General features: G+C 75.8%; 106 protein-coding genes, 4 tRNA genes and 1 riboswitch (2 of these 111 running past the window's edge). Of the genes, 65 read left to right on the forward strand and 45 right to left on the reverse strand.

Annotation, left to right across the window (positions count from 1 at the left end; translation table 11 throughout):
- The 10 genes from ACI78S_RS01675 to ACI78S_RS01720 all read right to left on the reverse strand — a co-directional run.
- Positions 1–394, reverse strand: the start of a protein-coding gene (locus ACI78S_RS01675; RefSeq protein ID WP_456970458.1) for an NmrA family NAD(P)-binding protein. The gene continues 455 nt to the left of window position 1, outside the view; 394 of the gene's 849 nt are visible here — the first part of the coding sequence; it begins with the start codon at positions 392–394; its stop codon lies beyond the left edge, outside the window.
- Between the two features lie 97 nt (positions 395–491).
- Positions 492–1,181 (reverse strand): PIG-L deacetylase family protein, encoded by a 690-nt coding sequence (locus ACI78S_RS01680; RefSeq protein WP_456970459.1) that lies wholly within the window; start codon positions 1,179–1,181, stop codon positions 492–494.
- Complete coding sequence (locus ACI78S_RS01685; RefSeq protein ID WP_456970460.1) at positions 1,174–2,070, reverse strand: hypothetical protein; 897 nt, start codon at positions 2,068–2,070, stop codon at positions 1,174–1,176. The genes ACI78S_RS01680 and ACI78S_RS01685 overlap by 8 nt, the downstream gene beginning before the upstream one ends.
- A gap of 108 nt (positions 2,071–2,178) precedes the next feature.
- On the reverse strand, positions 2,179–2,913 hold the full coding sequence (locus ACI78S_RS01690; RefSeq protein WP_456970461.1) for an HAD family hydrolase: 735 nt from the start codon (positions 2,911–2,913) through the stop codon (positions 2,179–2,181).
- Positions 2,910–4,061, reverse strand: coding sequence for a non-hydrolyzing UDP-N-acetylglucosamine 2-epimerase (wecB, locus tag ACI78S_RS01695; protein WP_456970462.1), 1,152 nt, complete (start codon positions 4,059–4,061; stop codon positions 2,910–2,912). Before wecB ends, ACI78S_RS01690 begins: the two co-directional genes overlap by 4 nt.
- Positions 4,058–5,104 carry an ATP-grasp domain-containing protein gene (locus ACI78S_RS01700; protein WP_456970463.1) on the reverse strand — a complete coding sequence of 349 codons (1,047 nt, stop codon included), beginning with the start codon at positions 5,102–5,104 and terminating at the stop codon, positions 4,058–4,060. Before ACI78S_RS01700 ends, wecB begins: the two co-directional genes overlap by 4 nt.
- A complete protein-coding gene (locus ACI78S_RS01705) occupies positions 5,101–6,231 on the reverse strand; it encodes an exosortase/archaeosortase family protein (RefSeq protein WP_456970464.1) in 1,131 nt (376 codons plus the stop codon). Before ACI78S_RS01705 ends, ACI78S_RS01700 begins: the two co-directional genes overlap by 4 nt.
- Positions 6,228–7,616 (reverse strand): glycosyltransferase, encoded by a 1,389-nt coding sequence (locus ACI78S_RS01710; protein ID WP_456970465.1) that lies wholly within the window; start codon positions 7,614–7,616, stop codon positions 6,228–6,230. Before ACI78S_RS01710 ends, ACI78S_RS01705 begins: the two co-directional genes overlap by 4 nt.
- A gap of 121 nt (positions 7,617–7,737) precedes the next feature.
- A complete protein-coding gene (locus ACI78S_RS01715; protein ID WP_456970466.1) occupies positions 7,738–8,457 on the reverse strand; it encodes a hemerythrin domain-containing protein in 720 nt (239 codons plus the stop codon).
- Between the two features lie 154 nt (positions 8,458–8,611).
- A tRNA-Arg gene (locus ACI78S_RS01720) sits at positions 8,612–8,684 on the reverse strand.
- Between the two features lie 92 nt (positions 8,685–8,776).
- Between ACI78S_RS01720 and ACI78S_RS01725 the strand changes: the two genes are divergently transcribed.
- On the forward strand, positions 8,777–9,154 hold the full coding sequence (locus ACI78S_RS01725; RefSeq protein ID WP_456970467.1) for a hypothetical protein: 378 nt from the start codon (positions 8,777–8,779) through the stop codon (positions 9,152–9,154).
- On the opposite strand, the gene ACI78S_RS01730 is transcribed toward ACI78S_RS01725, so the two are convergent.
- Positions 9,129–9,950 (reverse strand): alpha/beta fold hydrolase, encoded by an 822-nt coding sequence (locus ACI78S_RS01730; protein WP_456970468.1) that lies wholly within the window; start codon positions 9,948–9,950, stop codon positions 9,129–9,131. The genes ACI78S_RS01725 and ACI78S_RS01730 overlap by 26 nt on opposite strands.
- A gap of 77 nt (positions 9,951–10,027) precedes the next feature.
- Between ACI78S_RS01730 and ACI78S_RS01735 the strand changes: the two genes are divergently transcribed.
- The 6 genes from ACI78S_RS01735 to ACI78S_RS01760 are packed head-to-tail and all read left to right on the forward strand — an operon-like array spanning position 10,028 to position 13,143.
- A complete protein-coding gene (locus tag ACI78S_RS01735; RefSeq protein ID WP_456970469.1) occupies positions 10,028–10,183 on the forward strand; it encodes a hypothetical protein in 156 nt (51 codons plus the stop codon).
- 5 nt (positions 10,184–10,188) lie between these two features.
- Entirely contained in the window at positions 10,189–10,512 is a 324-nt protein-coding gene (locus tag ACI78S_RS01740) for a DUF2695 domain-containing protein (protein ID WP_456970470.1), read from the forward strand.
- 21 nt (positions 10,513–10,533) lie between these two features.
- Complete coding sequence (locus ACI78S_RS01745) at positions 10,534–10,974, forward strand: SRPBCC family protein (protein ID WP_456970471.1); 441 nt, start codon at positions 10,534–10,536, stop codon at positions 10,972–10,974.
- 40 nt (positions 10,975–11,014) lie between these two features.
- Entirely contained in the window at positions 11,015–11,887 is an 873-nt protein-coding gene (locus tag ACI78S_RS01750; protein ID WP_456970472.1) for an NAD-dependent protein deacetylase, read from the forward strand.
- A complete protein-coding gene (locus ACI78S_RS01755; protein ID WP_456970473.1) occupies positions 11,884–12,186 on the forward strand; it encodes a biopolymer transporter Tol in 303 nt (100 codons plus the stop codon). The genes ACI78S_RS01750 and ACI78S_RS01755 overlap by 4 nt, the downstream gene beginning before the upstream one ends.
- A 39-nt stretch (positions 12,187–12,225) precedes the next feature.
- Entirely contained in the window at positions 12,226–13,143 is a 918-nt protein-coding gene (locus ACI78S_RS01760; RefSeq protein ID WP_456970474.1) for an MSMEG_6728 family protein, read from the forward strand.
- On the opposite strand, the gene ACI78S_RS01765 is transcribed toward ACI78S_RS01760, so the two are convergent.
- Genes ACI78S_RS01765 through ACI78S_RS01775 form a run of 3 tightly spaced genes read right to left on the reverse strand, consistent with a single transcriptional unit; the run spans position 13,144 to position 14,761 of the window.
- Positions 13,144–13,992, reverse strand: coding sequence for a phosphotransferase (locus ACI78S_RS01765; RefSeq protein WP_456970475.1), 849 nt, complete (start codon positions 13,990–13,992; stop codon positions 13,144–13,146).
- On the reverse strand, positions 13,989–14,408 hold the full coding sequence (locus ACI78S_RS01770) for a PaaI family thioesterase (protein ID WP_456970476.1): 420 nt from the start codon (positions 14,406–14,408) through the stop codon (positions 13,989–13,991). Before ACI78S_RS01770 ends, ACI78S_RS01765 begins: the two co-directional genes overlap by 4 nt.
- Positions 14,405–14,761: a VOC family protein gene (locus ACI78S_RS01775; protein ID WP_456970477.1), complete on the reverse strand. Its 357-nt coding sequence runs from the start codon at positions 14,759–14,761 to the stop codon at positions 14,405–14,407. The genes ACI78S_RS01770 and ACI78S_RS01775 overlap by 4 nt, the downstream gene beginning before the upstream one ends.
- Positions 14,762–14,908: 147 nt before the next feature.
- Between ACI78S_RS01775 and ACI78S_RS01780 the strand changes: the two genes are divergently transcribed.
- Entirely contained in the window at positions 14,909–15,592 is a 684-nt protein-coding gene (locus ACI78S_RS01780; protein ID WP_456970478.1) for a YbaK/EbsC family protein, read from the forward strand.
- Between the two features lie 24 nt (positions 15,593–15,616).
- On the opposite strand, the gene mscL is transcribed toward ACI78S_RS01780, so the two are convergent.
- The 3 genes from mscL to ACI78S_RS01795 form a co-directional block, all read right to left on the reverse strand.
- A complete protein-coding gene (gene mscL / locus ACI78S_RS01785; protein WP_456970479.1) occupies positions 15,617–16,033 on the reverse strand; it encodes a large conductance mechanosensitive channel protein MscL in 417 nt (138 codons plus the stop codon).
- Positions 16,034–16,078: 45 nt separating this feature from the next.
- The gene (gene cpaB / locus ACI78S_RS01790; RefSeq protein WP_456970480.1) at positions 16,079–16,711 is read right to left on the reverse strand and encodes a Flp pilus assembly protein CpaB; all 633 of its coding nucleotides are present in this window, start codon (positions 16,709–16,711) and stop codon (positions 16,079–16,081) included.
- Between the two features lie 111 nt (positions 16,712–16,822).
- Complete coding sequence (locus ACI78S_RS01795; RefSeq protein WP_456970481.1) at positions 16,823–17,149, reverse strand: FmdB family zinc ribbon protein; 327 nt, start codon at positions 17,147–17,149, stop codon at positions 16,823–16,825.
- Between the two features lie 215 nt (positions 17,150–17,364).
- Between ACI78S_RS01795 and ACI78S_RS01800 the strand changes: the two genes are divergently transcribed.
- Complete coding sequence (locus ACI78S_RS01800; RefSeq protein ID WP_456970482.1) at positions 17,365–17,859, forward strand: MarR family winged helix-turn-helix transcriptional regulator; 495 nt, start codon at positions 17,365–17,367, stop codon at positions 17,857–17,859.
- A 27-nt stretch (positions 17,860–17,886) separates the two neighbouring features.
- Here ACI78S_RS01800 and ACI78S_RS01805 read toward each other — a convergent pair whose 3' ends face one another.
- From ACI78S_RS01805 to ACI78S_RS01820, 4 genes are read right to left on the reverse strand one after another with little or no spacing between them, the layout of a single operon-like run.
- Positions 17,887–19,416, reverse strand: a complete 1,530-nt coding sequence (locus ACI78S_RS01805; protein ID WP_456970483.1) for a carboxyl transferase domain-containing protein — start codon at positions 19,414–19,416, stop codon at positions 17,887–17,889.
- Positions 19,413–20,648: a CaiB/BaiF CoA transferase family protein gene (locus tag ACI78S_RS01810; protein ID WP_456970484.1), complete on the reverse strand. Its 1,236-nt coding sequence runs from the start codon at positions 20,646–20,648 to the stop codon at positions 19,413–19,415. Before ACI78S_RS01810 ends, ACI78S_RS01805 begins: the two co-directional genes overlap by 4 nt.
- 17 nt (positions 20,649–20,665) lie before the next feature.
- The gene (locus ACI78S_RS01815; RefSeq protein ID WP_456970485.1) at positions 20,666–22,054 is read right to left on the reverse strand and encodes an SLC13 family permease; all 1,389 of its coding nucleotides are present in this window, start codon (positions 22,052–22,054) and stop codon (positions 20,666–20,668) included.
- A 49-nt stretch (positions 22,055–22,103) separates the two neighbouring features.
- On the reverse strand, positions 22,104–22,721 hold the full coding sequence (locus tag ACI78S_RS01820; RefSeq protein WP_456970486.1) for a 5-formyltetrahydrofolate cyclo-ligase: 618 nt from the start codon (positions 22,719–22,721) through the stop codon (positions 22,104–22,106).
- A gap of 27 nt (positions 22,722–22,748) precedes the next feature.
- Between ACI78S_RS01820 and ACI78S_RS01825 the strand changes: the two genes are divergently transcribed.
- The 6 genes from ACI78S_RS01825 (at position 22,749) to ACI78S_RS01850 (ending at position 28,376) form a co-directional block, all read left to right on the forward strand.
- Complete coding sequence (locus tag ACI78S_RS01825; protein WP_456970487.1) at positions 22,749–23,678, forward strand: UTP--glucose-1-phosphate uridylyltransferase; 930 nt, start codon at positions 22,749–22,751, stop codon at positions 23,676–23,678.
- Between the two features lie 30 nt (positions 23,679–23,708).
- Positions 23,709–25,118, forward strand: coding sequence for a molybdotransferase-like divisome protein Glp (gene glp / locus ACI78S_RS01830; RefSeq protein WP_456970488.1), 1,410 nt, complete (start codon positions 23,709–23,711; stop codon positions 25,116–25,118).
- Positions 25,119–25,128: 10 nt separating this feature from the next.
- Entirely contained in the window at positions 25,129–25,749 is a 621-nt protein-coding gene (locus tag ACI78S_RS01835) for a GNAT family N-acetyltransferase (protein WP_456970489.1), read from the forward strand.
- A 156-nt stretch (positions 25,750–25,905) separates the two neighbouring features.
- Entirely contained in the window at positions 25,906–26,637 is a 732-nt protein-coding gene (locus ACI78S_RS01840) for a hypothetical protein (RefSeq protein WP_456970490.1), read from the forward strand.
- Between the two features lie 65 nt (positions 26,638–26,702).
- Positions 26,703–26,776 (forward strand) — tRNA-Ala (locus ACI78S_RS01845).
- A gap of 219 nt (positions 26,777–26,995) precedes the next feature.
- Positions 26,996–27,141: riboswitch (cyclic di-AMP (ydaO/yuaA leader) on the forward strand.
- A gap of 11 nt (positions 27,142–27,152) precedes the next feature.
- A complete protein-coding gene (locus ACI78S_RS01850) occupies positions 27,153–28,376 on the forward strand; it encodes a peptidoglycan DD-metalloendopeptidase family protein (RefSeq protein WP_456970491.1) in 1,224 nt (407 codons plus the stop codon).
- A gap of 4 nt (positions 28,377–28,380) precedes the next feature.
- On the opposite strand, the gene ACI78S_RS01855 is transcribed toward ACI78S_RS01850, so the two are convergent.
- From ACI78S_RS01855 to ACI78S_RS01865, 3 genes are read right to left on the reverse strand one after another with little or no spacing between them, the layout of a single operon-like run.
- The gene (locus tag ACI78S_RS01855; RefSeq protein ID WP_456970492.1) at positions 28,381–29,175 is read right to left on the reverse strand and encodes an enoyl-CoA hydratase/isomerase family protein; all 795 of its coding nucleotides are present in this window, start codon (positions 29,173–29,175) and stop codon (positions 28,381–28,383) included.
- A 51-nt stretch (positions 29,176–29,226) separates the two neighbouring features.
- Complete coding sequence (locus tag ACI78S_RS01860; protein WP_456970493.1) at positions 29,227–30,501, reverse strand: MFS transporter; 1,275 nt, start codon at positions 30,499–30,501, stop codon at positions 29,227–29,229.
- A 41-nt stretch (positions 30,502–30,542) separates the two neighbouring features.
- A complete protein-coding gene (locus ACI78S_RS01865) occupies positions 30,543–32,069 on the reverse strand; it encodes a dolichyl-phosphate-mannose--protein mannosyltransferase (protein ID WP_456970494.1) in 1,527 nt (508 codons plus the stop codon).
- 53 nt (positions 32,070–32,122) lie between these two features.
- Here ACI78S_RS01865 and rsmI point away from each other — a divergent pair, with 53 nt between their 5' ends.
- Positions 32,123–32,977 (forward strand): 16S rRNA (cytidine(1402)-2'-O)-methyltransferase, encoded by an 855-nt coding sequence (rsmI, locus tag ACI78S_RS01870; protein WP_456970495.1) that lies wholly within the window; start codon positions 32,123–32,125, stop codon positions 32,975–32,977.
- 69 nt (positions 32,978–33,046) lie between these two features.
- Here rsmI and ACI78S_RS01875 read toward each other — a convergent pair whose 3' ends face one another.
- Both ACI78S_RS01875 and corA read right to left on the reverse strand, forming a co-directional pair.
- A complete protein-coding gene (locus ACI78S_RS01875; protein ID WP_456970496.1) occupies positions 33,047–33,970 on the reverse strand; it encodes an endonuclease domain-containing protein in 924 nt (307 codons plus the stop codon).
- A gap of 177 nt (positions 33,971–34,147) precedes the next feature.
- On the reverse strand, positions 34,148–35,254 hold the full coding sequence (gene corA / locus ACI78S_RS01880) for a magnesium/cobalt transporter CorA (protein WP_456970497.1): 1,107 nt from the start codon (positions 35,252–35,254) through the stop codon (positions 34,148–34,150).
- A gap of 111 nt (positions 35,255–35,365) precedes the next feature.
- Here corA and ACI78S_RS01885 point away from each other — a divergent pair, with 111 nt between their 5' ends.
- The 8 genes from ACI78S_RS01885 to ACI78S_RS01920 all read left to right on the forward strand — a co-directional run bounded on the left by ACI78S_RS01885 (position 35,366) and on the right by ACI78S_RS01920 (position 44,562).
- Positions 35,366–36,856, forward strand: a complete 1,491-nt coding sequence (locus ACI78S_RS01885; protein WP_456970498.1) for an amino acid permease — start codon at positions 35,366–35,368, stop codon at positions 36,854–36,856.
- Between the two features lie 99 nt (positions 36,857–36,955).
- Complete coding sequence (locus ACI78S_RS01890) at positions 36,956–37,597, forward strand: hypothetical protein (RefSeq protein ID WP_456970499.1); 642 nt, start codon at positions 36,956–36,958, stop codon at positions 37,595–37,597.
- 37 nt (positions 37,598–37,634) lie between these two features.
- Positions 37,635–39,431, forward strand: coding sequence for a methionine--tRNA ligase (metG, locus tag ACI78S_RS01895; protein WP_456970500.1), 1,797 nt, complete (start codon positions 37,635–37,637; stop codon positions 39,429–39,431).
- Positions 39,428–40,312 carry a TatD family hydrolase gene (locus ACI78S_RS01900; RefSeq protein ID WP_456970501.1) on the forward strand — a complete coding sequence of 295 codons (885 nt, stop codon included), beginning with the start codon at positions 39,428–39,430 and terminating at the stop codon, positions 40,310–40,312. The genes metG and ACI78S_RS01900 overlap by 4 nt, the downstream gene beginning before the upstream one ends.
- A 45-nt stretch (positions 40,313–40,357) precedes the next feature.
- Positions 40,358–41,197: a hypothetical protein gene (locus ACI78S_RS01905; RefSeq protein ID WP_456970502.1), complete on the forward strand. Its 840-nt coding sequence runs from the start codon at positions 40,358–40,360 to the stop codon at positions 41,195–41,197.
- Between the two features lie 318 nt (positions 41,198–41,515).
- Positions 41,516–42,601: a ubiquitin-like domain-containing protein gene (locus ACI78S_RS01910; protein ID WP_456970503.1), complete on the forward strand. Its 1,086-nt coding sequence runs from the start codon at positions 41,516–41,518 to the stop codon at positions 42,599–42,601.
- Positions 42,564–43,487 carry a 16S rRNA (adenine(1518)-N(6)/adenine(1519)-N(6))-dimethyltransferase RsmA gene (gene rsmA, locus ACI78S_RS01915; protein ID WP_456970504.1) on the forward strand — a complete coding sequence of 308 codons (924 nt, stop codon included), beginning with the start codon at positions 42,564–42,566 and terminating at the stop codon, positions 43,485–43,487. The genes ACI78S_RS01910 and rsmA overlap by 38 nt, the downstream gene beginning before the upstream one ends.
- Before the next feature lie 106 nt (positions 43,488–43,593).
- Positions 43,594–44,562: a 4-(cytidine 5'-diphospho)-2-C-methyl-D-erythritol kinase gene (locus ACI78S_RS01920; protein ID WP_456970505.1), complete on the forward strand. Its 969-nt coding sequence runs from the start codon at positions 43,594–43,596 to the stop codon at positions 44,560–44,562.
- 10 nt (positions 44,563–44,572) lie between these two features.
- Here ACI78S_RS01920 and ACI78S_RS01925 read toward each other — a convergent pair whose 3' ends face one another.
- Both ACI78S_RS01925 and ACI78S_RS01930 read right to left on the reverse strand, forming a co-directional pair.
- Positions 44,573–45,211, reverse strand: a complete 639-nt coding sequence (locus tag ACI78S_RS01925) for a TetR/AcrR family transcriptional regulator (RefSeq protein WP_456970506.1) — start codon at positions 45,209–45,211, stop codon at positions 44,573–44,575.
- Between the two features lie 89 nt (positions 45,212–45,300).
- Positions 45,301–46,302, reverse strand: a complete 1,002-nt coding sequence (locus ACI78S_RS01930) for an acyl-CoA desaturase (protein WP_456970507.1) — start codon at positions 46,300–46,302, stop codon at positions 45,301–45,303.
- A 171-nt stretch (positions 46,303–46,473) separates the two neighbouring features.
- Here ACI78S_RS01930 and ACI78S_RS01935 point away from each other — a divergent pair.
- From ACI78S_RS01935 to ACI78S_RS02000, 14 genes are all read left to right on the forward strand, one after another.
- Positions 46,474–46,546, forward strand: a tRNA-Gln gene (locus ACI78S_RS01935).
- 114 nt (positions 46,547–46,660) lie between these two features.
- Entirely contained in the window at positions 46,661–48,148 is a 1,488-nt protein-coding gene (gene glmU, locus ACI78S_RS01940) for a bifunctional UDP-N-acetylglucosamine diphosphorylase/glucosamine-1-phosphate N-acetyltransferase GlmU (protein WP_456970508.1), read from the forward strand.
- Positions 48,149–48,161: 13 nt separating this feature from the next.
- Positions 48,162–49,145, forward strand: coding sequence for a ribose-phosphate diphosphokinase (locus ACI78S_RS01945; RefSeq protein ID WP_456970509.1), 984 nt, complete (start codon positions 48,162–48,164; stop codon positions 49,143–49,145).
- Between the two features lie 272 nt (positions 49,146–49,417).
- Positions 49,418–50,131: a 50S ribosomal protein L25/general stress protein Ctc gene (locus ACI78S_RS01950; RefSeq protein WP_456970510.1), complete on the forward strand. Its 714-nt coding sequence runs from the start codon at positions 49,418–49,420 to the stop codon at positions 50,129–50,131.
- Between the two features lie 62 nt (positions 50,132–50,193).
- A complete protein-coding gene (gene pth, locus ACI78S_RS01955; RefSeq protein WP_456970511.1) occupies positions 50,194–50,781 on the forward strand; it encodes an aminoacyl-tRNA hydrolase in 588 nt (195 codons plus the stop codon).
- 274 nt (positions 50,782–51,055) lie between these two features.
- Positions 51,056–52,510 (forward strand): sugar transferase, encoded by a 1,455-nt coding sequence (locus ACI78S_RS01960; protein ID WP_456970512.1) that lies wholly within the window; start codon positions 51,056–51,058, stop codon positions 52,508–52,510.
- Positions 52,510–53,169, forward strand: coding sequence for a hypothetical protein (locus tag ACI78S_RS01965; protein ID WP_456970513.1), 660 nt, complete (start codon positions 52,510–52,512; stop codon positions 53,167–53,169). The genes ACI78S_RS01960 and ACI78S_RS01965 overlap by 1 nt, the downstream gene beginning before the upstream one ends.
- A 92-nt stretch (positions 53,170–53,261) precedes the next feature.
- On the forward strand, positions 53,262–58,334 hold the full coding sequence (locus ACI78S_RS01970; protein ID WP_456970514.1) for a PKD domain-containing protein: 5,073 nt from the start codon (positions 53,262–53,264) through the stop codon (positions 58,332–58,334).
- A gap of 235 nt (positions 58,335–58,569) precedes the next feature.
- Positions 58,570–59,811 carry a DUF1972 domain-containing protein gene (locus ACI78S_RS01975; RefSeq protein WP_456970515.1) on the forward strand — a complete coding sequence of 414 codons (1,242 nt, stop codon included), beginning with the start codon at positions 58,570–58,572 and terminating at the stop codon, positions 59,809–59,811.
- The gene (locus ACI78S_RS01980; protein ID WP_456970516.1) at positions 59,808–60,584 is read left to right on the forward strand and encodes a CDP-alcohol phosphatidyltransferase family protein; all 777 of its coding nucleotides are present in this window, start codon (positions 59,808–59,810) and stop codon (positions 60,582–60,584) included. Before ACI78S_RS01975 ends, ACI78S_RS01980 begins: the two co-directional genes overlap by 4 nt.
- Before the next feature lie 32 nt (positions 60,585–60,616).
- A complete protein-coding gene (locus tag ACI78S_RS01985; RefSeq protein WP_456970517.1) occupies positions 60,617–61,375 on the forward strand; it encodes a CDP-alcohol phosphatidyltransferase family protein in 759 nt (252 codons plus the stop codon).
- Positions 61,372–63,519, forward strand: coding sequence for a glycosyltransferase (locus ACI78S_RS01990; RefSeq protein ID WP_456970518.1), 2,148 nt, complete (start codon positions 61,372–61,374; stop codon positions 63,517–63,519). The genes ACI78S_RS01985 and ACI78S_RS01990 overlap by 4 nt, the downstream gene beginning before the upstream one ends.
- A complete protein-coding gene (locus ACI78S_RS01995) occupies positions 63,516–64,529 on the forward strand; it encodes a glycosyltransferase family 2 protein (RefSeq protein WP_456970519.1) in 1,014 nt (337 codons plus the stop codon). Before ACI78S_RS01990 ends, ACI78S_RS01995 begins: the two co-directional genes overlap by 4 nt.
- Positions 64,526–65,293 (forward strand): polysaccharide deacetylase family protein, encoded by a 768-nt coding sequence (locus tag ACI78S_RS02000; RefSeq protein WP_456970520.1) that lies wholly within the window; start codon positions 64,526–64,528, stop codon positions 65,291–65,293. The genes ACI78S_RS01995 and ACI78S_RS02000 overlap by 4 nt, the downstream gene beginning before the upstream one ends.
- Before the next feature lie 241 nt (positions 65,294–65,534).
- On the opposite strand, the gene ACI78S_RS02005 is transcribed toward ACI78S_RS02000, so the two are convergent.
- Together ACI78S_RS02005 and ACI78S_RS02010 are read right to left on the reverse strand one after the other, a co-directional pair.
- Positions 65,535–67,046, reverse strand: coding sequence for a lipopolysaccharide biosynthesis protein (locus ACI78S_RS02005; protein ID WP_456970521.1), 1,512 nt, complete (start codon positions 67,044–67,046; stop codon positions 65,535–65,537).
- Entirely contained in the window at positions 67,030–68,004 is a 975-nt protein-coding gene (locus ACI78S_RS02010) for a glycosyltransferase family 2 protein (RefSeq protein ID WP_456970522.1), read from the reverse strand. The genes ACI78S_RS02005 and ACI78S_RS02010 overlap by 17 nt, the downstream gene beginning before the upstream one ends.
- Positions 68,005–68,217: 213 nt before the next feature.
- Between ACI78S_RS02010 and ACI78S_RS02015 the strand changes: the two genes are divergently transcribed.
- The 6 genes from ACI78S_RS02015 to mfd all read left to right on the forward strand — a co-directional run bounded on the left by ACI78S_RS02015 (position 68,218) and on the right by mfd (position 76,676).
- On the forward strand, positions 68,218–69,594 hold the full coding sequence (locus ACI78S_RS02015; protein WP_456970523.1) for a hypothetical protein: 1,377 nt from the start codon (positions 68,218–68,220) through the stop codon (positions 69,592–69,594).
- Positions 69,595–69,667: 73 nt separating this feature from the next.
- Positions 69,668–71,107, forward strand: a complete 1,440-nt coding sequence (locus ACI78S_RS02020) for a polysaccharide biosynthesis tyrosine autokinase (protein WP_456970524.1) — start codon at positions 69,668–69,670, stop codon at positions 71,105–71,107.
- Positions 71,108–71,118: 11 nt separating this feature from the next.
- Positions 71,119–71,682, forward strand: coding sequence for an arsenate reductase/protein-tyrosine-phosphatase family protein (locus ACI78S_RS02025; protein ID WP_456970525.1), 564 nt, complete (start codon positions 71,119–71,121; stop codon positions 71,680–71,682).
- A gap of 124 nt (positions 71,683–71,806) precedes the next feature.
- On the forward strand, positions 71,807–72,259 hold the full coding sequence (locus tag ACI78S_RS02030) for an adenylyltransferase/cytidyltransferase family protein (RefSeq protein WP_456970526.1): 453 nt from the start codon (positions 71,807–71,809) through the stop codon (positions 72,257–72,259).
- On the forward strand, positions 72,259–73,008 hold the full coding sequence (locus ACI78S_RS02035; protein WP_456970527.1) for a polysaccharide deacetylase family protein: 750 nt from the start codon (positions 72,259–72,261) through the stop codon (positions 73,006–73,008). Before ACI78S_RS02030 ends, ACI78S_RS02035 begins: the two co-directional genes overlap by 1 nt.
- Positions 73,009–73,118: 110 nt before the next feature.
- On the forward strand, positions 73,119–76,676 hold the full coding sequence (mfd, locus tag ACI78S_RS02040) for a transcription-repair coupling factor (RefSeq protein WP_456970528.1): 3,558 nt from the start codon (positions 73,119–73,121) through the stop codon (positions 76,674–76,676).
- Positions 76,677–76,721: 45 nt separating this feature from the next.
- Here the strand turns inward: mfd and ACI78S_RS02045 are convergent, their stop codons facing one another.
- From ACI78S_RS02045 to ACI78S_RS02055, 3 genes are all read right to left on the reverse strand, one after another.
- Entirely contained in the window at positions 76,722–77,306 is a 585-nt protein-coding gene (locus ACI78S_RS02045) for a TIGR03086 family metal-binding protein (RefSeq protein ID WP_456970529.1), read from the reverse strand.
- A 135-nt stretch (positions 77,307–77,441) separates the two neighbouring features.
- Positions 77,442–80,372, reverse strand: a complete 2,931-nt coding sequence (locus ACI78S_RS02050; protein WP_456970530.1) for an acetoacetate--CoA ligase — start codon at positions 80,370–80,372, stop codon at positions 77,442–77,444.
- Positions 80,369–81,013 carry a 4'-phosphopantetheinyl transferase family protein gene (locus ACI78S_RS02055; RefSeq protein WP_456970531.1) on the reverse strand — a complete coding sequence of 215 codons (645 nt, stop codon included), beginning with the start codon at positions 81,011–81,013 and terminating at the stop codon, positions 80,369–80,371. The genes ACI78S_RS02050 and ACI78S_RS02055 overlap by 4 nt, the downstream gene beginning before the upstream one ends.
- Before the next feature lie 131 nt (positions 81,014–81,144).
- Between ACI78S_RS02055 and ACI78S_RS02060 the strand changes: the two genes are divergently transcribed.
- On the forward strand, positions 81,145–82,140 hold the full coding sequence (locus ACI78S_RS02060; RefSeq protein WP_456970532.1) for a peptidylprolyl isomerase: 996 nt from the start codon (positions 81,145–81,147) through the stop codon (positions 82,138–82,140).
- Between the two features lie 5 nt (positions 82,141–82,145).
- A complete protein-coding gene (locus tag ACI78S_RS02065) occupies positions 82,146–83,069 on the forward strand; it encodes a MazG family protein (RefSeq protein ID WP_456970533.1) in 924 nt (307 codons plus the stop codon).
- A 15-nt stretch (positions 83,070–83,084) separates the two neighbouring features.
- On the opposite strand, the gene ACI78S_RS02070 is transcribed toward ACI78S_RS02065, so the two are convergent.
- Entirely contained in the window at positions 83,085–84,050 is a 966-nt protein-coding gene (locus ACI78S_RS02070) for a hypothetical protein (protein ID WP_456970534.1), read from the reverse strand.
- 78 nt (positions 84,051–84,128) lie between these two features.
- Between ACI78S_RS02070 and eno the strand changes: the two genes are divergently transcribed.
- From eno to ACI78S_RS02095, 5 genes are all read left to right on the forward strand, one after another.
- Positions 84,129–85,412 carry a phosphopyruvate hydratase gene (gene eno / locus ACI78S_RS02075; RefSeq protein ID WP_456970535.1) on the forward strand — a complete coding sequence of 428 codons (1,284 nt, stop codon included), beginning with the start codon at positions 84,129–84,131 and terminating at the stop codon, positions 85,410–85,412.
- Positions 85,413–85,437: 25 nt separating this feature from the next.
- A complete protein-coding gene (locus ACI78S_RS02080; RefSeq protein WP_456970536.1) occupies positions 85,438–86,022 on the forward strand; it encodes a septum formation initiator family protein in 585 nt (194 codons plus the stop codon).
- Positions 86,015–86,548, forward strand: coding sequence for a DUF501 domain-containing protein (locus ACI78S_RS02085; RefSeq protein WP_456970537.1), 534 nt, complete (start codon positions 86,015–86,017; stop codon positions 86,546–86,548). The genes ACI78S_RS02080 and ACI78S_RS02085 overlap by 8 nt, the downstream gene beginning before the upstream one ends.
- Positions 86,545–87,495 (forward strand): Ppx/GppA phosphatase family protein, encoded by a 951-nt coding sequence (locus ACI78S_RS02090; RefSeq protein ID WP_456970538.1) that lies wholly within the window; start codon positions 86,545–86,547, stop codon positions 87,493–87,495. The genes ACI78S_RS02085 and ACI78S_RS02090 overlap by 4 nt, the downstream gene beginning before the upstream one ends.
- A gap of 74 nt (positions 87,496–87,569) precedes the next feature.
- A complete protein-coding gene (locus ACI78S_RS02095; protein WP_456970539.1) occupies positions 87,570–88,031 on the forward strand; it encodes a PGPGW domain-containing protein in 462 nt (153 codons plus the stop codon).
- A gap of 4 nt (positions 88,032–88,035) precedes the next feature.
- On the opposite strand, the gene ACI78S_RS02100 is transcribed toward ACI78S_RS02095, so the two are convergent.
- Entirely contained in the window at positions 88,036–89,199 is a 1,164-nt protein-coding gene (locus ACI78S_RS02100; protein WP_456970540.1) for a GNAT family N-acetyltransferase, read from the reverse strand.
- 124 nt (positions 89,200–89,323) lie between these two features.
- Here ACI78S_RS02100 and ACI78S_RS02105 point away from each other — a divergent pair, with 124 nt between their 5' ends.
- Positions 89,324–90,109, forward strand: a complete 786-nt coding sequence (locus tag ACI78S_RS02105; RefSeq protein WP_456970541.1) for a uracil-DNA glycosylase — start codon at positions 89,324–89,326, stop codon at positions 90,107–90,109.
- A gap of 9 nt (positions 90,110–90,118) precedes the next feature.
- Positions 90,119–91,447 carry an NAD(P)/FAD-dependent oxidoreductase gene (locus ACI78S_RS02110; protein ID WP_456970542.1) on the forward strand — a complete coding sequence of 443 codons (1,329 nt, stop codon included), beginning with the start codon at positions 90,119–90,121 and terminating at the stop codon, positions 91,445–91,447.
- Between the two features lie 19 nt (positions 91,448–91,466).
- On the opposite strand, the gene ACI78S_RS02115 is transcribed toward ACI78S_RS02110, so the two are convergent.
- Positions 91,467–92,609, reverse strand: coding sequence for an MFS transporter (locus ACI78S_RS02115; RefSeq protein ID WP_456970543.1), 1,143 nt, complete (start codon positions 92,607–92,609; stop codon positions 91,467–91,469).
- 71 nt (positions 92,610–92,680) lie between these two features.
- Between ACI78S_RS02115 and ACI78S_RS02120 the strand changes: the two genes are divergently transcribed.
- Both ACI78S_RS02120 and ACI78S_RS02125 read left to right on the forward strand, forming a co-directional pair.
- Positions 92,681–93,610, forward strand: a complete 930-nt coding sequence (locus ACI78S_RS02120; protein WP_456970544.1) for a LysR family transcriptional regulator — start codon at positions 92,681–92,683, stop codon at positions 93,608–93,610.
- Positions 93,601–93,677 (forward strand) — tRNA-Leu (locus ACI78S_RS02125). Before ACI78S_RS02120 ends, ACI78S_RS02125 begins: the two co-directional genes overlap by 10 nt.
- Positions 93,678–93,683: 6 nt before the next feature.
- Here ACI78S_RS02125 and ACI78S_RS02130 read toward each other — a convergent pair.
- On the reverse strand, positions 93,684–94,055 hold the full coding sequence (locus ACI78S_RS02130) for an STAS domain-containing protein (RefSeq protein ID WP_456970545.1): 372 nt from the start codon (positions 94,053–94,055) through the stop codon (positions 93,684–93,686).
- Positions 94,056–94,322: 267 nt separating this feature from the next.
- Between ACI78S_RS02130 and ACI78S_RS02135 the strand changes: the two genes are divergently transcribed.
- On the forward strand, positions 94,323–95,141 hold the full coding sequence (locus ACI78S_RS02135) for a Bax inhibitor-1/YccA family protein (RefSeq protein ID WP_456970546.1): 819 nt from the start codon (positions 94,323–94,325) through the stop codon (positions 95,139–95,141).
- Between the two features lie 246 nt (positions 95,142–95,387).
- Here ACI78S_RS02135 and ACI78S_RS02140 read toward each other — a convergent pair whose 3' ends face one another.
- Positions 95,388–96,608 carry an acetyl-CoA C-acetyltransferase gene (locus tag ACI78S_RS02140; RefSeq protein ID WP_456970547.1) on the reverse strand — a complete coding sequence of 407 codons (1,221 nt, stop codon included), beginning with the start codon at positions 96,606–96,608 and terminating at the stop codon, positions 95,388–95,390.
- 88 nt (positions 96,609–96,696) lie between these two features.
- Positions 96,697–97,752 (reverse strand): SGNH/GDSL hydrolase family protein, encoded by a 1,056-nt coding sequence (locus tag ACI78S_RS02145; RefSeq protein WP_456970548.1) that lies wholly within the window; start codon positions 97,750–97,752, stop codon positions 96,697–96,699.
- Between the two features lie 36 nt (positions 97,753–97,788).
- Between ACI78S_RS02145 and ACI78S_RS02150 the strand changes: the two genes are divergently transcribed.
- Positions 97,789–99,162 (forward strand): DUF2252 domain-containing protein, encoded by a 1,374-nt coding sequence (locus ACI78S_RS02150; RefSeq protein WP_456970549.1) that lies wholly within the window; start codon positions 97,789–97,791, stop codon positions 99,160–99,162.
- Here the strand turns inward: ACI78S_RS02150 and ACI78S_RS02155 are convergent.
- From ACI78S_RS02155 to ACI78S_RS02165, 3 genes are all read right to left on the reverse strand, one after another.
- Positions 99,148–99,612 carry a GNAT family N-acetyltransferase gene (locus ACI78S_RS02155; protein ID WP_456970550.1) on the reverse strand — a complete coding sequence of 155 codons (465 nt, stop codon included), beginning with the start codon at positions 99,610–99,612 and terminating at the stop codon, positions 99,148–99,150. The genes ACI78S_RS02150 and ACI78S_RS02155 overlap by 15 nt on opposite strands.
- 100 nt (positions 99,613–99,712) lie before the next feature.
- A complete protein-coding gene (locus ACI78S_RS02160) occupies positions 99,713–101,701 on the reverse strand; it encodes a VWA domain-containing protein (protein WP_456970551.1) in 1,989 nt (662 codons plus the stop codon).
- Position 101,702: 1 nt separating this feature from the next.
- Positions 101,703–103,154 carry a sigma 54-interacting transcriptional regulator gene (locus ACI78S_RS02165; protein WP_456970552.1) on the reverse strand — a complete coding sequence of 484 codons (1,452 nt, stop codon included), beginning with the start codon at positions 103,152–103,154 and terminating at the stop codon, positions 101,703–101,705.
- A 71-nt stretch (positions 103,155–103,225) separates the two neighbouring features.
- On the opposite strand from ACI78S_RS02165, the gene ilvA reads away from it, so the two are divergent.
- From ilvA to ACI78S_RS02185, 4 genes are all read left to right on the forward strand, one after another.
- Positions 103,226–104,449: a threonine ammonia-lyase gene (ilvA, locus tag ACI78S_RS02170; protein WP_456970553.1), complete on the forward strand. Its 1,224-nt coding sequence runs from the start codon at positions 103,226–103,228 to the stop codon at positions 104,447–104,449.
- 110 nt (positions 104,450–104,559) lie between these two features.
- Positions 104,560–105,555 carry an ATP-binding cassette domain-containing protein gene (locus tag ACI78S_RS02175; RefSeq protein WP_456970554.1) on the forward strand — a complete coding sequence of 332 codons (996 nt, stop codon included), beginning with the start codon at positions 104,560–104,562 and terminating at the stop codon, positions 105,553–105,555.
- Positions 105,552–106,355: an ABC transporter permease gene (locus ACI78S_RS02180; RefSeq protein ID WP_456970555.1), complete on the forward strand. Its 804-nt coding sequence runs from the start codon at positions 105,552–105,554 to the stop codon at positions 106,353–106,355. Before ACI78S_RS02175 ends, ACI78S_RS02180 begins: the two co-directional genes overlap by 4 nt.
- 160 nt (positions 106,356–106,515) lie before the next feature.
- Positions 106,516–108,561, forward strand: a complete 2,046-nt coding sequence (locus tag ACI78S_RS02185) for a M3 family metallopeptidase (RefSeq protein ID WP_456970556.1) — start codon at positions 106,516–106,518, stop codon at positions 108,559–108,561.
- A gap of 167 nt (positions 108,562–108,728) precedes the next feature.
- Here ACI78S_RS02185 and ACI78S_RS02190 read toward each other — a convergent pair whose 3' ends face one another.
- Positions 108,729–109,058, reverse strand: coding sequence for an RNHCP domain-containing protein (locus ACI78S_RS02190; protein WP_456970557.1), 330 nt, complete (start codon positions 109,056–109,058; stop codon positions 108,729–108,731).
- 3 nt (positions 109,059–109,061) lie between these two features.
- Entirely contained in the window at positions 109,062–109,565 is a 504-nt protein-coding gene (greA, locus tag ACI78S_RS02195) for a transcription elongation factor GreA (RefSeq protein WP_456970558.1), read from the reverse strand.
- 248 nt (positions 109,566–109,813) lie between these two features.
- Here greA and mca point away from each other — a divergent pair, with 248 nt between their 5' ends.
- Positions 109,814–110,701 carry a mycothiol conjugate amidase Mca gene (mca, locus tag ACI78S_RS02200; protein WP_456970559.1) on the forward strand — a complete coding sequence of 296 codons (888 nt, stop codon included), beginning with the start codon at positions 109,814–109,816 and terminating at the stop codon, positions 110,699–110,701.
- Positions 110,698–111,018, forward strand: coding sequence for a hypothetical protein (locus ACI78S_RS02205; RefSeq protein ID WP_456970560.1), 321 nt, complete (start codon positions 110,698–110,700; stop codon positions 111,016–111,018). Before mca ends, ACI78S_RS02205 begins: the two co-directional genes overlap by 4 nt.
- A 74-nt stretch (positions 111,019–111,092) precedes the next feature.
- Here ACI78S_RS02205 and ACI78S_RS02210 read toward each other — a convergent pair whose 3' ends face one another.
- Positions 111,093–111,662 carry an AMIN-like domain-containing (lipo)protein gene (locus tag ACI78S_RS02210; protein ID WP_456970561.1) on the reverse strand — a complete coding sequence of 190 codons (570 nt, stop codon included), beginning with the start codon at positions 111,660–111,662 and terminating at the stop codon, positions 111,093–111,095.
- Positions 111,663–111,981: 319 nt separating this feature from the next.
- On the opposite strand from ACI78S_RS02210, the gene ACI78S_RS02215 reads away from it, so the two are divergent.
- Together ACI78S_RS02215 and ACI78S_RS02220 are read left to right on the forward strand one after the other, a co-directional pair.
- On the forward strand, positions 111,982–112,443 hold the full coding sequence (locus ACI78S_RS02215) for a phosphate-starvation-inducible PsiE family protein (RefSeq protein ID WP_456970562.1): 462 nt from the start codon (positions 111,982–111,984) through the stop codon (positions 112,441–112,443).
- A gap of 17 nt (positions 112,444–112,460) precedes the next feature.
- On the forward strand, positions 112,461–113,167 hold the start of the coding sequence (locus ACI78S_RS02220; protein WP_456970563.1) for a thioredoxin domain-containing protein. The gene runs 1,288 nt beyond the window's last position; 707 of the gene's 1,995 nt are visible here — the first part of the coding sequence; its start codon is at positions 112,461–112,463; the stop codon falls past the right edge of the window.

Raw genomic sequence — 113,167 nt, forward strand, 5'->3', positions numbered from 1 at the left:
CCCCCGACTCCCTCAGCAGCTCCTCGGTGGCGCGGTGGTCCCGGGCGAGCAGCAGGCTCGACGTGTCGGCGTTCGCGATGCTGGTGTAGGCGATCAGGCCGACGCCGGCGTCCTGCGCCGCCGCGATCGCGCGCGCGTGCTGGGCGACGCGGACGCCGGGTTCGCTGCCCGAGACCAGCAGCAGCTTCTCGGCGCCCTCGAACGCGGCGGCCGTCGCGGCGGGGTCGTCGAGGTCGGCGCGGCGGACGGTCACGCCACGCTGCGCGAGGTCGGCCAGCGTCTCGACGCGCCGGCCGGTGGCGACGACCTCCGCGGCCGGCACGCCGCGCGCGAGCAGGGCCTCGACGACGAGGCGGCCGAGGTGGCCGGTGGCCCCGGTGACGACGGTGGACATGCGCGAGAACTCCTTCCGCGCCGCGACCCTCGCGGCACGGAACCTCCGAACCGGGACGAACGCCGTCCGCTTCCCGTCGGAGGGCCCGGTCGCCGACTCAGGCGTGCGGCGCGAGGAGGGTGATCCGCTCGGCCGCGGGGACGGCGTCCGGCGCGGTGCGCGGCGCCGGCGCGAGGTCGAGCACCATCCGCGTCGGCGCGAACGCCTCCGCGTAGCCGATGCGGGCGTGCGCGCCCCAGTGGCGGGCGGAGGCGACCACGGCGTCGGGCTCGACCATCGCCGACAGGTCGACCTGGGAGGCGTGGCAGCGCAGCGCGGCCAGCTTGCCGGACAGGTGCGCGGTCACGTCGACGAAGACGGTCGGCGTGAAGCTCAGCGTCGAGGGGCTCTGGTAGTGCAGGACCCGCGGCAGGCGCCGGGCGGCGGCGAGGGTGGCCGCGGCGACGGTGCGGTGGTCCTGGTGGCTGTCGTCGGGGGCGTGCACGTAGACGAGCTCGGCCTCGACGTCGCGCAGGACGGTCTCGACGACGTCGACCGTGCCGCTGTCGTTGGGGACGGCGCAGTCGACCAGGCCGCCCCAGCGCAGGTCGGCGCCGAGGGTGCGGGCCGCCGCCACCTGCTCGGCACGGCGGCCGACCACCTGGTCGGCGTCCCCTGGACCGTTCTCGCCGCCCGTGACCACCAGCATGGTGACGCGGTCGCCGGCCGCGGCGTGGGCCAGCAGCGTGGCCCCGCAGCCGAGCTCGATGTCGTCGGGGTGGGCCCCGACGGCCAGCACGCTACGCATTCCCGTCCTCCTGCTCCGGGGTGGTCTGCCCGCCGCCGAGCCGCTTGCCGGCCCGGCGGACGAGCAGGACGCCGAGGACGGCGGCACCGGCCAGCGCGATCGCCGGCGCGGTGTCGTTGCCCTCGGCGGGCATCTGCGTCTCGTCGGGGCAGGCCGGCGCGCGGCCCGGCGCGATGTAGACGGCGTTGCCGTCGAGCACCCACAGGGCGCCGACGAAGGTGATCTGCACGCTGACGACGCCGTGGTGGGTCCCCGGCTGGAACGTGGTCGGCTGCCGGTCCCGGGCGAGCAGCACGGTGTTGTCCGCCCCCAGCGGGATCGTCACCGCGGTGCGGTAGGTGCTGGTGTAGCCGAGCACCGCCGTGTACTCCCAGTCGTCCTCCCGCTCGATGCAGTCGACGATCGGGACGATCTCGCCGGTGTCGGTGGGGGTGGTCGTCGGCGTCGGGGTCGGCGTGGGCGTCGGTGTGGGGGTGCTGGTCGCGCCGCACCGCGGGGAGCTCGAGGCGCTCGCCGTCACCGTGTCGCCGTCCAGGGTCCAGCTCACGCTGCCGCTGGACACGGTGACGGAGAAGACGCGGTTGTAGGTGCCCGACTTGAACTTGGTCGGCTGGTCGCCGTCGTAGCGGCTCGGCGAGATGCGGTTGGCCGAGCCGAGCCGGACGTGCTCGGTCGCCGTCCCGGTGTTCTCGTGGCCGAACCACGCGGTGAAGCCGCCGCGGCCGTCGGGGGTGACGCAGTCGAGGAGCGGGACGACGTCGCCGTGCCCGGGCGTGTAGCTCGGGGTGGCCGCGGCCGTGCCGGGGAGGGCGACGACGGCGGCGGCGAGGGCGGCGGCGAGCGCCGCGGCGCGCCTGCGCCGTCCCTGCCACGGCGTCGTGCCGCGCATGCCGTCCACCTGCGTCCTCGAGTCCCGGACGACCGTCGCCCGTCCCCGTCCCATCGGCACGCGAGCCCGTTCGCTGGACACCCGGACGGGGGAGGTCCCCCGGAGGGGTCAGGCGGGGACGCCGGCCAGCGCGGCGAGGGCCAGCTCGGCCGCCTCGGGGAACGAGGCGGTCACCGCACCGGCGGCGGGGACGTCGGGTGCGGTGGCGTACTCGCCCTGCCGGACCCGGACGGAGCCCGCGCCGACGGCCGCGGCGACGGCGACGTCCTTGCCGGGGCGGTCGCCGATGACCAGCAGCCGGTCGGCCGGCACGCCCAGCCGCTCGGCCACGGCCAGCAGGCCCGCCGGGTGCGGCTTGCGCAGCTGCCGCCCGCCCAGCGCGTCGGTGACGACCACGACCGGCAGCAGGTCGCCCAGCCCTGTCGCGGCCAGCTTGGCGGCCTGGATGACCGGGTTGCCGTCGGTCAGGCAGGCCACCGGCGCCGCGGCGGCGAGCGCGGCCAGCGCCGTCCGCACGCCGGGGTAGGGGTCCAGGCGCTGGGGCCGGTGGCCGGTGAACGCGGCCACCAGGCCCGGCACGAGGGCCGGCAGGTCGGCCGCCGGCACGCCGGCGGCCAGCAGCGCGCGGTCGATGGTGCCGCCGGTGTCGGAGCCGGCGGCCAGCTCGGCGGCGAGCGCGGCGTGCACCGCGGCGCCGTCCAGGCCCGCCGCGGCCGCCGCCCGCCCGACCGCGGCGGCGGCCCCGGCCAGGTAGTCGGCCTGCGGGTAGAGGGTGTCGTCGAGGTCGACGACGATTCCCAGCGGAACGATCCCCAGCGGAACGGTGCCCAGCGGCGGGCTCACCACGGCAGCCGGCCGTCGGTGAAGTCGGGCTCGGGCAGCGCGAGCAGCCGGTCGGTGGCCGGGTCGGCGAGGACGTCGGCGATCCGCCGGCCGGTGCTGCCGTCGCCGTACGGGCAGGGCAGCTCGGCGGCGCGCCGCTGCGCCTCGGGGCGGGTGTGCTCCTCGGCGGCGGCGAGCACCGCGGCGGCCGCGCCGTCGTCGGCCAGGGTGGCCAGCGTCGTCGTGCCCGCCTCGACCCCTTCCCACCGCGGCGTGGAGCCGCGCAGCACGACCACGGGGACGCCCAGGTAGGCCGCCTCCTCCTGGATGCCGCCGGAGTCGGTGACCGCCAGCCGGGCCGAGCCGAGCGCGGCGAGCAGCGTGTCGTAGTCGGCCGGACCGGTCAGCGTGACCCCCGGGTGGTCGGCGAGCGCGAGGGTGAGCCCCTCGTCGGCCAGCCGCTTCGCGGTGCGCGGGTGCACGGGGAAGGTGACCGGCCCGATGCGGTCGGCCAGCTGCTGCACGACGGCGACCAGCCGGCGCAGCCGCACCGGGTCGTCGACGTTGGTCGGGCGGTGGGCGGTGACCAGCACGCCGGCCCGCTCGCCGACCGGGGTGGGCCGGACGCCCCGCGCCACCAGCGTGTCGATCGCCGGGTTGCCGACGACGAACACCCGCTGGTCAGGCACGCCCTCGCCGGCGAGGAACGCGGCGGCGCGCCGGGTCGGCGCGAAGTGCAGCTGCGCGGCCGCGGCGGCCACCCGGCGGTTGACCTCCTCGACGCTGCGCGGGTTGAAGCTGCGCAGGCCGGCCTCCACGTGCGCGAACGGCACCCCGGCGCCCCGGGCGGCCAGGGCGTACGCCGGCACGGTGCTGGTGTCGCCGAGGGCGAGCACCAGGTCGGGTGCGAAGCGGCGGACCGCGGTCGCGGCGTCGGCGAACAGCGCGCCCGTGCGCGCCGCCGGCTCGGGGGGCAGCCCGAAGCGGTGCGTCACCGCCAGGCCGAGCGCCTCCTGCAGGCCGGAGCTCATCGCCGGGTCGGTGTGCTGGCCGGTGTCGACGACGGTCACCCGGTGCCCGGCGGCGGCCAGCGCGGCGACGACGGGCGCGAGCTTGACCACCTCGGGGCGGGTGCCGAAGGGCACGAGCACGTGCCGGGTGCGGCTCACGCGCTCACCGCCGCCGCGCACGGGTCGGCCACGGGGGCGCCGTCCTCGCTCGAGTACGTCTCGGCGAAGTAGCGGCTCATCCGCACCCCGGGGCGGAACGAGAGCTCCGGCAGCGCCGCGCCGGGGTCGCGGACGCCGGCCAGGTAGGTGCCGACGACGTCGGCGCCCGCGGCCAGGGTGAGCGGCAGGCCGCCGGAGAACCGCGGGTTGATCTCCACGACGGTGACGGCGCCGTCGTCGTCGACGAAGCCCTGCACGTTGGCCGGGCCGGTCAGCCCGACCGCGGCCAGCGCGGCGGCCACGGTGGCGGCCACGGCGGGGGAGTCGAACGTCGTCCCCTTGACCGAGATGCCGGCCTTGGTCTCGTCGCGGAGGCGGGGGACGACGGCCAGCAGCCGCCCGTCACGGGCGACGAGCGCGTCGGCGGTGAACTCCCGACCGGTCAGCCGGCGCTGGACGATGAGCGCGGGGTCGGCGTGCAGCGCGGCGGCCACCGCCCGGCGGTCGTCGAGCGCCTGCACCCCGCGGCTGCCCCGGCCCGCGCGCGGCTTGACGATCCACGGGCCGGGCACCGCCGCGACCCCGGCGACGTCGTGCGCCGTCTCCGGGTGGGGCACGCCGGCGGCGCGCAGGCGGGCGGCGAAGGCGGCCTTGTCGCAGCAGACGTCGACCGCGTCCGGGGTGGGCAGCCAGGTACCCACGCCCGCGGCGGCCAGCCGCCCGGCGCCCGCGGTGAGGGCGGGCAGCTCCTCGGCGACGGTCGGCACCAGCGCGTCGGCGCCGTGCCGCGCGCAGGCGCCGAGCAGCGCGTCGACGAACCCGGGGGCGTCGGCCCGGGGGACGACCAGCCCGACGTCGGCCAGGGCGAGCCCGGCGGCGGCCGGGTCGGCGTCGACGGCGACCACGCGGGAGCCGAGGGCGACCAGCCGGCGCACCACGGCGATCCCGGCCGGGCCGCCGGCGCCGGTCACGAGGACCGCCGGCGGCCGGTCGGGCCACGCCGCGACCGGCGGCGCGGGCAGCAGGGGCGGGGAGAGGGTCATCGCAGGTCCCGGGGGTCGATGGGGATGGGGCGGGTGTCGTGGAACGGGACGGGGCCCGCCGCCAGCACCGCGGTGAGGCGGGCGTAGCGACGGGCGGGAGCGGGAGGCGGGAGCCGGTCCGGCGGCTCGGCCGTCGGGGCCGGTGGCCGGGGGAACAGCCAGCCGCGCGCCCACAGGCGCAGCGCGGCGACCCGGTCGTCGACCACGGGCTCCCACTGCCGGGCGGCGACCGCCTCGGCGAGGGCGTCGAGCACCCGGGTGTCCTGCTCGTAGGTGGCGACGGCGAGCAGGGTCGCGGTGTGCGCGCCCAGGCCGTCGGCGGCGAGGTCGCGCACGCGGGCGATCCGCTGCGCGGCCGGCAGGTGGCCCAGCCGGTAGTCGATCCGGCCGGCCTCGCGGCGGGCGGCGAGCCTCCGGGACAGCGGGCGGGGGAGGAGGAACCGGTGGACCAGGCTGGTGAGGGTGCGGCGCCGGGTGGGGGTGGTCTCGTCGAGCTCGGGCAGCCGGTAGCCCAGGCCGGGGCGGGCCCAGCTGCTCGGGCGCCGGGCGGTGTGGTGGCCGGCGACGTTCTGCTCGGCGCGCTCGGCGGCCGGGAGCGTCAGGCAGACCATGAGCAGGAAGCCGACGAGGGTGGACGCGAAGGTCCAGATCGTGCCGACCCAGTCGTGGAAGAGCACCAGCGCGCCGTGGCCCCACCACAGCCCGGCGAGGGTGGAGACGACCAGCCGCACGTCGTTGAGCAGGACCACGCCGGCCACGGCGGCGGCCAGGCCGGCGAGGGCGTGCAGCCGGCGGCTGCGCAGCACGGTGAGGGTCAGCGCGGTCAGGCCGAGCACCGAGAGCACGGCCGAGCAGGAGGCGGTGACCTCGGCGTTGAGCAGCTCGCCGTCGTCGCGGAAGACCAGGATCCGGCCGGGCAGGACGCCGGAGACCTGCTCGACGCCGACCAGGTCGAGGAAGCCGGCGACCCACGCGGCCTCGTGCACCTGGAACCACTGCGCGAGGTAGCGGTAGCCGACGACGCAGACCGCGGTCGCCAGCAGCAGCTCGGAGAGCACCGAGAGCCGCCGCCGTCCGCCGCCGGAGCGCCACGGCGGGCGCCGGCGGGTGTCCACCCGGATGGTCACCGGCTGCTCACCGCCATCTGCTTCGGCGCGACCGTCGAGACCGAGCCGGAGCGGGTGGTCTTCACCCACGTGTACGGGCGGCCGAGCATGCCGTCGAAGTAGGCGCGGGTGGTGATCCAGATCGACAGCGCGAAGGCCGGGAGGAAGCCGAGCAGCGACCAGGCCGCCCGGCGCTCCACCCGGCCGACCAGCAGGCCGACCGACAGCTCGGCGAGCGGGCCGACGAACAGCAGCATGGACAGCGGCAGCAGGCCGATGATCGGCTGGTCGCCGACGCCGAAGGCGCGCAGCACGCTCAGCAGCACGCCGAACCCGGTCAGCACCGGCACGTGGTAGCCGAGCAGGAACATCATCGACTCGCCCTTCTCCACGAGGGAGAGGTGCGGCGAGCGCAGGACCGGCTTCCAGTAGTCGCGGAAGCACTTCTGGTGGCCGCGGGCCCAGCGGTAGCGCTGCGTCCAGAACCGGCGGGCGCTGACCACCGCCTCCTCGTAGTCGACGGCGGAGACGTCGTAGCGGACCCGCTGGCCGCGCAGCAGCACCCGCAGCGTGAGGTCGGTGTCCTCGGTGACGGTGTGCGGGTTCCAGCCGCCGAGCTCGCGCAGCGTGGACATGCGCACCGCGCAGTTGGCGCCGCCGTAGGCGGGCAGCTCGAACATGGCCTGGCGGCCGTACTCGTTGACCAGGTAGCCGGAGAGGAAGTCGACGAAGACCGTGGTCGCCATCGTGGACTCGTGGCCGTTGCGGATGATGCAGCGGCCCATGACGGCGCCGACCGAGGGGTCGCGGAAGTGCCGCACCAGGCGGCGCAGCACGTACGGGTCGGGCTCGTGGTCGGCGTCGAAGACAAGGACGACCTCGGCGTCGACGCCGGCGAGGGCGTCGTTGAGCGCACCCGACTTGCCGCCGCCGGCGCCGGGCGCGCGGTGCAGCACCTTCAGCCGCGGGTCGGCCGCCGCCCGGCGGTCGAGGAGCTCGCCGGTGCGGTCGTCGGAGCCGTCGTCGACGACGACGATCGTCAGCCGGTCGGCCGGGTAGTCCAGCGCGAGCAGCGCGGTGACCATCCCGTCGACGACCAGCTCCTCGTTCTTGCAGCCGACGAAGACGGCGACCGGCGGGGCCCAGCCGTCGAGGTCGACGTCGGCGGCGAGCAGGTCGGCGCCGGCCCAGCGGGCGGCCGAGACGGCGAAGGCCAGGTGCCGGAAGAAGTAGAGGGCGAAGACGACGTTCAGCGCCCCGGCCAGGTAGCCCAGGACGGGGTCGACGCCGAAGGCGACGCACGCGGCGGTGAGCGCGCCGGCGTGGAGGGCCAGCGCCAGCCGGTGCCCGTCGGGGCGGTCGCCGTGGGTCGCGGCGGGTGGGGTCGGGGCAGGGGACGTCGGCATCGCCGTCCCACCTCCCTGTCACCCGTCCGTGCGCCGCGGGGTGCTGCGTCACCTGGACGGGTGATCGGCACGAACGCGCCGTGACTGAAGGGGCAGGTGGGACCGGCGCGGGGCGGCCGGGTCAGGCGTAGCGGAAGGTGGCCGCCTCCGCCCGCCCGAAGCGGCCCCGGGTGAGCCGGTAGAGCACCCGGAACAGCAGCCCGGCGGTGCCGAACGCCCGCTCGCGCGCCGTGCGGTCCAGGCCGTCGGCCGCCCACGGGATCAGGAACGCCAGGTCCCGCGGGGCGAACGACTTCTTCGCCGCCTCCTCGGACGCCAGCCAGTCGGCCTCGGGCAGGTGCCGCTGGACCAGGGGCAGCGCGTCGGTCTCCTCGTGCGAGAGGTGCCGGTGCAGGGTGTCGCGGATCGTGGCGAGGTCCCGGGCCAGCTCCTCGCGGACCTCCTCGCGGGGCTGCTGCGCCATGGCGGCGAAGCCGGCGGCGCAGGCGGCCAGCTGCGGGTCGATGGTCTCGTGCTCGGCCTGCATGGCCTCGAGCGTGGCGCGGTCGGCGGCGGCGCCCTGCCCGTCGATGCGCGCCAGCAGCGGCGGCCAGAGGGTCCGGTCCTCGATCGAGTGGTGGTGGTGCAGCACCATGCCGAAGCGCTCCCAGCGGCGGGCCAGCGACTGCCACGTGGCCCGGTCGTCCAGGGGCGTCCGCCGGACGGCGGTGGGGAACCGCTCGAGGTCGCGGCGGAAGGCGTGGTGCATCACGTACATCGCGCTCATGTCGAGGGGACCGTTCGCGACGTGCGCCTGGCCGGTCAGGTTCAGCTGGGTCGCCGACGTGCGGGTCGTGCTCATGGCGCCTCCCGGGCCGACGTCGCGGCCGGGATCCCGGTGGGAGTCGGTGGCGACCGCGACGCGAGACGGGCCCATCCCACTCCCGCGCACCCCCGGGGTGGAACCACTTCGCGCGCCGTGCGCGCCTCGAGAGGGGCGCGGCCCACCCGCTGCGTGCCCCCGGCAGGATTCGAACCTGCGACACACGGTTTAGGAAACCGATGCTCTATCCCCTGAGCTACGGGGGCTCGTCGGCGGGCGCTGCCCGACGGGGTGTGGCTGAGGTTAGCCGGTCGCCGGGAGGAGCTGACGGCGGTCCCGAGGATCTACCGTCGGCAGCGTGCTGGTCGTCCTCGAGCTGGCGCTGGTGGCGCTCGTCGTCGTGCTGCTCGGGCTCGGTGCCTGGGCGGCGTGGCGGGCGTTGCGCGGCGACTTCGCGGCGTCGGCGCCCGCGCTGCCCGCCCGCGACCGCGCCTGGCTGGCGGCGCAGGTCGCCGCCGCGCGCTGGTCGGTGGCGCACGACGAGGTCGACGGCGTCACGCGGGTCCTGCTGCGCAAGGGGCACGCGGGCCTCGACGGCCGGCCCGTCGTCCTGGAGGAGCGGGTGTTCACCACCTTCCCCGCCGACGACCCGGCGTGGGAGGCGCGGTTCACCGAGGCCATGGCGAACGCGCGCTTCCGCTGCGCCTACCTCAACGCGGAGGAGTCGCGGGAGTAGCCCGGGCCGCCGTCTCCTCGACCAGCCGCACGATCGTGCGGGGACGGTCGGACTGCGGGGCGTGCCCGGCGGCGAGCAGCGGGCGGAAGCGGGAGCCCGGGATCAGCGGCAGGTACCGCACGGTCTGCCCGGAGGCGATCCAGTCCGCCCAGCCCTGCACCAGCGTGACCGGGCGGTCGATGCGGTCCATGCCGCGCGGGACGTCGAGCAGCATCCCGTGCAGCAGGGTGCGCCAGTAGTCGCGGGAGTCGGCGAACCCCTCGCGCGCGCCGACGGCCTCCTCCCGGCTCGTCGCCCAGGGCCGCGCCTTGAGGGGCGCCAGCAGCGCGGTGCGGCCGAGCGCCGAGCGGGACAGCGGCCCGACCAGCGGGGCGGCGGCGCGCATGACGAACCGGGCGACCACCATCCCCGCGCCCTGCACGACCCGCTCGGGCGGCAGGTTCATCCCCGACGGCGCGACGGCGACCACCGACCGCGCCCGGCCCCGGCGGGCGAGCTCGAGCCCGATCCGCCCGCCGAGCGAGTTGCCGAGGACGTGCACGGCGCCCACCTGCTCCGCGTCCAGCGTCTGCTCGACGGCATCGGTGAGCGCGGCGACCGTCGGCCGCCGGTCGAGGGCGGGGGAGCGGCCGACACCGGGCAGGTCGGCGGCGAGGACGTCGAAGCGCTCGGCCAGCGCGGGGAGGACGGCGGTGAAGTCGCGCCGCGAGCTGCCCATGCCGTGCAGCAGCAGCAGCGGCTCGCCCTGCCCGGTGCGGGTCACGGACAGCGGGGCGGTGCGGGGAGGCGTGGTCACCGTCCGGCACGTACCCCGTCCGGTGCCGCGCCGATCGCGGGCTCGCAGGACGGCGCGGCCGGTGCCGGGTTGCGCCCGTGGCCGAGCCCGGTGCGCTGGTGCTCGACGTCTTCGGCACCCGCGTCGACCGGCGGTCCGGCCTGCTCGACGAGGCCCGCGCGCTCGGCCCGGCGCGGACCGGCCGGCGGTCGTCGACGACTGGCATCGGGCCCACCAGCCTGCGGACGACGTGACGGCGATGACCACGATCCCCGGGGAGTGCGTGCTCTGCTTCGTCGACCGGATGCTCACGGCCTTCGGCCGCGACCGCACCCTGCGCTGGGCCGTCCGCCGGCGGGACTCGCGGGCGCCGCGGGCCACGGGGCTGGAGGGCCGGCTGCGGGCACGCGGCGGCTGCTGCGACTGCGAGGTCTTCGCCAACGGCTGGGACCTCGCCCGCGAGCTCCGCACGACCGACGAGGACGGTCGACCCGGGTGGCCCGCGGTCCGCCCCCCGTGCGTCGGCGCCCGCGGTGCCCAGCCGTGCGACAACTGGGTCGCCCTCGGCCGGGGCGGGTGGTGACCCCGGGGCAGGATGGGCGGCATGAGCGAGGTCGTGGCCACCGCCGAGCACGTCGTCCGCGCGCCCGCCGAGCGGGTCCGGGCCGCACTGGCCGACTACGAGGGCGCCCGCCGCCGGGCTATGCCCGAGCAGTTCAGCGACTACCGGGTCGAGTCCGGCGGCACCGGCGCCGGCACGCGGGTGCGCTGGCGCTTCGCGGCCACGTCGAAGCGGGTGCGCGACCAGCTGGTCGAGGTCAGCGAGCCCGACGACGCCACGCTCGTCGAGCGCGACGCGAACTCCTCCATGGTGACGACCTGGACGGTGCACCCGGCCGACGCCGGCGCCACCACGGTGCGGGTGCGCACCACCTGGAACGGCGCCGGCGGCATCGGCGGCTTCTTCGAGCGGACGTTCGCCCCGAAGGGCCTGCGGCGGGTGTACGCGGACCTGCTCACCCGCCTCGAGCGCGAGCTGGCCTGAGCTCCCGGCACGCCGGCCGCCGGCGGGGGACCATGGCGGGGTGACCGCCGCGCCGACCGCCTTCACCGCCGACGTCGGCGCAGCCGCCTCCGCCTGCCCGGAGGCCCTGGCCGACCTCGTCTCCGACGGCGACGTCGTCGTGCTCTCCGGCGCCGGGCTGTCGACCGACTCCGGCATCCCGGACTACCGGGGCGCCACGGGCTCGCTGCGCCGCCACACGCCGATGACGTACCAGACCTTCACCCACGACCCGCGGGGCCGGCACCGCTACTGGGCCCGCAGCTTCGTGGGCTGGCGGCAGATCCGCGGCGCGCGGCCCAACGCCGGGCACCGGGCGGTGGCCGACCTGCAGGTGGCCGGCCTGGTCGGCGGGATCATCACGCAGAACGTCGACGGGCTGCACCAGGCCGGTGGGGCGCGCGACGTGGTGGAGCTGCACGGCGGGCTGGACCGCACGATCTGCCTGGCCTGCGGCGACGTGGCCTCCCGCGCCGCGCTCGACGAGCGGCTGCGGGCGGCCAACCCCGGCTTCGGGCCGCGCACCGACGAGATCAACCCCGACGGCGACGCCGAGCTGCCCGACGAGGTCCTCGACGGCTTCGTGATGGTCGACTGCGCGGCCTGCGGGTCCGGCCCGCTCAAGCCCGACGTGGTGTTCTTCGGCGAGACGGTGCCGCGCGACCGCGTGGCCGCCTGCTTCGAGCTGGTCGACGACGCCGGCTGCCTGCTGGTCCTCGGCTCCTCCCTGACGGTGATGAGCGGCTACCGGTTCGTGCTGCGGGCCGCCCAGCGCGGCATCCCGGTCGCGATCGTGAACGTCGGACCCACGCGCGGCGACGGCAAGGCCGACGTCCGCGTCGAGGCCCCGCTCGGCGTCGTCCTGCCGGAGCTCGCGGCCCGCTGCGCGCGGTGAGCGTGGAGCGCACCGACGACGGCCGGTGGGTCGTCGTCGACGGCCGCCGCTGGCGGGCCGGCGATCCCGCGCTCCCCGACGACGTGCGCGCCCGCCTGCAGCAGCACCTCGGGCGGGCGCGGGCGGCGGTGCGGTCGGCCGGACGGGCCGGCGACGGCAGCGCGCTGGCCGCGGCCCGTGCCCGGGTGCAGCTGGCGAAGACGGGGCTGGGGGAGCGCGGCCCCGCCTGGTGGGAGCAGGACGGGCCCGCCCGCCGGCGGCGCTGGGAGAGCGCCCTGCGCGCCCTCGACGGCGGCTGACCCGGCGGTCGGCGCTCCCCTCGGTCAGGATGGACCGCGATGCAGACCTTCCTGCCGGTGGCCGACTTCGAGGAGAGCGCCCGGCTGCTCGACTCGCCCCGGCTGGGCAAGCAGCGGGTGGAGACCCTGCAGGTGCTGCGGGCGCTGGAGCTGCCCGACTACGGCTGGGCGACCCACCCGGTCGTGAAGATGTGGCGCGGGCGCACCCCGGCGCTGGTCGCCTACGGCCTGGCGATGGTGCGGGCATGGCGCGAGCGCGGCTTCGCCGACAGCACCCGCACGCTGATCACCGAGTTCGCCCCGGGCGTCGCCGGCCGTCCGCAGGCCGAGCTCGCCGCCGAGGGGTTGCTGCCCTCGTGGGTGGGCGACGAGGCGCTGCACCTGTCGCACCGCTCGAACCTGCTGGCCAAGGAGCCGGAGTTCTACCGGCCCCGGTTCACCGAGCTCTTCGGCCCCGAGCCCGACGACCTGCCCTACGTCTGGCCCGAGCCGGACGACGTCCCGCCCGCGCCCGAGCCCGACGGGGTGCGGGTGTGGGTGGTCCGGCCCCGCTCGCACGCCGAGGTCGGCGCCTGCCTGACCGCGGGCGTCGTCGGTCTGGGCACCCAGTCGGGGATCGACGTGGACGCCACCGGCCTGTGTCCATCCGAGCTGCGCGCGCTGTCCAAGGAGCTCTCGGGCCGGCGGCCGGCCAAGGACCTGCGCCAGCTGTCGGCGTTCCTCGACGACGTCCGGCCGGGGGACCCGGTCGCCGTGCCCGTCGAGCACGGCGCCGGCCTGCTGCTGGGCGAGGTGGTGGGGGACTACCTGTTCCAGGGGCGGGAGCTGCTGCCGCACCGGCGGCCGGCCCGCTGGGACCGCGTCGTCCCGCGCGGGGCCGCCCGCCCGCCCGCGACCCTGCAGGACCCGCGGGCGCTGTTCTCCGTCGTCCTGGACCCGGCGCAGCTGCCCGGCTGATCAGCCCTCCAGCACCGCGCGCAGCCGGGCGTGCGCGTCCGCGGCGGACGCCGGGTGCCGGGCGTCGATCACGACGCCCCACACCGCGGCGTGCAGCCGGCGCAGCTCCAGCCAGGGCCGCAGCTCGTCGTCGGAGGGCGCGCCGATGGCGTCGAGGGCGGCCCGCCCGTCGAGGCGGCGGGTGCTGCGCAGGCAGGCGAGGTCCCACTCCGGCGGCCCGGCGCAGGAGTCCTCGAAGTCGCCCCAGACCCAGCCGGTGGGTGCGGCGAGCAGGTTGCCGGGGTGCGGGTCGCCGTGCAGCCGCCGGGTGCCGCCGACCAGCTCGGGCCGCAGCGCGGCCAGGCGTTCGCCGAGCCGGGCGAGCAGCGGGGCGGGGACGCCCCACCCGCCGCCGCACGCGGTGAACGCGGCCACGTCGTCTTGCGGGGTGTCCAGCGGTGTGCCGTCGGCCGGCAGGCCGGCCAGGTGATCGTGGAGTTCGGCCAGCGCGACGCCGGCCTGCTCCGCGGTGGGGGCTCCGGGGCGGACGTTGACGGCGGTCCAGAACGACACCACCGTGCCCGCGTGGGCGTGCGGGCCCGGGGGCAGCAGGTCGCTCGGCGGCACGACCGCCGCCCCCGCCCGGGCCAGCGCGGCGGCGAGGGAGACCTCGCGGCCGAAGTGCCGGGCAGGGTCGGGGCGCAGCGCGGTGGTCAGCGTCGCCACGCGGGCGACCACCGGCGCCGGCAGCAGCCGGACGACGACGTTCGCCCCGTCGTGCAGCACCCGGACGTCGTCGACCCGCACGCCGTGCCGGACGGCGACCTCGCGGGCGACCCGGACCGCTCCGGCGACCCGTTCCGCCGTCACGCGGTGGGCAGCGGCACGTTCTGAAGGCGGACCTGGCCGCGGGCCACCAGCTTGCCGTCGTCGGCGCGGGCGAGCGTGACCAGCCAGAGCTGCAGCGTGCGGCCCTGCTGGACCGGCTCGGCGACGACGTCGACCCGGCCGGTGCTCATCGGCCGGAGGAAGTCGGTCTGGTTGTTCACCCCCACGGCGAACTGGCCGCGGTCGAGCACCGCCGCGCTGGCGCCGATGCTGGCGGCCGACTCGATGACCGTGCAGTAGACGCCGCCGTGCACCACGCCCCAGGGCGTGTGCTGGTCGGGGCCGAGCTCGACGAAGCCGGTCACCCGCGTGCCGCTGATCTCGGTGACCTCGAACCCGGAGGCGGCGACGAAGCGGCTGGCCGACGAGAGGTCGACCGAGGGCAGGTCGGTGCTCACGCGTCCCACACCAGGCAGAAGGGGTGTCCGACCGGGTCGGCGTAGACGCGGAAGTCGCCGCCGCCGCCCGGCAGCCTGCGGGCACCGAGGGCGAGCACCTTCGGCTCGGCCTCGTCGACGTCGCGCACGTAGACGTCGAGGTGGAACTGCTGCGGCCGCTCGGGATCGGGCCAGTCCGGGGGCTTCAGGTCCGGCGCCTCCTGGAAGGCCAGGCGGTGCCCGGCGCCGGTGGCGACGACCCAGTCGTCGCCCGGCGAGCCCTTGATCTCCATCCCCAGCAGCTCGGCGTAGAACGTGGCGAGCGCGTAGGGGTCCGGTGTGTCGATGACGACGGAGTGCAGCTGCCCGATCATGCGCCCCATCCTCACGCCCACCAGGGGGTTCGCGACAGCCGGATCCCGGACGCGCCGCGCGGCGATCCCGCCACCCGCCCGCCCACCGGCCGGCGCGGTGGCGCACGATCGCAGCATGTCCCGCGACCGCCGACCCGCCCCCGCCCGATGACCGCGCCCCACCTCGGCACGCTGGCCTGGCACCCGGCCGCCGCGCGGCAGGACCTGCTCGCCGAGCCGGTGGCCGCCGCGCTGCCCGCCCTCACCGGGCCGGCGTGGGTCGCCGAGATCGCCGACGACCTGGCCGACACCGCCGCGTTCACCGAGGCCTACGGCGTGCCGCCGGAGGCGTCGGCCAACTGCGTGGTCGTGGCCGCCCGGCGGGCGGGGCGGACCACGCTGGCGGCCTGCGTCGTGCTGGCCACCACGCGGGCCGACGTCAACGGGCTGGTGCGGCGGCACCTGGACGCGCGGAAGGCCTCGTTCGCGCCGCAGGACGTCGCCGTCGCCGAGAGCGGCATGGCCTACGGCGGGATCACACCGGTCGGCCTGCCGCCGGGTTGGCCGGTGCTGGTCGACGCCGCCGTCGCCGCCGCCGACCTCGTCGTCGTGGGCTCCGGCACGCGGGGCAGCAAGCTCGCGCTCCCGGGGGCGGTGCTCGCCGGCCTGCCCGCCGCGCAGGTGGTCGACGGGCTGGGCCTGCCGCTCCCGGCGGCCGCGCAGACGGCGCCCGCCCGGCCCGAGCGGGCCCCCGACGACAGCGACGTCGGGTGGGGCGAGCGGCCGCGCGACCCGGAGGACGACGACCGCCGCTACCTCGAGGACCGCCCACCGCACTGGGGCAGCGACTGACGGAGCACCCCCTGCCCCCGCCGCTCACACGTTCGCGGAGGGACCCTGCAGGGGGCCGTCGGTGCGCTGCTGGGCGCGCAGCAGGTCGCGGATCTCGACGAGCAGCTCCACCTCGTTGGGGGCGACCGGGCCGGGCTCGTCCCCCCGCCGGCGCCGCTCGATGATCCGCTTCATCGGCACGACGACCACGAAGTAGACGACCGCCGCGGTGAGCACGAACGTGATCACCTGGCTGACGAACGCGCCGTAGGTGAACGTCTGCCCGTCCACGGTGAACGTCCCGCCGAACTGGCCGCCACCGCTGACCAGCGCGATGAGCGGGGTCAGGAACGAGTCGGTGAACGCCGTGACGACGGCGGTGAAGGCGGTGCCGATGACGACCGCCACGGCCAGGTCGACGACGTTGCCGCGGAGCAGGAAGTCCTTGAAGCCTCTGAGCACCCGGCCATCCAGCCACACGGCCGGCGCCACGGCCACCGCGGCCGGTCACGGAGGCGGCAGGCTGACGGTGAGGGTCGCCGTCGTCGCGACCGCGGCCAGCCGGGCGGCGGTCGCCGCGTCCACGGCCAGCACCAGCAGGCCGGCGTCCTCGCTCGCGGTCGCGGCGTCCCCGGGAGGGGCCGTCGCCGCGAGCACCAGCGCTCCCGCGGCCACGACCTCGGCCGTGCCGGCGTCGGGCGCGGTGGCCAGGACGTCGACGCGGTCACCGGTGCGGACCAGGCCGGCGACGGCGAGATCGGCCAGCCGGACCGGCGCCGCGACCTGGCCGGCGGGCAGCCCGGCGGTGAGCCCGGGCCCGACCAGGCGCACGTCGGTCAGCGGTTCGCCGGAGCGCACGCCGCCGGCGAGGCGCCGGCCGGCCAGGTCGTGCGGGTCGGCCACGGCGCCGCGCGGCACGGCCTCGGCCGGGAGCCGCGCGGTGGTGAGGTCGGCGCCGGTGAGCACGGCGCCGGCGGGCAGGTCGGCCGCGGCGACCGCGACCGCCACCAGGTGCGGGCCGCCCACCGCCGCGGGCTCGGGCGAGCGCAGGGCGAGGACGAGCGCGGTCGCCGCGAGCAGCGCCGCGGCGAGGCGGCGCAGGGCGAGGACGGGGGAGCGGGGACGGCGCAGGAGCGGCACGACGCCAGCCTGTCCGGCGGGGGCCGCTGCGGCAGCGGTGCACCGCGGGTTGTGGACGACGCCCCCGGTTGTGGACGGCCCGGCGCCGTCCCGCGCCGGGCCGCGCCGGGCTCAGCTCGCGGCGGCCTTCGCCGTGCCGCCCGAGGAGGAGCTGGACGCCGTCGACGAGTCCTTCGCCTTGGACGAGGACGAGTCCTTGGACGAGGTGGAGCCGCCGTCCGACGACGAGCTGCTCGACGAGGAGCCGTTGCTGCCGGCCCGGCTGTCGGTGCGGTAGAAGCCGGAGCCCTTGAACACCACGCCGACCGAGCCGTAGACCTTGCGCACCGTGCTGCCGCAGACCGGGCACTCCCGCGCCGGCTCGTCGGTGAACGACTGCACGAGCTCGAAGTCGTGCTTGCCGTCGGGGTTGGTGCAGACGTACTGGTACGTGGGCACGGCGGTTGCGCTCCTCGTCGGGGAAGCCGGATTGGCACTCGTCCCTGTCGACTGCTAATGATGCGCCCTTCCCGCGGGTCGCGTCCACACCGCGAGGGGAGTGTCACCCCCGGCCGCCGCGGCGCCGGCGCGAGCAGCGCCGGAGACCGGCGCGAGCACCGGGGACGGCGCCGGGGCGGGCGCTCCCCGCACGGCCGCCCGGTACCGTTCCCGCCGTGACGCAGCGGTGGCTCGACGACGAGCAGCAGCGCACGTGGCGGGCCTGGTTGACCGTCTCCGAGCTGCTGCCGCGAGTGCTCGACGGCCAGCTCCAGCGCGACGCGGGGCTCTCCCACGCCGCCTACGTCGTGCTGGCCATGCTGTCGGAGGCCCCGCGGCGCAGCCGCCGCATGAGCGACCTCGCCCGCCGGGCCAACCAGTCGCAGAGCCGGCTGTCGCACACCGTCGCCCGGCTCGAGGAGCGCGGCTGGGTCCGGCGCGAGCGGTCCGCGGAGGACGGCCGCGGGAACCTCGCCGTCCTCACCGACGCCGGCTGGGACGTCGTCCGCAGCGTCGCACCGGGGCACGTCGACGCCGTCCGCACGGCGCTGTTCGACCCCCTCACCCCGGAGCAGACGAAGGCCCTGCGCGAGGTGCTGGAGACCGTCCTGGAGCGGCTCGACCCCGACCACAGCCTCCGCGTCGAGCACGGCGACGACCTGGGGACGTAGACCGCGGGGGCGCCGGCGGTCCCCGCCTCAGCGGCCGAGGTGGCGGTAGCGGTGCATCCGGCGGCGGAAGCGCTCGGTGTCGTCGCGGCCCAGCAGCCCGGCGAGCTCCTCGCCGAGCACCCGGCCGAGCCGGCCGCAGAACTCGGCGGGCTCGTCGGCGGCGTCGGGCCGCTCGGGCACCACCCGGTCGACGATCCCGGCCCGCCACAGGTCGGTGGCCCGCACGCCCTGCCTGGCGGCCATCACGTCGGCGTGGTCGACGTCGCGGTGCACGATCGCCGACGCGCCCTCCGGCGGCAGCGGCCCGAGCCAGCCGTTGGCGGCGGCCAGCACCCGGTCGGCCGGCACCAGGGCCAGCGCGCCGCCGCCGGTGCCCTGCCCGAGCAGCACCGCGATCGTCGGCGCCCCGAGCATCACCAGGTCCTGCAGGCAGCGGGCGATCTCACCGGCCAGCCCGCCCTCCTCGGCCTCCCGGGACAGCGCCGCGCCCGGGGTGTCGATCAGCGTGACCAGCGGCAGCCGCAGCTCCTCGGCCAGGTGCATGCCGCGGCGCGCCTCGCGCAGCGCCGCCGGACCCAGCGGGGCCGACAGCGACTGGCCGCGCCGGTCCTGGCCGAGCACCACGCACGGCGCGCCGCCGAAGCGGGCCAGCGCGAGCAGCAGGCCGGGGTCCTTCTCCCCGGCGCCGGTGCCCGACAGCCCGACCACGTCGGTGGCCGCGGTGCGCAGCAGCCGCCGCACCCCGGGGCGGTCCGGCCGCCGCGAGGCGGTGACCACGTCCCAGGCGCTGCGGTGGTCCTCGGGGTCGTCGGCGTCGGTGCCGTCCTCCGGCCGCGGGCGCTCGGCCCCGCGGACGTCGACGTGCCAGGTCTGCCGGGCGGCGAGCACCCGCAGCGCCCGGTCGGCGACGTCGGCGATCTCCTCGTGCGGCACCACCGCGTCGAGCAGCCCGCGCTCGGCCATGTGCTCGGCGGTCTGCACCCCGGCCGGGAACGGCTCGCCGTAGAGCGCGGCGTACACCCGCGGGCCGAGGAAGCCGATCGCCGCGCCCGGCTCGCCGATCGTCACGTGCCCCAGCGACCCCCACGAGGCCAGCACCCCGCCGAACGTGGGATCGCGCAGGTACACCAGGTACGGCAGCCCGGCCCGCTTGTGCCGGGCGATCGCGGCGGTGATGCCGATCATCTGCAGGAACGCCACAGTGCCCTCCTGCATGCGGGTGCCGCCCGACACCGGCGCGGCCAGCAGCGGCAGCCCCTCCTCGGTGGCCCGCTCCACCCCGGCGATCAGCCGCTCGGCGGCGTCCACCCCGATCGAGCCGGCCAAGAACCCGAACTCCCCGGCGATCACCGCCACCCGCCGCCCGCGCAGCGTCCCCTCGCCGGTCACCACCGCCTCGTCCTGCCGGGTCCGCTCCTCGGCGGCGGCCAGCTCGGCGGCGTAGTCCGGGTCCACGTCGCGCCGCTGGACGGGGGAGTCCCACGACTTCCACGAGCCCGGGTCGAGCACCAGGTCGCGCAGCGTCCGGGCGTCCAGCCGCGCCGGGCGCCCGCTCACGTGGGGTGCCCGTCCTCGACGTCGTCGCCCTCCGGCTGCGGCACGCCGTCGGCCGCCCCGGCCACCCAGGCGCGGACCGCCTCGTTCGACGACCCCAGCACCGGCGGGGGCAGGTGGTCGCGGCGCGTGGTCTCGGTCTCGCCGTCCGGGCCGGGCGCGAAGAACCGCAGGGGCGGCCCGGGGATCTTCAGCGCCCCGAGGGTCTCGTGCTCGACGTCGATCAGCAGGCCCTGCGAGAGCGTCTGGTCCCAGGCGTACACGTCGTCGATCGTGCGCACCTTGCCGGCGGGGATGCCCACCTTGTTCAGCCGCTCCAGCAGCTCGTCGGCGGGGACGGTCGCGAACGCGCCCTCGAGCAGCTCGATCACCCGCGGGCGGTTGACCACCCGCTCGCCGTTGGTCGCCATGCCGGGCGCCTCGGGGTCGAAGCCGAACTCGGCGCACAGCCGCCGCCACAGCGACTCGTTGGCGCAGGCCACCTGCACGCTGCCGTCCTGGCAGTGGAACAGCCCGTAGGGCGCGATCGACGGGTGGTGGTTGCCCTGCGCGCGGCCGACCTGGCCCGCGACCGTCCACGCCGTCCCGTGGAAGGCGTGCACGCCGACGATCGCCGCCAGCAGCGAGGTGCGCACCACCTGGCCGCGGCCGGTGCGCTCGCGCTCGAGCAGCGCGGCGAGCACGCCGTAGGCGCCGTACATGCCGGCGAGCAGGTCGCCGATGGGCACGCCCACCCGCTGCGGGTCGTCGGGCCCGGGCCCGGTCACCGACATCAGCCCGCCCTCGCCCTGGGCGATCTGGTCGTACCCGGCGCGGCCGCCCTCCGGCCCGTCGTGCCCGAAGCCGCTGATCGCCAGGGTCACCAGCCGCGGGTTGAGCTCCGCGAGCACGTCGGTGCCGAAGCCGAGACGGGCCAGCGTGCCGGGGCGGAAGTTCTCCAGCAGCACGTCGGCGCGGCGCAGCAGCTCGGTGAGCACCGCCTTGTCGGCGGCGTCCTTGAGGTCGAGGGTGATCGACTCCTTGTTCCGGTTGGCCGACAGGAAGTAGGTCGACTCGCGGTCACCCTGGTCGGGCTGCACGAACGGCGGCCCCCAGCCCCGGGTGTCGTCGCCGGCCCCGGGGCTCTCCACCTTGATCACCCGGGCCCCGAGGTCGCCGAGCATCATCGCGGCGTGCGGCCCGGCCAGGGCACGGGTGAGGTCGACGACGAGGACGCCGTCGAGCGGTCCGGACACGAGCAACTCCGATCGGTTCAGAACCAGCTGGGGACGGCGGCGAAGACCAGCCAGGCCAGCAGCGGCCCGACGGCGACGACGACCCCCGCGTAGGCCAGGATCTGCTTGTAGAAGCGGTCACGGTCGACGTCCTGAGCGTTGGCCAGGACCAGCGCGCCGTTCGTGGAGAACGGGCTCACGTCGACGATGGTCGAGGCCACGGACAGGGCGACCACCACCCCCACGGCGCCGATGCTCCCCTCCTGGAGGAACGGCACCGCGAGCGCGATGGCGACCCCGATGATCGCGGTCGACGACGCGAAGGCCGACACCACCCCTCCGATGTAGCAGAGCAGCAGCGCCACGAGCAGGGGTGCGCCGAGGCCGATCACCGCCTCGCCGACGTAGTCGATCGTGCCGGCCTCCTGCAGCACGAACACGTAGCTGAGCACGCCGGCGATGAGCAGCACGGTGGACCAGCTGATCTGGCTGACCGCGTTCTTGTGCCGGGCAGCGGCGAACATCGCCAGGACCGTGGCGACGGTGATCGAGACGAAGCCGATGTCGAGGTCGAACGCCAGCGCGAGGACGGCGACCGCGGCGAGGCCGACGAGGGTGAGCACCTGGTCGAGCGTCACCGGCTGCGGGCGGACGACCCCGTCGTCGCCTTCGGCACGGCCCTCGGCACGGCCCTCGGCGTCGTCCCCGCCCCCGGTGGACCGCCCGCCGACCGCCGGCCCCGGTTCGGCGCCGTGCCCCCGCACCGTCGTGGCCCCGGCGTGCTCCACCTCCGCGGCCGGGTCCGCGACGGCCACCTTGCGGCCCAGCAGCTGGCGGCCGCCGAACACGAGGAACAGGACGACGGCGATCGCGAGGTTGAAGAACAGGCTGCCGAGGAAGACGGCGATCGAGCTGTCGGGCAACCCCTCGCTGTCGACGATCTCGTTGACCGTGACGCCGTAGACGCTGATCGGCGAGAACCCGCCGCCCTGCGCGCCGTGGATCACCATCATGCCCATGAGCAGCGGGTTGATCCCGTGCCGGGCGGCGAAGGTGAGCGCGATCGGCGCGATGATCGCCACCGCGGCGGGGGAGAGGGCGCCGATCGCGGTGAGCAGCGCGGTGACGAAGAACATGATCCACGGGATCGCGGCGACGTGGCCGCCCACCAGCCGCACCGCCCCGCGCACCAGCAGGTCCACGGTCCCGTTGTTCTGCGCGATCGCGAACAGGTAGGTGACGCCGATGAGGGTGACCACCAGCTCGGCCGGGAACCCGCCGAGGATGTCGTCGGTGGTGAGACCGACCGACAGGGTGCCCACGAGGAAGGCCGCCACGAAGGCCAGCGCACCCATGTTGATCGGCAGGAACGTGGCGATCGCGAAGATCACCACGAGCCCGATGATGGTCACGATCTCGGGGGACACGGGCCCTCCCACGCCGCCGGGGTGAGGTCCAGACCACCTTCCCAGCGAGTCAGCCGGGCCGCTGGGTGAGCTCCTGCCACCCGCCGGACGGCGTGACCACGGCGGACACCAGCCGGTCGTGCTCCTCCGCGGGCAGCTCGTCGACCAGCTCGTCGTCGAAGACGACGGCGACGAGGACGGCGTCGGGCCGGGCGTGCACCAGCGCCCGGTCGTAGTAGCCGCCGCCACGGCCCAGCCGCACCCCCCGCCGGTCGACGGCCAGCGCGGGGACGACGACGACGTCGGCGGCGCCGATCGCGGTGGCGCCCAGCCGCGGGCCCAGCGGCTCGGGCAGCCCGTAGCGGCCGGGCGCCAGCCGGCCGGTGTCCACCGCCCACACCAGCTCCGCGCCCTCGGGGGGGACGACCGGCAGCAGCACCCGCGCCCCCAGCTGGGTGTAGGCGGCGGGCAGCCGGCCGGCGCCGGGCTCGGTGTCCTCGGGGACGAAGGCGGCCAGGGTGCGGGTGCCGGCCAGCCTGCGCAGCAGTGCCGAGGTCACCGCGGCCGCGGCGGCCGCCCGCTCCGGCGCCGGGCGGGTGCGACGGCGGGACAGGAAGCGCTCGCGCAGCGCCGCCTTGACCGCGCCTGCCCCCTCCGGGTCGGTCGCGGGGTCGTGAGGGGAAGTCACCGCCGAAGCCTAGTTAGGCTCCCCTGCATGCCGACCCCGAGTTCCCGGCCGACCCGCAAGGCGGTCATCCCCGTCGCGGGGCTGGGCACCCGCTTCCTGCCCGCCACCAAGGCCGTGCCCAAGGAGCTGCTCCCGGTCGTCGACCGCCCGGCGCTGCAGTACATCGTCGAGGAGGCCGCCCGGGCCGGCCTCGGCGAGCTGCTGATGGTGACCGGCCGGGGCAAGTCGGCCATCGAGGACTTCTTCGACCGGGTCCCCGAGCTGGAGACCGCGCTGGAGAAGAAGGGCGACGAGGCGCGGCTGTCCGCCGTCCACGAGTCGACCACCGTGGCGCAGGTGCACTTCGTCCGCCAGGGCGAGGCCCGCGGCCTCGGGCACGCGGTCCTGCAGGCCGCCGCCTTCGTCGGCGACGAGCCGTTCGCCGTCCTGCTCGGCGACGACCTGATCGACGCGCGCGACCACCTGCTCGAGCAGATGCTGGCCGTCCGCGCCGAGCACGGCGGATCGGTCGTCGCGCTGCTCGACGTGGGGCGCGAGAACATCGACAAGTACGGCGCGGTCGCCGTCGAGCCCAGCGGGCACGCCTCCGACGGCGACGAGGTGGTGCGGATCACCGGCCTGGTCGAGAAGCCACCGGTGGACGAGGCGCCGAGCAGCCTGGCGATCATCGGCCGGTACGTGCTCGCCCCGGAGGTCTTCGAGGTGCTGCGCGGCACGGCGCCCGGCCGCGGCGGCGAGATCCAGCTCACCGACGCCCTGGCCACGCTGGTCGAGCGCGGCGAGCCCGTGCACGGCGTCGTCTTCAGCGGCCGGCGGTACGACACCGGCGACAAGCTCGACTACCTCAAGGCGGTCGTCCGGCTGGCCGCCGAGCGCGACGACCTGGGCCCGCCGCTGCGGGCGTGGCTCGCCGAGTTCGTCGCCGAGCTGCCCGCCGATGGCGCGTCGCCGGCCTGAGCGCGGGCGGCAGGAGGCACCATCGGTCCCGTGGGCAGAACGGACGACAGCACGAGCGGGGGTCCCGGGACGCAGCGGGAGACGTCGCAGATGGACCTGCGGCACGGCATCGCGCTGCGCGAGCCGCTGACGCGGACGCCCGAGCAGGCCCGGGACACCACCCAGATCGAGCTCGACCGCATCCCGTCCCCCCCGCCCGCGGCTGCCGCGCCGCAGGTGCGCACGGTGGAGCACCACCTCGACGAGATCCTCGCCGCGGCGCCGCAGGTCGACCCGATCGAGCTCGCCGTGCTCGACGCGCAGGGCCTGCTCTGCGCCGAGGACGTCGTCTCCAAGCGGGCGCTGCCCGCCTTCGACCAGGCCGCCCTCGACGGCTACGCCGTCCGGGCCGAGGACGTCGCCACCGCCACCCTCGAGGCGCCCGTGCAGCTGGCCGTGGTGGGGGTGAGCACCGCCGGCACCGCCACGCCGTCGTCCATCGGGCCGGGGCTGGCGCAGCTGGTCGGCGCCGGCGCCATGCTGCCCGCCGGCGCCGACGTCGTCGTCCCGGCGGTGTGGACCGACCAGGGCGAGGTCCGGGTCGCCGTCCACGCCGCGCCGCCCGCGGGCAGCTACGTGCGCCGGGTCGGCGACGACGTCGCCCTCGGCGACTCGGCGGTCCAGGTCGGCACGCCGATCGGGCCGGCGCAGATCAGCCTGCTCGCGGCGGTCGGCCGCGACCGCGTGCTGGTGCGCCCGCGCCCGCGGATCTCGGTGCTGTCCGCCGGCCCCGAGCTGGTCGACGTCGGCGCGGACCCCGCCCCCGGGCAGGCGGTCGACGTCAACTCCTACGCCCTGGCCGCGGCCGCGCGCGACGCCGGCGCCGAGGCCTACCGCGGCGGCATCCTGCCCACCGACCGCGACCGGCTGACGGAGCGGCTGGAGAGCGCGCTGCTGCGCAGCGACCTGGTGCTGGTCTCGGGCACCTTCTCCGGTGACGGTTTCGACACGGTGCCCCAGGTGCTCGCCGAGCTCGGGCCGACGACGTTCAGCTCGGTCGCGATGCACCCCGGGCCGGTGCAGGGCTTCGGCCGGCTCGGCCGCGACTCGGTGCCGGTGATCTGCGTCCCCGGCGACCCGGTGTCGGCGCTGGTCTCCTTCGAGGTGTTCGTCCGCCCGGCGATCCGCCTCATGCTCGGCAAGCGCCAGCTGTTCCGCCGCACCGTGCAGGCGATCTCGGCCCAGCAGCTGGTCTCCCCGCTGGGCTACCGCCAGTACCTGCACGGCACGGTGATGCGGCACCCCGACGGCGGGTACGTCGTCGAGCCGGTCGGCGACGGCACCGAGGCCCAGCTGGCGCGCATGGCCCGCGCCAACTGCCTGATCGTCGTGGACGAGGACGTCACCGAGGTGGCCCCCGGCGGGCTGGTGACGGTCATGCCGCTGCTGCTCGGCGGCTGAGACCCGGATCGTGAGCGATCCCCTGCTCCACCCGGGCTGGCCGGCGGTCCTCGCCCACGGCCCCGTGGAGCTGCACCCGCTGCGCCGGCGAGACGCGGCGGAGTGGAGCCGGCTGCGGCTGGCCAACGAGCGGTGGCTGGCGCCGTGGGAGCCGTCGGCCGCGCAGCCCTGGCGCCTGCGGCACACCCCGGCCGCGTACCGGGCGATGCGCCGCGCGGTCGCCCGGCGTGCCCGGGCCGGCACCTCCCTGCCGTTCGCGGTCCGGGTGGACGGCCGGCTGGCCGGGCAGGTGACCGTCGACAACGTCGTCCGCGGGGCGATGCGCTCGGGTCACCTCGGCTACTGGATCGACCGGGCCGTCGCCGGGCGGGGCGTGGCCTCGCTGGCCGTCGCCCTCGTCTGCGACCACGCCTTCGGCCCGGTCGGGCTGCACCGGCTGCAGGCCGACATCCGTCCCGAGAACGGGCCCAGCCAGCGGCTGGTCGAGCGGCTCGGGTTCACCCGCGAGGGCCTGCTGCGCCGCTACCTCGACATCGACGGGGACTGGCGCGACCACCTCACCTACGCCCTGCTGGCCGAGGACCTGCCCGGCGGCGTGCTGGCCCGCTGGCGCGAGCGCATACCACGCTGACCCGCTGCCGGGACGGTCCTCATGTCGACACGCCGCCCCGGTCGTCACACGCGTTGCAGGATCCGCACGCGACACTCCAGCGCGCCTCCCCGTTCCGGGTGGACTTCCTGCATAACCTGCCGAGGCCGGTGACTCGTGTGACAGGTGGTGTTCTGGATGGGATCGGGGGCTCTCCTCGCCGCTCTGGTCGTGCTGTGGTTCGTCGTGCTGGTGCCGATGGTGGTCACCCGCGGCGACTCGCACGCCGACCAGGGGACGACGGCGTCGACCGGCCGGACGCTGAAGCGCCGGCGCAGCGTGGACCCCGTGGTCGCGGCCGACACCGAGCGGGTGGCCATCGACCGGGAGGCGCTGCGCACCAGCGGCGAGCTCAAGGTCGACGTGCACAAGCTGCGCCGGCGGACCCTCGGCTCCCTCGTCGTGCTGGCGGTGCTGGCGCTCGCCGGGGCGCTGCTGGTCAACCCCTGGGTGTGGCCGGCGCAGGCGCTGCTCGACCTCGCCGTCGTCGGTTACGTGCTGGTGCTGCGGCGGGTCGCCCGCCGCGAGCGGCTGGCCGCCCGCCGGGCAGCCCGCCAGGCCGCCCGGGAGGCGTTCCTCGGCTCCACCGCCCGCCCCGCGCCCGCGCGGCGGCCGGCGCCCGAGCGCCGGCCGGCCCCGGTCGCCGCGGTGGCCGGGCACCGGACGGAGGCGCAGGAGGCGCTGCCCTCCCTGCCGCACCCCAGCCTCCCGCTGGCCCCGGTGCACCCGCTGCGGCCCGGCCGGGTCGTGGCCGCCCGCACCGCGGCCCCGGCCGGCTGGCAGAACAGCGCGGTCGTGGGCCTGGACGACGACGACATCGGCTTCGCCGACATCGACGAGTACCGCCCGGCCCGGGTCGTCAACGGCTGAGGCGACGCTCCGGCGCCGCCCCGGTCGCGGCGCCGGAGTCCTCGGCCGGTACTCTGTTCGTCCGAGGGGCTGTGGCGCAGTCCGGTAGCGCACCTCGTTCGCATCGAGGGGGTCAGGGGTTCAAATCCCCTCAGCTCCACCCTTCCGCCGACGCCGTCGGGGCACCCGCCCCGGCGGCGTCGTCGCGTTCCGGGCCCGTCGCCCCCGGACGCGACCTCCTCCCGCCGCGGGGGACCGTGGTCCGGGCGAACCCGTGGGGCCTGTGGGGCGCGAGCAGCCGGTTCGTGACCTGCCCGTGATCTCGGGTAGCCTTCCCGGCGGTCCGGCCGCAGCACGCCTCGGCACCCCGTCGGGGCACCGGCCGGCCCCGCCGAACCGGCCCTCGGGTCGGACCGGGGACCCATGGATCCCCTGGGGTGAATCCTGCGCGCACGGGGGCGCGCGGGTAGGGCGTCTTCCCGCCCGAACCCGTCAGCTAACCCGGTAGGCGGCGAGGAAGAAGGAGCCCGCCGGACTTGGCGACCCCGCAGTACCCGCACCGACCTGCCCCGAACACCGAGAAGCGCCGCTCCCGGACCCAGCAGTCCGGGGTCGTGGCCGTCGCCGTGAGCCTCGCCGTCCTGCTGTCGGGCGGACCGGCGCAGGCCGCGCCCGCCGACGACGCGCGCGCCGCAGCGGCCGAGGTGGCCCGGCTGACGACGCTGGTCGCCGCCGCCGAGACGGAGCTGCAGCGGCTCACGGTCGAGGCCGAGGCCGCCTCCGACGCCAGCCTGCAGGCCCAGGCCGCGCTCACCGAGGCGCAGGCCGCCGCCGAGGCGGCCGCCGCCGAGCTCGCCGCGGCCAGCGCCGACGTGACCGAGACCCGCGACGACGTCGCCGAGCTGGGCCGGCGCAGCTACATGGGTGACTCGGCGCTCGGCTCCGCCGCGGCCTTCCTCGGCGAGGGCGGCCCCGGGGAGGTGCTCCAGCGCGCGGTCACCCTCGACCTGCTCAGCGACGAGCGCGCCGCCACCCTGGCCCGGTACGAGGCCGTCGAGGACCGGCAGGAGCAGGCCGACCGAGCCGCGCGCGAGGCCGTGGCGCAGCGGGACGCCGTGGCCCGCGACGCGGCGAGCGCCGAGCAGGAGGCGCTGGGCCGGCTGGCCGAGGCCCAGCGGTCCTACGACGAGGCGCAGGCCGAGAAGGCCGCGCACGAGGCCGACCTGCGGGAGGCCGAGATCGCGCTGCTGGCCGCCACGGGCTCCCGCGACCCGGACGCCGCCTACCAGCAGCAGCAGGAGGCCGAGGCCGAGCAGGCCGAGGCCGCCGCGCAGTCGGTCGCGGCCGCGGCCGCCGGTGGCGGTGCCGTGCCGCCGACGGTCGGGCGGGTGACCTCCTGCTACGGCGCGCGCTGGGGCTCCATGCACTACGGCGTCGACATCGCCGCCCCGATCGGCACCCCCGTGTACGCGCCGGAGGGTGGCACCGTGCTGCACGCGGGGGCCGCCAACGGCTTCGGCCAGGCCGTCTACGTCCAGCACGGCGACGGCTCGATCACCCTCTACGGCCACGTCAACCGGTTCTTCGTCAGCGCCGGGCAGGTGGTGTCGGCCGGCACCCAGATCGCCGAGGTGGGCAACAAGGGCCAGTCGACCGGGCCGCACCTGCACTTCGAGGTGCACAACGGCGGGCTCTACGCCGACCGGCAGAACCCGGTGCCGTGGCTGACCGCGCGGGGGATCTCGCTGGGCGGGTGCTGAGGCGCTAGACCGCGCCGCGGAAGTCGGGTGCCCGCTTCTCGAGGAAGGCCCGCACGCCCTCCCGGCCCTCCGGGTCGGCCGCGGACTCGGCGATCAGCCGCGCCTCCTCGTCGAGCTGCTCGTCGAGGGTGCGGACGGCGGCCTGCCGCACCAGCGAGCGGGTGCGGACCATGGCCCGCACCGGGCCCGCGGCCACGCGGTGCGCCAGGGCGATCGCCTCGGCGTGCAGGTCCTCGTCCTCGACCAGGCGGCTGACCAGGCCGAAGGTGTGCGCCTCGGCGGCGCTGAGCGCGCCGTCGGTGAGCAGCAGGTCCAGCGCCAGCGGGGCGCCGAGGGCGCGGGTCAGCGCCCACGAGGAGCCGCCGTCGGGGGAGAACCCGATGCCGAGGTAGGCGGGCCGGATCTTGACCGAGCGGCCGCAGACCACGATGTCGCAGGCCCCGATCAGGCCCACCGCGGCGCCGGCGACGGAGCCCTGCGCCCCGGCCAGGACGGGCACCGGGCAGCGCAGGAGCAGGCGGACGACCTCGTGCCAGTCGTGCGCCAGCTGCCCGACCTGGGCGCCGGGGTCCTCGGCGGCGGAGAAGTAGGAGATGTCGCCGCCGACGCTGAACCGCGGCCCGTTGGCCAGCAGCAGCACCGCCCGCGTCGGCTCCGGCCGGTCGCGCAGCGCGGCGGCGAGCTGCCGGGCCAGCGCCGGGTCGAGGGCGTTCCCCGACTCGGGGCGGTCCAGCGTGATCCGCCAGACGTCGCCGTCGACCTGAGTGAGCACCCGGGGCCGCTCGTCGGTCGAGGTCATCGCCGTCCTCCCGCCGCCTGCGCCTGCGCCGTCACCGTAGGCGAGGGTCGGTCAGGGGCGCACGGCGTGACGCTCCTCGTCGACGGCGCCCGGGGCGCCGCCGAACTCGTCGGCCACCTCCCCGGCGACGTCGTCGGGGCTGCCGTGCCCGGCCGTGGCGAGGTCGGCGTCGGCGCGGGCGAGCATCCGGTGGCCGGTGGCGAGGACGGCGACGCCGAGCGCGACGGCGACGGCCCCGACGACGAAGGGCACGTGGATGTCCCAGGCGTCGACCATCTTCCCGGCCACGAACGGGGCCAGCCCGCCGCCGATGAACCGCACGAACCCGTAGGCGGCCGACGCGACCGGCCGCTCGACCGGGGCCACCAGCATGACCGCCTGCGTGGTGAGGGTGTTGTTGATGCCGACGACGGCGCCGGAGGCGACCACGCAGGTGATCAGCGCCCAGCGGGTGTCGGTGAACAGCCCGATGAGCAGCAGCAGGACGGCGAACAGGCCGAGGGCGCCGTACAGCGAGGGCGCGGTGCCGAAGCGGGCCTGCAGCCGCGGGGCGCCGACGATCGAGAAGAACGCCACGAGCAGGCCCCAGGCGAAGAACACCCAGCCGAGCTCGACCGGGTCGAGCTCCATGGGGTAGGGCGCGTACCCGAGCATGGTGAAGAAGCCCCAGTTGTAGAGCACCGCCGTCAGGCTCATGGTCAGCAGGCCGCGGTGCCGCAGCGCCTTCAGCGGGGCGGAGAGCGGCGTCGGCCGGGCCGGCTTGGGGATGGGGTCGAGCAGGACGAGGGTGGCCAGCAGCGCGATCGCCATGAGCGCGGCGACGCCGAAGAACGGCCCGCGCCAGCTGACGTCGCCGAGCAGCCCGCCCAGCAGGGGACCGGTGGCGATGCCGAGGCCGAGCGCCGCCTCGTAGAGCACGATCGCGCCGGCGAAGCCGCCGGTCGCGCTGGCCACGATGACCGCGAGCGAGGTGGCGATGAACAGGGCGTTGCCCAGCCCCCAGCCGGCCCGGAAGCCGACGATGCCGTCGATCGAGCCGGACAGGCCGGCCAGGGCGGCGAAGACGACGATGATCGCCAGCCCGGTGAGGAGGGTGCGCTTGGGGCCGATCCGGCTGGAGACCCAACCGGTGACCAGCATCGCCACGGCGGTCACCACCAGGTAGCTGGTGAACAGCAGGCTGACCTGGCTGGGCGTCGCGTCCAGCTGGGCCGACAGGGCCGGCAGGATCGGGTCGACCAGGCCGATGCCCATGAAGCTGACGACGCAGGCGAAGGCGACGGCGAAGACGGCCTTCGGCTGCCGGAACAAGTCGGGCTGTGTCACGAGATCAGTTGTAACGCCCAACTAACCTGTCCGGCCACCCCTCAGAACCATGACGGGAACCACATCCGCTGCAGCCACTCGGCGTGCGGCAGCGGCTGCCCGGTGAGCACCGGGTAGAAGAAGACGAAGGTGGCGGCGACGACGGCCACGTACAGGCAGACGGCGCCCAGCCCCACCTGGCGCCGCCAGGGTTCGGCCTGCCGGGCGCCGAGCACGTCCTGCAGCACCAGGGTCACCGCGAGGACGAAGAACGGCACCACGGGCGCCATGTAGAAGATGAACATGGTCCGCTCGGGGTTGAGGAACCAGGTCAGCCACCCGGCGGCGATCCCCACGGCCACGGTGAGCGCGGCCGGGTCGCGGCGCGCGGCGATGCGCCAGATCAGCCACAGCAGCGCGGGCGCGAAGGCGAGCCAGAGCGTCGGCGTCCCGACCATGAGGATGTAGCGGACGATCTGGCCGCCGGACTCGTCGGTCAGCCCCTGCGGGTTCCACAGCAGGATGGGCCGGCCGTCCACCAGCCACGACCAGGGGCCCGACTCCCACGGGTGCGGGCTCGACAGGTTGTTGTGGAAGGTCCACCACTCGGTGTGCATGTGCCACAGCGAGCGCAGCGCGCCCGGGACGAACGGGAACGCCGTCTCCGGGTGCTGGTCGGCCCAGTGCCGGCCCTGGCTGGTCTCGCCGAGGAACCAGCCGGTGAAGCTCGCGACGTAGGTCAGAACCGGCACGACGGCCAGCGCCCACAGCGCCCCCGGCAGGCCGCGGCGCAGCGTCGTCCGGGTGGGGCTGCCCACGCCGGCCGACCGCCACGCCGCGCGCTCCCAGAACAGCGAGAGGACGGCGAAGAAGGCGAGGAACCAGATCCCGCTCCACTTGACCGCGCACGCGCAGCCGAACAGGAAGCCGGCGGCGATCCGCCAGCCGCGCGGGCCGAGCCGGAACCCGGTGGCCAGCGGCCCGGCGGCGCGGATGCGCTCGCGCACCCTGTCCCGGTCGACGACCAGGCAGGCGACGGCCGCGACGACGAACACCTGCAGGAAGATGTCGAGCAGGCCCGTGCGGGAGAGGACGAACGTGAAGCCGTCCAGGGCGAGCAGCAGGCCCGCGAGGACGCCGAGCAGGGTGGAGCCGGTGAGCCGGCGGGCCAGCCGGACCAGGACGACGACGGCGATCGAGCCCGCCACCGCGGAGGGGAACCGCCAGCCCAGGGAGTTGTAGCCGAACAGCCACTCGCCGGCGGCGATCAGCCACTTGCCCAGCGGCGGGTGGACGATGAACGTGTAGCCGCGGTTGTACTCGAAGCCCCAGATCAGGATCTCGCGGGCCTCGGGCGGGTAGTACGCCTCGTCGAACAGCTCGTCGCTGGGGTAGCTGATGTCCCACAGGCGGACGACGAAGCTGACCAGCCCCAGCGCGATCGCCAGCGCCCAGGACAGCCGCCTGTCGGCCGGCAGCGCGGGGTGGCCGTCGCGCAGGGGGCGGGGCACGGGCCAGCGGCGCGCGCGGGCGGGCGCCGGCTGCTCGGGGGCTGCCGCCGGCGCAGCTTCGTCCACCGGCACGGCCATGCGGGCCAGGGTAGTGAGCGGCCGCGCCGGCGCTGTCGTGACAGGCTGCGGGCGTGACGGGACGGCTGGTTCTGGGGGGCGCGCCGCTCGGGCAGCCCGGCGACGTCGGCCCCCGGCTGCGCCAGGCCATGGCGTCGGCCGACGTGCTGGCCGTGGAGGACACGCGCCGGCTGCACCGGCTGGCGGCCGACCTCGAGGTGTCGCTGTCCGGGCGGGTGGTGACCTTCCACGAGTCGGTGGAGCGCGCGCGGCTGCCCGGGCTGCTCGCCGCGCTGGCCGAGGGCGCCACCGTGCTGCTGCTCACCGACGCGGGCATGCCGTCGGTCTCCGACCCCGGCTACACGCTGGTGCGCGCGGCCATCGAGGCCGGCGTGCCCGTGACCTCGGTGCCGGGGCCCTCGGCGGTGACCACGGCGCTGGCGGTCTCGGGCCTGCCGTGCGACCGGTTCTGCTTCGAGGGCTTCCTGCCGCGCAAGGGCGGGGAGCGCCGCGCGCGCCTGGCCGGCCTGGCCGACGAGCGGCGCACGATGGTCTTCTTCGAGTCCCCGCACCGGCTGGCCGAGGCGCTGGCCGACGCCGCCGCGGCCTTCGGCGACGACCGCCCGGCCGCCGTGTGCCGGGAGCTGACCAAGACGCACGAGGAGGTCCGCCGCGGCCCGCTGGCGTCGCTGGCCGCGTGGGCCGCCCAGGGGGTGCGCGGGGAGATCACCCTCGTCGTGGCCGGGGCGGTGGCCGCGCCGGTGGAGCTGACGCCGGCCGAGCTGGCCGCCGCGGTCGCCGCCGAGGAGGCCGCGGGCACCGGTCGCAAGGACGCGATCCGCGCCGTCGCCGTCCGCACCGGCCTGCCCCGCCGCACCGTGTACGACGCCGTCGTCACGGCGAAGGGCTCCGCTCCGGGGGCGTCTTAGGCAAAGGAGGCTGTGCATGCGGTTTTGGCCTCGGATCCGTATGCATTGCCTCCTATGCCTTGAGGGCGCTCAGCCCACGCGCAGCTGCTCCATGCGGGCGCGGTAGACCTCCAGCACTTTGGCGCGCACGCCGTCCGGATCGCGGAGCACGTCGGCGTACGTGAAGCGGAGGACGACCCAGCCCAGCGCGGCCAGCTCCCGGTCCCGAGCGAGGTCCTTCTGCCGTTGCTCTGGAGAGGTGTGGTGCTGAGCGCCGTCCAGCTCCACCGCCAACTTCGCCTCCGGCCACGCCCGGTCGAGCCTGATCCGGCGGCCGGGCAGCTGGACCGTGTACTGCCCGACGCTCGGTGGCAGGGACCGGTGCCGGAACACCTTGAGGACACCGTGCGCCTCGAGCTCGCTGCGCACACCGTCGGCCAGGAGGTCGATGGTCTGCCGGAGACCCCGCCGCCCGGCGACGTTCGGTCGCTCCGCCAGTGCTTCGTCGAGCCGGCCAGCCGTGACCAGTCCGCGGTTGGCGAGATCAAGGACGAACGGTCGGCGATCGCGGGGCGGCAGCAGGGGCCAGGAGTCGATGATGGACCGCGGTAGAGCGGTGACGAGGAGGTCCTGGCGTAGCACGCACTGAGCGGACCGCGGGTCGAAGCGCAGCCGACGGTGCACCACGAGGCCGGGCGCTCCGGCTCTCTTGACGCTCTGGTCGACGGTCAGGTGCAGCGGTCGCTCCAAGGGGCGCAATCCCCACACGGCCAGCGCTGTCGTGTGGCTGAGGGCTGCTTCCGGCCCACCGTGCAGGAGCGCCGCTCGCAGCAGGGTGTGGTCGTCGTCCCTGCCGCTGCGCATCCGGTACACCCGCGGGAAGACACGGACCAGGTGACCGCGACCGATGTAGCTGTCGAGCACCTGACGCGGCAACCGTTCGAGCAGTTGCCGGCGCGTCGCCAACCCACCGCGCTCCTGCACCGCATCGCTGATCACGGCTCGCCACTCCATGCGGCCAGCGTGGCGGCTCCGGGCCGGTGCCTCGGTGTTTGCACCCGGCCGCTGTGGACAACGTCCGCCGTCCCCGTCGACGAGCTTCATGGGCATAGGAGGCAATGCATATGGGTCTGGCTCGAAAACCGTATGCATGGCCTCCTATGCCTGGGTCGGGCCGGGCACTGCGCCGGGTCAGAGCCAGCCGTTGCGCTTGAAGCCGCGGTAGAGCAGGACGCAGGCAACGACGATGACCAGCAGCACCAGCGGGTAGCCGAAGCGCCAGCGCAGCTCGGGCATGTGCTCGAAGTTCATCCCGTAGATGCCGGCGATCGCGGTGGGGACGGCGATGATGCCGGCCCACGCGGAGATCTTGCGCATGTCCTCGTTGTCCGACAGCGACGTCCGGGCCAGGGAGGCCTGCAGGATCGACGACAGCAGCTCGTCGAGGCCGGCCACCTGCTCGCGCACCCGCAGGGCGTGGTCGAGGACGTCGCGGAAGTAGGAGCGCATCGTCTCGGGGACGACGGGGATCTGCCGCTCGGCCAGCTTCTGCAGGGGGACCTCCAGCGGCGCCACCGACCGCCGCAGCTGCATGAGCTCCCGCTTGAGCTGGTAGATGCGCCCGACGTCGTCGGTGCGCTCGGGGCTGAACACCGACGCCTCGAGCTCCTCGACGTCCCCCTCGACGGCGCCGGCCACGTCGGTGAAGTTGTCGACCACCATGTCGGCGATGGCGTAGAGCACCGCCGAGGGGCCGAGGCACAGCAGGTCGCGCTGGCCCTCCAGCCGCCGCCGGAGCTCGGTGAGCCCGCCGTGGTCACCGTGCCGCACGGTGATCACGTAGTCGCCGTCGAGGAAGACCATCACCTCGCCGGTGTCGACGACCTCGCTGGTGGCGGTCAGCTCCTCGTGCTCCACGTACCGCGCGGTCTTGAGCACCATGACCAGCGCCTCGTCGTAGTTCTCGAGCTTGGGGCGCTGGTGGGCCTCGACGGCGTCCTCGACGGCGAGCGGGTGCAGCCCGTAGCGTGCCCCGATGGCGTCGAGCTCCTGCGCGGTCGGCTCGTACAGCCCCAGCCAGACGAAGCCGCCGCGCTCGCGCGCGAGCGTCAGCGCCTCCTCGGGGGAGACCTCCTCCTGGCGTCGGCCGTCGACGTAGACCGCGCAGTCGACGACGGGGCTGTCGGTGCCGCGCTGCCCCGGTGCGGGGCGGGGCGCCCCGGCCGGGCGCGGCCGCGTCGTCGGCGGCAGGCCCAGCGGCGCCGCGGGCGGCGGGCCGGGCTCTTCCGTCGTGCTCATGTGCCCTCCTCGACAGCCGTGGCGGCCGCATCAGCCTAGGTCGGCACGTCGTGGTTACCCGGGCCGCCTGGCGGGAAGTCGATCACGCACCCGTTCGAGGAGGGGGACGCCGTGAGCGCCACCGGCCGCCGGATCAAGTCCGTCGAGGAGTCCATCCGCGACACGGACGAGCCCGAACACCGTCTCAAGAAGAACCTCTCGGGCCTCGACCTCACCGTCTTCGGTGTCGGTGTGATCATCGGCACCGGCATCTTCGTGCTCACCGGCGTCGTCGCCCAGGAGCAGGCCGGCCCGGCGGTCGCCGTCTCCTTCGTGATCGCCGGCGTCGTCTGCGGGCTGGCCGCGCTCTGCTACGCCGAGTTCGCCTCCACGATCCCGGTCGCCGGCTCGGCGTACACGTTCTCCTACGCCACGTTCGGCGAGTTCCTCGCCTGGATCATCGGCTGGGACCTGGTGCTCGAGCTGGCGCTGGGCGCCGCCACCGTCGCGGTCGGCTGGTCGGGCTACCTCAACCAGCTGCTCGACGACCTCGGCATACCGCTGCCGGAGTCGATCGCCGGGGAGACGGCGTCGTTCAACATCCCGGCCATCTTCATCGTCCTGCTCATGACCGCCGTGCTGATCCTCGGCATCAAGCTCAGCTCCCGGGTCACGGCGATCATCGTGGCGATCAAGGTCGCGATCGTCCTGCTGATCATCGCGGTCGGCGTCTTCTACCTGCAGGCCGACAACTACTCGCCCTTCGTGCCGCCGGCCGAGCCGGCGGGCGAGGGGGAGGGCGGGCTGCACTCCCCGCTGATCCAGCTCCTCGGCTTCGACCAGGGCTCGTTCGGCTGGATGGGCGTCATCGCCGGGGCCTCGATCGTCTTCTTCGCCTTCATCGGCTTCGACATCGTCGCGACGGCCGCCGAGGAGACCCGCGACCCCAAGCGCGACCTGCCCCGCGGCATCCTGGGCTCGCTGGCCATCTGCACGCTGCTCTACGTCGCCGTCTCGCTGGTCGTCGTGGGCATGCAGAACTACACCGAGCTCAACCCCGACGCCCCGCTCGCGGGCGCGTTCTCCGACGTCGGCCTGCCGGTCTTCGCCAGCATCATCTCGGTCGGCGCGCTGGCCGGGCTCACCTCGGTGGTCATGATCCTGATGCTCGGCCAGTCCCGCGTGCTGTTCGCCATGAGCCGCGACCGGCTCCTCCCGCCGGCCCTGGCCAAGGTGCACCCCCGCTACGGCACGCCGTACCGGATCACGCTGATCACCGGTGCCGCCGTCGCGGTGCTGGCCGGCGTCGTGCCGCTGACGACGCTCGCCGAGCTGGTCAACATCGGCACGCTGTTCGCCTTCTTCCTCGTCTCGATCGGCGTGCTCGTGCTGCGCCGCACCCGCCCCGACCTGCCGCGGGCGTTCCGGGTGCCGTGGACGCCGGTGCTCCCCATCGCGTCGGCCCTCGCCTGCCTCTGGCTGATGTTCAACCTGCCGGCCGACACGTGGCTGCGGTTCCTGATCTGGATGGCCGTCGGCCTGATCGCGTACTTCGCCTACAGCCACCGGCACAGCCGGTTGGCCGGACGCGAGCGGGCCCGCGAGGAGGCCGGGCAGACCTGACCTCACCCGGGAGGGTGAGCCCTCCCGGGCGGGTGGTCCAGCACCGCCGCGGCGGCTCCGACGGAACCGGGGACAGCAGTCCCCGTCCGAGGAGCACCCGTGGCCACCAGCGTCGTCGACGTCCCGCGCGCAGCGGCGCCGGAGACCGCCCCGGCGGTCCACCGGGTGCCGGCGACCGTCGTCGGCGCGGCCGCGGTCGCGGTGCTGGAGGCGGTGGCGCTGCTCGCCGGGGCCCTCACCGGCCTGGACGGCGTGCTCACCTCGCCGGACCGGCCCAGCGGCGGCGTGGTCGTGCTCGTGCTGCTGGCCCTGGCCTCGTGGATCGTCGGGTGCGCCGGGGGCGCGGCCACGCTCGTCGACGGCGCCGGCCGCGGGATCCTCGCCTGGGTCGCCTACCTCGAGCTGGCGCTGGTCACTTCCCTCTTCCTCGTCGGACTGGTCACGACCGACCTGGACGCCCACCTGCCGCGGGCCCTGCCCCTGCCCGCGTTGGCCCTCCTCGCCCTCGCCGTCCCGGTGGGCAAGCTGCTGCTGGCCGGCGCCCCCACCGCGCTGGCGTGGGTCGCCGCCGGCCCGCGGCCGCGGGAGCGCCGTCCCGACCCGGTGGCCACCCACCGGGGGCTGTGCGTGGCGACCCTCGCGGTGATCGGCGTGGTGCTCGGCGCCGTCGCGCTGCTCGGCCCCGCCACGGGCGGCTCCGACGCCGGCGCGCCCGGCGGCACCGTCTCCAGCACCCGCTGACCGGAAGTCGGTCGACGGCGCTCACTACTCTCGTGCCGTGAGTGATCGGCACATCCTGACCGCCGTGGCGTGGCCCTACGCCAACGGCCCGCGGCACATCGGCCACGTCTCCGGCTTCGGCGTCCCCTCCGACGTCTTCAGCCGCTACCACCGGATGACCGGGGACGACGTGCTGATGGTCAGCGGCACCGACGAGCACGGCACGCCGATCACCGTCGCCGCCGACGCCGAGGGCGTGACGCCGCGGGAGATCGCCGACCGCAACAACCGGGTCATCGTGGGCGACCTCGCCAGCCTCGGCCTGTCCTACGACCTGTTCACCCGGACGACGACGGTCAACCACGCCCGCATCAGCCAGGAGATCTTCCTCGGACTGCTGAAGAACGGCTACGTCTTCCCGAAGACGACGCTCGGCGCGATCAGCCCGTCCACCGGGCGCACCCTGCCCGACCGCTACATCGAGGGCACCTGCCCGATCTGCGGCTACGACGGCGCGCGCGGCGACCAGTGCGACAACTGCGGCAACCAGCTCGACCCCACCGACCTAATCAACCCGGTCAGCCGGATCAACGGCGAGACGCCGAAGTTCGTGGAGAGCGAGCACTACTTCCTCGACCTGCCGGCGTTCACCCGGGCGCTGGCCGACTGGCTGGGCACCCGCAGGAGCTGGCGGCCCAACGTCCTGAACTTCAGCGTCAACCTGCTCGACGACCTCAAGCCGCGCAGCTACACCCGCGACATCGACTGGGGCGTGCCGGTGCCCCTCGACGGCTGGCGCGACCGGCCCGACAAGCGCATCTACGTCTGGTTCGACGCCGTCGTGGGCTACCTGTCGGCCTCGATCGAGTGGGCCCGGCGCTCCGGCGACCCCGAGGCGTGGCGGCAGTGGTGGCAGTCGCCGGAGTCCGACGCCTACTACTTCATGGGCAAGGACAACATCGTCTTCCACTCCGAGATCTGGCCGGCCCAGCTGCTCGGCTACAACGGGGAGGGCGACAAGGGCGGGACCCCCGGTGACCTCGGCCGGCTGAACCTGCCCACCGAGGTCGTCTCCAGCGAGTTCCTCACCATGGAGGGCCGCAAGTTCTCCAGCAGCCGCCAGGTCGTCATCTACGTGCGCGACTTCCTGGCCCGCTACGACGCCGACGCGCTGCGCTACTTCATCGCCGTCGCCGGGCCCGAGACGCAGGACACCGACTTCACCTGGGCCGAGTTCCGCCGCCGCAACAACGACGAGCTCGTCGCCGGCTGGGGCAACCTGGTCAACCGCAGCGTGTCGATGGCCGCCAAGAACGTCGGCGCCGTCCCGACGCCCGGCGAGCTGACCGACGCCGACCGCCGGCTGCTGACGACGACGTCGGGTGCCTTCGCGACGGTGGGGGAGCTGCTGGCCCGCAACCGGCAGAAGGCGGCGGTGACCGAGGCGATGCGGGTCGTCGGCGAGGCCAACAAGTACCTCTCCGACCAGGCGCCGTGGAAGCTCAAGGAGGACCCGGCCCGCCGGGACACCGTGCTGCACACGGCCCTGCAGGCGGTCAGCGACTGCAACGCGCTGCTGACCCCCTTCCTCCCGCACTCGGCGCAGCAGGTTCACGAGCTGCTCGGCGGCACGGGGGTGTGGTCGCCGGCGCCGCAGGTGGTGGAGACCGAGGACCTCGACGACGGCTCGCCCTACCCGATCATCACCGGCGACTACGGCGACGCCCAGGCGGTGTGGGCCTCCCGCCCGCTGCCGCCGGGGACGCCGCTGCAGCCGCCCACGCCGGTGTTCCGGAAGCTCGACGAGTCGGTGGTGGAGGAGGAGCTCGCCCGCCTCGAGGCCGAGGCGAGGTGAGCCGGAGCTCGGCGTCCCGCGCCAACCGGCGCGGGGAGCTGCCGCCGTCCCCGGAGCCGCTGCCGGCCCCGGCCCTGGACAGCCACACCCACCTCGACATCGTCCTGGGCGCGCGCCCGGGCGACGACGAGGAGGGCGACCTCCCCGCGCCCGAGGACGTCGACGCCGAGATCGCCGCGGCCGTCGCCGTCGGCGTCCCCCGGCTGGTGCAGGTCGGGGTGGACGTGGCCTCGTCGCGCTGGTCGGCCGAGCTGGCCGCCCGGCACCCGAACGTGCTGGCGGCCGTCGCCGTCCACCCCAACGAGGCCGGCGCCGGCCGGGCCGACGACGACGCGCTCGCCGAGATCGACCGGCTGGCCGCGCAGCCGCGGGTGCGGGCGGTGGGGGAGACCGGGCTCGACCGGTTCCGCACCGGGCCGGAGGGCTGGGCGGCGCAGGAGGCGTCGTTCCGCGCGCACATCCGCATCGCCAAGGAGCGCGGCGTCGCGCTGGTCATCCACGACCGCGACGCGCACGAGGAGATCCTGCGGGTGCTCGACGACGAGGGCGCGCCGCAGCACACGGTCTTCCACTGCTTCTCGGGGGACGCCGCGTTCGCCAAGGCCTGCGTGGAGCGCGGCCACGTGCTCTCCTTCGCCGGCACGCTGACCTTCGCCAACGCTGGCTACCTGCGCGAGGCCGCCGCCCTCACGCCGGTCGACCAGCTGCTCGTCGAGACCGACGCGCCGTTCCTCACCCCGGTGCCGTACCGGGGCCGGCCGAACGCCTCGCGGCTCGTGCCGCACACCGTCCGGGCGCTGTCGGAGGTCACCGGCGTGGAGCTGGAGCAGCTGTGCGCCGCGCTGACCAGCACCGCCGAGCGGGTCTTCGGTCCCTGGTAGGGACAGGCGCCCCGGCGCGCGGCGAACCGATGCACACTTGACGCCGTGGGCCGCCTCATCGCCGTCGTGCTGTTCATCGCCGTCCTGGTGCCCGGCGTGCTCCTCGCCCGGGCCTGGTGGCTGGCGTCGGGTCGCCGGGCCGTCGCCTCCGCCGCCGTGGAGTTCGCGACGCCCGACGACGACGGCGTGGCGGCGCTGCGCCGCCAGGCGCAGCACGGCCGGCGCGTCCGCCGGCTGGGCTTCCTGCTCGGGGTCCTGACCATCGTGGGCAGCATCGTGCTGTTCGCGGAGGCGTCGGTCTTCCTGTGGGTGCCGGCGCTCGCCGTGGGCCTGCTGCTCGGCGTCCTGCTCGCCGAGGCCACCCGGCCGCGGCCCCGCTGGGCGCTGTCGTCCCCCGTCCGCCGCCCCCGGCTGGGCGAGCTGATCTCGGCCTGGCTGCTGTGGACCATGCGCGCGGTCGTCGTGGCCGAGGTCGTGGCGGCCGTCCTGCTCTGGCGCGGTGGCCACCTGGCCGACGCGGTCGGCTGGGTCGCCCTGGTGGTGCCGCTCGTCGCCCTGCTGCTGGCCGAGGTGGCCCTGCTGCGCGCGATCCTGCGCCCGCTGCCCGCGGAGGGCGCCGACGTCCCCGTCGACGAGGCGCTGCGCACGTGGACGGCGCACCTGGTCGCCGCCGCGGCCAGCGTGCTGGCGCTGCTGCCGCTCGGCGCGCTGCTGCTGCTGGCCGGCATCGAGCGCGGGGACCAGGTCTCCGAGGGCTTCGACCTGCTGCCGGTGGCCCTCGTCGCGGGTGGCTTCTCCGCGCTCGCGGCCGGCGTCGCGGTCGGCGGGTTCCTGCTCACCTGGCTGCGGCCCGTGCGCACCAGCGAGCGGGCGCTCGCCGGCTGAGCACGGCCGCCGCTGCCCCGTCGGGAGGGCGGCCACACTGTGGCGTCGCCCACTCCCTGAACTCACCTCGCGCACCCGTCACAGCGGTCCCACCCGGCACGTCCGTCACTGTGCGTACCGGCGCGCCCACGAAGCGACATGGCGACCCTCTGGTTGACTGCCGTCGCACCTTGCTCCTCGCACCGTGTTCGTTATCGTGTCGTGACTGACAGCCGGGGTGGAGATCGACCCGGGCGGCGCGCACCGACCGGGACTCCTCCTCCTGGTGCTGCGTGCGGTCCGGCTCCTGCCCGGGTTCTGCGACCCCGTGGAAGTGTCGTGCGCCGTACCCTCCAGCTCAGCCTCTTCGCCCTCGTGCTCGTGGGCCTCGTGGGCGGCTCGGTGGCCTACTACCTGGCCCAGAAGTCGCTGACCCTGACCGTGGACGGCCAGTCCCGTTCGGTCAGCACGTACGCCGACACCGTGGGCGAGGTGCTGGAGGAGGAGGGGCTCCGGCCCGCCGCGCACGACGTCGTCCTGCCCGCCGAGGACGCCGAGGTCGGCGACGGCGACACCGTCGTCCTCGACCGCGCCCGGCCGCTGCAGCTGACCGTCGACGGCGTGAGCAGCGAGGTCTACGTGACCGCGCTCTCGGTCGACGAGGCGCTCGACCAGCTCGGCTACCGCGCCCAGGACCTGGTGCTCTCCGCCAGCCGCAGCGAGCGCCTGCCGCTCGAGGGCATGCAGCTGTCGATCACCACGCCGAAGGAGATCACGCTCGTCGCCGACGGCCAGCAGCGCGTGGTCACCACGACCGCCGCCACCGCCGGCGACCTGCTCGCCGAGCAGGGCATCGTGCTCAGCGAGACCGACCGCACCAGCCTGTACCCGACCCAGGCGCTGCTGGACCGCATGCGCCTGCAGGTCTACCGGGTGCAGGTCTCCGACGTCACCGAGGTGACCGCCGTCCCGCACGGGCGGGTCGAGACGCCGGACCCCGAGGCCTTCCAGGGTGACGAGACGGTCACCCAGCCGGGCGTGGACGGCGAGCAGACCACCGTCTGGCGGGTCACCGTCGTCGACGGCGTCGAGACCGGCCGCCAGCAGGTCTCCTCCACCGTGACCACGCCCCCGGTCGACGAGCTCGTCAGCGTCGGCACCAAGGAGCGGCCGGCCAACACCCCCGCCGCCGACGGCCTCGACTGGGCCGCCCTGGCGCGCTGCGAGTCCGGCGGCAACCCGAGCATCGTCAGCGCCAACGGCCTCTACCACGGCCTGTACCAGTTCTCCGTCGCCACGTGGCGCTCGGTCGGCGGTACCGGCGTGCCGTCCCAGGCGTCCGCCGACGAGCAGACCTACCGCGCGCAGCTGCTGTACCAGCGCACCGGTGCCAGCTCGTGGCCGCACTGCGGCCGGTACCTGTGACCCGGCCGAGCTGAGCACGCCACCCGAGCCCGCCGACGGGCTGCTGGGCCCGGCCGCGATCCGCGACCTGGCCCGGCAGCTCGAGCTGCGGCCGACCAAGACGCTCGGGCAGAACTTCCTGCACGACGCCAACACCATCCGGCGGATCGTCCGCACCGCCGAGGTGCGCCCCGACGACGTCGTCTGCGAGGTCGGTCCCGGCCTGGGCTCGCTGACCCTGGGCCTGCTGCCGGCGGCGGCCTCGGTCGTCGCCGTCGAGATCGACCCCCGGCTGGCCGAGCGGCTGCCGCGGACCGTGGCCGAGCGGCTGCCGGCCCTGGCCGACCGGCTCACGGTCGTCCGGGCCGACGCGCTGCGGGTCGAGCGGCTGCCCGGTCCGCCGCCCACCGCGCTGGTCGCCAACCTCCCCTACAACGTGGCCGTGCCGGTGCTGCTGCACCTGCTGGAGCTGCTGCCGTCGCTGCAGCGGGCGCTGGTGCTCGTGCAGGCCGAGGTGGCCGAGCGGCTGGCCGCCGGGCCCGGCACCCCGGCCTACGGCGTGCCCTCGGTCAAGGCCGCCTGGTACGGCGAGGTCCGGCGCGCGGGGGCGGTCGGCCGGCGGGTGTTCTGGCCGGAGCCGAACGTCGACTCGGGGCTGGTCGCGCTGGTCCGCCGTCCGCCCCCGCCGGGGGACCGGGAGGCCACGTTCGCCGTCGTCGACGCCGCCTTCGCGATGCGGCGCAAGAGCCTGCGCGCGGCGCTCGCCCGCTGGGCCGGCAGCCCGGCCGCCGCCGAGGCGCGGCTGCGCGCGGCGGGCATCGATCCCACCGCGCGCGGGGAGCAGCTCTCGGTCGCGGACTTCGCCCGCCTCGCCGCGACCCCCGTGGCGCAGGATGGGGAGCGGTGAGCGAGCTCGCGACATCACGCAGGGGCTCGGTGAGCGAGCTCGCGAGCGCACGCAGGAGCAGAGCAGCGCCGCGGACGCGGCCGACGAGCGCCAGCGAGGAGGCGGCGTGAGCTGGTCCACGCACGGCGGCCCGGGGCGGATCTCCGGGGACGGCGCGGTGGTCGCCCGCGCGCCGGCGAAGATCAACGTGCACCTGGCGATCGGGCCGCTGCGGCCCGACGGGTACCACGACCTGCAGACCGTGTTCCTCGCCGTCTCCCTCTTCGACACCGTCACCGCGCGGCCGGGCGACGGGCTGGCGCTGCGCGTCTCGGGCGAGGGGACGGCGCCGGGCTCGGGCGTGGACCACGTGCCCACCGACCGGCGCAACCTCGTCTGGCGCGCCGCCGTCCTCCTGGCCGAGCACGCCGGGGTCAAGGCCCACGCCACCATCGACATCGCCAAGACGATCCCGGCGGCGGCGGGGCTGGCCGGCGGCAGCGCCGACGCCGCGGCCGCCCTCGTCGCCCTCGACGCGCTGTGGAGCACCGGCGCGACCCGCGGCGACCTGGCCGACCTGGCCGCGCAGCTGGGCAGCGACGTCCCGTTCAGCCTGCTCGGCGGGGTGGCGCTGGGCAGCGGCCGCGGGGAGCGGCTCTCGCCCGTGCTGGCGCGGCGGCCGTCGCACTGGGTGCTCGGCATCGCCCGCGAGGGCCTGTCGACCCCGGCCGTCTACGCCGAGCTCGACCGGCTGCGGGCGACCGGCCGGCTGCCCGACGGCCGCGACGTGCCCTCGCCGCAGCCGGTCATCGCCGCGCTGAGCAGCGGGCCACCGGCCGCGCTGGCCGCGGCCCTGTCCAACGACCTCGAGACACCGGCGGTCAGCCTCCGCCCCGAACTGCGCCGCGCGCTGCGGGCGGCCACCGAGGCCGGCGCGCTGGCCGCGTTCCTCAGCGGGTCCGGGCCCACGGTGGCCGCGCTCGCCGCCGACGAGGACGCCGCCGTCCGCCTGGCGGCCACGCTCGCCGGCGAGGGCGTGTTCCGGACCGTCCGCGCCGTGCACGGCCCGGTGCCGGGCGCCCGCCTCGTGGGCTGAGGCGCGGGTGTCAGGCCCCCGGGTCGCCGACCAGGCCGGGGGAGGGGTCGAGGTGCGACAGCCCGTTGTAGGCCAGGTTCACCAGGTGGGCGGCGACCTCCCGCTTGCCCGGTGAGCGGGTGTCGAGCCACCACTGCCCGACCAGGGCCACCATGCCGACCAGCGCCTGGCTGTAGAGCTCGGCCAGCCGCGGGTCGTAGCCGCGGTGCTGGAACTGGTCGCCGAGGATGTGCTCGACCTTGCGGGCGACCTCCCCGATCAGCGAGGAGAAGGTCCCCGTCCCGCTGGTCACAGGGGAGTCGCGGGTGAGCACGCGGAAGCCGTCGGTGTCGTCCTCGATGTAGTCGAGCAGGACCAGGGCCGCGCGCTCGAGCAGCTCCCGCGGCGAGCCGGGCGTCGAGAGCGCCGAGGTGAACCGGTCCAGCAGCAGCTGCATCTCCCGGTCGACGACGACGGCGTAGAGCCCCTCCTTGCCGCCGAAGTGCTCGTAGACCACCGGCTTGCTGACGTCGGCGCGGGCGGCGACCTCCTCGATCGAGGCGGCCTCGTAGCCCCGCTGCCCGAACAGCTCCCGGCCGATGTCGAGCAGCTGCTGGCGCCGTTGCGCACCGGTCATCCGCACCCGGGGGCGGGCCGCACTGCTGCTCATGGCTGCCATCGTGCCCCGGGAACGGCTCCGCCCGGGCGTCCGGCGGCGGCCGGGTCGCCCGGGCGGAGGAGGTGGCGGCTCGGCTCGGGTCAGGTCGTCGCCGACTCGGGTGCGCGCCGCTTGGCGGCCAGCCGGACCGGGTCCGGCCACTTGACGTCGCGGGCCCAGCCGAGCTTCTCGAAGATCCAGATGACCCGGGCGCTGATGTCGATCTGGCCCTTCAGCACCCCGTGCCGGGCGCAGGTGGGGTCGGCGTGGTGCAGGTTGTGCCACGACTCCCCGGCGCTGAGGATCGCCAGCGGCCAGAAGTTGGTGGACCGGTCGCGCGCGGTGAACGGCCGGGCGCCGACGGTGTGGCAGATCGAGTTGATCGACCAGGTCACGTGGTGCAGCACGGCCACCCGGACGAGGCCGGCCCAGAAGAACGCCGTCCACGCGCCGCTCCAGCTCATGGTGACCAGCCCGCCGATCAGCGCCGGGAGGAACAGCCCGATCCCGGCCCACAGGACGAACAGCCCGCTGGTGCGGCGCAGCGCCTCGTCCTTGAGCAGGTCGGGGGCGTAGCGCTGGGGGTTGGTCTGGCGCTTGTCGAACAGCCAGCCGACGTGCGCGTGGAACATGCCCTTGGTCAGCGCCTTGAGGTCGTCGCCGTAGCGCCAGGGCGAGTGCGGGTCGCCGGCGCGGTCGGAGAAGGCGTGGTGCCGGCGGTGGTCGGCCACCCACTGCACGACCGGGCCCTGGATCGCGACCGAACCGGCGATGGCCAGCGCCACCCGCAGCGGCCTGCTCGCCTTGAAGGAGCCGTGGGTGAAGTGCCGGTGATAGCCGACGGTGATGCCCAGGCAGGCGATCGAGTAGAAGACCAGGAACAGCGTGACGTCGGTCCACGACAGGCCCCAGCCCCACACGGCCGGGACCACCGCGGCCAGGGCGAGGAAGGGCACCAGGACGAAGACGTAGAGGGCGATCTGCTCGAGCCCGGTCTTCTCGGCGCCGAGGGCGTTGGCCGGCAGCCCGGCGTCCGGGGCGGCGGGACCGGCGGGACGGGTGGCGCGGGGGCGGGCGGGCCGGTCGAGGGCGGGAGCGGACAAGGGGCCTCCGGGGTGCGTGGGGAGCGGCCCGCGGGCAGGGCCGGACGAAGCTACGTCGCCGTAACCTACGTGCCCGTAGGGATGCCCGCGAATCGGCCTCCGCAACCGTCCGCGCCCCGGCCGGCGGGCGGCCCTAGGCTTCAGGCGGGTGCCGGTGCGAGCCGGCGCCGGTGGGGGATGGGGTAATCGGCAGCCCGCCGGCCTTTGGAGCCGGGAAGTCTCGGTTCGAGTCCGAGTCCCCCAGCGAGCGGCCGGGACGGCGTCCCGTCCACGCCGCGCGCGGTCGCCGACCGTGCGGCAGGCACCCGTTCGACAGGCACCGTTCGACAGGCACCGTCCGACAGGTACGAGGAGTCCCGTGAGCCCGCAGACCTCCCCGACGGTGGCCGCCGTCGTCGTCCTCGCCGCCGGCCAGGGCACCCGCATGCGCTCGGCGACGCCCAAGGTGCTGCACACCCTCGCCGGGCGGTCGATGCTGGGGCACGTGCTGGCCGCCGTCGCGCCGCTCGGGGCCGCGCGCACCGTGGTGGTGGTCGGTGCCGGCCGCGAGGCCGTCGAGGAGCACCTCGGTCGGATCGCGCCCGACGCCGTGGCGGCCGTGCAGGAGGAGCAGCGCGGCTCCGGGCACGCCGCGGCCGTCGGCCTCGACGCCCTGCCCGGCGTCGAGGGCGCGGTGCTCATCGTGAACGGCGACGCGCCGCTGCTGCGGGACGCCACGGTCCTCGACCTCGTGGCCACCCACCAGGAGGACCGCAACGCGCTGACCGTCCTCACCGCCGTGGTCGACGACCCGACCGGGCTCGGCCGGATCGTTCGCAACCGCGACGGCGCCGTGCGCGCCATCGTCGAGGAGCGCGACGCCGACCGGCAGCAGCGCGAGATCCGCGAGGTCAACGCCGGCGTCTACGTGGGCGACATCGCCGCCGTCCGCGACGCGCTGCGCGAGGTCAAGGGGGACAACGACCAGGGGGAGATCTACCTCACCGACGTCCTGGCCCTGCTCGTCCGCGACGGCGCGCGGGTCGGCGGGCACGTCGCCGAGGACGCCACCGACGTGCTGGGGTGCAACGACCGCCGCGAGCTCGCCGCCCGCCGGCGCACCCTCAACGACCGCGTGCTCGACGCCCTCATGGTCTCCGGCGTCACCGTCGTCGACCCGGCCACGACGTGGGTCGACGTGACCGCCACGGTGGAGCCGGACGCGGTCCTGCAGCCGGGCACGCAGCTCCTCGGGCGCACCACGGTGGCCGGCGGCGCCGTCGTCGGCCCGGACACCACGCTGGCCGACTGCGCGGTGGGGGAGGCCGCCGAGGTGGTGCGGTCGCACTGCTCCGGGGCGGAGATCGGGCCGCAGGCCTCGGTCGGTCCGTTCAGCTACCTGCGCCCGGGCACGCGGCTGGCCCGCGGCGCCAAGGTGGGCGCCTTCGTCGAGACCAAGAACGCCGAGGTGGGCGAGGACTCCAAGGTCCCGCACCTGTCCTACGTCGGGGACGCGACGATCGGCCGGGGCGCCAACATCGGGGCGGCGACGGTCTTCGTCAACTACGACGGCGTGGCCAAGCACCGCACCACGGTCGGCGACCACGTGCGCATCGGCTCCGACACGATGCTGGTGGCCCCGGTCACCATCGGTGACGGCGCCTACACGGCGGCCGGCTCGGTGATCACCGACGACGTCCCCCCGGGCGCCATGGGCGTCGCGCGGGCGAAGCAGCGGAATGTGGGAGGCTGGGTGCGCCGCCGCCGAGCCGGGACGTCCGCCGCGGAGGCCGCCGCGGCGGCCGAAGCCCGGGCAGCAGCGCCCGACACGGACTCGTCGGGGGGCACCAGCACGCACGGACAGTGAGGGCGGACCAGCCATGAGCGCCATCCGGCAGACCACCAGCAAGAGCCTGATGCTCTTTTCCGGCCGGGCGTACCCCGAGCTGACCGACGAGATCGCCGGGCACCTCGGCGTCACGCCCACCCCGACCGCGGCCTACGAGTTCGCCAACGGCGAGCTGTTCGTGCGGTTCGAGGAGTCGGTGCGCGGCTGCGACGCCTTCGTGGTGCAGAGCCACACCGCGCCGATCAACACCTGGCTCATGGAGCAGCTGATCATGGTCGACGCGCTCAAGCGCGCCTCGGCCAAGCGGATCACCGTCGTCGCCCCGTTCTTCCCCTACGCCCGCCAGGACAAGAAGCACCGCGGCCGCGAGCCCATCTCCGCCCGACTGGTGGCCGACCTCTTCAAGACCGCCGGCGCCGACCGCCTCATGGCCGTCGACCTGCACACCGCGCAGATCCAGGGCTTCTTCGACGGCCCGGTGGACCACCTGTTCGCCATGGACCTGCTGGTGCAGCACGTGCGCGAGCGCTGGGGCGGGCGCAGCTTCACCGTGGTCTCCCCGGACTCCGGCCGGGTGCGCATGGCCGAGCGCTGGACCAACACCCTCGGCGGCGGCACCCCGCTGGCCTTCATCCACAAGACCCGCGACGAGACCCGCCCGAACTCGGTGGTCGCCAAGGAGGTCGTCGGCAACGTCAAGGACCGGGTCTGCATCCTGGTCGACGACATGATCGACACCGGCGGCACGATCGTCGCCGCCGCCGAGACGCTCTTCGAGGCCGGCGCGGCCGACGTGCTCATCGCCGCCACCCACGGGGTGCTCTCCGGCCCGGCGGTCGACCGGCTCAAGAACAGCCGGGTCAGCGAGGTGATCGTCACCAACACGCTGCCGATCGAGCCGGAGCGCCAGTTCGACAAGCTGACCGTCCTGTCGATCGCCCCGCTGCTGGCCCGGGCGATCAAGGAGGTCTTCGAGGACGGCAGCGTGACCAGCCTCTTCGGCGGCGCCTCGTAGCGGCCTCGACCTCGCGCCGCTCCCGGGGCCGGACCCGCGCTCGCCGGGTCCTGCCGGACCCGAGGAGCACGAGGTGGCCCCCCCCGGAGCGGCTCCGGGCGGCGGCGTCGTCCGCCGACCGGTGGGGCGGACGGCCGGTCCGCGGCCTGGGGTACCCTGGCCGCACAGCCCGGCGAGGGAGCCCAGCTCCGTGATCGACGTGCGTGTGCCCCGTCCTGGGCGTGCCGCGCGCCGTGCGCCGGCACCGCAGACCCGACACCCAGGAGCACGCATTGGCTGACTACCGCCTCGAGGCCGAGGTCCGCACCGAGTTCGGCAAGGGCAGCGCCCGCCGGACCCGCCGCGCCGGCCGCATCCCCGCCGTCCTCTACGGGCACGGCCAGGACGTCGTCCACCTGTCGCTGCCGGCCCGCGAGTTCGCCGCGGCGCTGCGCCACGGCGGCAGCAACGCCCTGCTCACCGTCGTCCTGGACGGCAAGGAGCAGCTCGCCCTCACCAAGTCGGTGCAGCGCGACCCGCTGACCCGCCAGCACGAGCACGCCGACCTGCTGCTGGTCCGCCGCGGCGAGCGGACGACCGTGGACGTGCCGGTCGTCGTCGTGGGCGAGCCCGGGCCCGACGCCGTCAGCAACCACCAGCTGAACACCGTCTCGATCGAGGCGGACGCCACGAACCTGCCGGAGTCGATCGAGGTCGACGTCACCGGCCGCGCGGCCGGCGAGAACATCACGGCCGGCGACCTGTCGCTGCCCTCCGGCGCGACCCTGGTCACCGACCCCGAGGCCCTCGTGATCGGCTTCCTCGGGGCGCCCAGCGCCGCCGAGCTCGAGGCCGAGCTCGCCGAGGCCGAGGCCGAGGCCGGCATCGAGCGCGAGGAGTCGGCCGAGGCCGCCGGCGGCACCGGCGAGGGCGACGTCGTCCCCGAGCCGGCCGCCCAGGGCAGCGGCGAGTCGATGGAGTCGGCCGAGAAGTCCGCCGAGAACTGAGGCTCGCGCTGACCGACAGCTCGACCCGCGGGGGCGCCGGCACCGCCGGCGCCCCCGTCGTCGTGCCCGAGGGCCCCTTCCTGGTCGTCGGGCTCGGCAACCCCGGACCGGCCTACGCCGGCAACCGGCACAACGTCGGCGTCATGGTGCTCGAGGAGCTCGCCTCCCGCGCCGGCATCCGGCTCTCGCCCGGCAAGGGCGCGCGCGCCCGCGCGCTCTCCGGTGAGGGCCGGCTCGCCGGGCGGCGCGTCGTCCTCGCCCGGCCGACGACCTACATGAACGAGTCCGGCGGCCCCGTCCGCGGGCTCCTCGACTACCACCACCTCGACGCCGCCGACCTCGTCGTCGTCCACGACGAGCTCGACATCCCCTTCGCCAGCGTCCGGCTCAAGCGCGGCGGCGGCGAGGGCGGCCACAACGGGCTGCGGTCGATCACCCGCGCCACCGGCACCAAGGACTACCTCCGGGTGCGGGTGGGCATCGGCCGCCCGCCCGGCCGGCAGGACCCGGCCGACTTCGTCCTCAAGGACTTCTCCGCGACCGAGCGCAAGGAGCTGCCGTTCCTGGTCTCCGAGGCCGCCGACGCCGCCGAGCTGCTGCTCGCCCGGGGCCTCGAGGCCGCGCAGAACCAGGTGCACCCGCGCTCCTGAGCCACCCCTCCCGCGGCGCCGGCGCGGGTTCACCCACCGGGTGACATCCCCCGGGCGCCGCGTCCCCGTTCCGGGTGAACCCGCACCGGGCCTGTTGACCCCGGTCGTCACGGACAGTGAACCTCGTCCCGCTGGACAGGTCCGATCGACCCGAATCCGCTGCTCGCGGAGGGCGCCGACGGCCTGATAGGGGGAACGCGACTACGCCACGTAGTCGTACGGGGGGAGTGTCGTGCTGCTCAACCATTCCGGTCGTGCCGTCGCCGTGGGCGGCGTGCCGGCCGCACCGCCGTCGGCCGCGCCGGGGGTGATCGAAGACCTCGGCCCGCAGCGGGCGCCGGCGTGGTTGCACCGCACCGTCGCGCTGCTGGTCGTCTGGGAGGCCGCGGCCGCCGCCGTCGCCGGCACCGCCGTGCTCCTGGCCCAGCCCGGGCGCGTGCCGGTGTCGAGCGCGCTGTTCGTCTCCGCGGTCGCCCTCGTCGTCGCCTGGCCGCTGCTGCTCGCGGTGAGCGGCGCCTACGCGGCGCGCGTGTTCGGCACCGGCAGCTACGAGTACCGGCGCGTGGGCCGGGCGGGCCTGGTGCTGCTCGCGGCGGCCGGCTTCATCTCCTACGCGGCCCAGCTCGAGCTCTCCCGCGCCCTGGTGGCCGTCGCCGTGCCCCTGCTGACCCTCGCCACGCTGGTGGGCCGGTTCGTGGCCCGCCGCCGGCTGCACCGCCTGTGGGCCCGCGGCCGCTGCACCCGCCGGGTGCTCCTGGTCGGCCGGGGCGGCGCCGTGCTCGACCTCGCCGGCCAGCTGGAGCGCGAGCGCTACGCCGGGCTCCAGGTGGTCGCCGCGTGCGTCACCGAGGCCGACCGGGCCCGGGTGCGCGAGACCCGCGACCTGCCGGTGGGCGGGCTCGACGGCGTCGTGGCCATGGCCCGGCTGCACCGGGTGGACACCATCGCCGTCACCTCCTCCAGCGAGACGGCCGCCGAGTACCTCCGCCGGCTCTCCTGGCAGCTCGAGGGCACCGGCATCGAACTGCTCGTCGCCCCCGGCCTGGTGGAGGTCGCCGGCCCGCGGCTGCACATCCGCCCGCTCGAGGGCCTGCCGCTGCTGTCGGTCGAGCAGCCCCGGTTCGAGGGCTGGCGCCGCGTGGTCAAGGGCGCCGTCGACCGCGCCGTGGCCGCGCTGACGCTGCTCCTGCTGGGGCCCGTCCTCCTCGGCGTCGCCGTGGCCGTGCGCCTGTCCTCGCCCGGCCCGGTCCTGTACCGCCAGCAGCGGATCGGTCTGGGCGGGCGGCCCTTCACGATGCTCAAGTTCCGCAGCATGGTCGTCGACGCCGACGCGCGCCGCGACGCCCTGCGCGCGCAGAACGTCTCCGACGGCCTGCTGTTCAAGATCCCCGACGACCCCCGGGTCACCCCGGTCGGCCGCTGGCTGCGGCGGTACTCGCTCGACGAGCTCCCGCAGCTGCTCAACGTCCTCAACGGCTCCATGTCGCTCGTCGGCCCGCGCCCGCCGCTGCCCGAGGAAGTGGCCCGTTACGACTCGTCCGTCAGCCGCCGGCTGCTCGTCAAGCCGGGGCTCACCGGCCTCTGGCAGATCTCCGGCCGTAGTGATCTCCCGTGGGAGGAAGCCGTGCGCCTTGACCTGCGCTACGTCGAGAACTGGTCGTTGGCGCTCGACGCCCTGATCCTCTGGAAGACCGGCCGCGCCGTGCTGACCAGCTCGGGGGCCTACTGATGAGCGCCCCGACCGCACCCGCGCGCAGCGGCCGCCGCCGCGTCCTGCTGGCCGGCCTGGCCGCCGTCGTCGTCCTCGCCGCCCTGGCCGGCTGGCTCGTGCTCCGCCCGTCCGCCGACGGCGGGTCGGCGACGGCCGCGCCGGCCACGACCACCCTGCCGGCGCCGGGCAGCTACGGCACCAGCGTCCTCGACGAGTCGGCGACCGCGGCGCCCGACGACGTCCCGGGCGCTGTGCTCGCGACCGTGCCGGGCCGGCCGGAGGCGCTGGCCCCCGTGCCGCTCGCCGAGCCGGTGGAGTACGGCGACGGTCTGTCGGCCCGCCTGGTGGACATCAAGGCGATCACCGCCGAGGCGCGGGGCGTGGGGGAGACCTCCGGCCCGGCCCTCGTGGTCATCGTCGAGCTGACCAACACCGCCGAGGCGCCCGTCGCCCTGGACACGGTCGCCGTGAACATGTTCCTCGGCGCCGACGGCGCGCCCGCCGCCCGGCTCGTGGGTGACTCCGGCGCGCCGTTCAGCGGCTCCCTCGAGCCGGGGGCGTCGGCGCAGGCGGTCTACGCCTTCACCGTCCCGGTCGACCGGCGCGACGTCGTCACGGTCACCGTCGGCGTGACGCCCGACGCCGGCACCGCCGTCTTCTCCGGGTCCGTCGCGTGACCGCGATCCGCGGGCGACGCCGGTCGCCCTCCACCGCCGCGCGGTCCCCGCGCCCCGCAGCCCCCGACCTCCGAAGCGAACGAGGTTCCCGCATGTCCATCCGCTCCTCCGCCGTCGCGCGGGCCGTGCTGCCCGCGGTGCTGGCCCTGCTGGTCCTGGCCGGCTACACGGCGGCCCCGCCGGTCGCCCGCGCCGACAGCGCCCCCGCGGACCCGACCGCGCCGGCGTCCCCGCCGACGGTCAGCGCCGACGCGCTGCCCACGGTGCAGATCGACGGCGTCGTGTGGTCGCAGGCCGTCGTCGGCAACACGGTGTACGCGGCCGGCAGCTTCACCCGCGCCCGGCCGGCCGGCGCCCCCGCCGGGACGCAGGAGGTCGTGCGCAACAACCTGCTGGCCTTCGACATCCGCACCGGTGAGCTGATCACCTCCTTCGCCCCGGACCTCAACGCCCAGGCGATGGTGGTCACCGCGTCCCCCGACGGCTCGCGCATCTACGTGGGTGGCGACTTCACGGTCGCCGACGGGCAGCCGCGGTACGGCATCGCCGCGTACAGCACGGCCACCGGCCAGCTGATCGACACCTTCCGGCCCGTCGTGGGCTCCCAGGTGCGGGCCATCGCGGCCACGAACACCACCGTGTACATCGGCGGCTGGAACTTCGGCGTCGCCGGCGGCGTGGCGCGCGGGTTCCTGGCCGCGTTCAACGCCGCCAACGGCGCGGTGACCAGCTGGGCGCCGGTCGTGGACAACACGGTCAACGCCCTGGCCGTGGTGAACAACGGGGCCACCGTCGTCATCGCCGGGCACATGACCAGCCTGAACGGCTCGGCCGTGCGCGGGCTCGGCGCGGTCAACGCGACCAGCGGCGCCACGGTGCCCTTCGCCGCCAGCACGTTCACCGCCAACGGCGGCAACAACTCCGCGTTCACCGCGCTGGCGTCCGACAGCGACACCCTCTACGCGACCGGCTACTCCTTCGGCGGCGGCAACCTCGAGGGGATGCTCGCGATCAACCCCAACGGCGGCGCCGTCAAGTGGGTCGACGACTGCAAGGGCGACTCCTACTCGGTCTGGGCGAACGGCGCGGTCGAGTACCTGGCCGGCCACGCCCACGCGTGCAGCAACATCGGCGGCTTCCCGCAGGTCGGCGGCGCCGACGAGTCGCTGTGGACGCACTACCGGGCGATCGCCTTCAGCAAGCAGGCCACCGGCACCGTGGGCACCGAGACGGGCAACTTCGTCGGCCGGCCCTCGCCGACGCTGCTCACCTGGTTCCCCTCGCTGGACCCGGGCACCTACACCGGGCAGTACCAGGGCCCGTGGAGCGTCACCGGCAACAGCCAGTACGTCGTCTACGGCGGTGAGTTCCCGAACGTCAACGGCAGCCGGCAGCAGGGGCTGGTCCGGTTCGCCCTCCCGTCGATCGCGCCGAACGAGGTGGGGCCGGACGCCGCCACGGGCCTGGTGCCCACCGTGACCTCCCCGGGCGCGGGCGTCGCGCGGCTCACCTGGCAGGCGACGTCCGACCAGGACAACGGGACGCTGACCTACGAGGTCCTCCGCGACGGGACCCCGGTCGGCTCGGTGAAGGCGACGTCGACCTTCTGGAACACGCCCACGGTGTCCTTCGTCGACCGCACCGCCCCGGCGGGCCAGCGGGTGTCGTACACCGTCCGCGCCTCCGACCCGTTCGGCAACAGCGTGACCGGCCCGGCCGCGGCGGTGACCATCGCCGCGGGCACGGGCGCCGGTGGCGCCGCGCCGGACGACTACGCGCAGGTCGTGCTCACCGACGGCCCCAGCGACTACTGGCGCTTCGGTGAGGCCTCGGGGCGCACGGTCTACACCGAGACGGGCACCCGCGACCTGAGCCTGGGCACCGGCGTCACCCTGGGCACCACGGGGGCGCTGCCCGGCCGGGCCAACACCGCCGCCACCTTCGGCGGCACCTCGGCCGCGGCGACGTCGACCCAGGCGGCCGTCGCCGGACCGCAGGTGTTCAGCGTCGAGGCCTGGTTCAACACCACCTCGACCGCCGGCGGCAAGCTGCTCGGCTTCGGCAACGCGCGGACGGGCCTGAGCACGTCCTACGACCGCCACCTGGTGATGAACTCGGCCGGTCGCGTCAGCTTCGGCGTGTACACCGGCCAGACCGTCGCGGTGCAGAGCCCCGGCAGCTACAACGACGGCAGGTGGCACCACGTCGTCGCCACGCTGGGCCCGGGCGGCATGGCGCTCTACATCGACGGCACGCGGGTCGCGGTGAACACCGCCACGACCAGGGCCCAGGTGTTCAACGGCTACTGGCGCGTCGGTGGCGACCAGACCTGGGACGGCAGCAACCAGTGGCTGCGGGCCGCCGTCGACGAGGTCGCGGTCTACCCGACCGTGCTGTCGGCCGCCCAGGTCACGCGGCACAACACCGCGGGCCGCACCGCTCCGCAGACGCCGGGCAACGTCGCGCCGACCGCGTCGTTCACCGCGACGGCGACCGGGCTCGGCGTGGCGCTGGACGCCTCGGCCTCGACCGACGCCGACGGGACCATCGCGTCCTACGCGTGGGACCTCGGCAACGGGCAGACCGGCACCGGCAGGACCGCGTCGTACACCTACCCGACGGCCGGGACCTACCAGGTGAAGCTGACGGTCACCGACAACGCCGGCGCCACCGGCACGGTCACCAAGGCGGTCACCGTGACCTCCCCGCCGCCGGCGGGCGGCGCGATCGCGGCCGACGCGTTCGGCCGCGAGGTCACCGGTGGCTGGGGCACCGCCGACACCGGCGGCGCCTGGACCATCGACGGCACCGCGGCCAACGCCACCGTGACCGGGGGCAACGGCCGGCTCACCGCGGCCGCGGGCACCAGCACCTCGGCGGCGCTCGGGTTCTCGGCGCGCGACGTGTCGCTGGCGGCCGACGTGCTGCTGGAGAAGCAGCCCGCGGGCGGCAGCAGCTTCGTGGCCCTGGGCACCCGCAACAACGGCGCCACCCGGTACAACGCCCAGCTCTACTACGGCACCGACGGCACCGTCGCGGTCAGCCTGGTGGCGGTGGTCGACTGGGTCGAGACCGAGCTGGGGTCCTTCGTCCTGCCGGAGAAGTACACGGCGGGGTCGGTGCTGAAGCTGCGGTTCGAGGCGGTGGGCTCCGGCACGACGACGCTGCGGGCCAAGGCGTGGCCCTCGGGCGCCGCCGAGCCGACGGCCTGGCAGGTGGCCGCGACCGACACCACGGCCGCGCTGCAGACCGCCGGTGGCGCCAACGTGGAGCTCTACGTGGGCCGCGCCGCCACCAGCGCGCAGACGCTGCGGGTCGACAACCTCGCCGTCACCGCGCCGGGTGCCGGGACGCCGACGAACGTCGCGCCGACCGCGTCGTTCACCGCGACGGCGACCGGGCTCGGCGTGGCGCTGGACGCCTCGGCCTCGACCGACGCCGACGGGACCATCGCGTCCTACGCGTGGGACTTCGGCAACGGGCAGACCGGCACCGGCAGGACCGCGTCGTACACCTACCCGACGGCCGGGACCTACCAGGTGAAGCTGACGGTCACCGACGACGCCGGCGCCACCGGCACGGTCACCAAGGCGGTCACCGTGACGTCCCCGCCGCCGGCGGGCGGCGCGATCGCGGCCGACGCGTTCGGCCGCGAGGTCACCGGTGGCTGGGGCACCGCCGACACCGGCGGCGCCTGGACGGTCTCCGGGACGGCGTCCAACGCCTCGGTGACCGGGGGCAGCGGCCGGCTCACCGCGGCCGCGGGCACCAGCATCGGCGCGGGGCTGGGCTTCTCGGCGCGCGACGTCTCGGTGTCGGCCGACGTGCTGCTGGAGAAGGCGGCCAGCGGCGGCGGCACCTACGCGTCGATCGGCGCGCGGGCGGTCGGCGCGACCATGTACAACGCGCAGCTGTACTTCGGCTCCGACGGCAGCGTCGGGGTGGGCCTGGTGGCGATGGTGAACGGGGCCGAGACCTACCTCGGCTACTACACGCTGCCGGCGAAGTACACGGCCGGGACCGTGCTGAAGCTGCGGCTCGAGGCGGTCGGCTCCGGCACGACGACGCTGCGGGCGAAGCTCTGGCCGTCGGGCACGGCCGAGCCGACGGCCTGGCAGGTCTCCGCGACCGACACCACGGCCGCGCTGCAGGGCGCCGGCGGGCTGTACACCGACCTGTACATCTCGGGGTCGGCGACGGCCGCGCAGACGCTGCGGCTGGACGGGCTCGCCGTCACGGCTCCGGGCGCGACCCCGGAGGCGCCGGCGAACGCGGCGCCCACCGCGTCGTTCGCCTCGACGGTGAGCGGCCTGGGCGTGGCGCTGGACGCATCGGCCTCGACCGACGCCGACGGGACCATCGCGTCCTACGCGTGGGACTTCGGCAACGGGCAGACCGGCACCGGCAGGACCGCGTCGCACACCTACGCGGCGGCGGGCACCTACCAGGTGAAGCTGACGGTCACCGACGACGCCGGCGCCACCGGCACGGTCACCAAGTCCGTCACCGTCGCGGCGCCCCCCGCCGACGGCCCGCTGGCCACCGACGCCTTCGGCCGCGAGGTCACCGGTGGCTGGGGCACCGCCGACACCGGCGGCGCCTGGACCACCGAGGGCACGGCGTCCAACGTCGCGGTCACCGCCGGCAGCGGCCGGCTGACCGCGACCGCGGGCACCACCACGGGTGCGGCGCTGGGCGTCTCCGGGCGGGACGTCGCCGTGCAGACCGACGTCACGCTCGAGAGGACGCCCGCCGGCGGCGGCAGCTTCGTCTCCATGGGCGTCCGCAACGTCGGGGCGACGCGGTACAACACCCAGCTGTACTACGGCACGGACGGCACGGTCACGATCAGCCTGGTGGCCGTGGTCAACTGGGCCGAGACCGAGCTGGGGTCGTACACCCTGCCGGGCACCTTCGCGGCGGGCACGGTCCTGACCCTGCGCACCGACGTCACCGGCAGCGGGACGACGACGCTGAACACCAAGGCCTGGGTCGCGGGCACGCCCGAGCCCACCGCCTGGCAGGTCACCGCGACCGACGCGACGGCGGCCCTGCAGGCCGCCGGCGGGGTCCAGTTCGAGATCTACAACTCGAGCCGGGCCACGGCCGCGCAGACCGTGCGGGTCGACAACCTGTGGGTCGGCGCGGCGGGCACCAGGCCGTGACCCCGGGGCCGGTCGACGGACGGTGACCGTCCGTCGGCCGGCCCGCCGCCGCAGGTCACCCACCGCGGTGACCTGCGGTGACGCGCGGTGACGGGGTCGTTCCCCCTCACCCTCGCGAGGGATGACGGCGCCCCGCGCGCCGCCGCACCATGATCGCGCCGGTCCAGCCGACCGGCTGACGAGACGAACAGGTGCCCGCCGGCCGCCCGCCGGTGGGCACGGGGGAGGAGGGGGCGTGCGTCGTCCTGCGGCCCTGCGCGTTGCCCTGGTCGGCACCCGTGGCGTCCCCGCGCGCTACGGCGGCTTCGAGACCTGCGTCGAGGAGGTCGGGCGCCGGCTCGCCGACCGCGGTCACGACGTGGTCGTGTACTGCCGCACCGCCCCCGGGTCGACCGACCGGCCGGACCCCACCTACCTGGGCATGCGCACGGTGCACCTGCCGGCCGCCCGCAAGCGGTCGCTGGAGACCCTGAGCCACTCCGCGCTGTCGGTCGCCCACCTGCTCGCGCACCGGGTCGACGCCGCGGTGGTCTTCAACGCCGCCAACTCGCCGCTGCTGCCGGCGCTGCGCGCCGCGCGCATCCCGGTGGCCACCCACGTGGACGGCCTGGAGTGGAAGCGCGCCAAGTGGGGCGGCGCGGGCCGCCGCTACTACCGCGCGGCCGAGCGCCTCGCCGTCCGCTGGTCCGACGCGCTCATCGCCGACGCGCAGGGCATCGCCGACTACTACCGCGCCGAGTTCGACGCGGACACCGAGCTGATCGCCTACGGCGCCCCGCTGCTGGAGACCGGTGCCGACCGGCTCGGCGAGCTCGGCCTGACCCCGCGCGGCTACCACCTCGTCGTGGCCCGGTTCGAGCCGGAGAACCACGTGCACCTGGTCGTGGAGGGCTACGCGGCCGGCACGGCCGCCCTGCCGCTGGTCGTTGTCGGGTCGGCGCCCTACGCCGACGATTACACCGCGCGGGTGCGCGCCCTGGGCGACGACCGGGTGCGCTTCCTCGGCGGCGTCTTCGACCAGGAGCTGCTCGACCAGCTGTACGCCAACGCGGCCACCTACCTGCACGGGCACTCCGTGGGCGGGACCAACCCGTCGCTGCTGCGCGCCCTGGGCGCCGGCGCGGCCACGATCGCCTTCGACGTCGCGTTCAACCGCGAGGTCCTCGAGGACACCGGCACGTACTTCACCTCCGCCGCCGACGTCGCCGCCCGCCTGCAGGAGGCGGAGGCCGATCCCGACGCCACCCGCCGCCGCGGCGCCGCGGCGCGCGAGCGGGCGGGCCGCTACGACTGGGACGACGTCGCCGACCGCTACGAGGCGCTGCTGCGCCGGCTGGCGACCGACGGCCCGCTCCGGCGGCGCCCTTCCGGACGGCGGCTGGCCGCCGCGCCGGCGGTCGAGGCGCCGCTCGCCGACGTCGTCGCGCTCCCCGGCCGGCCGGCGGAGCCCGAGTACCTGCCGGCGGCGCAGCAGTGACCGCCACGCTGGACTCCCGCCCGCGTCCGCCGGCCGACCAGGGCCTGCGGACGACGCTGCGCACGCTCGCGGCGGCCCAGAAGGGGTCGACCGGCGCGCCGGCCTACTCGCGCTTCGTCAACCGGCCGCTCGGCCGGCTGTTCGCCGCGCTGGCCTTCCACGCCGGGCTGACCCCGAACGCGGTCACCGCGGTCAGCGCCTGCTTCACGTTCACCGGCGTCGCGCTGGTGGCGCTCGCCGGGCCGTCGGTCCCGGTGGGGCTCGCCGTCGCGGCCTGCCTCGTGCTCGGGTACGCCCTCGACGCCGCCGACGGGCAGCTGGCCCGGCTGCGCGGCGGCGGGTCGCCGGCCGGGGAGTGGCTCGACCACATGGTCGACGCCGCGAAGCTGCTGTGCCTGCACCTGGCGGTGCTCGTCGGCTGGTACCGCGCCGACGTCGTGGAGAGCGAGTGGCTGCTGCTCGTGCCGCTGGCCTACTGCGTCGTCGACGGCACGACGTTCTTCGCGATGATGCTCAACGAGGCGCTGCGCGCCCAGCACGGGGTCGCCACCCGGGCCGCCCGCACCGGCCGGCGGGCCGGCGTGCTGCGGTCGCTGGCCACCCTGCCGATCGACTACGGCACGCTGGCCTGGCTGTTCGCCCTCTCCGGCGTCCCGGCGCTGTTCGTGCCGGCCTACACCGCCATGTTCCTGGCGGCGACCGCCTTCCTGGCCCTCGCCGCCGGCACGTGGTTCCGCGAGATGGGCCGCCTGCCGCGGCCCGGCGCGCGGTGACCACCCGACCCCACGGCCCGGCAGGGGACGTCGTGACCAGCACCGAGATCCGCCCGCCGGAGGCGCCCGAACCGATCCGCGCCACGCTGCAGCGGCTCGCGTCGGCCCAGAAGGGCGCCGCCGGCGCCCCGGCGTACTCCCGCTTCGTCAACCGCGGCGCCGGCCGGCTGCTGGCGGCCCTGGCGCACCGGGCGGGGCTGACGCCCGACCAGGTCACGGCGGTCAGCGCCGCGCTCACGTTCAGCGGGATCGGCCTGCTGGTCACCGTTCCGCCGTCGTGGGGGCAGGGGATCGCGGTCGCCGCCTGCCTGCTGCTCGGCTACGCGCTGGACTCCGCGGACGGGCAGCTGGCCCGGCTGCGCGGCGGCGGCTCGCCGGCGGGCGAGTGGCTCGACCACATGGTCGACGCGACCAAGTCGGTGTCGCTGCACCTGGCGATCGCGGTGGCGCTCTACCGCTTCGTGCCGGCCGACCGCGGCTGGCCGCTGCTGCTGCCGCTGGGCTTCGCCGTGGTCGGCGTGGTGCACCTGTTCGCGATGCTGCTGAACGAGCAGCTGCGGCGCAACCACGGCCGCGCGGAACGGGCCGCCCCCACCGCCGAGCGCCCCTCGGTGCTGCGGTCGCTGGTCGTCCTGCCCACCGACTACGGCGTCCTCGGCCTGGCCTTCGTGCTGTTCGGGGCACCGTCGTGGTTCCTGGCCGACTACACCCTGCTCTTCCTGGCCAGCACCGGCTACCTGCTGCTCGCGCTGGGCCGGTGGTTCCGCGAGATGCGGGGGCTGACGGCATGACCCTCGTCGCCCCCCTCCCGCCCGCGCCGGCCGCCGGCGGCGGCGGCGACCCGATCGGCGTCGTCGTGGTCTCCTACGGCTCGCCCGCCCTCCTCCGCCGCACCCTGGCCGCCTCGGGCCTGGGTGGGGGCGACGTCCGGGTGGTCGTGGTCGACAACTTCTCCTCGGCCGCCCACCGGCGCGAGCTCACCGCGCTGGCCGCGGAGCAGGGCTGGCACCTGGTCGGGCTGCCGGACAACCGCGGCTTCGGCGCCGCCTGCAACGCCGGCGTGGCCGCGGCCCGCGACCTGGGCTGCACGACGTTCCTGTTCCTCAACCCCGACGCCGTCGTGACCCCGGCGGTGGTGGCGGAGCTCCGGGCCCACAGCCTGCGCGAGCCGCTCGCCCTGATCAGCCCCGTGCTGGTCGACTCGGCCGGCGACGTGGTGTTCCGCATGGCGCGGACCGACCTGCGCACCGGCCGCGTCCGCACCCGGCCGGCCGCCGCCGCCGCGCTGCCCAACGACCCCGGCGACTGGCTGTGCGCGGCCTGCGTGGTCGCCTCCGACCGGCTGCTGCGCCGCATCGGCGGCTTCGCCGAGGACTACTTCCTCTACTGGGAGGACGTCGACCTCGGGTTCCGCACCCTGCAGGCCGGCGGCTCGGTGGTCCTGCGGGAGGACCTCGTCGCCGTGCACGACGAGGGCGGCACCCACGACGAGGCTCCCCACGGGAAGGGCCGCCGGGGCGAGGCCAAGTCGGCGCTGTACTACCGCTACAACTGCCGCAACCGGCTGGTGTTCGCCGCGCGCAACCTGCCCCGGCGCCGCCTGCTGCGGTGGGTGCTGTCCACCCCCGCCCTGAGCTGGGACATCCTCCTGCGCGGCGGCCGACGCCAGCTCGTGCACGACCCGCGGCTGCTGTGGGCCGCCGTGGCCGGCTCGCTGGCCGGGCTGCGCGCGGCGCTGCCCGCCCTGCTCCCCGGCGCCGGTCGCCGCCCGCGCCGGCCCGCGGTGCTCGTCGTGCACCCGGGCGCCGAGCTCTACGGCTCCGACCGGGTGCTCCTCGAATCGGTCACCGCCCTGCAGGAGCGGGCCGCGGTGACGGTGGCCCTGCCCGGCCCCGGCCCGCTGGTGGGCGAGCTCGAGCGCCGCGGGGCCCGCGTCGTCGTCGTCCGGATGCCGGTGCTGCGCAAGGCGGTGCTGCGGCCCGCCGGGATGCTCGGCATGCTGCGGGACGCCGTGGCCGGGCTGCGGCCGGCGCTGTCGCTCGTGCGCCGCGCCGGGCGCGACGGCGTCTACGTGAGCACCACGGTGCTGCCGAGCTGGCCCCTGCTGGCCCGGCTGGCCCGCCGGCGCGTCGTCTGCCACGTGCACGAGGCGGAGTGGCCCGGTCCCGCGGTGCTGCACCGGCTGGTGCTGGCCCCGCTGCGCGCGGCGCACACCGTGGTCGCCAACAGCCGGTTCACCCGCGACGTCCTCACCGGGCTGGTGCCGTCGCTGGTGGGGCGCACCGTCGTCGTCCCGAACCCGGTGCCCGGGCCGGCCGCGCCGCGCCCGCCCCGCGCCCGGCTGGACGGGCCGCTGCGCCTGCTCTACGTGGGCCGGCTGTCGCCGCGCAAGGGCCCCGACGTCGCCGTGGCGGCGCTGCGCGAGCTCGTCGACCGGGGCGTGGACGCCCGGCTGGCGCTGGTCGGCTCGGTCTTCGCCGGCTACGAGTGGTTCGAGGAGGAGCTGCGCGCGGGCGTGGCCGGCGCCGGGCTGGCGGACCGGGTCGAGTTCCTGGGCTTCCGGTCCGACGTCACCTCCGCGCTGCGGGACGCCGACGTCGTCCTCGTGCCCTCGGTGCTCGACGAGTCCTTCGGCAACACGGCCGTGGAGGCCGTGCTGGCCGCGCGGCCGGTCGTGGTGAGCGACCTCGGCGGCCTGCGGGAGGCGGTCGCGGGCTACCCGACCGCCGCGGTCGTGGCGCCGGGGCGGCCGGAGCTGTGGGCCGACGCCGTCGAGCGGCTGGTCGCCGGCTGGGAGGCGCTGTGCGCGACGGCGGTCGACGACGCCGCCGAGGCCCGGCACCGCCACGCGCCCGACGCCTACCGCGCCCGCCTCGCCGCGGCGGTGCTGGACGGTCCCGCCGGTCGCCCGGCCCCCGCGGGGGTGGCCCGGTGAGCGTGCCCACCCTGGTGGAGGGCGGCGCCGCGGCGCGCCCCGGCACCGTGCGGGTGACCATCGCGGTGCCCACCTTCCGGCGGCCCGACGACCTGCGCACCCTGCTGCCCGTGCTGCTCGAGCACGCCCGCGAGGCCGGCGCCGACGGGCGGTACGCCGTCGACGTGCTCGTCGTCGACAACGACCCGGACGGCGGCGGTGCCGCCACGGTGGCCGAGTTCCCCGCTCCGGAGCTGCGCTACGCCGCCGAGCCGACGCCGGGCATCGCCGCCGTGCGCAACCGGGCGCTGGACGAGGCCGCCGACGCGTCGCTGCTGGCCTTCATCGACGACGACGAGCGCCCCGAGCCGGGCTGGCTGACCGCCCTGCTGGCCACCTGGGCCGCGACCGGCGCCGCCGCGGTCTCCGGCCGGATCCTCGCCGAGTACGCCGGCGAGCTGGACCCGTGGATCGGCGCGGGGGAGTTCTTCGTCCGCCGCCGCATGCCCACGGGCACCCCGATCGACGTCGCCGCCTGCGGCAACCTGCTGCTCGACCTGGACCAGGTGCGCGCCGCCGGGGTGCGCTTCGACCCCGCGCTCGGCCTCGGCGGCGGGGAGGACACCCTCTTCAGCCGCGAGCTGGCGAAGGCCGGCCGCCTCATGGTGTGGTGCGACGAGTCGGCCGCGGTGGACCGCGTGCCGCCGTCGCGGATGACCCGGCAGTGGGTGCTCACCCGCGCCTGGAGCCACGGCAACCGGACCGTCCTGATCGGGCTGTGGCTCGCCGCCGGACGGTGGGCCCGGTTCGAGGTGCGCGCCCGCGGCGTCGTCGGCGGGCTGCTGCGCGTGGCCGCCGGCGCGGCGCGGTGGACCTGGGGCCTGGCCCGGGGTTCGCTGCGCGACCGCGCCCGCGGGCTGCGGGGCGTGCTGCGCGGCGCCGGTATGGTGGCCGGCGCCTGCGGGCTGGTCTTCGAGGAGTACGCCCGGTCCGGCCGCCGCTGGCGGTTGGCGGGGAGAGGAGCACGGTGAGCAGGCTGGCTGGGGCGAGGTCGACGGCCGTCGACACGGCGATGGACGCCGCGCGCGCCGTCCGGCGGACCGTGCGGCGCACCGGCGGGCTCGTGCTGGGCTCCGCGGTGGCCGTCCGGACGCCGGCGCGCGACGTCGTCCTCACCTTCGACGACGGCCCCGAGCCGGGCGGCACCGACAAGGTGCTGCCCGTGCTGGCCGACGCCGGTGCGACCGCGACCTTCTTCGTGCTCATGACCCGCGTCCGCAAGCACCCCGAGCTGCTGCGCGAGGTCGTCGCCGCCGGTCACGAGATCGCGCTGCACGGCATCGACCACCGGGCCCTGCCGACGCTGACGCCCGAGGAGGTCGCCCGGCGGGCGCGCGAGGGCAAGGCCGAGCTGGAGGACGTCATCGGGCGCGAGGTGCGCTGGTTCCGGCCGCCCTACGGCCGGCAGCGGGTGCGCGACTGGCGGGCCGTGCGGTCCACCGGCATGGACCCGATCCTCTGGGGCCCCACCACGTGGGACTGGAAGGACGTCACGCCGGCCGAGCGGATCGCCAAGGCGCTCAAGGACGTCCGGGTCGGGTCGATCGTGCTGGCGCACGACGGCTTCGCCGGCCCCGAGGACGGCGCGTGCGACGGTCCGCCGCCGGTGCTCGACCGCGGCGAGCTCATCGCCGGCGTGCTCGAGGGCTACGCCGAGCGCGGCCTGACCGCCCGGTCGCTGGGCGACGCGCTCGGCGGCGGGAGCCTGGTCCGCGAGACCTGGTTCCCCGGCTGACCCGGGCGGGGAGCAGCGCGCTGCGTCCGAGGGCGGTCACCCGAGCCGGGTGACCGCCCTCGCGCGCACCGGGTGTCGGCGCGTCGCGCTCTCGGGAGCCGCGGAGGCCACCGTCGGTCGACGTCCGGTGGCCCGGCCGGGCGTCCGCGGCGCCGGCGACCGCACCGGGATGCGCCCGGGGGGGGTCACGCCGCTCGAGGTGACCGCCCCCGGACGCATCCCGACGGGGTCCGCGCGGGCGTCAGCGGCCGATCATCTGGCGGGCCCACGCCACCACGCCGGCGATGTCGCGCCGGATCGTCGGCAGCAGCGCGGCGACGCCGTAGGCGGCCAGCCCGGCGACCACGCCGGCGGCGATCCGCCCGACCGAGGGCCAGCCGGCCACCAGCTCGGTGGCGGCGAAGCAGGCCACCCCGGCCGCGGCCGCGCACGCGGTGATCCGCAGCGCCCCCAGCAGCAGCGCCCGGACCGGCAGCGGGGTGATGCGGGAGAGCCACCACAGCGACAGCGGCCACTCCAGCAGCGCGGCGGTGGCGTAGCCGGCGGCCACGCCGACCACCCCGAAGGAGACCCCGACGCCGATGCAGACGGCGTTGAGCAGGAGCGTCACGAGGGTGTAGCGCAGCAGCGCCGCCGACAGCCCCCGCGAGAGGTAGACCCAGAAGCCGACGTACGACAGCGTCTGCGCGCTGCCCGCCACCGCCAGCAGGGCCAGCACCGGCGCCACCTCGGCCCACCGGTCGCCCAGCAGCAGGTCGACGACCGGGACGGCGGCCCCGGCGACCAGCGCCATGGCCGCCACCAGCGAGAAGCCGAGCGCGAGCTGGCTGCGCCGCAGGTACTCGCCCGAGCGCTCCGGGTCGTCCTGCAGCTTCGACAGCACGGGGACGGCGACGGTGGTGGCGGGGGAGCGCAGCTGGTTCAGCGGCGTCATCAGCAGCTGGAAGCCGCGGTTGTAGAGACCGAGCGCCGTCGGCCCGGCGAACAGGCCCAGCGCGATGTTGTCGAGGTTGTTGCCCAGGTAGAAGACGCCATGCGTGCCGGTCAGGCCGGCGCCGAAGCGGACCAGCGGACGCAGGCCGGCGCCGCGGCGCGGCGGCCCGGGCACCCAGCGGCCGAGCGCCACGACGACGACCAGGACGATCGCCCCCTGGGTCAGCTGCTGCGCGACCAGCGCCCAGTAGCCGGCGCCCAGCGCGGCGGCCGGGACGGCGACGCCGAACGCGACGAGCTGCGCGACGAGGTCGCAGCCGGCCACCGCGCCGAAGCGCAGGTCGCGGGTGAGGCCGGCGCGGTACTGCGCGGCCAGCCCGTTGAGCACGAAGGTGAGGGCCAGCACCCGCACGATGCCCTCGAGCTCCGGCTCGCCGAAGGCGGCGGCGACCGGGCCGGCCGCCACCAGGGCCACGGCGCCCAGCAGCACGCCGGCGGCGGTGTTGAGCCAGAACAGGCCGTCCCGCTGGCGGGTGGTGAGCTCCGGGGCGCGGATCGCCGCGGTGGACAGGCCCAGGTCGCGGAAGACCTCGCCGACGCCCACCACGACCAGGCCCACGGCCAGCAGGCCGTAGTCGTGCGGGCTGAGCAGGCGCGCCAGCACGGTGACGGAGGCGAACTGCAGGAGGATCCGCGCCCCCTGCCCGGCCAGGGTGACCGCCGCCCCGCGGGCCGCGGTGCGGCCGAGGCCGTCGCCCGACGGCGTCGCCGGCTCGGCGGTGGTGACCGCTGCGGTCGTCGGCTCAGCGTCCAGCGACATGTGCCTGCTCCAGGGGAAGGGTGGGGGACGGCGCGGCCGCGGCGCGGCCGTACTCGTCCGGGACGAAGCCGAAGGCGCCGACCACCAGGCCGGCGTAGCTGACGACGGTGGCGACGGCGGCCCCCTGCGCGGCGGCGTCGCGGCGCACGGCGGCCCACGCGAGCGCGCCGGCCGCGAGCGTCGTGCGGGCCACCGCCTTGGCGACGACGCTCGAACGGACCCGGGCGCGGCCGAGCCGGCCGCGGGCCAGGGACACCTCGGCCCGGCTCCACGACCCGGCGGAGCGGAAGCAGCGGCGCACCACCCAGCGCCGGGTGATCCGGTCGGCCGGCACGGACTCGACCGCCTCGGCCTCGTCGCACCACCGCAGCTCGCCGCCGCGGTGCACCAGCTGGTGGGTGAACAGCGTGTCCTCGCCGCCGACCAGCCCCAGCCGGGGGTCGAAGGCCAGCCCGAGCGCGCGCACGCGGCGGACGTCGAGCAGCAGGTTGCCCGCGCCGGCGCCGCCGACCAGCGTGCCGCTCGGCCGCCGGCGCCGGTCGAAGACGCCGGTGCCCAGCACCCACGGCTCGGCCGGGGCCAGCAGCCGCGAGGACACCGGCCCGGCCACGGCGGCGCAGTCCCACTCCCGCCAGGCGGCCACCAGGCGCGCCAGCCAGCCCGGGAGCGGCAGCTCGTCGTCGTCGAGGAAGACCAGGGCGTCGGCGCCGGCCGCCTCGTCGAGGGCGCGGTTGCGGGCGGCGGAGATGCCGGGGCGCGGCTCGTGCACGTACCGGACGCCGTCGGCGGCCCACTCCCGCACCGTCCCCGCCGCGCTGGCCGCCGGATCGTTGTCCACCACCACGACCTCGGCGCGCGGGAGGACGGTGCCGGCCTGGGCCACGAGCTCGGCCAGCAGCGCGGGCAGCTGCTCCGCGCGCCGGTACGTGAGCACGGCGACGACCGTTCTGCCGGACATGTTCCCCCTCGCCCTCACTGCACATCCGTGGTGCTTGAAAACGGTATTGGGGAACCCGTCCGCGGTAACGGGGTGCTCATTCCTTCGGGTGAGCGGAGGAGGCCGGGAATCAGCGGCGCGCGAATTGTGCGGCACCGTTGACGGGCGGCTTCCGGACGACCCGGCGGCCGCGCCGCGCCCGCCGGGTCCGGCGGCGGTCGAGACGAGGGGGACGTGCGGCCCGTGGACGTGCAGGCGTTGACCGGCGGCAGCCTGGCGGAGCTGCCGGTCCTGGGCGCCGTGGCCGTGGTCCTCGCCCTCGGGCTGCTCGTGATGGTCCGCGCGCCGCGGCTGGCCTTCGCCGGCTGGGTCGTCTCCCTCTGCTTCGTCCCGGTCTGGGTGGGCGTCAGCATCAAGGTGGGCCTCGAGTCGCACGTCATCGCCAGCCTGGGCCTGGTCGCCAGCCTGCTGCCGGTCCTGGTCCGGGGCAGCCGGCTGTCCACCGTGCGCCTGGCCTGGGGTGACGCGGTGTTCGCACTGTTCGTGCTCGCCTCGCTGGTCCCGGTCGTGTCGGGGCGGGTCACCTTCTCCGACACCTTCGTCGTGGCCGTGCAGTGGACGGCCGCCTTCCTGGCCGGCCGGCTCGTCGGCTACCGGGTGCCGCTCACCTGGGTCTACGGCGCCCTGGCGATCGCCTTCACGGCCGTGGCCGGGCTGGCCCTGGTCGAGTTCGTGACCGGCTGGAACCCCTTCCTGAAGATCCCCGGCGACGGGAGCCTGCGGGCGGCGTGGGCCGCCGTGCAGGACCGCGGGGGCCGCACGCGCGCCGAGGGCGCCTTCGGCCACTCGATCGCGCTGGGCGCCGCCCTCGCGCTGGTCGTGCCGATCACCCTCGCGGCGCCGTTCCGCACCGCGCTGCGGCTCGGGATGGTCGTGCTCATGCTGGGGGCCGCGGTCGTCACCTTCAGCCGGATCGGCCTGGTCACCGCCGTCGTCGGCGCCGTCCTGGCCGTGCTGTTCCTGCGCGCCGACCTGCCGCGCCGGCTGCGGGTGGCCGTGACCGCCGGGCTGGTCGTCGTCGGCGTCGGCACCGCGTCGCTGGTCTCCACCGTCTTCTCGGCGGCCGGCACCGAGGCCACCAACAGCGCCGACTACCGGCTGGAGCTGCTCAACCTGGTGCCGCACCTGCAGCCCTTCGGCTGGGCCTCCACCGCCTACCAGGTCGCCGGCCGCACCGTGCTGGCCAACGTGCCCTCCAGCGACGGGACGCTGCACTCGATCGACAACGCCCTGCTGCTGGTGGGGCTCTCCTACGGCTGGGTGCCGATGGCCCTGGTCCTGGGCCTCCTGCTCGGCGCCGTCGGCTGGGTGGTCTCCGGCCGGGCCACCGCGCCCACCATCGCCCTGGTCGCGCAGATCCCGGCCTTCGCGACGGTCGCGCTGATCACCCAGTACTCGACCTTCACCTGGTTCGTCGCGGGGCTGGCGGTGTTCAGCCAGTCGGTCGTCACCCGGGAGGCGGGCACCGGCCGGCCGCCGGACGGGCTCCCGTCACCCGGCGTGAGCGCTCCGCGCGGCCGCTCACCCGAAATGGTGGACAGCATTCCTTGAACGGCTTCACCGACCGTACCGTGGACATTCGGAATTGGAATCCGGCGGCTTCCGCCGGTGTGGGGGGAGAATCGTGACGCTGCACAAGTTCGTGACCGTCCTGCGGAGGCGGAAGTGGCTCGTCGCGACCATTCTTCTCCTCGCGGTGGCCGGCTCCGGCGTGGGTAGCGCGCTGGCCACCCGGACGTACACCGCGACCGCCGGGCTGTACTTCTCGGTGCGCACCGCCACCGGCGTCGACGACCTGGCGGTGGCCGCGACCTTCAGCCAGACCCAGCTGGCGTCGTACGCGACGCTGGCGATGACGCCCGAGGTGCTCGAGCCGGTCGCCGACGAGCTCGACGTCGACGGCGGTGTCGAGGAGCTGGCCGGCCAGGTGGCCGTGACCGCGCTCGACGGCACCGTCGTCCTCGAGGTGGCGGTGACCGACACCGACCCCGCCCAGGCGGCCCGCCTGGCGAACGCGATCGCCGACCGGGTCATCACGGTCGTCGAGGACCTCTCGCCGTCCACGGTCGACGCCGAGGGCGCGACGGTCGACGAGTCGGCGGTCGAGGTCACCGTGGTGACCCCGGCGACCGCGCCCGAGTCGCCGTCCTCGCCGAACGTGCTGCTCAACCTCGCCGCCGGCGCCGTGCTCGGGCTCGGCCTGGGCGTGCTGCTCGCCGTCGGCCGCGACGTCCTGGACACCCGGGTCCGCGGGGCCGAGGACGTCGCCGAGGTGACCCGCACGCCGGTGATCGGCGCGCTGGGTGTCGAGCCCGGCCGCAAGCGCGGCGTGCTCATGGAGACGGCGCCGCACAGCCCGCAGGCCGAGGCCTACCGGCAGCTGCGGACCAACCTGCACTTCCTCGAGCTGGGCCAGCGCGGCCAGCAGGGCCGGCACCGGGCCGTCTCGGTGTCCTCCTCGCTGGCCGCCGAGGGCAAGTCCACCGTCGCGGTCAACCTCGCGGTGGCGCTGGCCGAGACCGGGGCGCGGGTGCTGCTCGTGGACGCCGACCTGCGCCGCCCCTCGGTGGCCCGGGTGCTGGGGATCGAGGGCGCCGCCGGCCTGACCACCGTCCTGCTCGGCCAGGCCGACGTCGACGACGTCGTGCAGCCCTGGGGCGGGTCGGGGCTGCACGTCCTGCCCGCCGGGCCGCTGCCGCCCAACCCGACGGAGCTGATCGGCTCGGTGCCGATGCGCCGGCTGCTCGACGAGCTGCGGGTCCGCTACGACCACGTGGTCCTCGACAGCGCGCCGCTGCTCCCGGTGGCCGACAGCGCCGTGCTCGCCGGCCTGGTCGACGGCACGCTGCTGCTGGCCAACGGCACGAAGGTGCGCCGCCACCAGCTGGCGGAGAGCCTGCGCACGCTGGCCCGGGTCGACGCGCCGGTGCTCGGCATCGTGCTCAACGAGGTGGCCCGCGACGACCGCGTCTACGGCTACTACGCCGCCGAGGAGCCGAGCGCGGCGCCGACCCGGCCCGCGGACCGGCCGGACCGCGCCGAGCCCGCGCCCGCCGGCCGCTGAGGCCGCCGGCGGTGCCCGCCCGCGTGCTGGTCGTCTGCGAGGGCAACGTCTGCCGCTCGCCGGCGGCCGAGGTGCTGCTCCGCAGCGGCCTGGGCGAGGGGACGGGCATCGAGGTGGCCAGCGCCGGCCTGGGCGCCCGGGTCGGCGAGCCGGTGGACGAGCCGGTGCGGCGGCTGCTGCAGGCGCGCGGGCTCACCGCCGACGGCCGCGCCCGCCAGCTGACACCGGACCTGGTCCGGGCCGCCGACGTCGTGCTCGCCATGACGGCCGCCCAGCGGGCCGCGGTGGTGTCGCGCGTGCCGGCCGCGGTGCGCCGCGTGTTCGTGCTGCGGGAGCTCGCCGCGCTGGCCCGGCTGGCCGGGCCGCTCGAGGGGCCCGACCCGGCCGGCCGCCTGGCCGCCGTGGTGGCGTCGGCGGGCCGGCTGCGCGCGCTGCGCGGGCCGGCGACCGACGACGACGTCCCCGACCCGTACCGCCGGGGCGCGGAGGCGCACGCCCGCGCGTTCGACCTCGTCGCCGAGGCGGTCGCCGACCTGGTGGCCGCGCTCGCACCGGCCGCGGTGCACGCTCCGTGAGCGGCCCCGGTGGGCGCCTCGCGCGATCGGGTGATTCCGCGCCCAGGGTGATGACGCAGCGTAGTGGAGCTGCTGGACTCGAGGGGTGCGGCGGCCGCCGCGCGGACACGGGGGAACGGACCACATGACTCGGGTGATCGGCTACGCGCCGGGCGCGTACGACCTCTTCCACATCGGCCACCTCAACCTGCTGCGGCACGCCCGCGCGCACTGCGACCACCTGATCGCCGGCGTCGTCTCCGACGAGATGCTGGTGCTGACCAAGGGGCGGGCCCCGGTGGTCCCGCTGGCCGAGCGCCTGGAGATCGTGCGCAGCCTCAGCATCGTCGACGACGTGCACGCCGAGGTCGTCCCCGACAAGCTCGACACCTGGCGCGAGGTCGGGTTCGACGTCATCTTCAAGGGCGACGACTGGCGCGGGACGCCCAAGGGCGACCGGCTCGAGCGGGACTTCGCCGCGGTGGGCGTCGAGGTCCGCTACTTCCCGTACACGGTGCACACCTCGAGCACGGCGCTGCGCCGCGCGCTCGCCGCCCTCGAGGGGAAGCCGCTGGCCGCCACGGCGGACGGCCGCTGATGAGCGCCCCTGCGACGCAGCGGGCGCGGGGGGAGCGGCTGCGCGTCCCGCCGGTGCTGATGTACCACTCGATCAGCCCCTCCACGGCGCCCGACCCGCACCGGGTGCGGGTCTCCCCGCGGCGACTCGACGCCCACCTGCGCCTGCTGCGCCGGCTCGGGCTGCGCGGCGTCCCCCTGGGCGAGCTCGTGGCCGCGCGGGACCGCGGGCAGGCCGCCGGCCTGGTGGCGCTGACCTTCGACGACGGCTACACCGACTTCCTCACCCACGCCGCCCCGGTGCTCGACCGGCACGGCATGACGGCGACGCTCTACGTCGTGGCCGGCCGGCTGGGCGGGCACAACGCCTGGGACGACGGCCCCCGGCTCGACCTCGTCGACGCCGACGGCGTGCGGGCGGTCGCGGCGGCCGGCCACGAGATCGGCAGCCACACGCTCTCGCACGTCCGCCTGGCCGGCGCGGCGCCCGACGTGCTGCGGCACGAGGTGACCGAGAGCCGTCGGGTGCTGGAGGACGTGCTGCAGGCCGAGGTCCGCGGGTTCTGCTACCCCTGGGGCGACTTCGACGAGGCGGCGGCCGACGCGGTGCGCGACGCGGGGTACGACCACGCCTGCGTCACCGGCGACTACCTGCCCGGCGACCGGTGGACCCTGCCGCGGGCCTACGTCGGCCCCGGCGACACCGTCGCGCACGTGGCGGCCAAGCTCGCCCGGCACCGCTGGCGCATGCGCGGGGTGGCCGCCGGCTGACCGCGGTCGCGGGACCGGGCCCGCGGCCCCGGCGGGCCGTCGCCGGACAGGGCTAGCCTGGGAGCAGGCCCCCGCGCACCCGGCGCGACGTGCGTGCCCAGCACCCTGGAGTGGAGACCGTGACCCTGCGCGGCGTGCTCGACGTCGTCCTGACCGACCCCGGCATGGCGCGCGTCGTCGCCTCCGCCGGCGCCGCCGAGCTGACCGTCACCGCGCCGCCGCCGGTGCAGCCGCTCGTCGCCGCCGCCCTCGCCGCCCGCGGCGGCGAGCCGGGCACCGGTGTCCCCGTGCTCGTGGTGACCGCCGGCGAGCGGGACGCCGACGCCGTCGCCGCCCAGCTGCGCTGCTTCCTGCCCGAGCGGCGGGTGGAGACCTTCCCGGCCTGGGAGACCCTGCCGCACGAGCGGCTCTCGCCGCGCGCCGACACCGTCGGCCGGCGGCTGGCCGTGCTGCGCGACCTCACCCACCCCGGCGCCAACGGGGCGGTCGACGTGCTGGTCGCCCCGGTGCGCAGCGTGCTGCAGCCGCTGGCGCCGGGCCTGGGCGACCTGGTCCCGGTGGAGCTGAAGCCGGGGGACACCGCCGAGCTCGACGACGTCGCCCGCGCCCTGGTCGACGCCGCCTACACCCGCGTGGAGATCGTCGAGAAGCGCGGCGAGTTCGCCGTCCGCGGCGGCCTGCTCGACGTCTTCCCGCCCACCGAGCCGCACCCGGTGCGCGTGGAGTTCTGGGGCGACGAGGTCGACGAGCTGCGCTACTTCTCCGCCGCCGACCAGCGCTCGCTCGACGAGCGGCCGGACCGGCTGTGGGCGCCGCCGTGCCGCGAGCTGCTGCTCACCGACGAGGTGCGCGCCCGCGCCGCCGTGCTGGCCGCGGAGCACCCCGGCCTGGTCGACGTCCTGGGCAAGCTCGCCGAGGGGATCGCCGTCGAGGGCATGGAGTCGCTGACCCCGGCCCTCGTCGAGGGGCGGCTGCAGCTGCTCACCGACCTCGTCCCGCGCGGCACCCACGTGCTGGTCTGCGACCCCGAGCGGGTGCGGAGCCGCTCGGCCGACCTGGTGCGCACCGCCGAGGAGTTCCTCGCCGCCTCCTGGGCCACGGCCGCCGAGGCGGGGGAGGCCCCGCTCGACCTGGGGGCGTCGTCCTTCCGCGAGCTCGAGGACGTCGAGGCCGCCGCGCGCGGCCGCGGGCTGCCGTGGTGGACCACCGGCGCGTTCACGCTCCGGACCGAGGACGACGACGGGCACGTCACCCTCGACGCCACCACCGTCGAGCGCTTCTCCGGCGACGTGCCCAAGGCGATCGAGCAGCAGCGCGCCTGGCACCGCGACGGGTGGCGCGTCGTCGTCACCTTCGCCGGCCCCGGCCCGGCGCAGCGCGCCGCCGACCAGTTCTCCGAGGCCGACCTCGGGGTGCGGCTGGTCCCCGACGTCGCCGCCGCCCCCGACACGGGCCTGACCCACGTCACCCAGGGCAACCTGGAGACCGGCTTCGCCTTCCCCGGCGTGGGGCTGGCGCTGCTCACCGAGCACGACCTCACCGGCCAGCGCGGCACCACCATGCGGGACGCGGTCAAGATGCCGGCCCGCCGGCGCAACGCCGTCGACCTGGTGCAGCTGCAGCCCGGCGACCTCGTCGTCCACGAGCACCACGGCATCGGCCGCTACGTCGAGATGGTCAGCCGCACGGTCAACGGCGGGCAGCGCGACTACCTGATCGTCGAGTACGCGCCGAGCAAGCGGAACCAGCCGCCGGACCGGCTGTTCGTGCCCACCGACTCCCTCGACCAGCTGACCCGCTACGTCGGCGGCGAGCAGCCGGCGCTGTCGAAGCTGGGCGGCGCCGACTGGCAGAAGACCAAGGGGCAGGCGCGCAGGGCGGTCAAGCAGATCGCCGCGGAGCTCATCCGCCTGTACTCGGCGCGCATGGCCACCAAGGGGCACACCTTCGGCCCCGACACCGTCTGGCAGCGGGAGCTGGAGGACGCGTTCCCGTTCCAGGAGACGCCCGACCAGCTGGCCGCGATCGACGAGGTCAAGGCCGACATGATGCAGCCGGTCCCGATGGACCGGATCATCTGCGGCGACGTCGGCTACGGCAAGACCGAGATCGCCGTGCGGGCGGCGTTCAAGGCGGTGCAGGACGGCAAGCAGGTCGCCGTCCTGGTGCCGACGACGCTGCTGGCCAACCAGCACTTCAAGACCTTCTCCGAGCGGGTCGCGCAGTTCCCCGTGAAGGTGGCGGTGCTCTCCCGCTTCCAGTCCGACGCGGAGTCGAGGAAGGTCCTCGAGCAGCTGGCGGCCGGCGAGATCGACATCCTCGTCGGCACGCACCGGCTGCTGCAGCCGACCACCCGCTTCAAGGACCTCGGCCTGGTCATCGTCGACGAGGAGCAGCGCTTCGGCGTCGAGCACAAGGAGTACCTGAAGACGATGCGGACGGCGGTCGACGTCCTGTCGATGTCGGCCACCCCGATCCCGCGCACCCTGGAGATGTCGCTGACCGGCATCCGGGAGATGTCGACGATCCTCACGCCCCCGGAGGAGCGGCACCCCGTCCTCACCTACGTGGGCGCGTGGGACGACAAGCAGATGGCCGCCGCCATCCGCCGCGAGCTGCTGCGCGACGGCCAGGTGTTCGTCATCCACAACCGGGTGCAGTCGATCGACAAGGCCGCGGCGAAGATCCGCAACCTCGTGCCCGAGGCGCGCGTGGCGGTCGGGCACGGGCAGATGAAGGAGCACGAGCTCGAGCGGATCATGGTCGGGTTCTGGGAGAAGGAGTACGACGTCCTGGTCGCGACGACGATCGTCGAGTCCGGCCTGGACATCCCGAACGCCAACACGCTGATCGTCGACCGGGCCGACACCTTCGGCCTCTCCCAGCTGCACCAGATCCGCGGCCGCGTCGGCCGCGGCCGGGAGCGGGCCTACGCCTACTTCACCTACGACCCCACGCGGCCGCTGACCGAGACCTCGGTCGACCGGCTGACCACCATCGCGCACAACACCGACCTCGGCGCCGGCATGGCGGTGGCGATGAAGGACCTCGAGATCCGCGGCGCGGGCAACTTGCTCGGCGGCGAGCAGTCCGGGCACATCGCCGGCGTCGGCTTCGACCTCTACGTCCGGCTCGTCGGCGAGGCGGTGGCCGACTACCGGGCACAGGTCAGCGGCGAGGCGGCGCCGGCCGAGCCGCTGGAGGTCCGGGTCGACCTGCCGGTCGACGCGCACCTGCCGCACGACTACGTGCCAGGGGAGCGGCTGCGCATGGAGGCATACCGCAAGGTGGCCTCGGTGCAGGACGACGACCAGGCGCAGGCGGTGCTCGAGGAGCTGACCGACCGCTACGGTGCGCCGCCGGCGCCGGTGCTCAACCTGCTGGCGGTCGCCCGGTTCCGGGCGGCGATGCGCCGGCTCGGCATCACCGAGGTCTCCCTGCAGGGCCGGGCGATCCGGATCAGCCCGGTGCACCTGCCGGAGTCCAAGCAGATGCGCCTGACCCGGCTGGCCGACGGCGCCACCTACAAGGCCGCGGTGGAGACGATCTCGCTCAAGGTGCCGGTCGGCCCCGACCGCCGCACCCCGCTGCGCGACGTCGCGCTGCTGGAGAACCTGCACGCGCTGCTGACGTCCCTCCTGGCGGAGCCGCAGAAGGCCGCCTCCTGAGGTCGCGGAGTGCCACGGCGCGGAAAGCGCGCCCGTGGCACTCCGTCAGGGGCGCCACTTCGGGTCGCGGCCGAGGAAGCCCAGCAGCCGGTCCTGCAGCGGCGCGGTCGCCGCGACCGGCACCTCCGCGCCGTACACCTCGATCCCCGGCCCGAACGCGCCCGGCGTGCGGAACTTCCGCATCAGCTCGGCCGGGACGGCGGTGGCGGCCGCCCACAGCTGCGCGACGTCCCCGGGGTCCATCAGGCCGTCCTGGCCGGTGGCGCGGGCCAGGTCCCAGCGGTGCACCACCAGGTCGTCGCTGAGCACCCGGTCGACGTGCTCCTCGACGGTGAGCCGGCCGGCCGGGGTGTCGTCGGCCGTCGTGGCCAGCGCCCGGTCGTCGAGCACGGCCTCGACGGCGGCGCGGGCGGCCCGGAAGGCCGCCAGGGGCTCCTCCCCGGCCGGGACGGGCGCCCGCCCGACCGGTTCGAGCACCTCGGCGTGCATGCCCACGACGTGGTCGACGACGTCGCGGGCGCTCCAGGCCGCGCACGGCGACGGCTGCGCCCACCGCCCGGGTCGCACGGACGCGACGGTGCGCTCGAAGGCGGCCGCGCGGCGCCGGTACCTCTCCGCGATGCTCTCCACGACGCCTTGGACCGCCGCCCGGCAGGGAACTGAGCGGCAGGGAACTGAGCGGCAGGGAACTGAGCGGCAGGGAACTGAGCGGCAGGGAACTGAGCGGCAGGGAACTGAGCGGCAGGGAACTCAGGGGCGCGGAACTCAGCGCAGCGTCGCCGAGACCCGGGCGGCCAGGGTGCCCACGTGGCGCCCGCCCAGCACGCCGGTGCGCTCCTCGTCGAGGTCCATGTGGTGGCCCGGCACCTCCGTCACCAGGAGGTGCGGCGCCACCCGCCGCCACCCGGCCAGCGAGTTGCCCACGATCGGCAGCCGGCCCTGCGCCAGGTAGTACGTGACGGCGCCGTCGAAGGGCTCGGGGCGGAAGGCGTTGACCACCCGCTCGGAACCGGCGAAGAACTCCGCCTCGGTCGCGCCCGCCCCGGTGTCCGCCGCGACCGCCCGGCGCCACGGCCGGCGCAGCAGCTGCCGCGCGCGCTCCAGCCGGCGGGCCCACCCGCGGGCGCGCAGCTCGGTGCGGGTCAGCGCGGCCGCGGGCGGCAGGACGTCGACCAGGCCGAGGAAGCCGACCGCCGCGCCGTCGCGCCGCAGCGCGGTCGCCGCCGCGTACGCGACGATCCCGCCGAAGGAGTAGCCCAGCAGGCTGTACGGCCCCTCCGGCTGCACCTCCCGGAGGCGGGCGACCGCCTCCTCGGCCAGCTCGGGGACGGTCCGGTGCCGCCCCCCGGCGTCCACCAGCGGGAGCCGCAGGCCGCGGACCGGCCGGTCGGTGACCAGCCGCTCCACCAGCCCGCCGTACAGGTTGAGCTGCCCCCAGGCGTCGGCCACGAGGAACACCGGCCGGCCGTGGCCGGACCGCAGCAGGGGGGAGTGCTCGGTCGCGCCCGCGGGAGCGGCCGCGGCGGCCCGGGCGAGCCCCCCGGGCGTCGGGTCGGCGGCGAACTCCTGCACCGGGACGTCGGCCCCCAGCTCGAGCCGCACCCGCCGCAGCAGGCTGAGCACCTGCCGGGAGGTGCCGCCGAGGTCGGAGAAGTCGTCACCCGGGTCGGCGTCGCGCCGGCCGAGGACCTCGCACCAGATGCGGGTCACCTCGCGCAGCAGGACCTCGTCGGCGGGCGCCGCGGTGGCCGGGGCGGGGCGGGCCGGTGCCTCGCACTCCCGCCGCCCGGCGGCCGCCGCGCGGATGGCCTCCAGGCAGCCGGGGTTGCGCAGCGCGGAGAGGTTGGGGACGGCGTCCCCGTTGACGGCGTCGCGTGCCGCGCGCTCCGACTTCTTGCCGTTGTGCGTCATCGGCAGCTCCGGCACGGCGAGCACCAGCGAGGGCACGTGCGCCGCGGAGGCCTCCGCGCGCAGCCGGCGGCGGACGGTGCGCTCGAGGCCGGCGTCGAGCACCACGCCGTCGCGCAGGACCAGCAGCAGCACCATCCGCGAGGAGCCGGGGGAGGCCAGGTCGCGCTGCTCGACCGCCATGGCGTCGGCGACCTCGGGCATGCTGCGCAGGACCGTGTAGATCTCGCTCGGGCCGATGCGGACGCCGTCGACGTTGAGCACGCCGTCCGAGCGGCCGTGCAGCCGGGCGGTGCCGTCCTCGTCGAAGTCGACCAGGTCCCCGTGCGTCCACGTGCCGGGGTGCGCGGCGAAGTAGGCGGCGTGGAACCGGCTGCCGTCGGGGTCGCGCAGGAAGCCGATCGGCCGGGACGGGAACGGGCGCCGGCACACCAGCTCGCCGACGGCGCCGACGACCTCCCGGCCGTCGGCGTCCACCGCCGCCACGTCGAGCCCCAGGCTGCGGGCCGAGCAGCGGCCGCGGCGGACCGGCACCTCCGGGGAGCCCAGGACGAAGCAGCCGATGATGTCGGTGCCGCCCGAGATCGACTGCAGCGGCACCGGGCCGACCGCGTCGGCCACCCAGTCGAACTGCCAGTCGTGCAGGACGGCGCCGGTGGAGAGCACCGCCCGCAGCCGCGAGAGGTCCACCGCGCCGGCGGGGCGGTAGCCGGCGTCCTGGCACAGCTGCAGGTACGCGGGGCTGGTGCCGAAGACCGTGACGCCGTGCTCGCCGACCAGCCGCCAGAGCGACTCGGGGCCGGTGACCGGGGCGTCGTTGACGACGATGCGGGCGCCGACGGCCAGCGCGGACAGCTGCCAGTTCCACATCATCCAGGCGGTGGTGGTGTGGAAGTACAGCGTGTCCCCGGCGCCGAGGTCGACGTGCAGCCGCAGCTCCTTGACGTGCTCGAGCAGCGTGCCGCCGGCGCCGTGCACCATCGCCTTGGGCGGGCCGGTGGTGCCGGAGGAGAACATCACGAACAGCGGCGCGTCGAAGGGGAAGCGCTCGAACCCGGGCTCCCCGGCGGGTCCCGCCGGCAGGTCGGCCAGCCGGTCCACCGGCAGGTCGCCGGCCGGCAGCGGCTCGTCGTCGAGCACGAGCGCCCGGCGCAGCGTCGGCAGCCCGGCCAGGACGGCGGCGACGGTGTCCGGGGCCATGGCGGAGCGGTCGAGCACCGCCAGGGCCGGCTCGACCTGCTCGAAGCGGCCCAGCAGGGTGCCCGCGCCCATGTCGGGGGCCGCGGTGGACAGCGCGGCGCCGAGCGCGGCGACGGCCAGGCCGACGACGACCGTCGACCCGCTGTGCGGCGCGACCAGGACGACGCGGTCGCCGGCGCGGAGGCCGGCGCCGGCCAGCGCGGCGGCGGTCCGCCGGACGTCGGCGCGCAGCCGCCCGCGGGTCCAGGTCTCCGCCCGCCGGTCGGCGTGCACCGCGGTCAGGGCGGGGGAGTCGTCGTCCGCGCCGGGCAGCGGCCGCAGCAGCGCCTCGGCGTAGTTGAGCCGCACGTCCGGGAAGAAGCGGGCCGTCTCGACGTCCTCGCCGGTGAGCACGACGTCGGCCGAGCCGGACCACGGCAGCTCCGACCAGTCGAGCAGGGTGCGCCAGAACGCAGCGGGGTGCTCGACGGAGAACCGGTGCAGCGCCCCGGGCGTGGGCAGGGCGTGCCCGGCCGCCATCTCGCAGCGCGCGCGGAAGTCCGCGAGCTGCCCGGCCGGACGGTGCGGGGCCGCGGCGGCCAGGGTCACGCGCGCACCTCCTCGACCGGGCCGACGGCGAGGCTGGCCACCCAGCCGGCGGGCACCGGGACGTCGCGGAGCTCCCAGCCGGCGACCACGCTCGCGGGCCGGCCCACCGGGGTGGTGATCGAGGCCGGGTGCTCGCGCAGCCCCGTGCCGCGGGCCTTGAGGACCGCTTCCTTCCGGGTCCAGGCCCGGGTGGCGGCCACCGGCCGGTCGACGGCGGGGAGGGCGGCGAGGGCGCGCCGCTCGTCGAGGTCGAGCCACCCCTCGTCGAGCACCTCGGCCGACCACGCGACGACGCGCTCGACGTCGACGCCGACGCGGCGCCGGCGGCCGACGGCCACCAGCCCGAGGTCGCCGTCGGCGGAGCAGCTGACGTGCAGGCCGACCGCGGCCGGGCGGGGCTGCCCCGCGGGGCCGGCGCCGAGCGGCACGTCGGCGGCCACCATCCCGAGCTCCTCGGCGAGGGCGGCGCGGAGGGCGGCGCGGAGGGCGACCCGCCGGCGGTGCACCGCGGGGGTGCCCCGGCGGGCGCGGGCCCGCTCGGCGGGCGCGAGGGTCTCCTCGGCGCGCGCCACCGCGTCGTCGTCCAGCGCCAGGTCGACGCACCGGACGAGGACGTCCCCGGTCCCGCTGCTGCTCCGCACCCCGGAATGGTTGCAAAACGGGAGCATGTGCGGATCCCTCGTCGGGGGGAGGGAACCTGGGGATCGCCTGGGAGGCGGGGCGTCCGGTGTCGTGCGTCACGGCTCCGGACGGCGTGTGGGAGTCTCGCGACGTGCACACGCGTCGAGTCCCCCGGGTCGTGCTGTCCGGGGCCGCCGCCGTCCTCGCGGTCGCGGGGCTGGCGGCCTGCCGGACCTCACCGAACGTGGCCGCCTACGTCGGCGACGACCGGATCACCGTCGGCGAGCTCCAGGCGGCGGTCGACTCGCGGCTGGAGGAGGAGGGCGTCGCCGCCTTCGCCGAGGCCGACGAGGACGCCTTCACCCGCCAGGTGCTCGGCCTGCTCGTGGGCGAGCAGGTCTACGCCGCGGCCGCGGAGAACTGGGACGTCACGGTGACCGACGGCCAGGTGCGCGAGCGCATCGACGCCCTCCTGGCCGACAACGACCCCGACCAGGTCTACGAGCAGCTGGCCGCCCAGGGCATCGGTCGCGAGGACGTCTTCGAGAACGTGCGCCAGCAGCTGGTCCGGCAAGGCATCGCCCGCGCCGAGGGGCTGGACGACGCCGTCTCGGAGGCCACCCTGCGGCAGCGGTACGAGCAGGACATCGAGCAGTACCAGCAGTACGTGCTGGGCTACATCACCGTGCCCGACCAGCCCACCGCCGACGCCGTCCTGGCCCAGCTGACCGCCGACCCGGCCTCCTACGCGGCCCTGGCCGCGACGTTCCCCGGCGACGCCACGCTGGCCCAGCCCGAGGCGCGGGCGGCCGACGAGCTGCCGCAGGCGCTCGCCGCGCAGGTGCCGGGCACCGCCCCGGGCTCCGGTTTCACGCTGCCCGTCGAGGGGCTCGGCGTGGTGGTCGCGTTCGTCGCCGACGTCACCGCCCGGCCGTTCGAGGAGGTGCGCGCCGACCTGGAGGACGCCGCCTCGGCGCAGATCGACGACGAGGTGCAGCAGCTGGTCCAGGACTTCCGCGGCGACCTCGACGTCACGGTGAACCCCCGCTACGGCGTCCTGCGGGACAACGCCGTCGTCCGCAGCGACGAGGGCGTGGTGGACATCCTCGACGGCGAGGACGCGCCCGCGGGCACGACCGGGGGCTGAGGCCGGTGCCCGTCGCGCTCGCGGTCCCCGTCCACCGCCGCGCCCCCGCCCTGCTGGGCCCCGCGGCCTGGCGGGCGGTGAGCGGCCCGCACGCGGTCGTCGCCCTGCCCGGGGCGGCCGCCACGGCCGGCGCGCTGCGCGCCGCCGACGTCGCCGTCGACGACCTGCCCGGCCCCGCGGCCGCGCAGGCCCGCCCCGACGACGTCGTCTGCCTCGGCAGCGCGGAGGAGCTGGCCGCGCTGGCCGGGGTGCCCGTGGTGGACGGCGCCGCCGAGCCGCCCGGGGCGCGGCTGCTCGACGTCGTCGCGGTCATGGACCGGCTGCGCTCGCCCGGCGGCTGCCCCTGGGACGCCGAGCAGACGCACTCGTCGCTGCGCGGCTACCTGCTGGAGGAGGCGCACGAGGCCTACGACGCGATCGTCGACGACGACGCCGCGGCCATGCGCGAGGAGTTCGGCGACGTGCTGCTCCAGGTGGTGTTCCACGCCCGCGTCGCCGCCGAGGCCGGGCCCGGCCGGCGGTTCGACATCGACGACGTGGCCGGCGACCTGGTCGACAAGCTGGTGCGCCGGCACCCGCACGTGTTCGGCGACGCCGGGCCGCGGGACGTCGCCGGGGTCGAGGCGGGCTGGGAGGAGATCAAGAAGGCGGAGAAGCAGCGCCGCTCGCCGACCGAGGGGGTCTCGCGCTCGCAGCCCGCCGCGTCGTGGGGCGCCGCCCTGGCGCGCCGCGCCGCCCGGGCCGGGCTGTCGACGCCGCCCGCCGGGGACCTCGCCGTCGACAGCCCCGAGGCGCTGGGCGAGCACCTGCTCGGGCTGGTCGTCGCGGCCACGGAGCGCGGCTGGGACGCCGAGGACGCGCTGCGCGAGGCCGTGCGCCGGTACGCCGGTGAGCTCGACGCGGAGGCCGAGGCGCGCTCCCGGGCCTGAGCGGCCCGCCCGGTCTCAGCGCGCCCGCGGCGGCGGGGCGGGGTCGGAGCCGAGCAGCTGGGCGAGCCAGAACAGCACCGCCGCGGCGAGCGCGGTCGCGAAGACGAACCCGGCCGCCCCGCTGCCGTCGAGGTAGGCCCAGAGCAGCCCGAGCACCGGCGCGGCGACCACCACGACCACGTCGCCGCGCACCTGCCGGCCCCAGGTCGGCGGCTCGGCGTGGACGTCGGCGGGCACCACCACGGTCCGCTCACCGCGGGGCGCGCCCGCCCGCGACCGGCCGGAGGGCCAGACCTCGGCGCCGTCCACCACGGGGAGCACGGACCGGCCGGCGGGGTCGCCGCGCAGCTCCAGGCGGCTGCCCGGCTCGAGCGCGGCCAGCTCCGGCGACCAGTGCACCGGCACCCACCGCTCGCCGCGGCCGGTGGCCAGCTCCAGCCAGCTGCGCACCACCAGCCCCTGGCGGACGACGACGCGGCTGCCCGTCGCCGCGGTGGCCGGTGCGCGGCGCAGCCGGCGTCGCGCGAGCACCCGCAGCCCGGTGACCGCCGAGGCCACCACCAGCACCAGCGCGGTGGCGCCCGTGCCGAACACGAGGTCCTCGACGGCCTGGTGCGCGGCGTCGCCGTCGGCGAAGACGGCGGTGTCCTCGGGCGGGGACGCCGGGTCGTACCGGACCCCCACCTGCGCCCCCGCCGGGACGTCGACCGGCTCGCGGAGCACGAGGGTGCCGGTGCGCCGTTCGCCGTCCTCGTCGGCGAAGCCCACCGTCACCCCGCGGCCGTCGGGCGCCTGCGCGTCGGCGACGACGTCGGCGGTCGCGGTCGCGGTGGCCGCCGCGAGCGGCTCGCGCGCCGCCGACAGCCGCACGGCGAGCACGGCGAGCAGGACGAGGCCGACCGCGAGCAGGGGGAGGTAGCCGAGCAGCAGCTGGGCCGCGGCCCGCCGGTGCGGCCGGGGCGGCGCGGCAGGGGTGCTCATCGCGGCCCATCGTCGCAGGGGCGGGCCGCTCCGACGCGGCGGGCACGGGCCGGCGGCCGGGCTGGATAGGCTGCCCCCGTGCCCAGCATCGACGCCGTAGGCGCGCGGGAGATCCTCGACTCGCGCGGAAACCCCACCGTGGAGGTCGAGGTCGCCCTCGACGACGGGACGATCGCCCGGGCGGCCGTCCCCAGCGGCGCCTCGACCGGCGCCTTCGAGGCCGTGGAGCTCCGCGACGGCGGTGAGCGCTACGGCGGCAAGGGCGTGACCAAGGCGGTCGACGGCGTCCTCGACGTCATCGGCCCGGAGCTGGTCGGCTACGACGCCGCCGAGCAGCGGCTGATCGACCAGCGGCTGATCGACCTCGACGGCACCCCCGACAAGTCGCGGCTGGGCGCCAACGCCCTCCTCGGCGTCAGCCTCGCCGTCGCCCGGGCGGCCGCCGACTCCGCCGGCCTGCCGCTGTTCCGCTACGTCGGCGGCCCGTCGGCGCACCTGCTGCCGGTGCCGATGATGAACATCCTCAACGGCGGCGCCCACGCCGACAGCAACGTCGACGTGCAGGAGTTCATGATCGCCCCGATCGGCGCCGGCACCTTCGCCGAGGCGCTGGCCATGGGCACGGAGACCTACCACGCGCTGAAGTCGGTGCTGAAGAAGGAGGGCCTGGCCACCGGCCTGGGCGACGAGGGCGGCTTCGCGCCGAACCTGTCGAGCAACCGGGCGGCGCTGGACCTCATCGCCCGCGCGGTCGAGCAGGCCGGCTACTCCGTCGGCGACGACGTCGTCTTCGCCCTCGACGTCGCGGCCACCGAGTTCCACTCCGACGAGGGCTACACCTTCGAGGGCAGGAAGCTCTCCTCGGCCGAGATGACCGAGTACTACACCGAGCTCGTCGGCGCCTACCCGATCGTCTCCATCGAGGACCCGCTGTCGGAGGAGGACTGGGACGGCTGGATCGCCCTCACCGACGCGCTCGGCGAGCGCATCCAGCTGGTCGGCGACGACCTGTTCGTCACCAACCCCAGCCGGCTGGCCGACGGCATCGCCCGCGGCGCCGCCAACGCGCTGCTGGTCAAGGTCAACCAGATCGGCACGCTGACCGAGACCCTCGACGCGGTGAACCTGGCCCACCGCAGCGGCTACCGCTGCATGATGAGCCACCGCTCGGGCGAGACCGAGGACACCACGATCGCCGACCTCGCCGTCGCCACCGACTGCGGGCAGATCAAGACCGGGGCGCCGGCGCGCAGCGAGCGGGTGGCCAAGTACAACCAGCTCCTGCGGATCGAGGAGGAGCTCGACGACGCCGCGCGCTACGCCGGCGCCGCCGCGTTCCCCCGGCTGACCGCGGGCGCCTGACGTCCCCGTCCGGGGTGGGGGCGCGATGAGCAGCGTGCGCGGCCGGCGGGGGCCCGCGCCCGGGCGGCGGGCCGGCGGGCGCGGTGTCCCCCGCGCCACCGGCCCGGTGCACACCGGGCCGGTGCGCACCGGCGCCCGCTCGTCGGCGCCCAGCCGGCCGGGGCGGCGCCGCACGGTCCGCCGTCCCGCCCGCGCGTCGGCGAGCCGGCGGCGGCCGCTGTTCACCGGCCGCGCGGTGCTGCTCGCCGCCCTGGTGCTGCTGCTCGCGCTCACCCTGGCCGGCCCGCTGCGCCAGTTCCTCGCCGGCCGGGCCGAGCTGGTGCGGCTGGCCGCCGAGCGCACCGAGCTGGAGCAGCGCGCGCAGGAGCTGGAGGAGGAGCTGGAGCAGCAGGCCGATCCCGACCACACCGCGCGGCAGGCCCGCGAGCGGCTGACCTACGTGCTGCCCGGTGACCGGCTGGTGGTCGTCGTCGACGGCGCGACCGTCGAGGGCGACGCGGGCACGCTGCCGGAGGAACCGGCGCGTTCGGCCACCCGGCCGCCGTGGTACCAGGGGCTGATGGAATCCGTCGCCACCGCCGACGGCGAGGTTGCGGGGTCCGGTGGCTGAGCCCGCCCCCCGTCCCGTCCCGCCGGGCGCGCGCCCGGCGGTCACCCCCGCCGAGCGCGACGTCGTGGCCCGCCAGCTGGGGCGCCCGCCGCGCGCGCTGGCCGCGGTGGCGCACCGGTGCCCCTGCGGGCAGCCCGACGTCGTCGAGACCTCGCCGCGCCTGGAGGACGGCACCCCGTTCCCCACGCTGTACTACCTGACCTGCCCGCGGGCGGCCGCGGCGGCCAGCCGGCTGGAGTCGGCCGGGCGGATGCGCGAGTGGCAGGACGAGCTGGCCACCGATCCCGACCTCGCCGCGCGCTACCGCGCCGCGCACGAGGTCTACCTCGCCGAGCGCGACGCCCGCGGCGAGCTGCCCACCCGCAACACCGCCGGCGGGATGCCCGACCGGATCAAGTGCCTGCACGCCCTCGCCGGGCACGCGCTGGCCGCCGGCCCCGGGGTCAACCCGATCGGCGACCGCGCGGTGGACGCGATGGGGGAGTGGTGGGCGAACGGCCCGTGCGCGCAGCCGGAGGACGCATGACCCGCGCGGCCGCGATCGACTGCGGCACCAACTCGATCCGCCTGCTGGTGGCCGACGTCCCCGAGCACGGCCCGCACGTCGACCTCCTCCGGCGGATGGAGGTGGTGCGGCTCGGCCAGGGCGTCGACGCCACCGGCCGGCTCGCCCCGGAGGCGATCGAGCGCACCCGGCGGGTGCTCGAGGAGTACGCGGCCACCGCCCGCGACCTCGGGGCCACCGCCGTCCGCATGGTCGCCACCAGCGCCACCCGCGACGCGGCCAACCGCGAGGACTTCGAGCAGGTGGTCAAGGCGACGCTGGGGCAGCTCCCCGACGTCGTGACCGGCCGGGAGGAGGCCGAGCTGTCGTTCCTGGGGGCGACGGCCTCGCTGGACGCCGCGGCGCGGGCGCACGGCACCCCGGCGCCGCAGCCGCCGTTCCTCGTCGTCGACATCGGCGGCGGCTCGACCGAGTTCGTGCTCGGCGACGCCTCCGGCGTCCGCGCCGCGCGGTCGGTCGACGTCGGCTGCGTGCGGCTCACCGAGCGGCACCTGGCCGGCGACCCGCCGACCGCCGACGAGATCCAGCGGGCCGAGGCCGACATCCGCGCCGCCCTGGCGCTGGTCGCCGCCGACGTGCCGGTCGCCGAGACGGCCACGCTGGTGGGGCTGGCCGGCTCGGTCACCACGGTGGCGGCACTGGCCCTCGGGCTGCCCCGGTACGACGCCGAGGCCATCCACGGCTCCCGGATCCCGGTCTCCGCGGTGCGCTCGGTCACCGCGGGCCTGCTCACCGCCTCCCGCACGCGCCGGGCCGCCCTGGCCGTGATGCACCCCGGGCGGGTCGACGTCATCGGCGCCGGCGCGCTCGTGCTGCGGGTGCTCATGGACGCGTTCGCCCTCGACGAGGTCGTCGTCAGCGAGCACGACATCCTCGACGGGATCGCGCTGCGCCTCGCCCGCGGCTGACCGGCACACCGCTCGCGCCATCCGGTCGCGCCGCGCGGGGATGGCCCGGACCCGTTCCGGGTACGCAGCCGTGCATGACGCCCACGGCCGAGAGCCCCACCCGTCCGGCCGCGCCCGGCGCCACGCGCTGCGAGAACTGCTCCGACGGCCTCGGCCGGCCGAGGCCCGTCCGCCCGGGCTCCGTCCGCGACCGGGTGCACCGCACGCCCGCCGTGGCGCGCGCCTGGCGCGTCGGCGTCTTCCTGGCGGGGCTGCTGCTGGTCGCCCTCGGCGTCGCCCTGGCCGTGCTGCCCGGACCGCTGACGATCCCCCCGGTGCTGGCCGGGCTGTGGGTGTGGTCCACCGAGTTCGACTGGGCGCGGCGGGTCTTCGCCTCGTTCGCCCGCAAGGCGCGCGACGCGTGGCAGCACGCCCGGCGGCACCCGGTGAGCTCGGCCGTCGTCACGGGCGGCGGCCTCGCGGCGGTCGCCGCCGCGGTCTGGGCGGTGCAGCGCTTCGACCTCGTCGACCAGGTGCAGGTGGCGCTCGGCCGCTGACGCGCTAGCCGCGGGCGCGGCGCTCCCGCACGGCGTGCATGAACGCGCGGGCCAGCTCCCGCGCCCGGCCGCGCAGCGCGCGGCGCAGCAGTCGGAGGACCTCCTCGCGGGCGGTGGTCGCCGCGACGTAGCCGCCGGAGCCGAGCAGCCCGGGGCGGGCCAGCAGGAAGCGCGTGGCCACGACCTCCTCCGGCCGCCAGCGGAACTTGTAGTCCTCGTCCCCCCGCAGGAACGAGTACTCCGCCCGGCCGAGGGCGACCGCGCGCTCCAGGGCGCTGCTGACCAGCAGGACGGCGGTGTCGATGCGCTCGCGCAGCGCCGGGGCGATGCCGGCGAGGTAGTAGGCGAGTTGCCGCGGGCCGACGAGGTCCACCTCGGCGGCGACGAGCTCGCCGTCCACCCGGTACTCCACGACCAGCGCCTGCCCGCGCTCGACCATCGCCGGCAGGGCCGTGGTGAGCAGCGCCCGGTAGCGGTCGGTGGAGTGCTCGGGGTTGCCGCGCCGGCCGGCCCACTGGGCCTCGTGCAGCCGGATCAGGTCGGGCACGGCGCGCGGCACGTCGGCGGGGGCGAGCTCGGTGCGCTCGACGCCCAGCTGGTCGATCTTGCGCAGCTTGCGGCGCAGCGTGCCCGCGGTGCGCGACGGCACCCGTCCGAGGGCCTCGGCCACGGGCACGGCCGGGAGGTGCAGGTTGAGCGACGACGCCGAGCGGCGCACCCGGCCCGGCCACCGGCGCGCCCACGACTCCGCGGTGGCGCCCGGGAGCACCTCGGGCAGGTCGAGCGCCCGCCAGCCCGGCACCGCCAGCAGCGCCGCGACCAGCCGCTCGCCCGCGCCGGGCACGGCCGGGTCGAGGAGCACGTCGGTGTGGTCGGAGATCTCGCCGCCGAGCGGGGCGAGCAGCGTGAGCGGCCCGCGGCGGACGCGGTGCAGGGCCGCCGCGGCGACCAGCACGTCGCCGTCCCACACGGTGGCGACGGCGAGCCGGCCGTCGGCGACGTAGGACCGCGCCCAGGCGCTGACCCATGCGTGCGCCTGGAACGGCGTGGCGGTGGGGACGCGCGACCAGAGGTCGTCCCACGCCTCCGCGAGCGCGTCGAGGTCCTCGTGCCGCTCGACGACGCCGTCGCCGCGCGCGGCGACCGGCGCGAGCACCTGCACGTCCACGTCCCCCCGTCCCCCCGGCCCGCGGCGCGGTGCCGGTCCGATGACCTCGTCCGAGGCTAGGGGGGCGGCGCCGTCCTGACGCCGCCCGAAAGGGGGAAATGCGCCGGGTGATCGGATGAGGGGCATGGCAGTCGACCCGTCCGGGTTCCCGGTCACCCGCACCCCCGCCGGCGTCGTGCGCTCGGCGGCCGGCGCCCGCGACCTCGCGGCCCTCGACGCCCGCGTCTCCGGCTGCCGCGCCTGCCCGCGGCTGGTGGCGTGGCGGGAGGAGGTCGCCCGGGTCAAGCGCGCCTCGTTCCGCGACGAGGACTACTGGGGCCGCCCGGTGCCGGGGCTCGGCCCCGCCGACGCCCGGATCGCCGTCGTCGGCCTCGCGCCCGCCGCGCACGGCGGCAACCGGACCGGCCGGGTCTTCACCGGCGACCGCAGCGGCGACTGGATCTTCGCCGCGCTGTGGCGGGCCGGGCTGGCCAACCAGCCCACGTCGACGCACATCGGGGACGGCCTGGAGCTCACCGGCGTCCGCGTGGCCGCCGCGGTGCGGTGCGCGCCGCCGGCCAACGCCCCCACGCCGGAGGAGCGCGACACCTGCTCGCCGTGGCTGGCCCGCGAGCTGGCGCTGCTTCCGCGGCTGCGCGTCGCCGTCGTCCTGGGCGGGTTCGGGTGGACGGCGCTGTGGCCGGTGCTGGCCGCCGCCGGCTACCCGCTGCCGCGGCCCCGCCCGGCGTTCGGGCACGGGGTGGAGGTGCACCTGGAGGGCCCGCGCGGGCCGCTGACCCTGCTGGGCAGCTACCACGTGAGCCAGCAGAACACCTTCACCGGCAAGCTCACCGAGCCGATGCTCGACGCGGTGCTGAACCGGGCGACGGAGCTCGCCGCGACGGTGCCGGGAGGCCCGGCCGCCCCCTAGGCTCCCGGCATGGGTGCGCCAGCGCAGCGTCCGGTGGTCCTCGTCGTGGGCGGCGGCTACGTCGGCCTCTACACCGCCCTGCGGTTGCAGAAGCGGCTCTCCCGCGGGCGGGCCGAGGTGGTCGTCGTCGACCCGCAGCCGCACATGACCTATCAGCCCTTCCTGCCCGAGGCGGCGGCCGGCTCGGTGGAGCCCCGGCACGTGGTCGTGCCGCTGCGGCGCACCCTCCCGCGCTGCCGGGTGATCACCGGAGCCGTCACCGGCCTCAGCCACGCCGAGCGGCGCGCGCACGTGGCCCCGCTGGAGGGCAAGGAGTTCGACCTCTCCTACGACGTCCTGGTGATGGCCGCCGGCTCGGTCGCCCGCACCCTGCCGATCCCCGGCCTCGCCGAGCACGGCATCGGCTTCAAGACCGTCGGGGAGGCCATCTACCTGCGCAACCACGTGCTGGCCCGGCTGGACGCGGCCAGCTCCACCGACGACCCGGCGGTGCGCCGGCGGGCGCTCACCTTCACCTTCGTCGGCGGCGGGTACGCCGGCATCGAGGCGCTCGCGGAGCTGGAGGACATGGCCCGCTACGCGATCGAGCACTACTACCCGCGGCTCTCGCCGGCCGACATGCGCTGGGTGCTGGTCGAGGCGACCGGCCGGATCCTGCCCGAGGTCGACCTCGACATGGCCGCCTGGACGGTCCGCCAGCTCACCGAGCGGGGCATGGACGTGCGGCTGAACACCCGCCTGGAGTCGGTGTCGGACGACTGCGTGGTGCGCCTGTCCGACGGCGAGGAGTTCCCCAGCGACACCCTGGTCTGGACGGCGGGCAGCAAGCCGAACCCGCTGCTGGCGCGCACCGACCTGCCGATCGACGACCGCGGCCGGGTGGAGTGCGAGCCGACCCTTCAGGTGCGCGGGGTGGACGGCGCGTGGGCGGCCGGCGACCTGGCCGCCGTCCCCGACTTGACCAAGCCCGGTGCCACCACCGCGCCCAACGCGCAGCACGCCGTCCGGCAGGCCAAGCGGCTCGCCGACAACCTCGTGCGGGTCCTGGCCGGTGAGGAGCCGGTGCCGTACCGGCACGAGTACGTGGGCTCGGTGGCCAGCCTGGGCCTGTACAAGGGCGTCGCCCAGGTCTACGGCGTCAAGGTCAAGGGCTTCCCGGCCTGGTTCATGCACCGCACCTACCACGTCAGCCGGCTGCCCACGTTCAACCGCAAGGCCCGGGTGGTCGCCGACTGGACGCTGGCCTTCCTGTTCCGCCGCGAGGTGGTCTCGCTGGGCCAGCTGCAGGACCCCCGCCGCGAGTTCGTCTCGGCGGCCACCACCCGGCCGGCGGCGTAGGCGGCCCGGCCGGCCGGCCTCAGCGGCCGCCGCCCGGGAGGGCCCGGCCGGCCAGCGCCGCGGCCGCGAGGGCGGCGGCCGCGGCCAGGGCCAGCGCCGCGCCCAGGCTGCCGGTGACCTCGGCGACGGCCCCCACCGCCGGCGGCCCGGTGAACGAGCCGAGGTAGCCGACCGTCGTGACCGTCGCGAGCGCCCCGGGCGCGCCGCCCGCCCCGGCGCCCGGCGCGGCGGCCAGCACCACCGGCGCCAGGGGGGCGAGCGCCAGCCCCAGCACCGCCCAGCCGGTGATCGGCAGCGCGGTGCCGGGCGCGAGGACGACGGTGGCGAGACCGGCCGCGGCCAGCAGCGCGCCGGCGCGGACGAGGCGGCGGCGGCCGAGGCGCGCGGTCAGCCGGTCGCCGACGACCCGGCCGGCGAGCAGGGCGGCGGTGAAGCCGAGGTAGGCCGCGGCGGCCAGCCCCTCGCTCCCGCCCGGCGTGCCGCGGACGTGCACGGCCAGCCACGTCGACGCCGTCCCGTCGAGCAGGAACACGCAGAACGCCACGGCGCCGAGGGCCGCCAGCCCACCCGCGGGCCGCCGCCTGCGCCCGCCCGCTGCCTGCCGCCCCGCCGCCTCCTGCCCCGCCGGCGGAAGCCCGGCGGCGGCGAGCAGGCCGGCGGCGAGCGCGAGCAGCCCCACCGCGGCCGTGTGGCCGAGCAGGGGCACCCCGGTGGCGGTGGCGGCGAGCGCGCCGCCGGCCCCGAGCAGCAGGCCGCAGCTCTGGCCGGCGTGCAGCCCGGCGAGCACCGGTCGCCCGGCCCGCCGCTCCAGATCGACGCCCTGGGCGTTGAGCGCCACGTCGAGCACGCTGTTGGCGGCCGCCCAGCACCCGAGCCCGGTCGCGAGCACCGCCAGCCCCGGGGCGAGGGCCGCGGTCAGCAGCCCGGGGGCGAAGACGGACAGGCTGCCGGCGATCGCCCGCCGCGTGCCCACCCGCCCCACCAGGACCGCGCCGAGCGGCAGCCCGCACAGCGCGCCCGCCTCGATCGTGAGCGCCACCACGGCCAGCCCGCCGGGGGAGAGGCCGAGCCGGTCCTGCACGGCCGGGACCCGCGCCGCCCAGGTGGCGGCCACGACCCCGACCGCGCAGAACAGGACCCAGACCCGCGACCGCTCGCCCACGGGTCCTCCGGTGCGCACCGCCGGCCATGCGCATCCATGCGGATCCGTCGGGGGAGTCCTACGTTCCGTTCATGCTGGACCTGGTCAAGGTCGCCACGCTGCGCGCCGTCCTGGCGCACGGCTCCTTCTCGGCGGCCGCGCAGGAGCTCCACCTGACCCAGCCCGCCGTCTCCCGGCAGGTCGCCTCCCTGGAGCGTTCGGTCGGCAGCGTGCTGGTGCGCCGGACCCGCCGCGGCGTGCTGCCGACCGAGGCGGGCCGGGTGCTGCTGGCGCACGCCGACCTGATCGCGGCGCAGGTGGCGCGGGCCGAGGCCGACCTGCGCGAGCTGCGCGGGCTCTCCCGGGGCACCGTCCGGCTGGGCTCGTTCCTCTCGGCGCTGGTGCACCTGTCCGCCGAGGTGGGCGCGCGGCTGGACCGGGCTCACCCGGGGATCGTGCTCGTCGACGCCCTGGTGGACCGCGCGGCCGCGGTCGACGGCCTGCGCCGCGGGGAGCTCGACGTGGCCGTCGTGTTCGAGCACGACCTCGAGCCGGCCCCCGTCGTGCCCGGGGTCGAGGTGGTCCCGCTCTTCCGCGACCCGCTCCGCGTCCTGCTGCCGGCCGGGCACCGGCTGGCCGGCCGCGGCAGCGTCGCCCTCGGCGAGCTCGCCGCGGAGACCTGGGTCCGGGCGCACGAGGGGTCGGCGGCCCGCCGGGTGGACGCCGTCCTGGCCAGGGCCGGGCTGCACCCGCCGGTCCTGCTGGCCGGGCGCGGCGACGAACCGTTCGAGGCCCAGGCGCTGGTGGCCGCCGGCAAGGGCATCGCGCTGACCCACGAGCTCACCGTCGTGGTGAGCGACCACCGGCTGGTGCGGCTGCCGCTGACCGACTGCCCGGGGGAGCGGGTGGTGCAGGCCGCCGTCCTCCCGGGCCCCAGGCCGGCCGCCGTGGAGGCGGTCCTGCGCGCGCTGCTGGAGGTGGGTGCGGCCCGCCGGGCTACCGTTCGGACACCGCCCCCGTAGCCCAACTGGCAGAGGCAGGCCCCTTAAAAGGGTCCCAGTGTCGGTTCGAACCCGACCGGGGGTACCACCCGCCTCACGCGATGGCCGGCGCGGCGGTCCGGTCCAGCAGGTGCGCGTCGAGCCGCAGGTGGGTCAGGGCGCCGACGAGGGCGGGCGGCGCCCCGGTGAACGTCATCCGCACGCCGCGCCGGACCAGACGCCGGTAGGCGGAGCCGATCGCCCGCAACCCGGCGTGGTCGGCCACCAGCAGGTCGGTGACGTCGACGGTCCAGTGCTCACCGCCGTCGAGGACCAGCGCGCGCACGACGTCGAGCAGGACGTGGCAGGTGCCCCGGTCGAGCCGGCCGGCCAGGCGCAGCCGTCCCAGCCGGTGGTCGACCTGGGCGAGGAAGAGGGGGAGAGCGCCCTCGGGCGCCCCGGCCGGGGAAGTCGGCCGGAGGGGCATGGGATCACCTCGGCGAGCGCCGCGCGAGGAGCGCTCGCCGGACGGGGACGGCAGCGCTCGACGCACCTGCGGGAGGGGGAGCGGCCGTCATTTCGACCCCCTCCAGTTTAGGAAGCTCCCGAGGAGCCCGGCAACGACGGCTCGGTCACCCCCTGGAGGGACGCTGCGGGCCCGGGAACGCGCCGGCCACCGCGGACGTTGACCTGACCGAGTGGAGTCCGCCACGGTGGACCCCACGGTCCGACCAGTTCCCTCAGGGAGATGACGATGCCCAGCAGCAACCCTGCTTTCGGGCGCGCGTTCGACAGCGCGACCCGGAGCGGGCAGTACGGCGGCGGCTTGGGTTCGCCCCAGCAGTACGGCGCCCCCACCCAGTACGACCAGTACGGCGCGCCCGCCCCGGCGCCGTACACGCGGGCGACCACCCGCTACATGACGATGGACGACGTCGTCACCAAGACGGGAATCTCCTTCCTGGTGACCGTCCTGGCCGCCGCCGCCACGTGGGCGCTGCCGGGCGACACCGGTTGGGGCTTCGCGCTCCCGGCCGTGCTCGTCGCGTTCGTCCTCGGTCTGGTGATCGCCTTCAAGCAGATCGCCAACCCGGCGGCGACCCTGGCCTACGGCGCGCTCTACGGTGTCGCGCTCGGCGCCATCAGCGAGGCGTTCAACAACGTCTACGGCGACGGCATCGTCGTCCAGGCCCTGATCGGCACGTTCGGCGTCTTCGCCGGCATGCTCGTCGTCTACAAGACCGGCGCCATCCGGGTGACCCCCAAGTTCACCCGCTGGCTGGTCGGCGCCATGGTCGGCGTCCTCGTCCTGGTCCTGGCCAACTGGATCGCCGCGTTCTTCGTCCCGGGCGGCCTCGGCCTGCGCGACGGCGGCGGTGTCGCGATCATCTTCAGCCTGGTCGTGATCGGCGTGGCGGCCCTGTCGCTGCTGCTCGACTTCGACATGGCCGACGAGGCGATCCGCCGCGGCGCCCCGGCGAAGTTCGCCTGGTACATCGCCTTCGGCCTGCTGGTCACGGTCGTCTGGCTGTACCTGGAGATCCTGCGGCTGCTCAGCTACTTCCGCGAGTGAGCTGAACCCGCACCACGGTGGCCCGGTCCCCGCGAGGGGGCCGGGCCACCGGCCTGTCCGGGGCGCTCGCCCGCCCCGCTCCCGGGGTCGAACTCGTGCACCCGGGGTGCGGCAGGCCTCCCGGGGCGCGAGATCGACCCCGGGAGGAGGCTCTCGCGGCCGGGTCGGTCCCCGTGATCATGGCGTCGCGACCGCCAGGAACGCTGGTCCGGTCGTTGCGGCGCGTGATCGCCGCCGGGACGCGCCTCAGCTGAGGCGCTCGACCACCATCGCCATGCCCTGGCCGCCACCGACGCACATGGTCTCCAGGCCGAAGGTCGCGTCCCGGGTCTGCAGGCCGTTGATCAGCGTGCCGGTGATGCGGGCGCCGGTCATGCCGAACGGGTGGCCGACGGCGATGGCGCCGCCGTGCACGTTCAGCTTGTCGATGTCGATGCCCAGGTCGCGGTAGCTCGGGATGACCTGCGCGGCGAACGCCTCGTTGATCTCGACCAGGTCGATGTCGTCGATCGTCATGCCGGCCAGCTCCAGCGCCCGCTGCGACGCCGCCACCGGGCCGTAGCCCATGATCTCCGGCGACAGGCCGGTGACCGCGGTGGAGACGATGCGGGCCAGCGGGGTGAGGCCCAGCTCGCGCGCCTTGGTGTCGCTCATGACGACGACCGCGGCGGCGCCGTCGTTGAGCGGGCAGGCGTTGCCCGCCGTCACCCGGCCGTCGGGCCGGAACACCGGCTTGAGCTGGGAGACGCCCTCGAGCGTCACGCCCGGCCGCGGGCCGTCGTCCTTGCTGACCACGGTGCCGTCGGGCAGCGTGACCGGGGTGATCTCCCGCTCCCAGAAACCGTCGGCGATCGCCTGCTCGGCGAGGTTCTGGCTGCGGACGGCGAACTCGTCCATCTCCTGCCGCGAGACGTCCTTGAGCAGCGCGAGGTTCTCGGCGGTCTGCCCCATCGCGATGTAGATGTCGGGGATCTCGCCGCTCTCGCGCGGGTCGGTCCACGAGTCGGCGCCGCTCTCGGCCACCTTGGCCACGCGGGCCTGGGCGTCGGCGAAGACGGGGTTGTGCGTGTCGGGCAGGGAGTCGGAGTTGCCCTTCACGAACCGCGACACCATCTCCACGCCGGCGGAGATGAACACGTCGCCCTCGCCGGCCTTGATCGCGTGCAGGGCCATCCGGGTGGTCTGCAGCGACGAGGAGCAGTAGCGGGTGATCGTCGTCCCGGGCAGGTGGTCCATGCCCAGCAGGACGGCGACCACGCGACCCATGTTGTAGCCCTGCTCGCCGCCGGGCAGGCCGCAGCCGAGCATCAGGTCGTCGATGTCGGCGGGGTCGAGCGCGGGCACCTTGTCCAGCGCCGCGCGCACGACGGTGGCGGTGAGGTCGTCGGGCCGGAGGTCCTTGAGCGACCCCTTGAAGGCACGACCGATCGGCGAGCGCGCGGTCGCGACGATGACTGCTTCGGGCACGGGGCCTCCCAGGGGTGCGGGCTCCGACGGTGGAGCGCCGGACGGCGGATCACCCGCGAAACTACCCCCGGGTAGCCCGCGCCGGGCCTCAACCCCCGACCGAGGCCTCGGCGGCCTGCTCGGCCTGTTCGGGCGTGGGCAGTTCGGTCGGCCGCCGCCGGCGCAGCAGCGCCCACGGCCCGCGGGGGCCGGTGCCGGAGCCGCGCACCTCGGTGGCCCGCACCTCGGTGCCCGGGCGGCTGGCCGCGCGCGCGGCCGCCTGGGCGACCGGCCGCACCGACTCGCGGCGCAGCGGGCCGCGGGGGCGGTCGGCCGCGGCCGGCCACACCCCGACGGCGTCGGCGATCGAGGGGAGCAGGCAGGCCGCGGCGGCCGCGTACCCCGCGGCGCTGGGGTGGAACTCGTCGGAGCTGAAGAGGGTGCGGTCGGAGGCGAACGTCGGCCCGAGGACCGACCCCAGCGAGACGGTGCGCCCGCCGGCGGCCACCACGGCGATCGTCTGCGCGGCCGCCATCTGCCGGCTCCACCGGCGGGCCAGCAGCCGCAGCGGCTGGCCGATCGGACGGATGGTGCCGAGGTCGGGGCAGGTGCCGACGACGACCTGGCAGCCCGCCTCGGTCAGCCGCGACACCGCGTCGGCGAGGTGGCGCACCGACACCGCCGGCCGGGTGCGGCTGGTGACGTCGTTCGCGCCGACCATGATCATGGCGACGTCGGGCTGCTCGGCCAGGGCCTTGGAGACCTGCTCGTCGAGGTCGCGGGAGACCGCACCGGACACCGCGAGCCGCACCAGGCGGACCGGGCGCTCGGCGAGCTCGGCCAGCGCCGCGGCGATGAGCACGCCCGGCGTCTCGGCGGGCCGCTCGACGCCCAGACCCACCGCGCTGGAGTCGCCCAGGACGGCGAAGACGATCGGCTTGCCGCGCCCGCGGCCGTAGACGCCGTCGCCCGACGGGGGGTCCTCCTTGGCGGTGCGCGCCTCCACCCGGCGGCGGGCCGAGCGGGCCTGCTCCCGCAGCAGGGCGAGCAGGCCGGCACCGAGCAGCCCGACGCCACCCCCGCCGTAGGCAGCCCCCGCTGCCAGCCGTCGTGCCACGCTCGCCCGCGTCACGCCGCCCCCGTCCTCGTCGTCGGGTCGTTCCACCTGCCCCGCAGGTTATCGGCCCCCTACGGTGGCCCCGTGCCGTCGTCCCCCGTACCGGTGTCACCCGAGCAGGCCGAGGACCGCAGCAGGGTGATCGTCGACGTCCTCGTCGACGCCTTCGCCGACCTGATGCGCGCCGATGCCGACGCCTTCCGGACCAAGTTCCGGAAGATGGCCGCCGACCCGTTCGCGTTCTACCGCGGCTCCGCCTGCCTGTTCTACGCCGACATGGCGACGCTCGAGGACCGCTGGTGCGACGAGCGGACGGCGCGCGTGTGGATCCAGGGTGACCTGCACGCCGAGAACTTCGGCACCTACATGGACGGCTCCGGCCGGATCGTGTTCGACGTCAACGACTTCGACGAGGCCTACCTCGGGCACGTCAGCTGGGACCTGCGCCGCTTCGCCGCCAGCTTCGCCCTCCTGGCCTGGCGCAAGGCGCTCTCCGACGACGTCATCGAGGAACTGCTGCGCCGCTACCTGACCGCCTACCTCGACCAGGTGGAGGCGTTCACGCACTCCGACGAGGACCGCTCCTTCGCCCTCGTGCGCGAGAACACCGACGGCGCGGTGCACGACGTGATCCTCGAGACCAGCGCCCGCACCCGGATCGCCCTGCTCGACCGGCTCACCGTCGTCGAGCGGTTCGAGCGCCGCTTCGCCGACAGCCCGCGCAACCGCCGCCTCGACGACGCCGAGCGCGAGGAGGTGCTGGCCGCCGTCGAGCGCTACCGGCAGACCGTGCACCCGCCGGCGCGGCGGCGCGACGTCGCCTACGAGGTCAAGGACGTCGTCGGCACCGGCGGGTTCGGGATCGGCAGCGCGGGCCTGCCCGCCTACAACGTGCTGCTCGAGGGCTACGACCAGGCGCTGGAGAACGACGTCGTCCTGTCGATCAAGCAGGGCAACGTCGCCGCGCCCAGCCGGATCGTGACCGACCCGGAGATCCGGGGCTACTTCGACCACGAGGGGCACCGGACGGCGACCAGCCGGCGGGCGCTGCAGGCGCACACCTCGCAGTTCGTCGGGTGGACCGAGATCCGCGGGGTCGGCTTCGGCGTCGCCGAGCTCTCGCCCTACGAGGTCGACTTCGACTGGGAGGACCTCACCGAGCCGGCCGAGATGCGCCCGGTGATGACCCAGCTGGGCCGGGCCACAGCGAAGATGCACTGCGTCGGGGACGCCGACAGCGACCACACGCTGGTGCCCGGCCAGACGGAGGAGGCCATCACGGCCATGATCGGCGACCGGCGCGAGGAGTTCCTCGCCGACCTCGTCGAGTTCGCGCACTCCTACGCCCGGCGCACGCAGGAGGACCACCGGCTGTTCGTCGACGCCTTCCGCGCCGGCGTGATCCCCGGGGTCAGCTCCAGCGGCCCCGAGCCGGTGGCGGTCTCAGCGGATCGGTAGCTCGATCAGCATGCCGCGGTGCGGGCCGACCGGGCGCAGGTCGTACTCGTCGGTGACGACGGTGAAACCGATCCGCTCGTAGAAGCCGACGGCGGCCTTGCGGGCGTCGCACCACACCAGCTGGGCGCCCATCGCCGAGACCCGCACCAGCCCGTCGGCCACCAGCGCCCGCCCGACCCCGCGCCCGCGCACCCGCGGGTCGGTGGCCATGCCGCGCAGCTGCCAGGAGCCCTCGGTGTCGCGCCACGGGCAGTCCCGCGGGTGGAACCGGACGACGCCGACGATCTCGCCGCCGTCGAGCCGGGCGGCGAGGTGCAGGGTGTACGGGGCGTCGTCCTCCTCGATCTCCGGTGACCGGCCCTCGCGGAGCTCCTGCATGCGCAGCGGGTAGGTGGCGGCGGCGTCGACCTTCTCGATGGTGATGGTGCCGGTCAGGGAGTCGGAGCTCACTCGCACAGTGTCCCCGACACCCCATCGCCTCGGCCGGAGGTGGGCCCCGTCCAGGGGACCGCCCCGAGCCTGGGAGGGGTGGGGAGGACGGGCTCCTCTCTCAGCGGGCGCGGCGCCCCCGGCGGGTCCTGAGGTAGTCGGCGACGACGTACTCGCCCAGCCGCTCGCTGTCGGGGGTGAACACCCGGCCGCCGGCGCGCTGGGTGAGGTCGTGGACGAAGTGCACCAGCCCCGGGTCGGGGTCGAGGGCGAAGACGTTCACCGTGGCGCCCGACCGGGCCACCCGCTCCACCTCGGCGACGGTGCGGGCGATCGTCTCGGGCATCGGCGGCCAGCAGAAGAACGGCGTCCCGTCGTCCTCCAGGTGGGCGGTGGGCTCGCCGTCGGTGACGATCAGGACCACCGGCTCGGCGTCGCGGTGGTGGGCGAGGAACCGGCGGGCCAGCATCAGGCCGTGCTGCAGGTTGGTGCCCTGCAGCGTGTCCACCGACAGCTCGGCCAGCGTCTCGGGCCGCAGCACCTGCGCCGTCGAGGAGAACCCGATGATCTGGATGGCGTCCTGCGGGAACCGCGTGGTCACCAGCGAGTGCAGGGCCATCGCCGTCGACTTCGCCGCGCCCCACGTGCCGCGCAGCGCCATCGAGTAGGAGAGGTCGACCAGCAGCGCGACGGCGGCGCCGGTGCGCCGCTCGGTCTCGACCACCTCGAAGTCCTCGACGGCGATGCGCACCCGCCGGTCGTCCTGCGCGCGGGGCTCGGCGGCGGTGCGCAGGACGGCGTTCTTCACCGTCCGGACGACGTCGAGCGGCTGCTCGTCGCCGAAGCGCCACTCCCGCGAGCTCCCGGTGAGCTCCCCGGCCGCACCGGCGTCGGCCACGTCGTGCTCGCCGCGGCCGGTCGCGGTCAGCTTGGCGAACACCCGGCGCAGCGCGGTCGCGCCGAGCCGGCGCACCGCCTTGGGGGAGAGCTCCAGCTTGCCGTCGGAGCGGTTGAGGTAGCCCTGCCGTTCCAGCTCCCGCTCCAGCTGGCGCAGCGCGGCGAGGTCGTCGACGGCGTCGCGGCCGAGCGCCCGCTCGAGCAGCTCCTCGTCGACGTCGGCCAGCGACGCGCCGGCGTAGCCCTGGGAGAGCTGGTTGGACAGCGCCTCCAGGTCGGCCAGCTCGGCGACCGCCGTCGTCGCGTCGCCGAGGCCGAGCGACTCGGCGCCGTCCGGGACCTGACCGCGCTGGCCCCACGGCAGGTCCGGCCGGGCCTGCCGCAGGGCGTCCTGCAGGTGCGCCATCTCGCTGGCCAGGCCCATGTCCTGCATGGTCTGGGCCATCAGGTCGGCCAGCTCCGCCCGCTGCTCGGGCGACATCCCGGCCATCATCCGCTCCTGCGCGGCCGCCCGGCGGGCGAGGGAGTCGATCAGCTCGTCGACCGACTGCGGGTCGTCCGGGAAGAACTGGCCGTGCCGGTCCATGAAGTCGCGGAACTGCTGGTCGGTGTCCTCCCCGCGGTTGTGCGCGTCGAGGAGGTTGGACAGGTCGGCGACCATGTCCTTGACCGCCTGCATGTCCTCCGGGCTGGCGTTCTCCAGCGCCTGCTTCATCGAGGAGAAGGAGCTGTCGAGCACCTCGCGGCGCAGCAGGTCCTGGATCTGCTCGTAGGCCTGCCGGGCCTCGGCCGAGCGCCACGGGTACTCCTTGAGCGCCCGGACGGCGCCGGCGGTGTCCTCGGGCAGCGCGTCGAGCTCGGCCTCGGCGAGCCGGGCGGCGTCGTCGGGGTCGGGGAACAGCTCCCGCCGCTCGGCCTCCAGCGCCCGGTCGAGCAGCTCGCGGACCTCCTGCAGGGTGCCGTCCATCCGCCCCGCCGTGCGGGCCTGGCGCAGCCGGTCGCGGACCGAGCGGCGCAGCTCGTCCAGGCCGCGCCGGCCCTGCATGCCGCGGCGCAGCAGCTCGCGCAGCGCCTCCCGCACCCCGCTGCCGCCGAGCACGGAGTCGCCGATCTCGTCGACGGCGTCGCCGAGGTCGTAGGGCGGGGCGAGGGGGTCGGGCCCGCCGCGCCACCGGCCGTACCGGTAGCCGCGGCCGCCGCGTGCGCGCGCCACCTCAGGCCCCGTACACGGTGCGGGTGCCGTCGGTGTCCTTGGCCAACCGGCGGGTGAGGTAGAGCCCCTCGAGGGCGAACTCCACCGCCGCGGCCGCCTGCTCCGCCGACTGCTCGCCCTCCGGCACGCCGAGCCGGCCGAGCAGCTCGGCCAGCTTGGGGATCGTGCCGAGCTGGCCGAGCAGCGCGGCCGCCGGCACCAGCTCGCCGGACTCGACGGTCTCCCCGCCGGTGAAGTGCTCCTGCAGGCCGGTCAGGTCCAGCCCGGCGCAGCGGGCCCGGAAGGTCTGCGCCGTCGCCTGCCGCAGCAGGTGCTCGAGCACCTCGAGCTCGCGCTCGTCGTCGGGGTCGGCCCCGGCGTCGGCGAACTCCACCTTGCCGCGGCTGGCCGGGACGATGCTCGGCAGGTCGACCACCCGCGCCACCGGCCGGGGCTCCCCGGCGACGGCGGCCCGGCGGACGGCGGAGGCGGCGATCGTCTCCAGCCCGGCGATGGCGAACCGGGCGCTGACGCCGGAGCGCTGGTCGACGTGGCTGGACTCGCGCACCAGCCGGGTGTAGCGGGCGACGATCTCGAGCAGGTGCTCGGGGACGAGGGGGGTGTCGAGCTGCGTGGCGCCCCAGGAGGTGAGTGCCTCCTGGCGGAGCAGCCGGACCTCGTCGGCGAGCTCGAGCGGGTAGTGCGTGCGCACCTCGGCGCCGAAGCGGTCCTTGAGGGGCGTGATGATCCGCCCGCGGTTGGTGTAGTCCTCGGGGTTGGCGCTGGCCACCAGCAGCAGGTCCAGCGGCAGCCGCACGCGGTAGCCGCGGATCTGGATGTCGCGCTCCTCCAGCACGTTGAGCAGCGCGACCTGGATCCGCTCGGCGAGGTCGGGGAGCTCGTTGACGCTGAAGATCCCGCGGTTGGTGCGGGGGACCAGGCCGTAGTGGACGGTCTCGGGGTCGCCGAGGGTGCGTCCCTCGGCCACCTTGATCGGGTCGACGTCGCCGATGAGGTCCCCGACGCTGGTGTCGGGGGTGGCCAGCTTCTCGCCGAACCGCTCGCTGCGGTGCAGCCAGCCGACGGGGGTGGCGTCCCCGTGCTCGGCGAGCTGCCGGAGCGCCCAGACGCTGACCGGGTGCAGCGGGTGCTCGTTGAGCTCGCTGCCGGCGAGCACGGGGGTCCACTCGTCGAGCAGCCCGACGAGGGTGCGGATCAGCCGGGTCTTGCCCTGGCCGCGCTCGCCCAGCAGGACGAGGTCGTGACCGGCGATCAGGGCCCGCTCGACCTCCGGGACGACGGTGTCCTCGAAGCCGACGATGCCGGGCAGGGTGGGCTCACCCGCGGCGAGGCGGGCGAGCAGGTTGGCGCGCAGTTCGGCCTTGACCGTGCGGTAGGTCGCCCCGCCGGCGCGGAGCTCGCCGAGGGTGGTGGGCGCGGGAGGGGTGGACTGCTGGGAAGCCGGGTCCGTCACCCCCGCCACGGTACGACGCGGAGGTGGCTCCGGTCACCGGTCCGGAGCTCCTCCGGTGCGAGGATCGGCGGGTGCCCGCAGCCGACGTGCCCTTGGTCAGCGGCGCCGACGTCGAGGCCGCCGCCGCGCTGCTCGACGGCGTCGTCCGCCGGACGCCGCTGGAGCACTCGCGCGGGCTGGCCGAGCGGGTCGGCGGTCCGGTCTGGCTGAAGTGCGAGAACCTCCAGCGCACCGGCTCGTTCAAGATCCGCGGGGCGTACACGCGGATCGCGCGCCTCACCCCGGAGGAGCGCGCGCGGGGGGTGGTGGCGGCCAGCGCCGGCAACCACGCGCAGGGCGTGGCGCTGGCCGCGCAGCTGCTGGGTGCGCGGGCCACCGTCTTCATGCCCGAGACGGCGCCGCTGCCGAAGGTGGCCGCCACGCGGTCCTACGGCGCGCGCATCCACCTGCTCGGGCAGACCCTGGCCGAGCCGCTCGTCGCCGCGGCCGAGCACGCCGAGCGCACCGGCGCGGTCTTCATCCACCCCTTCGAGCACCCCGACGTGATCGCCGGGCAGGGCACGGTCGGACTCGAGGTCCTCGACCAGTGCCCCGACACCGCGACCGTCGTGGTCTGCGCCGGCGGCGGCGGGCTCGTCTCCGGCGTCGCGGCCGCGGTGCGCAGCCGCCGACCGGGCGTGCGGGTGGTGGCGGTGCAGGCCGAGGGCGCGGCGGCCTTCCCCGGGTCGCTGGCCGCGGGCCGGCCGGTGCCGCTGCCGGCCATGGCGACGATGGCCGACGGGATCGCCGTCCCCGCCCCGGGCGAGCTGACGTTCGCCCACGTCAGCGGCCTGGTCGACGAGGTGCGCACGGTCAGCGAGGAGGACCTCTCGCGGGCGCTGCTGTTCTGCCTGGAGCGGGCCAAGCTGGTCGTCGAGCCCGCCGGGGTGGCCGCCGTCGCCGCCGTCCTGGCCGATCCGGCGGCGTTCGCGCCCCCGGTGACCGCGGTGGTCTCGGGCGGCAACATCGACCCAGTCCTGCTGCTCAAGGTCGTGCAGCACGGCATGGCCGCGGCCGGGCGCTACCTGTCGCTGCGGCTGCGGGTGCCCGACCGCCCGGGCTCGCTCGCCGCCGTCCTCGCCGAGCTCGCCGCGGTCGGCGCCAACGTGCTGGAGGTCGAGCACGAGCGGACGGCGACCCGGCTGGACCTCGGCGAGGTCGAGGTCTTCGTGGTGCTGGAGACCCGCGGACCGGACCACGCGGCGGAGGTGACCGCCGCGCTGGTGCGGGCCGGCTACTCCCCGGCGCCGGAGTGAGGCCGATGAGTTCCGGTTGACCGGGGCGTCTGCACGGTCATGGAGTTCTCGGTACGCCCCTCGCGAAAAGCGGTCGGAAACGGTCACCCCCCGGGCCTACGGTCCTGCGCATGACCGACGCGATCGTCGTCGACGGCCTGGTCAAGCGCTTCGGCGACACGACAGCACTGAACGGTGTGGACCTCACGGTCACCGAGGGCAGCGTCCTCGGCCTGCTCGGCCCCAACGGGGCGGGCAAGACGACCGTGGTCCGCATCCTGACGACCCTCCTGCAGCCCGACGCCGGGCGCGCGGAGGTGGTGGGTCTCGACGTGGTGCGGGACGCCGACCGGGTCCGGGCGGCCATCGGGCTGACCGGCCAGTACGCCGCGGTCGACGAGTACCTCACCGGCCTCGAGAACCTCGAGATGGTGGGCCGGCTCTACCGGTTGCCCAAGAAGGAGGCGCGCACGCGGGCGGGGGAGCTGCTCGAGCGCTTCGACCTCACCGGCGCGGCCGACCGGCCGGCCAAGACCTACTCCGGCGGCATGCGCCGGCGGCTCGACATCGCCGCCTCGCTCATCGCCCGGCCCCGGGTGCTCTTCCTCGACGAGCCGACCACGGGTCTGGACCCGCGCAGCCGCCTCTCGATGTGGGAGTTCATCGCCGACCTCGCCGACGGCGGGACGACGATCCTGCTCACCACGCAGTACCTGGAGGAGGCCGACCGCCTCGCCGACCGCATGGTGGTGATCGACCACGGCCGGGTCATCGCCCGTGGCACCGCCGACGAGCTCAAGGCGCAGGTGGGCGGCCAGCGGCTGGAGTTCACGGTCACCAGCGCCGCGATGCTGCCCGACGTCGCCGAGCGGCTGCGCCCGCTGGCCGTCGACGAGCCGCGGATCGACGAGCAGGTCCGGCGGCTCACCGTGCCGGTGCGCGGCGGCACCGAGGTCCTCGCCGAGGCGCTGCGCCTGCTGGAGGGCGGCGACGCCGAGCTGGTCGACGCGGGGCTGCGCCGGCCCGACCTCGACGACGTCTTCCTCACGCTCACCGGGCACGCCGCCGAGAACGGCACCGGAGCCGGTGAGCCCGAGCCGGCCTCCGCCGGGGGAGGTGCGCGATGAGCGCGTTGACCGCGACGCTGTCCGACAGCGCCGTCATCACCAAGCGCAACCTGATCAAGGTCAAGCGGGTCCCCGACCTGCTGGTCTTCGCGACGCTGTCGCCGATCATGTTCGTCCTGCTGTTCCGCTACGTGTTCGGCGGCGCGATCGCGGTCCCGGGCGACATCAGCTACGCGGAGTTCCTCCTGCCGGGCATCTTCGCCCAGACGGTGGTCTTCGGGTCGACGATCACCGGCTACAGCCTCGCCGAGGACCTGCAGAAGGGGTTGATCGACCGGTTCCGCTCGCTGCCGATGTCCCGCGCCGCCGTGCTCGTCGGCCGCACCGTCGCCGACGCGGCGGTCAACGTCATCTCCATCGCGGTGATGGCCGTGACCGGCCTGATCGTCGGGTGGCGGATCAACACCTCGGTGCTCGAGGCGGCGGGCGGCTTCCTGCTCCTGCTGCTGTTCGCCTTCGCGATCTCTTGGTTGATGGCGCTGGTCGGTCTCGTGGTGCGGACGCCGGAGGTCGTGAACAACGCGAGCTTCATCGTCATCTTCCCGTTGACCTTCATCTCCAACGCGTTCGTGCCGCTCGAGAGCCTGCCCTCGGTGCTGCGGACGTTCGCGGAGTGGAACCCGGTGTCGACGCTGGTGCAGGCCGCGCGTGAGCTCTTCGGCAACACGCTGGGCCCGCCGCCCTCCGACGCCTGGTCGATGCAGAACGCGGCGCTCTACACGCTGATCTGGGTCGTGCTCATCCTGGCGGTGTTCGTGCCGCTGTCGGTGCGCGCCTACCGGCGGGCCGCCAGCCGCTGAGCGCCCCGTCCGGGCCGCGACGACGACGGTCTCGACGTCGTCGCGGCCCGGCGGTGGCCTCCGCCGGCGCCCGGACGGCGGCGCGGCCGCGCACCCCGCGGACGCCCGAGCCGGTGGCCGGTGCGCGCCCGTGGCCGCGGCAGGCGCAGGATGGGCGTCGATGAGCGCCGAGATCCCCGCCGACAACCCGCTGGCCGCCCCCTCCGACCTGCCGTTCCGGCTGCCGCCGTTCGCCGACATCACGCTGGAGCACTGCCGCGAGGCGCTGCTGGCCGGCATGGCGCAGCAGCGAGCGGAGGTCGCCGCGATCGTCGACTCCGACGAGCCGCCGACCTTCGAGAACACCGTCGTGGCGCTGGAGCGCTCCGGTGAGCTGCTCACCCGCGCCGGCCTGGTGTTCGGCAACCTCGCCTCCTCGCTGTCGACGCCGCGGCTGCGGGAGATCGAGCGGGAGCTGGCCCCGCTGGAGGCCGCGCACGCCGACGCGCTGCGGCTCGACCCCGCGCTGTTCGCCCGCATCGACGCCGTCCACGCGGGGCGGCACGAGGCGGGGCTGGACGACGAGGCGGTGCGGCTGGTCGAGCGCTACCACCTCGACTTCGTGCTCTCCGGCGCCCAGCTCGACGAGGCCGGCCGGGCCCGGCTGACCGAGCTGAACCAGCAGCTGGCCGAGCTGTCGACGACGTTCGGTCAGAACCTGCAGATGGCCACCGAGGCCGCCGCCGTCCTGGTCGCGGACGCCGCCGAGCTCGAGGGGCTGGGCGAGGAGGAGATCGCCGCCGCGGCGGCCGCCGCGGCCGACCGCGGCCAGGACGGTCACCTGCTCACCCTGCTGCTGCCCACCGGCCAGCCGGTGCTGGCCAAGCTGCGCGACCGCGAGCTGCGCCGCCGGGTCTTCGAGGCGTCCGTGTCGCGGGCGTCGTCCGGCGAGCACGACAACGGGCCGGTCGCCGCGCAGCTGGCGCGGGTCCGCGCGGAGCGTGCCCGGCTGCTCGGCTTCGACACCCACGCCGACCTGGTGGTCGCCGACCAGACCGCGCGCACGGTCGAGGCGGTCGACGCGATGCTGTCGTCGATGGTCGGCCCCTCGGTGGCCAACGCCGAGAAGGAGGCCGACGCGCTGCGCGAGGCCGCGGCCCGCGACGGCGTAGAGCTCGCCGCGTGGGACTGGGCGTTCTACAGCGAGCAGGTGCGCGCCGAGCGCTACGCCGTCGACAGCACGGCCCTGCGCCCCTGGTTCGAGCTGGACCGCGTGCTGGTCGACGGCGTCTTCGCCGCGGCGGAACGGCTCTACGGCTTCCGGTTCACCCCGCGGCCGGAGCTGCGGGGCTACCACCCCGACGTGCGGGTCTGGGAGGTCAGCGACGCCGACGGCGCTCCCGTGGGGCTCTACCTCGGCGACTTCCACGCCCGCGAGGGCAAGCGCGGCGGGGCGTGGATGAGCTCCTTCGTCACGCAGTCGCGGCTGCTCGGCACGCGGCCGGTGGTGCTGAACAACCTGAACGTCACCAAGCCCGCCGCGGGCCAGCCGACGCTGCTGACGCTCGACGAGGTCAACACGCTGTTCCACGAGTTCGGCCACGCGCTGCACGGGCTGATGTCCGACGTCACCTACCCGCGGTTCTCGGGCACCAGCGTGCCCCGCGACTTCGTCGAGTACCCGAGCCAGGTCAACGAGATGTGGGCGCTGTGGCCGGAGGTGCTGGCGCACTACGCCCGGCACGTCGAGACCGGTGAGCCGCTGCCGGCCAGCGTCGTCGAGGCGATCGACGCCGCGGCGCTGTGGGGCGAGGGCTTCGCGACGCTGGAGTACCTGGCGGCGACGCTGCTCGACCAGGCCTGGCACCGGATCACCCCGGAGACCGAGATCGGCGACCCGGCGGCGTTCGAGCGGGCCGCGCTGGAGAAGGCCGGCGTCGCCTCCGACCTCGTGCCCCCGCGCTACCGGACGACGTACTTCCAGCACGTCTTCGCGGGCGGCTACGCGGCCGGCTACTACAGCTACATCTGGTCGGAGGTCCTCGACGCCGACACCGTCGAGTGGTTCAAGGAGAACGGCGGGCTGCGCCGCGAGAACGGCGACGTCTTCCGCGAGCGCCTGCTCTCCCGGGGTGGCTCGGTGGACCCGCTGGCCGCCTTCCGCGCCGTCCGCGGCCGGGACGCCGACCCCGCACCGCTGCTGCGCCGCCGCGGCCTCGCCGCCTGAGAACGGACCCCGCTGCCCCGCACGCCTCGCTCGCTCGGCGCGGGCCCCTGCAGCGGGGCCCTGGGACGCCGGCTCCCGGGGGCGAACTCGTGCCGGCGGGGTCCTGCAGGAACCGGGGTCCGCGAGTTCGACCCCGGGAGTGGTCGAGGGCCGCGGCGCTCCGGGAGCTACAACCAGGGGAGCGTGAGCACCAGGTCGAGGTCGTCGGGGGCCTCGCCGTCGCGGACCAGCCGGTTGGGCTGGCGGTGGCCGCACGCGGTGCAGCGGTGGACCACCTGCCAGCCCTTGCCCGACTTCTCCACCAGTCCGATCGGCTCCATCAGCTCCCGGCAGTCGCTGGCCCGGTCACCGGGCAGGTCGTCGACGTGCCGCGACCACAGGCAGAACGGGCAGTGGTTGCGGTAGTGCCCGTCGGTGCTGGCCGGGACGTCGGCGGCGCAGTGCCCGCAGACGAACCCGGTGTTCTCCGCCCGCCGGGAGCGGACGTGCCCGCCCACCCGTCAGGGGACGAACGGCTCGACGGCGACCACGTCGACGGTGAGCTTGCGGCCGTTGGGCGCCTCGTAGGTCACCGAGTCGCCGGGCTTGGCGCCCATGATGGCCGAGCCCATCGCCGACTCGGGGGAGTAGACCGAGAGCTCGGTGGTCCCGGCGATCTCGCGGGAGCCCAGCAGGAACTTCTCGGTCTCGTCGTCGCCCTGGAACCTGATCGTGATGACCGTGCCGAGCTCGGCGGTGGTGGCCGTCTTCGGGGCGTCGCCGACGCGGGCCTTGCGCAGCAGCTCGGTGAGCTGCCGGATGCGGCCCTCCTGCTTGCCCTGCTCCTCCTTGGCGGCGTGGTACCCACCGTTCTCCCGGAGGTCCCCCTCCTCGCGGCGGGCGTTGATCTCCGCGGCCATGGCCGGCCGGTTCGCCACCAACTGGTCGAGCTCGGCCTTCAGCCGGTCGTGGGCCTCCTGGGTCAGCCAGATGCCCTGCTGCTGCTCGTCAGTGGGGGTCGACACGTGGGGTGCTCCTGAAAGTCGGGAAGCCGCCCCCCGAAGGGAACGGCCTCAGGTCGATCACGCCAAGCTAACACCGCCGTCCCAGCCGGTGCACAGCTCCGGACGGGCCCGCGGGACCGGCAACGATACTCCGCAGTGTCGTGACGAGCACCACTTTTCCTCCTCCCGGGGTACCCGAGCAGGGGGTTTCCCGACGGCGGTCCGCCGGCGTCCGCCGCCCCGTCCCCGCCGCGGGGGACAATGCCCTGGTGACCTCGCCCGACCAGCTGCGCCTGCTCGCCGTGCACGCCCATCCCGACGACGAGTCCAGCAAGGGCGCCGCCACCATGGCCCGGTACGTCGCCGAGGGCGCGCGCGTCCTGGTGGCCACGTGCACCGGCGGCGAGCGCGGATCGGTGCTCAACCCCGCCATGGACCGTCCCGACGTCTGGGAGCGGCTGCCGCAGATCCGCGTCGAGGAGATGGCGCGGGCCCGCGAGATCCTCGGCATCGAGCAGGAGTTCCTCGGCTTCGTCGACTCCGGCCTGCCCGAGGGCGACCCGCTGCCGCCGCTGCCCGAGGGCTGCTTCGCCCGCGTGCCCGTCGAGGAGGCGGCCGCGCCGCTGGTCGCGCTGATCCGCCGGTTCAAGCCGCAGGTCATCACCACCTACGACGAGAACGGCGGCTACCCGCACCCCGACCACATCAAGACCCACGAGGTCTCGGTGCACGCGTTCGAGGCCGCCGGCGACCCCGACCGCTACCCCGAGCTGGGCGAGCCCTGGCAGCCGAGCAAGCTCTACTACCACATGAGCTTCACCCTCGACCGCACGCGGGCGCTGCACGAGGCGATCCTCGCCCGGGGCCTCGAGTCGCCCTACGAGGAGTGGCTGGCCAACTGGGACCCGTCCCGCGACGTCTCCCACCGGGTCACCACCCGGGTGCCGTGCGCCGAGTACTTCGAGGTCCGCGACGCCGCGCTGATCGCCCACGCCACCCAGATCGACCCCGACGGCCGCTGGTTCGCCTGCCCGATCGAGGTGCAGCAGGAGATCTGGCCCACGGAGGACTACGAGCTCGCCCGCTCCCTGGTGGACTCGCCGGTGCCGGAGGACGATCTGTTCGCCGGCATCCGCAGCGAGGTGAGTGTCCGATGAACGTGCTCGCCGCCACCAACGAGCAGCTCCCCGAGGACGTCGGCAAGGCCGGTCCGCTCGGGCTGCTGCTCATCGTGCTGCTGCTCATCGCCGTCGTCCTGCTGGTGAAGTCGATGAGCCGGCACCTCAAGCGGGTGCCGCCGAGCTTCGACCCGGCCGACCGGGAGCCGCAGGTCGTCGTCCCCGACGACGCGGCGGAGCTGTTCGAGCAGCCCCGGGAGCCGGGGCAGGACCTGCTCGACACCCTCCGGCGGGCGCCCCGGGCGATCGAGCCGCCGCGCGAGCGCCGCCCCGCCGATCCCGACGCGCAGGGCTGACCGCACGGCCGGCGGCCGGCCCCGGGAGGGGACCGGCCGCCGGGGGTGCGCCCGCTGCCGGGCGTGCGCGCCGTCTACCAGGCGTGCGCCACGTCGATCACCAGGCGGGGGCCCTGGTCGGAGTACGGCGCGCCGGCCAGGACGAACACCCGGAAGGGCAGGCGCGCGCGGACGCCGAGGCCGAAGTCGGTGCGGCCCTCGAACGAGCCGGCGAAGGCGACCTGGCGGAAGGTCCGGTAGCCGTCGACGGGGACGACCTCGCGGGTGGTCGGGCCGAACGTGGGGTCGCCGTTCTCGTCGTAGGCGGCCGCGCCGACGGTGACCTGCAGGCGCGCGCCCCCGCGCACCGGGATCACCGCGCCGGACCCGTCGGCGACGACCCGGTCGACGTAGCGGACCTGGTAGGACCGGAAGGCGTTGTCGCTGCTGCCGAGGTCGATGACCAGCCGGTCGTAGCAGCTGTGCCGGCCGGCGCGGACGTCGGTCACCACCTCGGCGTCGGTCCAGGAACCCGCTCCCTTCGCGAGCGAGCCCCAGGTGATGCCGCAGTACGGGCTCGCGGCGGCCTGTGCGGGGGCGCTCAGGGTGAGCGCTGCCAGGACGGTGGCGAGGACGAGGACGGCGGTTCGGAGAGTTCTTCTCATGGCGGCCTCCTGTGTGTGTGTGCGCCGCCGTCAGAATCCGCCGACACGCCTTCCACCGGAATGGGCAGAATCTCGCCATCGCGACGAACCGTGCGGTAACGAGTTGGCAGCAGTTGACCGGAAACGGGGCGTGGGACCGCTCGTTCCTGCGTGTTGTGTGCTAGCGCGACCCGGGCCTCACCCGCTGTGAGCGACACCCGGACCGGTGGCGGCCGTTCCCCGATCGGCTGACAGGGCGGTTCCTCCCTCCCCCCGCGGGCCGCCGCTGCCGAAAGATCGCTGCGTGACCGGGCGACCGCGGGACGAGGCGGAGTCACGCGTGCCCCCGCCCGGCTTCGGCCGGGTGGGTACGCGGGCGCTCGAGATCGCCGAGAACGTCGTCTACGCGGGCATCGCCGTCCTGCTGGTCGTCGCGGCGCTCGTCCTGCTGGCGCTGGCCGGCCGGACGGCGTGGACGGTGTTCCAGGACTTCTCGCAGGCCCCGCTGCTCGAGATGCTCGACGTCCTGCTGCTCGTCTTCATCGTCGTCGAGCTGCTGTTCGCCGTCCGCGCGACCGTGGAGCGGCGCGAGCTCGTCGCGGAGCCCTTCCTGATCATCGGGGTCATCGCCTCGATCAAGGAGATCGTCGTCCTGTCGGTCGAGGCCGCCGGCGTCGTCGGCCAGGGGGCCGACTTCGACGACCGGCTCGCCGAGATCGGCGTCCTCGGGGTGCTCGTGCTGCTCCTGGGCGTCACCTCGTGGCTGCTGCGCCGCAAGGAACGGGAGCCCGAGGAGGCCTGACGGGGTAGGGAGGGGGTGTGCCCAACCGACTCGCGCGGGCCACCAGCCCGTACCTGCTGCAGCACGCCGACAACCCCGTCGACTGGTGGGAGTGGGGGGAGGAGGCCTTCGCCGAGGCGCGCGCCCGCGACGTCCCGCTGCTGGTCTCGATCGGGTACGCGGCGTGCCACTGGTGCCACGTGATGGCCCACGAGTCGTTCGAGGACGAGGCCACCGCGGCGCAGATGAACGAGCACTTCGTCTGCGTGAAGGTCGACCGCGAGGAACGCCCGGACGTCGACGGCGTCTACATGACCGCGACCCAGGCGCTCACCGGGCACGGCGGCTGGCCGATGACCGTCTTCGCCACCCCCGACGGGCGCCCGTTCTACTGCGGGACCTACTTCCCGCCGCGGCCGGCGCACGGCATGCCCGCCTTCCGGCAGGTGCTCGCCGCGATGGCCGAGGCCTGGCGCACCAAGCGCGAGGAGGTCGAGGCCGCCGGCGGGCGGGTGGCCACCGCGATCGCCTCCCGGATCGAGCTGCCGCCCGCGCCGCTGTCGGCCGAGCTGCTCGACGCCGCCGTCGACGCGCTCGAGCGCACGTACGACGCCGCGGCCGGGGGCTTCGACAGCGCCCCCAAGTTCCCGCCGTCGATGGTGCTGGAGTTCCTCCTCCGCCACGCCGCCCGCACCGGCGACGAGCGGTCGCTGCGCATGGCGCGCGGCACGCTGGAGGCGATGGC

The sequence above is a fragment of the Geodermatophilus sp. SYSU D00815 genome (assembly GCF_054050035.1).

Bases quoted from the DNA above. Each gene is read 5' to 3' on its own strand.
- ACI78S_RS01680 (WP_456970459.1), bottom strand. From the start codon at position 1,181: ATGCGTAGCGTGCTGGCCGTCGGGGCCCACCCCGACGACATCGAGCTC.
- ACI78S_RS01685 (WP_456970460.1), bottom strand. From the start codon at position 2,070: ATGCGCGGCACGACGCCGTGGCAGGGACGGCGCAGGCGCGCCGCGGCG.
- ACI78S_RS01700 (WP_456970463.1), bottom strand. From the start codon at position 5,104: ATGACCCTCTCCCCGCCCCTGCTGCCCGCGCCGCCGGTCGCGGCGTGG.
- ACI78S_RS01710 (WP_456970465.1), bottom strand. From the start codon at position 7,616: ATGCCGACGTCCCCTGCCCCGACCCCACCCGCCGCGACCCACGGCGAC.
- ACI78S_RS01715 (WP_456970466.1), bottom strand. From the start codon at position 8,457: ATGAGCACGACCCGCACGTCGGCGACCCAGCTGAACCTGACCGGCCAG.
- ACI78S_RS01740 (WP_456970470.1), top strand. From the start codon at position 10,189: ATGACCACGATCCCCGGGGAGTGCGTGCTCTGCTTCGTCGACCGGATG.
- ACI78S_RS01745 (WP_456970471.1), top strand. From the start codon at position 10,534: ATGAGCGAGGTCGTGGCCACCGCCGAGCACGTCGTCCGCGCGCCCGCC.
- ACI78S_RS01760 (WP_456970474.1), top strand. From the start codon at position 12,226: ATGCAGACCTTCCTGCCGGTGGCCGACTTCGAGGAGAGCGCCCGGCTG.
- ACI78S_RS01775 (WP_456970477.1), bottom strand. From the start codon at position 14,761: ATGATCGGGCAGCTGCACTCCGTCGTCATCGACACACCGGACCCCTAC.
- ACI78S_RS01780 (WP_456970478.1), top strand. From the start codon at position 14,909: ATGACCGCGCCCCACCTCGGCACGCTGGCCTGGCACCCGGCCGCCGCG.
- ACI78S_RS01825 (WP_456970487.1), top strand. From the start codon at position 22,749: ATGCCGACCCCGAGTTCCCGGCCGACCCGCAAGGCGGTCATCCCCGTC.
- ACI78S_RS01840 (WP_456970490.1), top strand. From the start codon at position 25,906: ATGGGATCGGGGGCTCTCCTCGCCGCTCTGGTCGTGCTGTGGTTCGTC.
- ACI78S_RS01855 (WP_456970492.1), bottom strand. From the start codon at position 29,175: ATGACCTCGACCGACGAGCGGCCCCGGGTGCTCACTCAGGTCGACGGC.
- ACI78S_RS01865 (WP_456970494.1), bottom strand. From the start codon at position 32,069: ATGGCCGTGCCGGTGGACGAAGCTGCGCCGGCGGCAGCCCCCGAGCAG.
- ACI78S_RS01875 (WP_456970496.1), bottom strand. From the start codon at position 33,970: ATGGAGTGGCGAGCCGTGATCAGCGATGCGGTGCAGGAGCGCGGTGGG.
- corA (WP_456970497.1), bottom strand. From the start codon at position 35,254: ATGAGCACGACGGAAGAGCCCGGCCCGCCGCCCGCGGCGCCGCTGGGC.
- ACI78S_RS01925 (WP_456970506.1), bottom strand. From the start codon at position 45,211: ATGAGCAGCAGTGCGGCCCGCCCCCGGGTGCGGATGACCGGTGCGCAA.
- ACI78S_RS01945 (WP_456970509.1), top strand. From the start codon at position 48,162: ATGAGCGCCATCCGGCAGACCACCAGCAAGAGCCTGATGCTCTTTTCC.
- ACI78S_RS01965 (WP_456970513.1), top strand. From the start codon at position 52,510: ATGAGCGCCCCGACCGCACCCGCGCGCAGCGGCCGCCGCCGCGTCCTG.
- ACI78S_RS01970 (WP_456970514.1), top strand. From the start codon at position 53,262: ATGTCCATCCGCTCCTCCGCCGTCGCGCGGGCCGTGCTGCCCGCGGTG.
- ACI78S_RS01990 (WP_456970518.1), top strand. From the start codon at position 61,372: ATGACCCTCGTCGCCCCCCTCCCGCCCGCGCCGGCCGCCGGCGGCGGC.
- ACI78S_RS02005 (WP_456970521.1), bottom strand. From the start codon at position 67,046: ATGTCGCTGGACGCTGAGCCGACGACCGCAGCGGTCACCACCGCCGAG.
- ACI78S_RS02010 (WP_456970522.1), bottom strand. From the start codon at position 68,004: ATGTCCGGCAGAACGGTCGTCGCCGTGCTCACGTACCGGCGCGCGGAG.
- ACI78S_RS02030 (WP_456970526.1), top strand. From the start codon at position 71,807: ATGACTCGGGTGATCGGCTACGCGCCGGGCGCGTACGACCTCTTCCAC.
- ACI78S_RS02035 (WP_456970527.1), top strand. From the start codon at position 72,259: ATGAGCGCCCCTGCGACGCAGCGGGCGCGGGGGGAGCGGCTGCGCGTC.
- ACI78S_RS02070 (WP_456970534.1), bottom strand. From the start codon at position 84,050: ATGAGCACCCCTGCCGCGCCGCCCCGGCCGCACCGGCGGGCCGCGGCC.
- ACI78S_RS02080 (WP_456970536.1), top strand. From the start codon at position 85,438: ATGAGCAGCGTGCGCGGCCGGCGGGGGCCCGCGCCCGGGCGGCGGGCC.
- ACI78S_RS02090 (WP_456970538.1), top strand. From the start codon at position 86,545: ATGACCCGCGCGGCCGCGATCGACTGCGGCACCAACTCGATCCGCCTG.
- ACI78S_RS02095 (WP_456970539.1), top strand. From the start codon at position 87,570: ATGACGCCCACGGCCGAGAGCCCCACCCGTCCGGCCGCGCCCGGCGCC.
- ACI78S_RS02105 (WP_456970541.1), top strand. From the start codon at position 89,324: ATGGCAGTCGACCCGTCCGGGTTCCCGGTCACCCGCACCCCCGCCGGC.
- ACI78S_RS02110 (WP_456970542.1), top strand. From the start codon at position 90,119: ATGGGTGCGCCAGCGCAGCGTCCGGTGGTCCTCGTCGTGGGCGGCGGC.
- ACI78S_RS02120 (WP_456970544.1), top strand. From the start codon at position 92,681: ATGCTGGACCTGGTCAAGGTCGCCACGCTGCGCGCCGTCCTGGCGCAC.
- ACI78S_RS02130 (WP_456970545.1), bottom strand. From the start codon at position 94,055: ATGCCCCTCCGGCCGACTTCCCCGGCCGGGGCGCCCGAGGGCGCTCTC.
- ACI78S_RS02135 (WP_456970546.1), top strand. From the start codon at position 94,323: ATGCCCAGCAGCAACCCTGCTTTCGGGCGCGCGTTCGACAGCGCGACC.
- ACI78S_RS02175 (WP_456970554.1), top strand. From the start codon at position 104,560: ATGACCGACGCGATCGTCGTCGACGGCCTGGTCAAGCGCTTCGGCGAC.
- ACI78S_RS02180 (WP_456970555.1), top strand. From the start codon at position 105,552: ATGAGCGCGTTGACCGCGACGCTGTCCGACAGCGCCGTCATCACCAAG.
- ACI78S_RS02185 (WP_456970556.1), top strand. From the start codon at position 106,516: ATGAGCGCCGAGATCCCCGCCGACAACCCGCTGGCCGCCCCCTCCGAC.
- ACI78S_RS02205 (WP_456970560.1), top strand. From the start codon at position 110,698: ATGAACGTGCTCGCCGCCACCAACGAGCAGCTCCCCGAGGACGTCGGC.
- ACI78S_RS02210 (WP_456970561.1), bottom strand. From the start codon at position 111,662: ATGAGAAGAACTCTCCGAACCGCCGTCCTCGTCCTCGCCACCGTCCTG.